Annotated in this window: 107 protein-coding genes and 1 tRNA gene (2 of these 108 cut by a window edge); 52 read left to right on the top strand and 56 right to left on the bottom strand. The window is 31.3% G+C overall.

All coding sequences use genetic code 11. From position 1 onward, the window contains the following. Nucleotides 1-944, top strand: partial view of a membrane protein insertase YidC gene (gene yidC / locus ACNG5D_RS09180; protein ID WP_418183216.1) — the 3' portion only. It extends 946 nt beyond the left edge of the window; 944 of the gene's 1,890 nt are visible here — the last part of the coding sequence; the start codon falls outside the window, past its left edge; it ends in the stop codon at nucleotides 942-944. A gap of 135 nt (nucleotides 945-1,079) precedes the next feature. Then, complete coding sequence (locus tag ACNG5D_RS09175) at nucleotides 1,080-1,784, top strand: toxin-antitoxin system YwqK family antitoxin (protein ID WP_418183215.1); 705 nt, start codon at nucleotides 1,080-1,082, stop codon at nucleotides 1,782-1,784. Between the two features lie 82 nt (nucleotides 1,785-1,866). Here ACNG5D_RS09175 and ACNG5D_RS09170 read toward each other — a convergent pair whose 3' ends face one another. Then, nucleotides 1,867-3,261 carry a fasciclin domain-containing protein gene (locus tag ACNG5D_RS09170; protein ID WP_418183214.1) on the bottom strand — a complete coding sequence of 465 codons (1,395 nt, stop codon included), beginning with the start codon at nucleotides 3,259-3,261 and terminating at the stop codon, nucleotides 1,867-1,869. Nucleotides 3,262-3,440: 179 nt separating this feature from the next. Here ACNG5D_RS09170 and mnmA point away from each other — a divergent pair, with 179 nt between their 5' ends. The 6 genes from mnmA (at nucleotide 3,441) to ACNG5D_RS09140 (ending at nucleotide 9,704) form a co-directional block, all read left to right on the top strand. Beyond that, nucleotides 3,441-4,628: a tRNA 2-thiouridine(34) synthase MnmA gene (mnmA, locus tag ACNG5D_RS09165; protein WP_418183213.1), complete on the top strand. Its 1,188-nt coding sequence runs from the start codon at nucleotides 3,441-3,443 to the stop codon at nucleotides 4,626-4,628. 25 nt (nucleotides 4,629-4,653) lie between these two features. Further along, nucleotides 4,654-6,276 carry a S8 family serine peptidase gene (locus ACNG5D_RS09160; RefSeq protein WP_418183212.1) on the top strand — a complete coding sequence of 541 codons (1,623 nt, stop codon included), beginning with the start codon at nucleotides 4,654-4,656 and terminating at the stop codon, nucleotides 6,274-6,276. Then, on the top strand, nucleotides 6,276-7,217 hold the full coding sequence (locus ACNG5D_RS09155) for an NAD(P)H-dependent flavin oxidoreductase (RefSeq protein ID WP_418183211.1): 942 nt from the start codon (nucleotides 6,276-6,278) through the stop codon (nucleotides 7,215-7,217). Before ACNG5D_RS09160 ends, ACNG5D_RS09155 begins: the two co-directional genes overlap by 1 nt. A gap of 277 nt (nucleotides 7,218-7,494) precedes the next feature. Next, nucleotides 7,495-8,871, top strand: coding sequence for an MATE family efflux transporter (locus ACNG5D_RS09150; RefSeq protein WP_418183210.1), 1,377 nt, complete (start codon nucleotides 7,495-7,497; stop codon nucleotides 8,869-8,871). A 9-nt stretch (nucleotides 8,872-8,880) separates the two neighbouring features. After that, entirely contained in the window at nucleotides 8,881-9,108 is a 228-nt protein-coding gene (locus ACNG5D_RS09145; RefSeq protein ID WP_418183209.1) for a hypothetical protein, read from the top strand. Between the two features lie 23 nt (nucleotides 9,109-9,131). After that, the gene (locus ACNG5D_RS09140; RefSeq protein ID WP_418183208.1) at nucleotides 9,132-9,704 is read left to right on the top strand and encodes a phosphatase PAP2 family protein; all 573 of its coding nucleotides are present in this window, start codon (nucleotides 9,132-9,134) and stop codon (nucleotides 9,702-9,704) included. Here the strand turns inward: ACNG5D_RS09140 and meaB are convergent. Beyond that, nucleotides 9,701-10,777: a methylmalonyl Co-A mutase-associated GTPase MeaB gene (gene meaB, locus ACNG5D_RS09135; RefSeq protein ID WP_418183207.1), complete on the bottom strand. Its 1,077-nt coding sequence runs from the start codon at nucleotides 10,775-10,777 to the stop codon at nucleotides 9,701-9,703. The two genes, ACNG5D_RS09140 and meaB, sit on opposite strands and share 4 nt — an antisense overlap. 31 nt (nucleotides 10,778-10,808) lie before the next feature. Beyond that, nucleotides 10,809-11,363 (bottom strand): DUF2911 domain-containing protein, encoded by a 555-nt coding sequence (locus ACNG5D_RS09130; RefSeq protein WP_418183206.1) that lies wholly within the window; start codon nucleotides 11,361-11,363, stop codon nucleotides 10,809-10,811. A 383-nt stretch (nucleotides 11,364-11,746) separates the two neighbouring features. Here ACNG5D_RS09130 and ACNG5D_RS09125 point away from each other — a divergent pair, with 383 nt between their 5' ends. Genes ACNG5D_RS09125 through ACNG5D_RS09115 form a run of 3 tightly spaced genes read left to right on the top strand, consistent with a single transcriptional unit; the run spans nucleotide 11,747 to nucleotide 14,439 of the window. Further along, complete coding sequence (locus tag ACNG5D_RS09125) at nucleotides 11,747-12,298, top strand: RNA polymerase sigma factor (protein ID WP_418183205.1); 552 nt, start codon at nucleotides 11,747-11,749, stop codon at nucleotides 12,296-12,298. Beyond that, on the top strand, nucleotides 12,282-12,860 hold the full coding sequence (locus ACNG5D_RS09120; RefSeq protein ID WP_418183204.1) for a hypothetical protein: 579 nt from the start codon (nucleotides 12,282-12,284) through the stop codon (nucleotides 12,858-12,860). Before ACNG5D_RS09125 ends, ACNG5D_RS09120 begins: the two co-directional genes overlap by 17 nt. A 13-nt stretch (nucleotides 12,861-12,873) precedes the next feature. Beyond that, complete coding sequence (locus ACNG5D_RS09115; RefSeq protein WP_418183203.1) at nucleotides 12,874-14,439, top strand: DUF4097 family beta strand repeat-containing protein; 1,566 nt, start codon at nucleotides 12,874-12,876, stop codon at nucleotides 14,437-14,439. Between the two features lie 30 nt (nucleotides 14,440-14,469). Here ACNG5D_RS09115 and ACNG5D_RS09110 read toward each other — a convergent pair whose 3' ends face one another. The 8 genes from ACNG5D_RS09110 to ACNG5D_RS09075 all read right to left on the bottom strand — a co-directional run bounded on the left by ACNG5D_RS09110 (nucleotide 14,470) and on the right by ACNG5D_RS09075 (nucleotide 22,390). Further along, complete coding sequence (locus ACNG5D_RS09110; protein ID WP_418183202.1) at nucleotides 14,470-15,144, bottom strand: GNAT family N-acetyltransferase; 675 nt, start codon at nucleotides 15,142-15,144, stop codon at nucleotides 14,470-14,472. Nucleotides 15,145-15,149: 5 nt separating this feature from the next. After that, nucleotides 15,150-16,067, bottom strand: a complete 918-nt coding sequence (gene miaA, locus ACNG5D_RS09105) for a tRNA (adenosine(37)-N6)-dimethylallyltransferase MiaA (RefSeq protein WP_418183474.1) — start codon at nucleotides 16,065-16,067, stop codon at nucleotides 15,150-15,152. A gap of 172 nt (nucleotides 16,068-16,239) precedes the next feature. Beyond that, complete coding sequence (locus ACNG5D_RS09100; protein ID WP_418183201.1) at nucleotides 16,240-17,091, bottom strand: ion transporter; 852 nt, start codon at nucleotides 17,089-17,091, stop codon at nucleotides 16,240-16,242. A 42-nt stretch (nucleotides 17,092-17,133) separates the two neighbouring features. Then, complete coding sequence (locus ACNG5D_RS09095; RefSeq protein ID WP_418183473.1) at nucleotides 17,134-18,495, bottom strand: exonuclease domain-containing protein; 1,362 nt, start codon at nucleotides 18,493-18,495, stop codon at nucleotides 17,134-17,136. A gap of 18 nt (nucleotides 18,496-18,513) precedes the next feature. Next, nucleotides 18,514-19,185 carry a YggS family pyridoxal phosphate-dependent enzyme gene (locus tag ACNG5D_RS09090; RefSeq protein WP_418183200.1) on the bottom strand — a complete coding sequence of 224 codons (672 nt, stop codon included), beginning with the start codon at nucleotides 19,183-19,185 and terminating at the stop codon, nucleotides 18,514-18,516. A gap of 54 nt (nucleotides 19,186-19,239) precedes the next feature. Continuing rightward, nucleotides 19,240-20,478: a DUF1015 domain-containing protein gene (locus tag ACNG5D_RS09085; RefSeq protein ID WP_418183199.1), complete on the bottom strand. Its 1,239-nt coding sequence runs from the start codon at nucleotides 20,476-20,478 to the stop codon at nucleotides 19,240-19,242. Between the two features lie 59 nt (nucleotides 20,479-20,537). Continuing rightward, nucleotides 20,538-21,428, bottom strand: a complete 891-nt coding sequence (locus tag ACNG5D_RS09080; RefSeq protein ID WP_418183198.1) for a 3-hydroxyacyl-CoA dehydrogenase family protein — start codon at nucleotides 21,426-21,428, stop codon at nucleotides 20,538-20,540. Between the two features lie 2 nt (nucleotides 21,429-21,430). Next, complete coding sequence (locus tag ACNG5D_RS09075; protein ID WP_418183197.1) at nucleotides 21,431-22,390, bottom strand: Gfo/Idh/MocA family protein; 960 nt, start codon at nucleotides 22,388-22,390, stop codon at nucleotides 21,431-21,433. Between the two features lie 157 nt (nucleotides 22,391-22,547). On the opposite strand from ACNG5D_RS09075, the gene ACNG5D_RS09070 reads away from it, so the two are divergent. Further along, a complete protein-coding gene (locus tag ACNG5D_RS09070; protein WP_418183196.1) occupies nucleotides 22,548-23,189 on the top strand; it encodes a protein-L-isoaspartate(D-aspartate) O-methyltransferase in 642 nt (213 codons plus the stop codon). 70 nt (nucleotides 23,190-23,259) lie between these two features. Here ACNG5D_RS09070 and ACNG5D_RS09065 read toward each other — a convergent pair whose 3' ends face one another. The 3 genes from ACNG5D_RS09065 to smpB all read right to left on the bottom strand — a co-directional run bounded on the left by ACNG5D_RS09065 (nucleotide 23,260) and on the right by smpB (nucleotide 26,243). Next, on the bottom strand, nucleotides 23,260-25,149 hold the full coding sequence (locus ACNG5D_RS09065) for a Xaa-Pro dipeptidyl-peptidase (protein WP_418183195.1): 1,890 nt from the start codon (nucleotides 25,147-25,149) through the stop codon (nucleotides 23,260-23,262). Between the two features lie 38 nt (nucleotides 25,150-25,187). Continuing rightward, complete coding sequence (locus ACNG5D_RS09060) at nucleotides 25,188-25,715, bottom strand: hypothetical protein (protein WP_418183194.1); 528 nt, start codon at nucleotides 25,713-25,715, stop codon at nucleotides 25,188-25,190. Between the two features lie 69 nt (nucleotides 25,716-25,784). Beyond that, nucleotides 25,785-26,243, bottom strand: a complete 459-nt coding sequence (smpB, locus tag ACNG5D_RS09055; RefSeq protein WP_418183193.1) for an SsrA-binding protein SmpB — start codon at nucleotides 26,241-26,243, stop codon at nucleotides 25,785-25,787. A gap of 128 nt (nucleotides 26,244-26,371) precedes the next feature. Between smpB and lpdA the strand changes: the two genes are divergently transcribed. Further along, nucleotides 26,372-27,772: a dihydrolipoyl dehydrogenase gene (gene lpdA / locus ACNG5D_RS09050; protein WP_418183192.1), complete on the top strand. Its 1,401-nt coding sequence runs from the start codon at nucleotides 26,372-26,374 to the stop codon at nucleotides 27,770-27,772. 90 nt (nucleotides 27,773-27,862) lie between these two features. On the opposite strand, the gene ACNG5D_RS09045 is transcribed toward lpdA, so the two are convergent. Next, nucleotides 27,863-28,645 (bottom strand): S1/P1 nuclease, encoded by a 783-nt coding sequence (locus ACNG5D_RS09045; protein ID WP_418183191.1) that lies wholly within the window; start codon nucleotides 28,643-28,645, stop codon nucleotides 27,863-27,865. Nucleotides 28,646-28,746: 101 nt separating this feature from the next. Beyond that, nucleotides 28,747-29,004 carry a hypothetical protein gene (locus ACNG5D_RS09040; protein WP_418183190.1) on the bottom strand — a complete coding sequence of 86 codons (258 nt, stop codon included), beginning with the start codon at nucleotides 29,002-29,004 and terminating at the stop codon, nucleotides 28,747-28,749. Between the two features lie 236 nt (nucleotides 29,005-29,240). On the opposite strand from ACNG5D_RS09040, the gene ACNG5D_RS09035 reads away from it, so the two are divergent. The 4 genes from ACNG5D_RS09035 to ACNG5D_RS09020 all read left to right on the top strand — a co-directional run bounded on the left by ACNG5D_RS09035 (nucleotide 29,241) and on the right by ACNG5D_RS09020 (nucleotide 31,693). Continuing rightward, entirely contained in the window at nucleotides 29,241-29,813 is a 573-nt protein-coding gene (locus ACNG5D_RS09035; protein ID WP_418183189.1) for an RNA polymerase sigma factor, read from the top strand. Next, entirely contained in the window at nucleotides 29,813-29,992 is a 180-nt protein-coding gene (locus ACNG5D_RS09030; protein WP_418183188.1) for a hypothetical protein, read from the top strand. The genes ACNG5D_RS09035 and ACNG5D_RS09030 overlap by 1 nt, the downstream gene beginning before the upstream one ends. Before the next feature lie 39 nt (nucleotides 29,993-30,031). Further along, nucleotides 30,032-30,859, top strand: coding sequence for a mechanosensitive ion channel family protein (locus ACNG5D_RS09025; protein WP_418183187.1), 828 nt, complete (start codon nucleotides 30,032-30,034; stop codon nucleotides 30,857-30,859). A gap of 297 nt (nucleotides 30,860-31,156) precedes the next feature. Continuing rightward, on the top strand, nucleotides 31,157-31,693 hold the full coding sequence (locus ACNG5D_RS09020) for an RNA polymerase sigma factor (protein ID WP_418183186.1): 537 nt from the start codon (nucleotides 31,157-31,159) through the stop codon (nucleotides 31,691-31,693). Nucleotides 31,694-31,711: 18 nt separating this feature from the next. Here the strand turns inward: ACNG5D_RS09020 and ACNG5D_RS09015 are convergent, their stop codons facing one another. The 6 genes from ACNG5D_RS09015 to ACNG5D_RS08990 all read right to left on the bottom strand — a co-directional run bounded on the left by ACNG5D_RS09015 (nucleotide 31,712) and on the right by ACNG5D_RS08990 (nucleotide 36,462). Beyond that, entirely contained in the window at nucleotides 31,712-33,226 is a 1,515-nt protein-coding gene (locus tag ACNG5D_RS09015) for an ATP-binding response regulator (RefSeq protein WP_418183185.1), read from the bottom strand. 5 nt (nucleotides 33,227-33,231) lie between these two features. Further along, nucleotides 33,232-33,720: a Rab family GTPase gene (locus ACNG5D_RS09010; RefSeq protein ID WP_418183184.1), complete on the bottom strand. Its 489-nt coding sequence runs from the start codon at nucleotides 33,718-33,720 to the stop codon at nucleotides 33,232-33,234. Then, nucleotides 33,707-34,525 (bottom strand): cell envelope biogenesis protein OmpA, encoded by an 819-nt coding sequence (locus ACNG5D_RS09005; protein WP_418183472.1) that lies wholly within the window; start codon nucleotides 34,523-34,525, stop codon nucleotides 33,707-33,709. Before ACNG5D_RS09005 ends, ACNG5D_RS09010 begins: the two co-directional genes overlap by 14 nt. A gap of 14 nt (nucleotides 34,526-34,539) precedes the next feature. After that, the gene (locus tag ACNG5D_RS09000) at nucleotides 34,540-34,902 is read right to left on the bottom strand and encodes a fructose 1,6-bisphosphatase (protein ID WP_418183183.1); all 363 of its coding nucleotides are present in this window, start codon (nucleotides 34,900-34,902) and stop codon (nucleotides 34,540-34,542) included. A 117-nt stretch (nucleotides 34,903-35,019) separates the two neighbouring features. Then, entirely contained in the window at nucleotides 35,020-35,736 is a 717-nt protein-coding gene (locus tag ACNG5D_RS08995) for a LytR/AlgR family response regulator transcription factor (RefSeq protein ID WP_418183182.1), read from the bottom strand. A 3-nt stretch (nucleotides 35,737-35,739) separates the two neighbouring features. Continuing rightward, the gene (locus tag ACNG5D_RS08990) at nucleotides 35,740-36,462 is read right to left on the bottom strand and encodes a sensor histidine kinase (protein WP_418183181.1); all 723 of its coding nucleotides are present in this window, start codon (nucleotides 36,460-36,462) and stop codon (nucleotides 35,740-35,742) included. A gap of 525 nt (nucleotides 36,463-36,987) precedes the next feature. Between ACNG5D_RS08990 and ACNG5D_RS08985 the strand changes: the two genes are divergently transcribed. After that, complete coding sequence (locus ACNG5D_RS08985) at nucleotides 36,988-37,374, top strand: MotA/TolQ/ExbB proton channel family protein (protein WP_418183180.1); 387 nt, start codon at nucleotides 36,988-36,990, stop codon at nucleotides 37,372-37,374. An 80-nt stretch (nucleotides 37,375-37,454) separates the two neighbouring features. Here the strand turns inward: ACNG5D_RS08985 and ACNG5D_RS08980 are convergent, their stop codons facing one another. Both ACNG5D_RS08980 and ACNG5D_RS08975 read right to left on the bottom strand, forming a co-directional pair. Next, nucleotides 37,455-38,807 carry a DEAD/DEAH box helicase gene (locus ACNG5D_RS08980; protein WP_418183179.1) on the bottom strand — a complete coding sequence of 451 codons (1,353 nt, stop codon included), beginning with the start codon at nucleotides 38,805-38,807 and terminating at the stop codon, nucleotides 37,455-37,457. Between the two features lie 42 nt (nucleotides 38,808-38,849). After that, nucleotides 38,850-39,740, bottom strand: a complete 891-nt coding sequence (locus ACNG5D_RS08975) for an aldose 1-epimerase family protein (protein WP_418183178.1) — start codon at nucleotides 39,738-39,740, stop codon at nucleotides 38,850-38,852. A 78-nt stretch (nucleotides 39,741-39,818) separates the two neighbouring features. Between ACNG5D_RS08975 and pabB the strand changes: the two genes are divergently transcribed. The 4 genes from pabB to ACNG5D_RS08955 are packed head-to-tail and all read left to right on the top strand — an operon-like array spanning nucleotide 39,819 to nucleotide 45,081. After that, nucleotides 39,819-41,123 (top strand): aminodeoxychorismate synthase component I, encoded by a 1,305-nt coding sequence (pabB, locus tag ACNG5D_RS08970; protein WP_418183177.1) that lies wholly within the window; start codon nucleotides 39,819-39,821, stop codon nucleotides 41,121-41,123. A gap of 60 nt (nucleotides 41,124-41,183) precedes the next feature. Then, nucleotides 41,184-42,494 (top strand): tRNA lysidine(34) synthetase TilS, encoded by a 1,311-nt coding sequence (gene tilS / locus ACNG5D_RS08965; RefSeq protein ID WP_418183471.1) that lies wholly within the window; start codon nucleotides 41,184-41,186, stop codon nucleotides 42,492-42,494. 1 nt (nucleotide 42,495) lies between these two features. Continuing rightward, the gene (gene ade, locus ACNG5D_RS08960) at nucleotides 42,496-44,118 is read left to right on the top strand and encodes an adenine deaminase (protein ID WP_418183176.1); all 1,623 of its coding nucleotides are present in this window, start codon (nucleotides 42,496-42,498) and stop codon (nucleotides 44,116-44,118) included. 3 nt (nucleotides 44,119-44,121) lie between these two features. Further along, nucleotides 44,122-45,081, top strand: a complete 960-nt coding sequence (locus ACNG5D_RS08955; protein WP_418183175.1) for a YheT family hydrolase — start codon at nucleotides 44,122-44,124, stop codon at nucleotides 45,079-45,081. On the opposite strand, the gene ACNG5D_RS08950 is transcribed toward ACNG5D_RS08955, so the two are convergent. Next, on the bottom strand, nucleotides 45,078-46,547 hold the full coding sequence (locus ACNG5D_RS08950; protein ID WP_418183174.1) for an SLC13 family permease: 1,470 nt from the start codon (nucleotides 46,545-46,547) through the stop codon (nucleotides 45,078-45,080). The two genes, ACNG5D_RS08955 and ACNG5D_RS08950, sit on opposite strands and share 4 nt — an antisense overlap. 114 nt (nucleotides 46,548-46,661) lie before the next feature. Between ACNG5D_RS08950 and ACNG5D_RS08945 the strand changes: the two genes are divergently transcribed. The 11 genes from ACNG5D_RS08945 to ACNG5D_RS08895 all read left to right on the top strand — a co-directional run bounded on the left by ACNG5D_RS08945 (nucleotide 46,662) and on the right by ACNG5D_RS08895 (nucleotide 63,774). Then, nucleotides 46,662-47,117, top strand: a complete 456-nt coding sequence (locus ACNG5D_RS08945) for a (2Fe-2S)-binding protein (protein WP_418183173.1) — start codon at nucleotides 46,662-46,664, stop codon at nucleotides 47,115-47,117. 30 nt (nucleotides 47,118-47,147) lie between these two features. After that, complete coding sequence (locus ACNG5D_RS08940; RefSeq protein ID WP_418183172.1) at nucleotides 47,148-49,367, top strand: xanthine dehydrogenase family protein molybdopterin-binding subunit; 2,220 nt, start codon at nucleotides 47,148-47,150, stop codon at nucleotides 49,365-49,367. A gap of 18 nt (nucleotides 49,368-49,385) precedes the next feature. Continuing rightward, nucleotides 49,386-51,683: an FdhF/YdeP family oxidoreductase gene (locus ACNG5D_RS08935; protein WP_418183171.1), complete on the top strand. Its 2,298-nt coding sequence runs from the start codon at nucleotides 49,386-49,388 to the stop codon at nucleotides 51,681-51,683. Nucleotides 51,684-51,838: 155 nt separating this feature from the next. After that, a complete protein-coding gene (locus tag ACNG5D_RS08930) occupies nucleotides 51,839-52,249 on the top strand; it encodes a response regulator (protein WP_418183170.1) in 411 nt (136 codons plus the stop codon). Between the two features lie 115 nt (nucleotides 52,250-52,364). Next, complete coding sequence (locus ACNG5D_RS08925; protein ID WP_418183169.1) at nucleotides 52,365-54,344, top strand: PAS domain-containing sensor histidine kinase; 1,980 nt, start codon at nucleotides 52,365-52,367, stop codon at nucleotides 54,342-54,344. Between the two features lie 3 nt (nucleotides 54,345-54,347). Next, nucleotides 54,348-55,481 carry an FIST signal transduction protein gene (locus ACNG5D_RS08920; protein WP_418183168.1) on the top strand — a complete coding sequence of 378 codons (1,134 nt, stop codon included), beginning with the start codon at nucleotides 54,348-54,350 and terminating at the stop codon, nucleotides 55,479-55,481. Next, nucleotides 55,481-56,539, top strand: a complete 1,059-nt coding sequence (locus tag ACNG5D_RS08915) for a sensor histidine kinase (protein ID WP_418183167.1) — start codon at nucleotides 55,481-55,483, stop codon at nucleotides 56,537-56,539. Before ACNG5D_RS08920 ends, ACNG5D_RS08915 begins: the two co-directional genes overlap by 1 nt. Nucleotides 56,540-56,542: 3 nt before the next feature. Beyond that, complete coding sequence (locus ACNG5D_RS08910; RefSeq protein WP_418183166.1) at nucleotides 56,543-56,860, top strand: Hpt domain-containing protein; 318 nt, start codon at nucleotides 56,543-56,545, stop codon at nucleotides 56,858-56,860. 7 nt (nucleotides 56,861-56,867) lie between these two features. Next, complete coding sequence (locus ACNG5D_RS08905; protein WP_418183165.1) at nucleotides 56,868-57,581, top strand: LytR/AlgR family response regulator transcription factor; 714 nt, start codon at nucleotides 56,868-56,870, stop codon at nucleotides 57,579-57,581. A gap of 245 nt (nucleotides 57,582-57,826) precedes the next feature. After that, nucleotides 57,827-60,412, top strand: coding sequence for a DUF6923 family protein (locus ACNG5D_RS08900; protein WP_418183164.1), 2,586 nt, complete (start codon nucleotides 57,827-57,829; stop codon nucleotides 60,410-60,412). Nucleotides 60,413-60,525: 113 nt separating this feature from the next. Beyond that, on the top strand, nucleotides 60,526-63,774 hold the full coding sequence (locus ACNG5D_RS08895; RefSeq protein ID WP_418183163.1) for a type ISP restriction/modification enzyme: 3,249 nt from the start codon (nucleotides 60,526-60,528) through the stop codon (nucleotides 63,772-63,774). Nucleotides 63,775-63,777: 3 nt separating this feature from the next. Here ACNG5D_RS08895 and ACNG5D_RS08890 read toward each other — a convergent pair whose 3' ends face one another. Both ACNG5D_RS08890 and ACNG5D_RS08885 read right to left on the bottom strand, forming a co-directional pair. Continuing rightward, the gene (locus ACNG5D_RS08890) at nucleotides 63,778-65,838 is read right to left on the bottom strand and encodes a tetratricopeptide repeat protein (protein ID WP_418183162.1); all 2,061 of its coding nucleotides are present in this window, start codon (nucleotides 65,836-65,838) and stop codon (nucleotides 63,778-63,780) included. Between the two features lie 115 nt (nucleotides 65,839-65,953). Continuing rightward, nucleotides 65,954-67,090 (bottom strand): response regulator, encoded by a 1,137-nt coding sequence (locus tag ACNG5D_RS08885; protein ID WP_418183470.1) that lies wholly within the window; start codon nucleotides 67,088-67,090, stop codon nucleotides 65,954-65,956. Between the two features lie 357 nt (nucleotides 67,091-67,447). On the opposite strand from ACNG5D_RS08885, the gene ACNG5D_RS08880 reads away from it, so the two are divergent. The 3 genes from ACNG5D_RS08880 to ACNG5D_RS08870 are packed head-to-tail and all read left to right on the top strand — an operon-like array spanning nucleotide 67,448 to nucleotide 70,262. Next, nucleotides 67,448-67,732: an STAS domain-containing protein gene (locus tag ACNG5D_RS08880; RefSeq protein WP_418183161.1), complete on the top strand. Its 285-nt coding sequence runs from the start codon at nucleotides 67,448-67,450 to the stop codon at nucleotides 67,730-67,732. Nucleotides 67,733-67,760: 28 nt separating this feature from the next. Continuing rightward, complete coding sequence (locus ACNG5D_RS08875; RefSeq protein WP_418183160.1) at nucleotides 67,761-69,017, top strand: oligosaccharide flippase family protein; 1,257 nt, start codon at nucleotides 67,761-67,763, stop codon at nucleotides 69,015-69,017. Between the two features lie 42 nt (nucleotides 69,018-69,059). Then, a complete protein-coding gene (locus ACNG5D_RS08870) occupies nucleotides 69,060-70,262 on the top strand; it encodes a glycosyltransferase (protein WP_418183159.1) in 1,203 nt (400 codons plus the stop codon). 2 nt (nucleotides 70,263-70,264) lie between these two features. On the opposite strand, the gene ACNG5D_RS08865 is transcribed toward ACNG5D_RS08870, so the two are convergent. The 3 genes from ACNG5D_RS08865 to ACNG5D_RS08855 are packed head-to-tail and all read right to left on the bottom strand — an operon-like array spanning nucleotide 70,265 to nucleotide 76,119. Beyond that, a complete protein-coding gene (locus ACNG5D_RS08865) occupies nucleotides 70,265-71,800 on the bottom strand; it encodes a glycoside hydrolase family 2 TIM barrel-domain containing protein (protein WP_418183158.1) in 1,536 nt (511 codons plus the stop codon). Then, nucleotides 71,790-73,025, bottom strand: coding sequence for a hypothetical protein (locus tag ACNG5D_RS08860; RefSeq protein WP_418183157.1), 1,236 nt, complete (start codon nucleotides 73,023-73,025; stop codon nucleotides 71,790-71,792). Before ACNG5D_RS08860 ends, ACNG5D_RS08865 begins: the two co-directional genes overlap by 11 nt. 1 nt (nucleotide 73,026) lies before the next feature. Beyond that, the gene (locus tag ACNG5D_RS08855; protein WP_418183156.1) at nucleotides 73,027-76,119 is read right to left on the bottom strand and encodes a hypothetical protein; all 3,093 of its coding nucleotides are present in this window, start codon (nucleotides 76,117-76,119) and stop codon (nucleotides 73,027-73,029) included. 132 nt (nucleotides 76,120-76,251) lie between these two features. On the opposite strand from ACNG5D_RS08855, the gene ACNG5D_RS08850 reads away from it, so the two are divergent. Continuing rightward, nucleotides 76,252-77,430: a response regulator gene (locus tag ACNG5D_RS08850; RefSeq protein ID WP_418183155.1), complete on the top strand. Its 1,179-nt coding sequence runs from the start codon at nucleotides 76,252-76,254 to the stop codon at nucleotides 77,428-77,430. 11 nt (nucleotides 77,431-77,441) lie between these two features. Here ACNG5D_RS08850 and moaA read toward each other — a convergent pair whose 3' ends face one another. From moaA to ACNG5D_RS08800, 10 genes are all read right to left on the bottom strand, one after another. Beyond that, a complete protein-coding gene (moaA, locus tag ACNG5D_RS08845) occupies nucleotides 77,442-78,449 on the bottom strand; it encodes a GTP 3',8-cyclase MoaA (protein ID WP_418183154.1) in 1,008 nt (335 codons plus the stop codon). 20 nt (nucleotides 78,450-78,469) lie between these two features. Further along, nucleotides 78,470-79,381, bottom strand: a complete 912-nt coding sequence (gene moaCB / locus ACNG5D_RS08840; RefSeq protein WP_418183153.1) for a bifunctional molybdenum cofactor biosynthesis protein MoaC/MoaB — start codon at nucleotides 79,379-79,381, stop codon at nucleotides 78,470-78,472. A gap of 3 nt (nucleotides 79,382-79,384) precedes the next feature. Further along, nucleotides 79,385-79,828, bottom strand: a complete 444-nt coding sequence (locus ACNG5D_RS08835; protein WP_418183152.1) for a molybdenum cofactor biosynthesis protein MoaE — start codon at nucleotides 79,826-79,828, stop codon at nucleotides 79,385-79,387. Nucleotides 79,829-79,839: 11 nt separating this feature from the next. Then, the gene (gene moeB, locus ACNG5D_RS08830) at nucleotides 79,840-80,919 is read right to left on the bottom strand and encodes a molybdopterin-synthase adenylyltransferase MoeB (RefSeq protein ID WP_418183151.1); all 1,080 of its coding nucleotides are present in this window, start codon (nucleotides 80,917-80,919) and stop codon (nucleotides 79,840-79,842) included. 62 nt (nucleotides 80,920-80,981) lie between these two features. Then, entirely contained in the window at nucleotides 80,982-81,215 is a 234-nt protein-coding gene (locus ACNG5D_RS08825) for a MoaD/ThiS family protein (RefSeq protein ID WP_418183150.1), read from the bottom strand. Beyond that, the gene (gene mobA / locus ACNG5D_RS08820; protein WP_418183149.1) at nucleotides 81,199-81,783 is read right to left on the bottom strand and encodes a molybdenum cofactor guanylyltransferase; all 585 of its coding nucleotides are present in this window, start codon (nucleotides 81,781-81,783) and stop codon (nucleotides 81,199-81,201) included. Before mobA ends, ACNG5D_RS08825 begins: the two co-directional genes overlap by 17 nt. Before the next feature lies 1 nt (nucleotide 81,784). Continuing rightward, the gene (locus ACNG5D_RS08815) at nucleotides 81,785-82,525 is read right to left on the bottom strand and encodes a sulfite exporter TauE/SafE family protein (RefSeq protein WP_418183148.1); all 741 of its coding nucleotides are present in this window, start codon (nucleotides 82,523-82,525) and stop codon (nucleotides 81,785-81,787) included. 40 nt (nucleotides 82,526-82,565) lie between these two features. Continuing rightward, nucleotides 82,566-82,919: a four helix bundle protein gene (locus tag ACNG5D_RS08810; RefSeq protein WP_418183147.1), complete on the bottom strand. Its 354-nt coding sequence runs from the start codon at nucleotides 82,917-82,919 to the stop codon at nucleotides 82,566-82,568. A 32-nt stretch (nucleotides 82,920-82,951) separates the two neighbouring features. Further along, nucleotides 82,952-83,290, bottom strand: coding sequence for a winged helix-turn-helix domain-containing protein (locus tag ACNG5D_RS08805; protein ID WP_418183146.1), 339 nt, complete (start codon nucleotides 83,288-83,290; stop codon nucleotides 82,952-82,954). Nucleotides 83,291-83,299: 9 nt separating this feature from the next. Continuing rightward, complete coding sequence (locus ACNG5D_RS08800) at nucleotides 83,300-84,478, bottom strand: molybdopterin molybdotransferase MoeA (protein WP_418183145.1); 1,179 nt, start codon at nucleotides 84,476-84,478, stop codon at nucleotides 83,300-83,302. Nucleotides 84,479-84,698: 220 nt separating this feature from the next. On the opposite strand from ACNG5D_RS08800, the gene ACNG5D_RS08795 reads away from it, so the two are divergent. The 9 genes from ACNG5D_RS08795 to ACNG5D_RS08755 all read left to right on the top strand — a co-directional run bounded on the left by ACNG5D_RS08795 (nucleotide 84,699) and on the right by ACNG5D_RS08755 (nucleotide 95,413). Beyond that, nucleotides 84,699-85,448, top strand: a complete 750-nt coding sequence (locus tag ACNG5D_RS08795) for a Crp/Fnr family transcriptional regulator (protein ID WP_418183144.1) — start codon at nucleotides 84,699-84,701, stop codon at nucleotides 85,446-85,448. Nucleotides 85,449-85,695: 247 nt separating this feature from the next. Continuing rightward, complete coding sequence (locus ACNG5D_RS08790; RefSeq protein WP_418183143.1) at nucleotides 85,696-87,090, top strand: CmpA/NrtA family ABC transporter substrate-binding protein; 1,395 nt, start codon at nucleotides 85,696-85,698, stop codon at nucleotides 87,088-87,090. Between the two features lie 35 nt (nucleotides 87,091-87,125). Further along, a complete protein-coding gene (locus ACNG5D_RS08785) occupies nucleotides 87,126-88,232 on the top strand; it encodes an ABC transporter permease (RefSeq protein WP_418183142.1) in 1,107 nt (368 codons plus the stop codon). A gap of 55 nt (nucleotides 88,233-88,287) precedes the next feature. After that, on the top strand, nucleotides 88,288-89,136 hold the full coding sequence (locus tag ACNG5D_RS08780) for an ABC transporter ATP-binding protein (RefSeq protein ID WP_418183141.1): 849 nt from the start codon (nucleotides 88,288-88,290) through the stop codon (nucleotides 89,134-89,136). A gap of 8 nt (nucleotides 89,137-89,144) precedes the next feature. After that, on the top strand, nucleotides 89,145-89,975 hold the full coding sequence (locus ACNG5D_RS08775; protein ID WP_418183140.1) for an ABC transporter ATP-binding protein: 831 nt from the start codon (nucleotides 89,145-89,147) through the stop codon (nucleotides 89,973-89,975). A 138-nt stretch (nucleotides 89,976-90,113) separates the two neighbouring features. Next, entirely contained in the window at nucleotides 90,114-91,382 is a 1,269-nt protein-coding gene (locus ACNG5D_RS08770; RefSeq protein ID WP_418183139.1) for an alginate export family protein, read from the top strand. Nucleotides 91,383-91,561: 179 nt separating this feature from the next. Beyond that, nucleotides 91,562-93,097, top strand: coding sequence for a YifB family Mg chelatase-like AAA ATPase (locus ACNG5D_RS08765; protein WP_418183138.1), 1,536 nt, complete (start codon nucleotides 91,562-91,564; stop codon nucleotides 93,095-93,097). Between the two features lie 156 nt (nucleotides 93,098-93,253). Further along, a complete protein-coding gene (locus tag ACNG5D_RS08760) occupies nucleotides 93,254-93,997 on the top strand; it encodes a DUF6503 family protein (protein WP_418183137.1) in 744 nt (247 codons plus the stop codon). Between the two features lie 306 nt (nucleotides 93,998-94,303). Next, complete coding sequence (locus ACNG5D_RS08755) at nucleotides 94,304-95,413, top strand: DUF2891 domain-containing protein (protein ID WP_418183136.1); 1,110 nt, start codon at nucleotides 94,304-94,306, stop codon at nucleotides 95,411-95,413. A gap of 2 nt (nucleotides 95,414-95,415) precedes the next feature. On the opposite strand, the gene deoC is transcribed toward ACNG5D_RS08755, so the two are convergent. The 4 genes from deoC to clpB all read right to left on the bottom strand — a co-directional run bounded on the left by deoC (nucleotide 95,416) and on the right by clpB (nucleotide 100,284). After that, nucleotides 95,416-96,159 (bottom strand): deoxyribose-phosphate aldolase, encoded by a 744-nt coding sequence (gene deoC, locus ACNG5D_RS08750; RefSeq protein ID WP_418183135.1) that lies wholly within the window; start codon nucleotides 96,157-96,159, stop codon nucleotides 95,416-95,418. 221 nt (nucleotides 96,160-96,380) lie between these two features. After that, nucleotides 96,381-96,866: an acyl-CoA thioesterase gene (locus ACNG5D_RS08745; RefSeq protein ID WP_418183134.1), complete on the bottom strand. Its 486-nt coding sequence runs from the start codon at nucleotides 96,864-96,866 to the stop codon at nucleotides 96,381-96,383. A gap of 54 nt (nucleotides 96,867-96,920) precedes the next feature. Beyond that, complete coding sequence (locus ACNG5D_RS08740; RefSeq protein WP_418183133.1) at nucleotides 96,921-97,517, bottom strand: TetR/AcrR family transcriptional regulator; 597 nt, start codon at nucleotides 97,515-97,517, stop codon at nucleotides 96,921-96,923. A 160-nt stretch (nucleotides 97,518-97,677) separates the two neighbouring features. Beyond that, on the bottom strand, nucleotides 97,678-100,284 hold the full coding sequence (gene clpB / locus ACNG5D_RS08735) for an ATP-dependent chaperone ClpB (protein WP_418183132.1): 2,607 nt from the start codon (nucleotides 100,282-100,284) through the stop codon (nucleotides 97,678-97,680). A gap of 156 nt (nucleotides 100,285-100,440) precedes the next feature. On the opposite strand from clpB, the gene ytxJ reads away from it, so the two are divergent. Together ytxJ and ACNG5D_RS08725 are read left to right on the top strand one after the other, a co-directional pair. Beyond that, the gene (gene ytxJ, locus ACNG5D_RS08730) at nucleotides 100,441-100,830 is read left to right on the top strand and encodes a bacillithiol system redox-active protein YtxJ (protein ID WP_418183131.1); all 390 of its coding nucleotides are present in this window, start codon (nucleotides 100,441-100,443) and stop codon (nucleotides 100,828-100,830) included. A 139-nt stretch (nucleotides 100,831-100,969) separates the two neighbouring features. Then, nucleotides 100,970-101,554: an HPP family protein gene (locus tag ACNG5D_RS08725; RefSeq protein WP_418183130.1), complete on the top strand. Its 585-nt coding sequence runs from the start codon at nucleotides 100,970-100,972 to the stop codon at nucleotides 101,552-101,554. Between the two features lie 43 nt (nucleotides 101,555-101,597). On the opposite strand, the gene ACNG5D_RS08720 is transcribed toward ACNG5D_RS08725, so the two are convergent. Together ACNG5D_RS08720 and fahA are read right to left on the bottom strand one after the other, a co-directional pair. After that, nucleotides 101,598-102,776: a hypothetical protein gene (locus ACNG5D_RS08720; RefSeq protein ID WP_418183129.1), complete on the bottom strand. Its 1,179-nt coding sequence runs from the start codon at nucleotides 102,774-102,776 to the stop codon at nucleotides 101,598-101,600. A 104-nt stretch (nucleotides 102,777-102,880) separates the two neighbouring features. Then, nucleotides 102,881-104,161: a fumarylacetoacetase gene (gene fahA / locus ACNG5D_RS08715; RefSeq protein ID WP_418183128.1), complete on the bottom strand. Its 1,281-nt coding sequence runs from the start codon at nucleotides 104,159-104,161 to the stop codon at nucleotides 102,881-102,883. A gap of 200 nt (nucleotides 104,162-104,361) precedes the next feature. On the opposite strand from fahA, the gene glyA reads away from it, so the two are divergent. Beyond that, the gene (glyA, locus tag ACNG5D_RS08710; RefSeq protein ID WP_418183127.1) at nucleotides 104,362-105,633 is read left to right on the top strand and encodes a serine hydroxymethyltransferase; all 1,272 of its coding nucleotides are present in this window, start codon (nucleotides 104,362-104,364) and stop codon (nucleotides 105,631-105,633) included. 108 nt (nucleotides 105,634-105,741) lie between these two features. On the opposite strand, the gene ACNG5D_RS08705 is transcribed toward glyA, so the two are convergent. Continuing rightward, a complete protein-coding gene (locus tag ACNG5D_RS08705) occupies nucleotides 105,742-107,310 on the bottom strand; it encodes a hypothetical protein (RefSeq protein WP_418183126.1) in 1,569 nt (522 codons plus the stop codon). Between the two features lie 67 nt (nucleotides 107,311-107,377). Next, nucleotides 107,378-107,767, bottom strand: a complete 390-nt coding sequence (locus ACNG5D_RS08700) for an acyl-CoA thioesterase (RefSeq protein WP_418183125.1) — start codon at nucleotides 107,765-107,767, stop codon at nucleotides 107,378-107,380. 237 nt (nucleotides 107,768-108,004) lie between these two features. Here ACNG5D_RS08700 and ACNG5D_RS08695 point away from each other — a divergent pair. Together ACNG5D_RS08695 and ACNG5D_RS08690 are read left to right on the top strand one after the other, a co-directional pair. Further along, nucleotides 108,005-108,078 (top strand) — tRNA-Arg (locus ACNG5D_RS08695). Nucleotides 108,079-108,150: 72 nt separating this feature from the next. Continuing rightward, nucleotides 108,151-108,609, top strand: coding sequence for an RNA methyltransferase (locus ACNG5D_RS08690; protein ID WP_418183124.1), 459 nt, complete (start codon nucleotides 108,151-108,153; stop codon nucleotides 108,607-108,609). On the opposite strand, the gene ACNG5D_RS08685 is transcribed toward ACNG5D_RS08690, so the two are convergent. The 8 genes from ACNG5D_RS08685 to tsaD form a co-directional block, all read right to left on the bottom strand. Further along, nucleotides 108,606-108,962: a hypothetical protein gene (locus ACNG5D_RS08685; RefSeq protein WP_418183123.1), complete on the bottom strand. Its 357-nt coding sequence runs from the start codon at nucleotides 108,960-108,962 to the stop codon at nucleotides 108,606-108,608. The two genes, ACNG5D_RS08690 and ACNG5D_RS08685, sit on opposite strands and share 4 nt — an antisense overlap. 3 nt (nucleotides 108,963-108,965) lie before the next feature. Further along, nucleotides 108,966-110,144, bottom strand: coding sequence for a class I SAM-dependent methyltransferase (locus ACNG5D_RS08680; RefSeq protein WP_418183122.1), 1,179 nt, complete (start codon nucleotides 110,142-110,144; stop codon nucleotides 108,966-108,968). 8 nt (nucleotides 110,145-110,152) lie between these two features. Beyond that, entirely contained in the window at nucleotides 110,153-111,241 is a 1,089-nt protein-coding gene (locus ACNG5D_RS08675) for an AI-2E family transporter (protein ID WP_418183121.1), read from the bottom strand. Nucleotides 111,242-111,263: 22 nt separating this feature from the next. After that, on the bottom strand, nucleotides 111,264-111,764 hold the full coding sequence (locus ACNG5D_RS08670) for a TrmH family RNA methyltransferase (RefSeq protein WP_418183120.1): 501 nt from the start codon (nucleotides 111,762-111,764) through the stop codon (nucleotides 111,264-111,266). Between the two features lie 12 nt (nucleotides 111,765-111,776). Continuing rightward, entirely contained in the window at nucleotides 111,777-112,418 is a 642-nt protein-coding gene (locus ACNG5D_RS08665) for a DUF4159 domain-containing protein (RefSeq protein WP_418183119.1), read from the bottom strand. A gap of 5 nt (nucleotides 112,419-112,423) precedes the next feature. Beyond that, a complete protein-coding gene (locus ACNG5D_RS08660; protein ID WP_418183118.1) occupies nucleotides 112,424-113,128 on the bottom strand; it encodes a 16S rRNA (uracil(1498)-N(3))-methyltransferase in 705 nt (234 codons plus the stop codon). After that, nucleotides 113,129-113,764 carry a peptidylprolyl isomerase gene (locus ACNG5D_RS08655; RefSeq protein WP_418183117.1) on the bottom strand — a complete coding sequence of 212 codons (636 nt, stop codon included), beginning with the start codon at nucleotides 113,762-113,764 and terminating at the stop codon, nucleotides 113,129-113,131. Between the two features lie 113 nt (nucleotides 113,765-113,877). Next, on the bottom strand, nucleotides 113,878-114,900 hold the full coding sequence (gene tsaD, locus ACNG5D_RS08650; protein WP_418183116.1) for a tRNA (adenosine(37)-N6)-threonylcarbamoyltransferase complex transferase subunit TsaD: 1,023 nt from the start codon (nucleotides 114,898-114,900) through the stop codon (nucleotides 113,878-113,880). Nucleotides 114,901-115,083: 183 nt separating this feature from the next. On the opposite strand from tsaD, the gene ACNG5D_RS08645 reads away from it, so the two are divergent. Beyond that, nucleotides 115,084-115,343: the 5' end (the start) of a translocation/assembly module TamB domain-containing protein gene (locus tag ACNG5D_RS08645; protein ID WP_472249518.1), read on the top strand. 4,111 nt of this gene lie beyond the right edge of the window; only the first 260 of its 4,371 coding nucleotides appear in the window; its start codon is at nucleotides 115,084-115,086; its stop codon lies off the right edge, out of view.

Raw genomic sequence — 115,343 nt, 5'->3', positions numbered from 1 at the left:
AATTACAAGGCGGAGAGTTAAACCAAACCATGGATTGGTATTATGGGCCAAGCGATTTTAAAGTACTTAATACATACGACAGAAACTTAGATGAATTAGTACCATTTGGCTGGGGGCTTTTCGGTTGGATTAACCGCTACATTTTCATGCCGCTTTTTGGTTTCTTAGGCAGTTATATGTCTTACGGTATTGCTATTGTGGTTATGACGGTTTTAGTAAAATTCCTATTATCATTTGTACAATACAAACAGTTTTTATCTCAGGCAAAAATGAAAATATTAAAGCCAGAGTTAGATGCTATTAGAGAGAAATACAAGAATAATAAAATGAAAGCGCAACAAGAAACCATGGCGTTGCAAACAAAAGCAGGAGCAAGTCCAATGGCAGGGTGTTTACCAGCTTTAATACAATTGCCTGTGTTTTATGCGTTGTTTCAGTTTTTCCCTTCAGCTTTCGATTTAAGACAAAAATCATTCCTTTGGGTTAACGATTTATCATCATACGATGTTATAGCAAACCTGCCATTTAATATTCCTTTTTATGGTAATCACGTTAGTTTGTTTCCAATTTTAGCATCAATAGCTATTTTCTTCTATATGCGTTTAACAACAGGACAAAATATGCAAGCTGCACAACCACAACAAGAAGGTATGCCAGATATGGCTAAAATGATGAAGTATATGATGTACTTCTCGCCAATAATGATGTTGTTTTTCTTTAATAACTATGCCTCTGGTTTAAGTTTATATTACTTTATATCTAACGTTATTAGTATAGGTATTATATTAGTTATTAAAAACTTTATTTTGGATGAAGAAAAAATTCATGCACAAATACAAGAGAAGAAAAAACAGCCTAAAAAACAAAGCCGTTTTCAGAAAAAAATGGCCGAAATGATGGAGCAGGCAGAAAAACAAAAACAAGCCCAGCAAAAACGTAAATAAATTATAAAATAAATAAATTTATATTTAAACATAAAAAGCTGCCAAAAAAATATTTGGCAGCTTTTTTGTTATAAGAAAACATAATTAATAACCGTTAGTTAGGTGTAACTTAAGTGAAATAAATAAATAAGAAAAATGAAAAAGCGTTATAGTTTTATTATTTTATTAATGTTTAATACTATTATGTTTGCTCAAAACATAAACCAGTTTGATGCTAACGGAAAGCGTCATGGAATTTGGAAAAAGAATTTTGAAAACACAAATGTTGTAAGATACGAAGGACAATTTAAACATGGCAAAGAAGTAGGGCTTTTTAAATTTTATAAACTGTATAAAAACAAAGCTATATTATCGGCAACAAAACAGTTTAACGACGATAATAATATTGTAGAAGTAAAGTTTTTAGCTTCAAACGGAAAGGTAATTAGTGAAGGTACCATGAATGGAAAAATATATATAGGTACATGGAAATACTATCAAAAAAACTCTAATCAACTTTTAACCACCGAAACATTTAATAGCAAGGGAGAATTAATAGGAGAGCGATTTGTGTATTATCCAAATGGACAAGTGGCAGAAAAACAAAACTATATTGCAGGTAAGTTAAATGGAGAGTCGTATTGGTTATCCGAAAAAAATGTATTACTTAAAACTTATGTTTATGAAAATAATGAGTTGCATGGTAAAGCCCAATTTTATAATCCTAAAGGGCAATTAGTTTCGGAAGGACAATATAAAAGAGGGAAAAAGCATGGTATTTGGACATATTATGAAAACGGTAAGCTAATAGAACAAAAAGATTTTACCTATAAACCTAAGTATAATAAAAAAACGCCTTAAATACTTAAGGCGCTCTTTTTCATAGACAATTTTTAGCGATAACACTATTGTTTGTCTACAATCAACAAACCAAACTGTACTATTAATCAGATGGTAATAATACTTTATCAATAACATGAACAACACCGTTTGTAGCGTGCACATTTAATAAAGCAGTAACCAGCCCAGCTGCAGGATTTGATCCAGCTGCATCTTGTACGGTTAATGTATCTAGGTCTATTAATATATTTTGTCCATTTAACATAGGCGCTTGTAAGTTATCGGTTAAATCGGTCGAAAAAATGTAAACGCTAGGTTCTACTACATGATGTGTTAAAATTGGGACTAGAACTTCTGCATCGGTTGCGTTAATAGCATCTACATCTTCAAATCCAGCTGCCATAAATGCGGCATCAGTAGGAGCAAATACCGTAAAAGGACCTTCGGTACCAAAAGTATCTCCTAAACCAGCTTTAGATAAAGCAGCAGCTAACATGGTAAATTCAGCAGGGTTTCCACTAGCAAGGCTAGCAACTATGTCATTAATAGTATTTGTAGGCGGAACTAAAGTTTTGTCAATGACATGCAACACTCCATTAGAGCCAGTTATGTCCGTTACGGTTACCGTAGTTGTACCATTAATTGAAACATTGCCTCCAGCATTGGTAATATATATGTTACCTCCTAAAGTAGCTACTTCGGCTGCAGCAATTCCAGATTCTGGTAACATTGAAGCCATTACAGTTCCGTCAATTACATGATAAGCTAGTACAGCATCAGCACCATTTACATCAGTAATGCCAGCAGCAGCAAAAGCATCGTTAGTAGGTGCAAAAAGTGTTAAGCCATTGTCGCTTGGTCCATTACTTAATAATAATTCTAAAATACTTGGGTCGGCTGCTTTAACAGCAGCAATAAGTGTCGTAAAGTTTTTGTTAAAATAAGCAGGAGCTACTATAGTACCAACAATAGGTGTAATTGTTGGAGGTACTAAAACACCATCTATTACATGTACAATACCATTATTAGCTACAACATCTGTGGCTATTACTTGTGCGTTACCTAAAAATACACCATTTGAGCTAACCATAACTTCTACGTTTTCTCCACCAGCCATGGTAATTGTACCAGAAGAGACAGCACTTGCCTCTAAAGCAGCCGATGTATATACGTGGTGTTGTAAAACAGTTTTAAGTACATCTTCAGGAATATCATCAATAGAAGTTTGCCCAATTGCATTTAATAAATTTTCAAAAGCATTGTTGTTAGGTGCAAATACGGTGTAAGTACCATCTGTGCTTAATAAGTTTACTAAATCAGGATATTTTACTAAAGCCGTTACTAGACTAGATAACTCTGGTGTTGCTTGTGCTAGTTCTACAATACTGTTTGTTGGCGCATAATCAATATTATTATCATCATCACTACTGCAAGACGATACAGTAAATAATATTAATACGGCTACCGTCATTTTTTTTAAATAATTTAAAGTTTTCATTTTGTAAAGTTTTATGTTTGTTTAGCAAAACTACAAAATAATTAAACAAAATTCCAAATTTTGTTTAATATTTTTTAAAATTAAATAAACAAAAATATGTTTTTGCCTATTTTCATGCCTTCTTTTTAGCTATAAAATCTTGCAATAATATGTATCTTTGTAAACTAATTTTTTTAGAAATGAAACGAGTTATTATAGGGCTTTCTGGTGGTGTAGATTCTAGTGTTGCAGCATATTTGTTAAAAGAACAAGGTTATGAGGTTATTGGGTTGTTTATGAAAAATTGGCATGACGATTCGGTAACAATATCAGATGAATGCCCTTGGTTAGACGATAGTAATGATGCTATGTTAGTTGCAGATAAACTAGGTATACCTTTTCAAACCGTCGATTTAAGCGAACAATATAAAGCGCGTATTGTTGATTATATGTTTCATGAATATGAAAAAGGAAGAACACCAAACCCAGATGTACTTTGTAATAGAGAAATAAAGTTTGATGTGTTTATGAAAATAGCTCTCGATCTTGGTGCAGATTATGTTGCTACGGGGCATTATTGTAGAAAGGGAACTATTAATAAAGATAATAAAGAAGTTTATCAACTTTTAGCTGGTGTTGATGGTAATAAAGATCAATCGTACTTTTTATGTCAATTATCACAAGAGCAATTATCAAAAGCTTTGTTCCCTATAGGAGAGCTAACAAAGCCAGAAGTAAGAGCTATTGCCACAAAATTAGATTTGGTTACAGCCGAAAAAAAAGACTCGCAAGGGCTTTGTTTTATAGGTAAAGTAAAACTGCCAGATTTTTTACAACAACAATTAAAACCTAAAGAAGGAGTAATTGTTGAAATTCCTAAAGAACAATCTATTTATAATAATATTAAAACAGAGTTTACTTCTACAGAACAAAAATTAAAATATTTATCTAGAAAAATTGAATATAAATTAGATTTAGGAAAAGTAGTTGGTAAACATCAAGGCGCTCACTATTTTACAAAAGGGCAACGAAAAGGATTGGGAGTAGGAGGAACTGTTGAGCCATTATTTGTTATAGACACAGATGTTGAAGACAATGTAATTTATACCGGACAAGGTAAAGAACACCCAGGGCTTTATAAAAAGGCATTATTTGTTAATAATGAAGAGTTACATTGGATTCGGGAAGATTTAAAGCTTAAAACTGACGAAACCATGAAGGTAAAGGCTAGGATTAGGTATAGGCAAACCCTAGAAAATGCTATACTTTATAAAGTAGATAACGGATTATATGTAGAGTTTGAAAAATTTCAATCTGCCATAACCGAAGGACAATTTGTAGCCTGGTATATAAATGATGAGCTTATAGGTTCTGGTGTAATTTCATAACTTAGCGTAATTAAACGTTTATGTTATGAAAAAAAACGCCATAATATTTCTAATTTTTTTTGGTTTAAGTTTTAATCTATTTGCTCAATTTGAAGATGCATGGGTGTATTTTACCAATAAAGAAAATGTAGCAGCTTCATTAGCTAATCCAATTAGTATTCTTACACAAAAGGCTATAGATAGAAAAAATAACTACGGAGTAACTATAGATGAGCGTGATGTTCCTGTAAACGAAGCTTATATTACACAAATTAAAAACACATCTGGTGTTACTGTTTTGGCAAAATCTAAGTGGTTTAATGCCGTTCATGTAAGAGGTATTCAATCTGTAATTCAAGGTTTGGAAAGCTTAAGTTTTGTTAGCGCTGTAGATTTTGCAAATAAAAACTTAAACTCCAAAAGCACAAAAGTTAAGAATAAACCCCAAAAACAACCTAAATTAGAAGGTGTTTTTACAACTTTTAACTACGGTAATTCTGCCAATCAAATAAAAATGATTAATGGAGATAAACTACATTTAACAGACTCTACAGGTCAAGGCATGCTAGTTGCTGTTTTAGATGCAGGTTTTCCTAATGTAAATACAATGAGCTCGTTTAAAAGATTACGAGATGCAGGAAATATATTAGGAAGTTATGATTTTGTTAATAGAAGTGATGATGTCTATACAGGAACAACAAGTAACCACGGTACATTAGTGTTAAGTACTATGGCAGGTTATGTAGAAAATCAATTTGTAGGTACAGCACCCGATGCTTCATATTATTTATTTATTACTGAAGATGCACCAAATGAAAACCCTGTAGAAGAAAGTTATTGGGTTGAAGCTGTAGAACGAGCCGATAGTTTAGGGGTAGATGTAGTTAATACTTCTTTAGGGTATACAACTTTTGATAATACGTCTTATAATTACTCGCCCGCAGATTTAAATGGTTATACGGCATATATTACTAAAGGCGCTAATGTGGCTTTTGAAAAAGGTTTATTATTAATTACCTCGGCAGGAAATTCAGGGAATTCTGGTGTTGGAGCCCCAGCCGATTCGCCAAATGTTTTATCAGTAGGAGCAGTAAACGCTTCAGGAAATTATGCTTCGTTTAGCTCGGTAGGAAGTAGTTTTCAACCTACACAAAAACCAGACGTTGTAGCACAAGGCCAAGCTAGTTATGTTATAACCGAAAATGATGTTATTTCTACAGCAAACGGAACTTCCTTTAGTTCTCCAATTTTAGCAGGTGCTATTGTTTGCTTGTGGCAATCTTTGCCAAATAAAACCAATGCCGAAATTATGCAAATAGTACGAGAATCGGCATCGCAATACAATTCACCAGATTATTTTTTAGGATATGGTATACCAAATTTAGAGTTGGCTTTAAACAATGCACTTTCGGCTACTTCTTATAATAGCGATGTATTAACGGTTAGTTTATACCCAAATCCAGTAAAAAATAAGTTGTATGTAAAATTACCAGAACAAAGCGATACAATTTCATTAATACTATATAATGTTTTAGGAAAGGAAATTAATAGTTATTCCATTTCTAATGAAAATAATTTTATAAATATTCAAACAATACCTAAAGGCATTTATATGGTTAAATTAAAGCATAAATCTTTTTCAAAAACTTTAAAATTTATTAAGCAATAATGTCTAATAGAATTACAGAACTTTTCAAAATAAAATACCCAATTATTCAAGCTGGAATGATTTGGAATAGTGGCTGGCGTTTAGCCTCGGCAGCCAGTAACTCTGGAATTTTAGGGTTGTTAGGAGCCGGCTCCATGTACCCTGAAGTTTTACGCGAGCATATTCAAAAATGTAAAAAGGCAACTAATAAGCCTTTTGGAGTTAATGTGCCCATGTTATATCCAAATATTCAGGAGATTATGGATATTATTGTAGAAGAAGGTGTAAAGATTGTTTTTACATCTGCCGGAAACCCAAAAACGTGGACCTCTTGGTTGCAGGATCGTGGTATTATTGTTGTGCATGTAGTAAGTAGTGTAAAGTTTGCCTTAAAGGCACAAGAAGCGGGTGTAAATGCCGTTGTAGCAGAAGGGTTTGAAGCTGGCGGACATAATGGAAGAGACGAAACAACCACATTAACCTTAATACCTATGGTGAAAGAGCAAATACAAATTCCGTTAATTGCTGCAGGCGGTATTGCTACAGGTAAAGCTATGTTGGCAACTATGGTTTTAGGAGCCGATGGTGTTCAAATTGGTAGTCGTTTTGTAGCTAGTGAAGAAAGTTCTGCTCATAATGCTTTTAAAAATGCTGTTGTTAATGCTAAAGAAGGCGATACTCAATTAACACTAAAAGAGTTAGCTCCTGTTAGATTAATAAAAAATAGCTTTTATAATAAACTGCAAGCATTATATAAAACAGGCCCAACACCAGAGCAACTTAAAGAATTACTTGGTAGAGCTAGAGCAAAAAAAGGTATGTTTGAAGGCGATTTAAATGAAGGTGAATTAGAAATAGGACAAATTTCAGGTTTAATTCATGATATTAAACCAGTTTCAAAAATTGTTGAAGATATTATCAAGGAGTTTGAGAAGTCTAAATTAGATACTTTAAATCTATAAAGCCTCAATATACTTTAAATTAAAAAGGAGGGAAATATATCCCTCCTCTTTTTTTTAGAAACTCTTGTACTAGTAATTTATCCCTATAAAAAACTAAACGTTCCCATATACTATTAACTATTAAGGAGAACGACTTAAGGCAATACAAATTTATAAAATACAATTTTATTAAAGGTTAAAATTATATAGTTTTATTAACATTTGTTAATACGTTATTTTAATAAAAAGAAAACTGCTAAATTTCTAAAAAGTACATGTTAAAGTTTATTTTTGCCTAATGCAAATAGCAAATTACACAAAAGAGTTTAAATACAATTGGCAACTAGCAGCACCTGTAATGTTAGGCATGTTAGGGCATACTTTTGTAAGTTTTATAGACAATATAATGGTTGGGCAATTAGGTACAGCAGAGTTAGCTGCAGTATCTTTAGGTAATAGTTTTATGTTTATTGCCATGTCTTTAGGAATTGGTTTTTCTACAGCTATTACACCTTTAATAGCCGAAGCAGATTCGGCACAAGACTTTGTTAAAGGTAAATCTTCATTTAAGCACGGTTTATTTTTATGCTCGGTTTTAGGAGTGCTTCTATTTTTACTAGTTTATTTTGCCAAACCTTTAATGTATTTAATGGAGCAACCTGTTGAGGTTGTTGAGTTAGCAATTCCGTATTTAGATTTGGTAGCCTTTTCGTTAATTCCGCTAATTGTCTTTCAAGGGTTTAAACAATTTAGTGATGGGTTGTCTATGACTAAATACCCCATGTATGCAACATTAATAGGTAATATTATAAATGTTATTTTAAACTATTTGTTAATTTTTGGAAAATTTGGTCTTCCTGAGTTTGGTATAGTTGGTGCCGCTTATGGCACATTAATATCAAGATTTGTTATGGTTTGGTATTTATGGTATTTATTAAAAGGAAAAGAAAAATCGAAAGCTTATGTAACACATATAAAGCTATTTGTTTTGGATAAATTAATGCTTAAAAAAATTATAAATTTAGGTGCGCCAAGTGCAATGCAAATGTTTTTTGAAGTAGCTATTTTTACAGCTGCCATTTGGCTTAGTGGCTTATTAGGTAAAAACCCTCAAGCAGCAAACCAAATTGCACTAAATTTAAGTTCTATGACGTTTATGGTGGCCATGGGGCTTAGCGTTGCTGCTATGATTCGTGTAGGAAACCAAAAAGGGTTAAAAGCATATTTTGAATTGAGACGAATAGCATTTTCTTTATTTTTAATGGGCACATTGTTAGCTTCGGGGTTTGCCTTGTTGTTTTTTATTTTTCATGACTATTTACCACGAATTTATGTAGATTATGATGATGCAAAAAATTTAACAGATAATACGGAAGTAGTAACTATAGCATCTAAACTTTTAGTTGCTGCGGCCATTTTTCAAATAAGCGACAGCATTCAGGTTGTTGTTTTAGGGGCACTACGTGGTTTGCAAGATGTTAAAATACCAACAATAATTACTTTTGTATCGTACTGGTTAGTTGGTTTTCCTGTTAGTTGGTTTTTTGGTAAAGCCAATGCTTATGGTAGTTTTGGTATTTGGTTAGGATTACTTGCAGGATTAACTACAGCTTCAATTTTATTGTACTTAAGATTTAATTATTTAACTAAAAGGTTAATTTTGTCGAACAAATAAATTAATAAAATGTCATTACCAAAATTTATATTAGGCGATAATACAGAGTTTCCAAATGCTATTTATGTTATACATACTGAGTTTCCTAGATTTATAATTAATCTAGAAAATGATGAGGTTGAGTGGTTTGAAGATTTTGATGCTGAAGACCAAAAAGAATTAGAAACTGAAACCGAAAATGCTATAAAGGAAGCTACCGAGTTTTATGATAATGAAGTAGCTAAATACGAAGCGTAGCGTGTAATACTAAATGTTAAAAAATGATTGAGCAACTTTTAGAATACGATACCGATTTATTTGTGTATTTAAATGGTTTAGGATCTGAAACCTGGGATACACTATGGTTAGGAATTACTAACAAATTTATTTTTGGTACATTTTTAGGCGTACTGTTGCTTTATTTATTTTATAAAAAGTTTGGTCTTAAAGCAATGCTTATTTTAATTGTTGTTCTAGCTTTGATGATAACATTTACAGATCAAATAACTAATGTATTTAAAAGAGGTTTTGCAAGACCTAGACCATGTGGGGCAGATGATATTGCTGATAAAATTCGTTTTATTGCTGTTCGTTGCGGAAAATATGGTTTCTTTTCGGGGCATTCATCAAACTCTATGGCTGTAGCTATTTTTGGTGGTTTATTATTAAGACCATATTTTAAAAAATTAATTTATGTTTTAATTTTAATAAGTTTTATTGTGGCTTACAGTAGAATTTACTTGGGTGTACATTACCCATTAGATATTGTTTGCGGACTCACTTTTGGTGCTTTATCTGGTTTTATGTTTTATAAAATCGCTAAATATGTTTTAAAACGATTTGTAACCTCTTAATTGTTAAGGCTCAATAAAAAATCGGCAGCAGCAAAGGGGGTTGTTTTATTATTCTCTATTAATTGAAGTTGGTTTGCTAACTCTTTTTTTATTTTTGGGGTATTAAAAAAGTCTGTTCTTAATTGCTCTTCAATGGTTTGTATAAGCCAAAACTTATTTTGTTCGTTTCGTTTTTTATTGAAGAAATCGTTTTTTGAAGTGGTTTCTACATAGTTTAAAATAATACTCCAAATAGCATCAATGCCTTCATTTTTTAAAGCACTACAAAGCGTAACCTTTGGTTGCCATTTTGATGTTTTTTCTGGGTAGAGGTGAAGCGCTCTATTAAATTCTACCTTGGCTATTTTGGCATTTTTTAGGTTGTCTCCATCGGCTTTATTTATCGCAATAGTGTCTGCCATTTCAATAATACCACGTTTTATACCTTGTAATTCGTCTCCAGCTCCAGCTAGCTTTAATAATAAAAAGAAATCGACCATACTGTGTACGGTGGTTTCGCTTTGTCCAACACCTACAGTTTCAATTATAATAACATTAAAACCTGCAGCTTCGCATAGCGTAATAGTTTCTCTGGTTTTTCTGGCAACACCACCTAACGAGTTACCAGAAGCAGATGGCCTAATAAAGGCATTCTTGTCTTTTACCAAATCTTCCATTCTTGTTTTGTCGCCTAAAATACTGCCTTTTGTTATAGAACTACTAGGGTCTATGGCCAGTACGGCAACGCGTTTACCTAAGGCTGTAAGATGTTTGCCAAAGGCCTCTATAAAAGTGCTTTTTCCAACTCCAGGAACTCCAGTTATGCCAATCCTAACAGATTGGTTTGCGTGTGGTAAACAGGCTTTTAATACTAAATTGGCTTCGGTTTTATGTTTTGGGTTTGTGCTTTCTACTAATGTTATGGCTCGGCTTAAGGCTGTAACATCTTTTTTTAAAATAGATGCAACTAATGTTTTATAGTTAATTTTTGCTTTACGCTTTTGTTTAATTGTATTAATAGAAGAAATATTGGTTGTTTCTGATATAGAAACGCCTTTTTTTTCCTGTAATGCCGATTTATTTTTTTTAGCCACGAGTAGACATTTGTTTGTCTAATTTACAATATTATTTAAGAGGTACAGCAACCTTAACATCATCCCAAGCCATAGTTAAAAATAGATTGTCTGTAGAATTATCGAAAGCAATGGTAAATTGCTCTACATGACTTGGTAGTTTTTGAACGGGTACTTCTATGTTTAAAGCATCGTAATTAGGATCCCACATAGGTTGCATTTGGGCATTTACACCCCAAGAGTATTGTTTGGAATTAAAAATTATGGTCCAGGTAGAATCTTTTGGAACCGTCCATAAAGTATATTTTCCTGCGGCTAATGGTAACCCGTTTATTTGTAAGGGCTTGTTGGTTTCAAAAGTAGTGGCTTCGTTTGCTCCTGTACGCCACACTTGATTGTAAGGTACTAAAGCTCCAAAAATTTCGCGTTCTTTTCTGTACGGGCGGTTATAAAACACTTCTAGATGTAAATCGTTTAGTTTAAACTCTACAGTATCTTTAGGGCTTAAGCGTTTTGTAAAAATGTTTTCAACAAATGTTGAATATAAAAATAATCCTAATGCTATTATTGATAATAGGATTAAGATGCGTTTTAAAAAGGTGTTCATTTATAGAAATTTATTAGGCTATAAAGATAATTTAATTGGTATAATTGATAAAGTACAAACGCTAATTTATTTAGTTTTGTTGTAAAGGCATAGATAAAGATATATTAACTATTTAAATTAAGCTTAAAGTTTTATTTTAATACTGTTTTTAGCAAATGTGTACGCGTTAGGGATTGCAGAGGAAAGCCCACAGCGAGGATACGAGCGAGGACTTGTAACGTAAAGCCCGACCCTTGTGGTAACGCCCAAATAATTGTTTTTAAAATTTTTTATATTTTTTTGCAACACTCTTTTTTTTTAATCGTCTTTAAAATGAACTAACTAAAAACCTTATAATAGATTTGCAATATATTATGTAGGTTGAAACCAAAAGTAAATTAAGCATGTTTCAAGTTAACATTATTGAACAATGTAAACAGAACAACCGGAAGGCACAAATGCAGTTATACAACCAGTACTGCGATGGGATGTATATTGTTGCTAAACGGTTTTTAAAAGATGCTACCGATGCCGAAGATGTAGTGCAAGAAGCTTTTATTAAGGCTTTTGCTAAACTACACCAATATAAGGCCGAGGTTACTTTTGGGGCTTGGTTAAAACGTATTGTTGTTAATAAAAGTATTGACTTTTTAAAGGCTAAAAAGCATGATTTAATAGAACTTAATGAGGTGCACCTTAAAGTGGTTGATATACCTAAAGACGACAAATGGTTGGTAGAAGATACCATTACATTGGAGGATGTTAAGGAAGCTATTGAGGAGCTTCCAGATAGGTATCAATATGTTGTGATGCTGTATTTAATTGAGGGTTACGACCACCAAGAAATTTCGGAAATTCTAGATATTTCTGAAGTGGCATCAAGAACACAACTATCTAGAGGAAAAGTAAAATTACAAAACCTGTTAACACTTAAAAAAAATGGCACAAGATATTAGAGAGTTATTTAAAAATGATAAAATAACACATGAAACGATGCCAAAAAACCATCAAGAACGATTTCTTGATAAATTGGATAAGGCATTGCCAGAAACGAAAGCGCGTAAATTTAGTTGGATGCAAATTGCAGCTAGCGTAGTTGTGCTTTTAGGTTTAAGTTTTGGAGTGTTTAAATTTTTACAACCGCCTGTAATTAATAATAATATACAAATTGCAAATACTAAAACAGTTAAGACAAAAACCTTAGGAGATATTTCGCCAGGATTAAAAAAAGTTGAAGATTATTATTTGGCAAGTATAAATTTAGAATTGTCGAAAATGACATATACGCCAGAAACTAAAGAACTTTTTGATGGGTATTTATTACAACTAAATGAGCTTGATAAAGAATACCAAAGATTATCTTTAGAACTAACAGAAGTTGGCCCTAGTGAATTAACTGTTAATGCCTTAATTGATAATTTAAAATTGCGTTTAAATTTATTGTATAGATTAAGGTCTCAATTGCAAGAGTTTAATGCTTCTGATGTTAATGTAGAAGGCGTAACACAATCAATCTAAAAAAAATCAAAAAATGAACAGTACATTTATAAAAATTAAATTATTTACCTTAAGTTTCTTACTATCGGTAAGTTTGTTTGGACAAGAAAAACTAACAAAAGTATCGCAATCTATTAAAGTTGATAAAGATGTTGTTATAGATTTAAATACAAGTTATAGCAATATAGTTTTTGATACATGGAATAGAAATACAATAGAAATAGAAGCTTACATTGAAAGTGAAAAATTAACTAAAGAAGAACTTGAAAACGCTTTAAAAGAGTGGAAAGTTAATGTTGATGCTTCTAACAAAAATGTGACAATAACAACAAATAGAACACATCCTAGATCTTTATGGACACATAGCGTTTCGCATGAATGTGATAATTGCGAAGAAGAAGATGTACTTGGTATTGGAGCGCTTTTAAATGAATTAAAGTTTGAGTTAGCCGATTTACCAAAAATGCCTGAAATGCCAGAGATGCCTGAAATGCCAGAGATGCCTGAAATGCCCGAGATGCCAAAAATGCCAAAACTTCCTGAGTTACCAGAAGGTGTTAATGCCGTTGCCTTTGATTATGGTGAATACCAAAAAAATGGAGAAAAGTATTTAGAGGAGTGGACTAAAAATTTTGAATCTAAATATGGAAAAGATTACGCCAAAAAAATGGAAGCTTGGGGTGAGAAATTTGGAAAAGAATGGCATGAAAAATATGGCGAAGATTATGCTAAAAAAATGGAAGCATGGGGCGAAAAATTTGGAGAACAATGGGGAGAAGATTTTGGTAAACGAATGGAAGCATGGGGCGAGCGTTATGCAAAACGAATGGAAGCACAATCTAGCAGAACAGAGGCTTTAGCTAAGCGAGAAGAAGCTTTAGTTAAACGTAGGTTAAAACACGAAAAACATGCGAAAGCTCTAGTTGAAGAGCGAAAAAAACACATGAAAGAGCGTGCTTTTTTAATTAAAGATAGAGAAAAAGAGGTTGAACGCTTGTTTCATACCAAATCTAACCTTAACGTAAAAAAAACAATAAAAATAAAAATGCCAAAAGGCGCAAAATTAAAAGTTAATGTTAGGCACGGCGAAATTGAGTTTGCTGCTAATATTGATAATTTAGAGGCTAACTTATCGCACACTAAATTTACTGCCCAAAGCATTAATGGAAGTTTAACTTCCATTAATGCTTCTTATTCGCCTATTTATGTAACCGATTGGAATTTAGGTAAATTAAATTTGAATTATGTAAAACATGTTGAACTTGAAAATGTTAAGCATTTGGTGTTAAACTCGGTTTCATCAAATATTGATGTAGAAAATTTGTTTGGTAGCGCTATTATTGATGGTAATATTGGCGACATTAAAATTTTTAATATTGATGATAATTTTATTAGCTTAAATATGATTTTGCAAAATAACGATGCTATTATTAGTTTGCCTAGCGAAGATTATAACCTACAATATAAGGGAGCAAGATCTTATTTTACTCACCCCGATAAATTAACCAAAGACCATGCTTCTAATTTTTCTGCAGGAAATTTAGCAAGCGGAAAAAATATTGTTATTAACGCTAAATATAGCCATGTTAATATGCACTAAAATTTACTTTGTAATGTGCTTCTTCTATTTTTAACGGCTTATTTTCCAGAACTCTAATTGCCTTCTTGTAACAAATCCAAGTTTTTTATACAAATTTATAGGACCTAAATTTGTAATATCTACATGTAAAAACGGGGTTTTATTTTCTTTAAAAATTTTATTTGATGTGTGTGTAAGCAACTCTTTGGCGTAGCCGTTTCCGGTATGCTCTGGATGTGTAACAACGGCACTTATTTCGGTAAAATAATTGGTTTGCATGCGCTCGCCAGTTACCGCAACTAGTTTTTGGTTTTTATAAATACCAAAGTATCGACCTAGGGCGCTTGTCTTTTGTTTAAAATATTCTGGATAGGCTAGTGCCATTAAATTTAATAAATCTGGGAAGTGCTTTTCGTTTAACTCTACAATATTGTTTGTTATTGGGTGTTGTATTTTGTTTCGAAGCATCATTTGTAAGCCTACATACTTAATTGGAGGGTTAAAGCCTATAGGCATTTTGGGTTTATTACCAACAATAAAAAAGGTTTTAATTATTTTAGAATGTTTTTTTATGGCTTCTGTAGTGTCTGCCTGATTATTAAAAGCACCAAAAGGAGCGTAATCGGGTTGGTAAAACTTTACATTACCGTAATTTATGGCTTGATTATAATGTTTTTCTGTTAAAGCATGCCAAACAGGATTGTCTAAAACCGTTTCATCAATCATTTTTTTTAGTTTGATATTTTGGTGTTAATTTGTTTTATAATAGATTGAATGGGCGTATTGTAATTAAACCACATTGTATCTTCTTGTTTTTTAAACCAAGTAAGTTGGCGTTTTGCAAAACGACGAGTATTTTTTTTAATTTCAGATATAGCAAAGTCTAATTCCCAAATACCATCAAAGTAATTAAAAAGTTCTTTATAACCTACCGTATTTAGGGCGTTTAATTTTTTATGGTTTATTAGTTGTTTTACCTCGTCTAGTAAGCCTTCTTGTAGCATGATATCTACACGTTGGTTTATGCGTTTATATATTAATTCTCTATCGGCTGTTAGCCCTATAGTGATAGTTTTAAAATTACGCTTATTCTTGTTTTTGTTTAAAAATGAAGAGTAGGGTTTGTTTGTGCCTATACAAATTTCTAAGGCTCGAATTACACGATGTGGGTTATTTATTGCTATGGTGTTATAAGAAATTGGATCTAGAGTTTGTAATTGTTTTTGCAGTGTTTCTAATCCGTTAGTTATTAGTTGTTTGTTTAAATTTTCGCGAATGTTAGAATTTACTTCAGGAAAGTGGTCTAGCCCTTTTGTAACAGCATTTACATATAAACCAGAGCCACCAACCATTATAACTATATTATTGGTTTTAAATAACGTTTCTAAACATTGTATGGCGTCTTTTTCAAATGTTCCTACATTGTAATTGTCTTGTATAGATTTATGATGTATAAAATGGTGTTTTGCGCCTTGCAACTCATTGGTAGTTGGGGCTGCTGTACCTATTTGCATTTCTTTAAAAAACTGGCGAGAGTCTGCCGAAATAATTTGGGTTTTATAATGTTGTGCCAATTTAATGCTTAGTGCTGTTTTGCCTATGGCTGTTGGACCAACAATAGAAATTAAATATTTTATGTTTGAGTTTATAGCGTAATGTTTTTTTTGTAAAGTTAGTTTGAATAAATGAGTATTCAAATTTTTTTGATTATACTAGATTTTAACTAATAAGTGCGTTAGGGATTGCAGAGGAAAGCCCGCAGCGAGTGTGCGAGCGAGGACTTGTAGCGTAAAGCCCGACCCTTGTGGTAACGCCCAAATATTAAATAAACAATTTTTCGCCACAGTTATAACAATACTCGGCATTATCTTTATGGCTTGTTGCTAAACATTTTTTGCAGGATTTTGAGTTTAAATGTACTTTTTGGTTGTCTGGTTTTTGGTTTGCGTTTTTACTTTGGCTTGTATATTCTGCCGAAACTATGCCTGTTGGAACGGCTATGATACCGTAACCTAAAATCATGACTAACGATGCTATAAATTGCCCTAGCGGTGTTTGTGGCGCAATATCTCCAAAGCCAACTGTTGTTAGGGTTACAATACACCAGTATACGCTTTTTGGTATGTTTGTAAAGCCATTTTCTTCGCCTTCTATTAGGTACATAACGGTACCCAAAATAATGGCTACTATAATTACTGCAAAGAGAAAAACCGATATTTTGGCTCGGCTTGCTTTTAGGGCATTTACTAGATTGTTTGATGCGCCTAAATAGCGTGCTAATTTTAATATTCTAAATATACGTAGCAAACGTAATGCGCGTAATGCTGCTAGTGCATGGATGCCTCCAAAGAATAACGAAATGTATTTTGGTATGGTGGATAGTAAATCTACTATACCATAAAAGCTAAATATATAATTTAGTGGTTTTCTTACGGTAATAATTCGTGCTATATATTCTATTGAAAATAGAATGGTTATTACCCATTCTGATATGTTTAAGAAATCGTGAAATTTAACATCTATTGCCTTTACACTTTCTAGCATTACAAGTAAAATACTGGCTATTATGGTTATTAATAATATAACGTCGAATAGCTTACCTGCTGGGGTGTCTGCTTCGTATATAATTTCTTGAAGCCTTAATCGCCATTTATTTCTGGTGTATTTACTCATATAAACTCAAAAATAGTAAAAGATTTACTAATTTTAACTGTTTTAAAATTCTACTATTTTTAAACGTTTATTCTTTCTAAGATAGCTTTGTATAATATGCTGAGTGTCTCTATTATTTTGCATAAGTGTAATAATAGATTTTAAAACTTCTATATTGTTTATTTGGTAATTTAAATTAAAAAAGCCTACACCTTTAAAAACACCGTTTTCTATTAAAATAGCGCTTCGTTCGTCTATTTCTCTGCCTTTATCAATAATTACCATGTTTTTATTTGAATAACTGTTTTTTTCAATAAGTGCTTGAACTCGTTTATTATAGACTTCTGGTAATTCTTTTTGTATACAAGCACCTTGGCAAGTTTTTATTTCGTAATTAAAACAGCTGGTTTGTGTTTTATATATTCCACATAGTTTTTGGCATAAATTATAATCATCAACAGCTTTAGTTATAAAACTTTTACCGCTTTGGCGATTACTAAAAGTGGTTATGTTTTTTTTGCGCCCGTCGGCAATATCAATTTTTAAATTTATATAACCTTGCTCGTCTGTAAAAGTGTATAAAGCATGTGTAAAAATAGAGCGACGTAAAGCTCTATTATGCATAGGTTTTACTTTTTTAATTTCTTCGCTTTCTTTTAAAAGGGCTACTAATTCGCTTCCTGTGGCTTCGTAAGTTACACTAGTAACTTTAGCTTGTAATTTTTTAGACTTGGCATTTGTGCCTGTAAAATGCTGGTTTATGCGTTTTTTTATGTTGTTACTCTTTCCTATATAAATAATGTCGCCGTTTTGTTTGTGCATATAGTAAACACCAGTAATAGCAGGTAAGTTGGCTATTATATCTAGGTGTTTTGGTTCTAATTGTCGTTTTGGGTTTAGCCTTATAGATTTTTGAATAATACTTTTTGTGGTGTCTTTGTTAAGTAATAGCTTAAATAATTTTACGGTGGCTAGTGCATCGCCAGAAGCCCGATGTCTATCGGTTACAGGTATGCCCAAAGAGCGTACTAATTTACCTAAACTGTAAGATGGCTGTCCCGGAATTAATGTTTTAGCTAATTCTACACTACATAGTGTTTTGCGTTGGTAATCAAACCCTAAGCGTCTAAATTCTGTACATAAAATACGGTAGTCGAATTGAGCATTGTGGGCAACTAAAATACAATCTTCGGTAATTTCTACTATACGTTTAGCTACTTCATAAAATTTGGGAGCATTACGTAGCATATTACTATTAATACCTGTTAAATTTACAACAAATGGTTGAATTTCGCGCTCTGGGTTTACAAGGCTTATAAATTGGTCTACAACTTCATGACCATTAAATTTATATATAGCAATTTCTGTTATGCCTTCTTCATTGTACTTGCCTCCAGTAGTTTCTATGTCTAAAATTGCGTAAATTGTATGATGCTTTTAGGGTTAATTTGAATAATTACGTGAACCAAATATACTACTTCCTACTCTAACCATTGTGCTACCGCATGCTATGGCTAATTTGTAATCGCCACTCATGCCCATGCTTATGGTTTCTAGTTTGCAATAGTTAGATTGAAGTGCTCTTAATGTATTGAAAGTAAATTTTAAACGGTTAAATTCATTTTCTATTTGGCTTTCATCATTTGTAAAAGTTGCCATTCCCATAACGCCAGTGACTCTTACATTTTCTAGTTCTGAAAATTTTTCGGATTGAATAATTTCTGAAGCGTCTTTAAAAGTCATTCCAAATTTAGAATCTTCTGAAGCTATTTTAATTTGAAGCAAACAATCTATAACTCTATCGTGTTTTTTGGCTTGTTTATTTATTTCTTTAAGTAATTTAAAATTATCGACACCATGAATTAAATTTACAAATTCTGCCATGTATTTTACTTTATTTCGTTGTACATGCCCAATCATGTGCCATTTAATATCCTTAGGCATTTTTTGGTGTTTTTCAACCATTTCTTGGATTTTGTTTTCTCCAAAAATGCGCTGTCCGGCATGGTAAGCTTCCATTAAATCGCTTATAGGTTTTGTTTTAGAAACAGCTACAAGTGTAACGTTTTCTGGTAATGATGTTTTTATTAGATTTAGGTTTTCTTTTATACTCATTTGTAAATATGTCTGTTAAGACGTTAGTTATAATACTATTTACTTAACTAACTTTTAAAATTCATAGATGGTTATTCCGCTTCTTAATTTTGGTAATATATAGGTGCTTTTTGGAGGCATTGTTAAACCTTCGTTGGCAATATTTTTTATTTGATTAACATGAGCGGGACACATGCCAAAACCAACTTTAAATTTACCACTATCTACACTACTTTTTATGGTTATCATTTCATCTCTACCATTAACATATTCTATACGGTTGTTTTTACGTAAATCGTTAATACCTAAAACAGGTTGTAGTATGGTTTTATAAAGTATTTGTGCGTCAAGTTTATCTAGAGCTGTATTAAATTTATGTCTTGTTTTTCTTAGGTATAATGAATAAAAATCGCCATCAAGATACATACTAAAATGGTGTGGTTTTGATGGTTGGTATGGTGTTTTACCTCTGTTTTCTATACGGTATAAATGGTCTAGCTGAATTAAGAACTCTTCTTTACTTAATCCGTTTAAATCTTTTACTAATCTATTAAATTCATGAATTACTAAATTAGATTCTGGTATAAGGTAAGACATGAAAAAGTTATAGGGTTCGTTACCAGTATGTGCTTTGTTTTTGGCTTTTTCATCTTTATATAAAAGCGATGATGAAGCCGATCTGTGGTGCCCATCGGCAATATATATGGTTTCCATTTTTTTAAATTCATTTTGAATTATAGAAATGGTATTCTCATCATCAATCTTCCATAAATAATGTGTGTCTTTGTATGTCATAGTAAACTCAAATTCGGCATATTTTTTTTGAGTTTCTTTAATAATAGTATCTATATTCTTGTTGTCTGGGTAGGTAAGTAATACTGGTTCTGCATTAAAACCAACAGTTTGCAAATAGCTTTTAAATGTTTCTTCGCGTTTTGCTATAGTGTCTTCGTGTTTTTTTATTATATCTTTTTCGTAGTCTTCGGCACTAGTTGCCGCTATAATTCCGTTAAATTCTTGCCCGTGACGATTTACTATTTTATAAACGTAAAAGGATGGTTTTTCGTCTTGAATAAAAACGCCATCTTCTTTAAATTCTAAATATCTATTTTTAACTAGTTTGTAGCGTTCTTCTCCAGTAATAATTTGGGCGTATTTATAACCTGGATTTACTATATGCAGAAAACTATATGGGTTATAATCCATTCTCGATTCTCGTTCGTTAACCGTGTAGCTTTGGTAAGGCCGAGAAGCCACTAAGCCAACTATAGCTCTAGTTGGCCTTACTGCTTTAAATGGAATTATTTTAGCCATAAATTTAGTTTACAGTTTTAGTTTTAAATGTTGTTTTTATTAACTGTAACTGCATGTTATTACTTTAAAAATTGTTTTGCAATTTTTTCGGCTTTTTTACTTTCAGAATAATCATAAAACCCTTCTCCAGATTTTACGCCTAATTTGCCTGCCATTACCATATTAACTAATAAAGGACATGGTGCATATTTAGGGTTTTTAAACCCGTTATACATAACATTTAAAATAGATAAGCAAACATCTAACCCAATAAAGTCTGCTAGTTGTAGTGGTCCCATTGGGTGTGCCATACCTAATTTCATAACAGTATCTATTTCTTCAACACCTGCTACAGCATTGTATAGTGTTTCTATAGATTCGTTAATCATTGGCATTAATATACGATTGGCTACAAAGCCTGGGTAGTCATTTACTTCTACAGGAACTTTTTTTAAGGTTTTAGAAAGCTCCATAATAGAGTTTGTAACCTCGTTACTTGTGTTATAACCTCTAATAATTTCTACCAGTTTCATGATAGGAACAGGATTCATGAAATGCATACCTATAACTTTATCTGGTCTGGAAGTAGCGGCTGCAATTTGTGTTATAGATATTGAAGATGTGTTGGTTGCTAAAATTGTGTTTTTAGAACAGGCTTCATCTAGGTTTTTAAATATTTTAAGTTTTAAGTCTAAATTTTCGGTAGCAGCTTCAACAACTAAATCGACATTGTTAACTCCTTCTTTTATATCTGTAAAAGCTGTTATGTTGTTTAAAGTATCTGTTTTTTGTTGTTCGGTAATTTTTTCTTTTGCTACCATACGGTCTAGGTTGGTAGTAATAGTTTTAATGCCTTTGTTTAAAGCTTCTTGGCTAATATCTATGAGTTGAACATTAAATCCGCTTTGCGCAAATGTGTGTGCAATACCATTTCCCATGGTACCAGCACCAATAACAGCAATATTTTTCATTTTTAAAAAGAGTTTATTATTTGAGTAGCAACACGTAAGGCTTCGGTACCATCATGAAGTGTTACAATAGGTGTTGTATTATTATTTATAGCATCGGCAAAAGTTTCTAATTCATCTAAAATAGAATTGTTGTCTGGAACTGCTGGGTTATCAAAATAAATTTGTTTTTTAACGCCTTCGGCATTTTGTAAAATCATATCAAAATCGCCAGGGTTTTCTGGGGCGTCTTTCATTTTTACAACTTCACATTTTTTAGTTAAAAAATCTACAGAGATGTATGCATCTTTCTGAAAAAAACGTGCTTTACGCATTTTTTTTAGTGAAATTCTACTCGCTGTTAAGTTTGCCACACAGCCATTTTCGAACTCTAATCTAGCATTGGCAATATCTGGTGTGTCGCTAATTACAGAAACACCACTAGCAGAAACGCTTTTAACTTTAGATTTTACTACGCTTAAAATAATATCGATATCATGAATCATTAAATCTAGAACAACAGGAACATCTGTGCCTCTTGGATTAAATTCTGCTAAACGGTGCGTTTCAATAAACATTGGCGAATTAATCTCATCTTTAACAGCAAGATAAGCAGGGTTAAATCGTTCTACATGTCCTACTTGGCCGCGTAAATTGTTTTCGGCTAGAAGCTCTCTAATATGTTCGGCTTCTTCAACAGTATTTGTAATTGGTTTTTCTATAAAAATATGTTTTCCTTTTGCTATGGCTTGTTTAGCGCAATTGTAATGCGATAGGGTTGGTGTAACAATATCAACCATGTCTACGGCATCAATTAAAGCATCAATAGAATTGAAGAATTTATATCCAAATTCGGCTTCTACTTTTTTACCGTTTTCTTGATTAGCATCATAGAAACCTACAAGGTTGTATTTTTCAGATTTTTTAAGAAGTCTTAAATGAATTTTTCCTAAGTGACCAGCACCAAGAACACCAACTTTTAGCATAATTTTTACGTTTTCAACAAAAATAAGATAATTAAAAGATGAAGTTAAGTATTTATTATAAAATTTTAGTTTAGCAATTATGAAAAATAAAAACTTAATAAATTGTTTTTGACTTAAAAATGTTTGCCTAATTTTAGCAAACCAAACGCCACCAAAATTGAAAGACACTTTTAAGCATCAAGGATTAAGACAGCAACTTGTTAATGTGTTAAAGAACAAAGGTATAACTGATGCCAATGTTTTAAATGCTATAGGTAAAATACCAAGACATTTATTTATGGATTCTAGTTTTCTAGACCATGCATACCAAGATAAAGCGTTTCCTATTGCTGCAGATCAAACTATTTCGCAACCGTATACGGTAGCTTTTCAGTCAGAATTACTTCAAATTAAACCAGGAGATAAAATTTTAGAAATAGGAACGGGTAGTGGTTACCAAACAGCAGTTTTATGTTTATTGGGTGCTAAGGTTTATAGTATAGAGCGCCAAAACGAATTGTTTAAAAAAACGAGTAAGTTTTTACCTAAATTGGGGTATCGTGCTAAAAAATTAATTTTTGGAGATGGTTATATTGGTTTGAAAGAAGAAGCACCTTTTGATGGTATAATAGTTACTGCCGGAGCACCTTTTGTACCTAAGCCTTTATTAAGCCAATTAAAAATAGGAGGTAAACTTGTTATTCCGGTTGGCGATAATGTGCAAGTTATGACGATGTTTACTAGAAAGGGCGCTAAAGAATTTGAACAAGAAGAGTTTGGCGAATTTAGATTTGTACCTTTATTGGAAGATAAAAATTAGTTACTGCAAACAAAAAATCCTTCACTTATTAAAAATGAAGGATTTTTTATAGTTTTTAAGCGTTTTTTTATTATTCCATTGCTTTTTTAAGGCTTTCAATACCACCAACAACAGGTAAAACTAAGTTTGTTTCATCTAGATCAACAGTTAATTCGGCGCCTGGTTTTGGGTGTAAAGTATATTCTTTATCGCTTGAAAAGATAACCAATCCAATTTGTTGCCCTGCTTTAATAACTTGATCGTCTGGTTGTAAATTAAACGTTAAGTTATAAAACTTACCTGGTTTTAAAGGTTCGCTTTCTGTTAGCGATTTATGGTTTTGTGGGTCTGCCCAACCACGGGTAATTATATTATCTGTAGTTTTTGCTCTACGGCTATCATTCCACGGAAGTGATACTAACCATACCGATAAATTGGCAGCCGGTTTATTGCTAGCTAGTTTTATAGTAATTTGCGATAAGCCAGATATGTGAATATCTTTTGATAGTTTTGGCGTTACAAATAGTAAACGGTGGCTAGTAATTTCTGCTCTTGCTAAGGCTTCACCAGAGAATGAGTAATTATCAACTAATGTTTCTTGGCCTTGTTTAGGTATTTTATTTAATGATAAACCTCCTGCTTTTGGAGCTCCAGATGTTAAGTGTAAAGTAACATCTTGCGCATTCGGATTTGGGTAATCTTTATATGCTGTTGGTGCTTCCATTTTATCATCTTCACGTACAATCCAAGATTTGTTAGGCTCGTTTTCAATACCATTATCAATACCATGTAAATAATGTGTAAACCACTTGTTCATCATGCTAACTGGCGGTGGGCCTCCATGACCATATTGATGGTAATAAATTGCAGTTTCTAAGCCCATTTCTTTAGCCTTTTTATATATGCGGTAGCTGTGCTCTGGCATAACATTCCAATCGTTAAAACCGTGCGACATTAATAAAGCGGCTTTCATTGGTGCCATATCATTTAAATAATCGCGTCCAGCCCAAAAATCGTTATAATCTCCAGTAGCTCTATCCATACCATTTTTCATTTCGGTATCTCTAATAATGGCATTGCTATAGGCTCTTTTGTTTTTATAGGCTTTAGGTAGTTTAGCATCGTTAACTTTACCTTTGGTGTTAGGAATAAATGCTTCTTCGCCACCACTATGTATATAATCGTATAAAACATCAATATCTTCACCTAAATACCCTCCTGGCGATCGTACTAAACCATTAGAGCGGTAATAGTGGTAATAAGATGTATTTGGTGCTACAGGTATAATAACTTCTAAACCTTTAACACCTGTAGTTGCAGCAGCTAGCGGTATGGTGCCGTTATATGATGTGCCTGTCATGCCTACTTTTCCTGTACTCCAAAAGGCTTTTACCTCTTCATTTCCATAAGGTTCTGTGTAGCCTTTTGCTCGGCCGCATAGCCAATCTATTACAGCTTTTGGAGCTAAAGATTCGTTATCGCCTCCTACAGTTGGCGAACCTTGAGATAATCCAGTTCCTGGTGATGATGAGTGTACTACAATATAACCTCTTGGCACCCATTTTTTTATTTGCGAATTAGAAATTATTGGACGCTCTCCCAAACGAGTTACTTCGGGGTGTACACGTGCTTTAGCTTTTGCACCTAATTCATGTTTTACATCCCAAAATACACCATCAACATCTGGGGCTACACCTGCGTAATACGGGCTAGATTCATAAATAATAGGTAGTTTTAAACCTTCGGTATCGGTTTGAAAAGGTCGAGTAACATCAACATGAACACGATCTAGTTTACCATCGCCATCGGTATCAAAACTGGTTTCAACAAATAAATCGTGTCGTATCCATTTTTCGGGAGTGTTAAAAGCTTCAACTATTTGAGCTTCCCCATCTTTAAATATTGGTTTTGTACTTTGTGCGTTATTTTTAGCTACAATAGCAATAAAAAAAATAAATGCTATAAAATAATTTTTAGACATATTAAATTGGGTGTTATAATGATTAAAAAAGCGTGTTTTTAATTTAAATATTTTTTAGGAATAGGGTTGTTTTTGTTTTCTTGTGCCCAATAGATATTAATTACCCACCAACGTTCGCCATCATTTAATAATTGAATACTGTTAATGCCTCTCATAAATGGTTTCTCGTTTGATGCGCTATAGAAAGCTTCATATGTACTAAACACTTGAGCAATGTTACCAAAAACATCAACTTTTCGGTGTATCTCTTTTTCAAAAAAACCATTTTCAACTAACCATTTACCCGAACTTTTTATATAATCGTCTGGCGACATGTAGCGCACTTTATAGTTTCCTTGCTTATCTTTTCCAGAAGGAATTAATTTTGCATGTGGTTTAAAAAGGTACTTAAATTGTTTCCAGTTTCTTTCTTCATCTTTTTCACCAGAAATAACTTTATATAGTGTTTTTATTGTGCTATCTAAAGTTAAAACAGCACTACTATCAATTACAAATTCTTGTTTTTCTTGAGCATTTATGCTTAAACTAAAAGCGCTAAAGCATATAATTGCCAATAGATTTTTCATGTTTTAAAAAATTTAAAAGCGGAAATTTATAGAATAATAAATGCAAATAGCGTTAAGAAATCTATAAAATTAATTGTAAGCCTTTTTTATTCTATCTAAGTTACGCTTGTTGTCTCGATCTTTTATAGATTCACGTTTGTCAAACAATTTTTTTCCTTTAGCTAAAGCTATTTCTAACTTGGCATATCCTTTATCGTTTATAAATAAACGTAGCGGAATAATGGTTAATCCAGAATTTTGTACTTCTTTATTTAGTTTTTTAAGTTCTCTTTTATTTAATAGAAGTTTTCTGGTAGCTTTTGGTTTATGGTTGTAATAGTTACCAAACGCATACTCTTGAATAGTCATATTAACCACAAAAAGCTCGCCATTTTCGCTAAACTCGCAAAAACTTTCGGCAATAGAGGCTTTACTACTTCTAATCGATTTTATTTCGGTGCCTGTTAGTACAATACCAGCGGTGTATTTATCTAAAATTTCGTATTGAAAGCGCGCTTTCTTATTCTGTATGTTTATGTTTTTTTGCATGACGTACAAAACTACATAAATTTAATAAATTTAAATTTTAAAAGTTACAATTTTTATGTGGTCTTCCCATAAAACATTTGTATTTTTGACTTTAGATTTTTTTTAAATACTAAATTCAAAATTATTATATGAATTCTTACGATGTAGCCGTTATTGGTTCTGGTCCAGGAGGATATGTTGCAGCTATTCGTTGCGCACAATTAGGCATGAAAACTGCCATTATAGAAAAATATTCAACACTTGGTGGTACATGCTTAAATGTAGGCTGTATTCCTAGTAAAGCACTTTTAGATTCTTCTCACCATTATGAAGATGCTGTAAAACATTTTGAAGCGCATGGAATTGAAATTCCTGGTGAAATTAAAGTGAATTTAGAAAAAATGATAGCACGTAAACAAGCCGTTGTAGACCAAACTACTGGTGGTATTGATTACTTAATGAAGAAGAATGAAATTGACGTATATCAAGGTTTAGGGAGCTTTAAAGATGCAACACATATTACCATTTCTGGAGAAGAAACTACAGAAATAGAAGCAAAAAATACTATTATAGCTACAGGTAGTAAGCCATCAAGCTTACCGTTTATTAATATTGATAAAGAGCGTATTATAACGTCTACCGAAGCTTTAAAACTTAAAGAAATTCCAAAGCACTTAATAGTTATAGGTGGTGGTGTTATTGGCTTAGAGTTAGGACAAGTTTACCGCCGTTTAGGAGCCGAAGTAACGGTTGTTGAATATATGGATAGAATTATTCCAACCATGGATGCAGGGTTATCTAAAGAATTAAACAAAGTCTTAAAAAAGGCAAAGTTTAAAATGCAAGTTTCTCACAAAGTAAAATCTGTAGAGCGTGTAGGCGATGAAGTTATTGTTAAAGCAGATAATAAAAAAGGAGAAGAAGTAGAGTTTAAGGGTGATTATTGTTTAGTATCTGTAGGAAGAAAACCGTATACAGATGGTTTAAATACCGAAGCTGCAGGTGTAAAACTTGATGAAAGAGGTAGAGTTGAAGTTAATGAGCATTTACAAACATCGGCATCAAATATTTATGCTATTGGCGATGTTGTTAAAGGCGCCATGTTAGCTCATAAAGCAGAAGAAGAAGGTGTGTTTGTTGCTGAAACTCTTGCAGGGCAAAAACCACATATTGATTATAACTTAATTCCTGGTGTAGTTTATACATGGCCAGAGGTTGCTGCCGTTGGTAAATCTGAGGAGCAGCTAAAAGAAGCTGGTATAGATTATAAAGTAGGATCTTTCCCTATGCGTGCCCTAGGAAGAAGTAGAGCAAGTATGGATTTAGATGGTTTTGTGAAAATTCTTGCCGATAAAACTACCGACGAAATTTTAGGTGTACACATGATTGGTGCTCGTGCTGCCGATATGATTGCAGAAGCTGTTGTTGCTATGGAGTATCGTGCATCTGCAGAAGATATTTCTAGAATGTCTCATGCACATCCTACATTTACCGAAGCCATTAAAGAAGCTGCTTTAGCGGCTACCGAAGATAGAGCTTTGCATATTTAATTATGTATTAAAAAAATACGTTTACAAAAAAAGGCTGTCTTGAAGTTTAAGACAGCCTTTTTTAATTTTTTTATTTAAGCCCTTTTATTATTAAAATAAATCATTTAAAACTTTAGCTAACCTAACACCAGCAATTTGTAATTGACTTCTAACCGTTTTAAAGTTATTATAAGAATAACGATATCTTAAATTATCGTTTGGTTTTGCCGATGCATAAATCTTTTTTGTTAGTTGGTGTGTTTCATTAACCCAATCTATAATACTACCTTTTTGCATAGCTTTTACTTGTTTTTTAGAAAGCACATCGGCATTTTCAGCCAGCTCAGTATAAGTCATGTCGTATTTTTCAATCATTTCGCTATCCCAAACTCTATGTAGGTTAGAATCTTCATAATGCCATTTTACTTTAAAATCGTTTCCGCCTTTATCCTCACGTAAACCAATGTGCATGGGTTGGTGTAAATCTCCAACTAAATGAATTAAAAGTTTAAGGTAAAAGGCTTTATCTTCGTCAGTAGCATTGTCATCAGATATTATTTTTTTACAATAATCAATTCCTGTAACTAAATCGCCTTTAGGGTTTATTTTAGCATCTCCGTAGTTTTCATCAAGCGACATATTAATGTAATGCCAAGTATAAAACTCATTATAACGCTTATCAGATTTAATTTCATCGGCAAAAGTAGAAACAAAAGCAAGCGATTTTCTTTTTAATAAACGTTTAACTTCTCGTTTAGCTTTACCTTTTAAATAACCATCTGCTATTTTACCAACCACACGGTGCCCTGTAGCACCCCAAAAGTCATCTGTAGCATGGCTATTTAATGGCAAAATAAAAAAAGCAGTAATAATTAATATGTAAAATAATTTCATGAGTTTGTTTTATGGTTTTAAAGCAGTTATTAATCTTAATTTTTTACAAATTTATGAATATGAAATAGAAGTATCTTATTAAAAATTACCTTAACATAAGTTTAATAATTTTCCATACCTTGGTTAAAATACTTTTGCGCCAATTTGTTTTTTGTAGTTATAGGGTAATCTATTACATCATAACCTTCTAAAAGTGGAGCTATATTATCTTCTTTATACCATTGTAAGTCTGTAACTGGTGGTACGCATGTGTATTTAGAAATTACTTTTTTTAAACGATCCCTTTTTTTAGAATGTTCATTGTTTTTTTTACATGAAAAGAATATGGAAATTAATAATAGTATTATTACAGGCCTCATGTTGCTAAAAGTTTTAATAAAAAATGATGTTGTGTTTGTAAAGTTACTGATTTTTAGTGTTTTAAAATTGTTTCGTTTAGGTGTTATTTTTAATATGTGTAATAAATGCGTAGATGAAAAAGGAAGTATTGATACCCAAATTCATTATATTTTTATTTTTTTTATAAATAATTGTGACTCATCAAAAAATAGTGTGTCTTAAACATTAATAACAACTAAATAGCGAAAGCTAAAATTTGGAAACCCTCAACAACATTAATAATCTATCTGACGAAGATCTGGTAGAAGCAATTGTAAAAACAAACAATACATTGCTTTTCGAGAAACTGTATGATAAATATGCAGGGTTAGTTTATAATAAATGTTTTGGTTTTGCAAAAGATGGTGATGAAGCTAAAGATTTAACACAAGATGTATTTTTAAAACTCTTTGTTAAATTAGCTAGCTTTAAAGGAAAATCAAAATTTTCAACATGGTTATATGCATTTACATATAATCATTGTGTAAATTATGTAACAAGAAATACAGCAAAGAAATTTGAAAAGCAATCTGTAGATTATAAAGATATAGAAAACCTGTCTGAGGAAGAAGACGATAATAGTTTCCTTAGTATGCAGGTAGATAAATTAAAAATAGCATTAGAACTAATTTCTCCAGAAGAGAAAATGATTTTATTACTAAAGTACCAAGATAACCTTTCTATAAAAGAAATTGCAAGTGCTTTAAGTATTGGAGAGAGCGCTGTTAAAATGAGAATAAAACGCGCAAAGGATAAATTAGTAACCGTGTATAATGAGCATGTTAAGTAATGGATAACCCGTTTAAACATATAAACCAACCGCTTAGAGAAGTTCCAGAAGAACTTAAATCTAAAGTGATGAGCGATATAGCTATGGCTAAGCTTATTATGGAGTTGGCTGCTTTGTTCTCATATAATATTGGAGATGTTATTGAAACCGTTATTAGTAGCCGAAAAACAAAAAAATAGAAATTTTAACCAAACATACCCTAACAAAATAATATTACAATGGAAAAAGCAACACAATGGAAAGATATGGCAATGGAGTCTTTAACAACTATGTGGTTAGAAATTTCAAAAATATTTCCAAATATTATAGGCACCATTATAGTATTACTTTTTGGTTGGCTAATAACAAAACTTTTAGTTAAGCTTATTAAGAAAGCTTTAAAATTGGCAAAAGCAAATAAGCTTGACGATGCTATAAATGAAATAGAAATAGTTGAAGGTAAAAAGTTAAATTTTGATACCGTTAAAGTGGTATCAAACTTTGTAAAATGGGTAATGTATATTATGCTATTAATAATGGCTTCAGATATTATGAATTTAACCATGATTTCTGAACAAATAAGCAATTTATTAGCCTATTTACCACAATTATTTGCAGCATTAGTCATATTTACAGTAGGGTTAATTTTAGCCAATTTAATAAAAAAAGGTTTAAAATCTTTTTTCGAATCGATGGATTTGTCTGGAGCTAAAATAATTAGTCAGGTAGTATTCTTTATAATTTTAATTTTTGTATCCATTACAGCTTTAAACCAAGCAGGAATAGATACAGAAATTATTACTAGTAATTTAACCATGATTTTGGCTGCATTTTTATTGGCCTTTGCATTAGCTTTAGGCTTTGGAGCACAAAAAGTTGTGGGAGATTTATTAAGAACATTTTATACAAGAAAAACATACGAAATAGGACAAAAAATTGAATTTAATAATATTAAAGGAACAGTAGAGTCTATTGATGGTATAACTGTAACTATTAAAACAAAAGAAGGTAAGTTAATAGTACCAATTAAAGATATTGTAGAGAGTCAAGTAAGTATACAGGATTAACTTTAAGTTAGGGTTAAAATTTGGTTGGTTACTTTTCTGTAAACCGAAAAACTCTCTACATGTTATAGATCCCTTTTCATTTTTTTTGAAAAGGGATTTTTTTAGCTTCATATTTTAACACTACAATGGGTTTGTTGTGTTTGATATTGTAATAAGGAATTTTTCCTACTTAAAAAATTGCTTTTAATCTTGTTTATTTGCTTTTTGTCTGGTTTTGTGTTTTTGTTTTATATAAAAGTTAAAGCTGTATTTGAATCTATAATATTGGAGTAAGTAGTAACCTTAAACCATTTAGCTTTGACAAACGAAGAATTAATATTTAAAATAGTAAACAATAAAGAAACGCATTTATTTGAAGTTTTATACGACAGGTTTTCATTTCAAGTATACAATAAATGTTTTTCTTTTGTTAATAATGAAGAGGAAGCAAAAGATTTAGCTCAAGATATTTTTTTAAAACTATATATTAAATTATTTAGTTTTAAAGGGAAGTCTAAATTTTCTACATGGTTGTATTCTATCACATATAATCATTGTGTAAATTATATTAATAGAAATAATAAAAGAAAATACGAAAAGCGTATGCCAGAAACTTTTAGTTTAGATAATATACCTCAGGATATAGAAGTTAAAGATCAAGTTTTAGAAAACAAATTAACAGTAGCTTTAGATAGAATTCCAGCTGCAGACAGGTCTATTTTAGCTTTAAAATATCAAGATAATTTAAGTAATAAATCTATAGAAAGAGTATTAGGAATAGGCGAGAGTGCAGTTAAAATGAGGATTAAAAGAGCTAAAGAGCGTTTGGTATCGCAATACGCTGTTGCAGTTTAATTTTTACGTATAAATAATTTATTGCAAACATTTTTTAATACTATCTAGAAGCGTTTCTTTATCAAAAGGTTTAACTAGAACATTATTTATTTTATTTTTTTTAAATCGTTTTATATCCTCTTTATAAGCTTGAGTTGATAATACTATAATAGGTGTTTTTTTGTAAGCTTTAGGTAAATTTCTAACAGAACTAGCCAAATCTATTGCAGAATACCCCAAAATTGTATTTGTTAATAGTATAATATCTACATTGTTATTTATAATATTGGGAATTAACTCTTCTCCTTTTGAAATAATATTAATGTAAAAAAGCCCAGTAGAGGCTAGCATTTTTAAAATTGATAGCTGTATTAATTCTGAATCTTCAAGTAATAAAATATGGTATTTTTTATCTGAGTTTAGTAGTTGCTTACTTAATAGTTCTTCCTTTTTGTTTTGGTTGTAATTAGAAGTATTAAAGCTTAAATTAAATATAAAATTAGAGCCTTTATTAATTTTACTCTCAACTTTTATGTTACCATTCATTTCAGAAATAAGGTATTTTACAATAGCTAAACCTAAACCAACACCGTTGTTTATTTCGTTTTCAGATTCAATTTTAGTAAACCTATTAAAAATGGTTTCTAAGTTTTCTTTGTCTATACCTTTTCCTGTGTCTTTAATTTCAAAATGGAGGTTAGCTTTTTTTGCTCTTATATAGTTAAGCGATATTGTTAAATTAATACGACCTCTAGAGGTGTTACTAATGGCGTTATTTATAAGATTACCTATAATTTGCTTTAATCTGTATTGGTCGCCAATAATAAATTTAGGTATTTTTTCGTCTATCGTAAAATTAAACTTAAGGCCTTTTTTATGGCATAAATAGGTATATATTACAGTTAAGTTATTTAAAAGCTCTGTTAAATTAAAAACTTTGTTTATTAAGGTTAATTTACCCGCTTCTATTTTAGATATATCTAAAATATCTTCAATTCTATTTTTTAAATCTTTATTTGCTGCTTGAATTATGTTTAAATAATTTTTTTGCTCGGCATTTAAATTACTATTTATTAATAAATCGCTAAATATTGTAGATGCAGTAATAGGATTTCTTAATTGGTGGCTAAAATTGGCTATAAAATTATTTTTAAATGTTTGTTTTTCTAGTAAGTATTCGTTTTTAAGTTCAAGAATTTGAGAATTTATTATCGATTCGTTTCTTGTTTGGGCAGTTAGTTGATAGTTGTTATAGTGTTTTGTTAGGTTTTCAATAATGATAAGGTTTTCATTATTGTTGTGAGTATGAATAGTAATATCTACAACTAGTTTATTGTTTTGTACTTCTATATTAACACAAGAAAACTCAAAGGTTTCATTTTTTACAGGTAATAAGTTAATTAAAACGTCAAAAAAAGGGTGAATGTTTTCAATTTTATCGTTTTTTTTAATAGGCAAAATGGGGTTGTTAACATCTATAACACAGCCAAAATTATCTATTAAAATGTATTGTAAATTATTTTTATGATATTTTTCTATGTAAGTTTTTAGCATATAATTTATATTAAATCTGTTGCTAATTTTAAAAATAATTTTTCAACTCTACTTCCGGTTTTAGCACTTACATAAAAATCTACATAAGGCTCGAAAACCGTACTATTTTCTTTTAGGAATTCTTTATTAACTAAGTCTACTTTGTTTCCTACTATTTTTATTGGTGTTGTAGAGAAGTTTTCTTTTAAAAACTGTATTTCGGCACTTAGGTTTTTAAATGTTACGGGTCTAGATAAATCAAAAACATATATAAACCCATTTGTTCCAAGTAGATATGATGGTCTTGTTTTTTTTATGTCGTCTTGGCCTTCTAAATCCCAAATAATAAGTGAAACTTGCTCGTTATCTGGAATAGTAATTGTTTTTTTTGAAATATGAACACCAATGGTAACTTTATAATCTTCTGTAAATGTATTTTCAACAAAGCGTCTAATTAATGAAGTTTTTCCAACTCCAAAATGACCTATAAGTACAATTTTTTTAGATATTGCCATTTGTAATGAAACCTTCTAGTTTTTTTGATAATAAACTTTTATTGTTTAAAGATTTTATAATGTTTTCGGTATTTACAAAATCAAAAATTTTGTCTTCTAATTTATCTTTAAAAATAATATTATACGCACCAGATATAACAACGGCTATATAAAAGGACGAAAAATTTTGAAGATGTATATGGTAGTGGTCGTATTCTATATAATGTAGTGTTTGGTTTTCTTTTTTAAAGGCATCTTCAACAAAGCTTTTAATAGCAGTTAACATTCCTGCTACCATATCTTCGTCTGCCATTTTTGTTTTTGAAAACTCGGCTAGGAGTAACCCAGAACCTTTTTCTATAATAATAACTTGTTCTATTTTAGCATTGGTTTGTTCGTGTAATATTAAGTCTGACTCATTAATACCCGATGCTTTAGATTTTGCTTTTTGGAAAAATCTTTTAAAAGAGAATGTTTTGTGTACTTGGCTATTTATTTTTTCTGATAGCAGTTTCATTTCATGCTGTACATAGCGTTTTATCATTTTTCCCATTATAGGAAAAAGCGCTTCTACTACCGCATCTTGCGAATTTTTAATTTCTACTTTTAGAGTTTCTGTTATTATTGGCCCTAAGTTTTTAGGAATTTCTTTTATAAACGTGTTTAGTTTTTTATCAATTATTGGATCTACTTTTTTAGATAGTTTTTCCTTTTTATTGACTGTGTTTTCTAGAAGCGTAATTTTTTTTTCGATGGATGAAACAAACTCCCGCTCATCAGTAAGCAGAATATCTTTAATAATATTTAGTTTTTCATCTTGATTCATCAATGAAAATAAATTTATTCGCTTATTTTTTCGCCTAGCTTTATAAAAAGTTCGCTTAATAATTTACGGTCGGCTTTTTTGTTTTCTAAACCTTCAAGTTTATCGTTTATAGAGTCTTCAAGAGTGGTTAATCTAATATTTATATCGGTACTTAGTGTGTCAATATTTTGTAATAATTCCGACTCAACAGTACTTATTAAATCTTGTAATTCTTCTTTTTTTCTTAAAATATCTGCTTTAAGCGCTTCAAACTCTTGATTGTATTCTTGGATGTTTTCTCCAAAAATAAGCTCTTTAATAGCATCAATTTTCGAACTATTGCTTTGGGGATTATTATTTAAGTTTTCGGTAACCTCTACGTTTAATTGTTTTTTCATTTTAAGAATTTTTGCAGTAAGCTTAACAAATGTATATTAAAATAAGAAAATAGAGTCTTATTTTTTAACATTTTAATGTAATTAATTTAATACGATTAAGTTTTTTGTTTAAATATTTTAAAACTTTTCTAGTACTTGTAATACATCTTTTTTATAGCTTCGGCTAATAGTTAGTGCGGTGTTGCTTATAATAATTTCTTCGTTTGTAAATGATGAAATGTGTTTTAAAGCTATAATGTAAGAGCGATGAATTCTTAAAAATTTATTAATTGGTAGTTTTGCTTCAATAGCACTAATGGTTTCTCTGGTTACAATGGTTTGGTTAGCCTGATGTATTTTAATATAATCGCTGTAACTTTCTATGTATATAATAGATTCAAAATCTATTTTAATCATGCGCCTGTCTGCTCTTACAAACATAAAATCGTTATTTACCGTATTTTTAAGGTCTTCTTTGTTTGTGTTGGTATAAATATCAAAATAGCTGTTAATGGCTTTTAGTAACCTATCAAACGAAATGGGTTTAAGTAAATAATCTACAGCTTGAAGCTCGAACCCTTCTACAGCAAAATCGCGATAAGCTGTTGTAAAAATTATTTTTGCATGTTTATTTATAGACTTTGCAAACGAAATTCCAGATATTTCGGGCATATTTATATCAAGAAAAATTAAATCTATATCGTGTACTCTAAGTATGTTAAAGGCCTCAATAGCATTGCTACAACTGGCTATAATTTTAATGTTTGGTATTTTTAAAAGGTGTGTTGTTATAACTTCTCTAGCTATAGTCTCATCATCAACAATAATGCATGATATGTGCTTGTTTTTTTTCATTGCTTAAACCGTATCGAGTTTTAAATTTACTTTAAATATTTCGTTTTGGTTGTTAATTTCTAGCGTGTATTGGTTATTGTATAGTAAATTTAATCGCTTTTTTATGTTTTCTAAGCCTATGCCGTTTTCTAATGTGGTTGTGTTGTTACTTGTGTTTTCAATTTCAAAATAAATACTTTTGTTAACATAATGTAGTGTAATGCTAATTTTAAGCATCTTATTTTTTAAGCTACCGTGTTTAAAACTGTTTTCTATAAAAGGAAGCAGTAACATAGGGGCTATTTTAATATTATCTGGTATGTTTTTGGTTTTAAAACTAATAAGTAGTGTATTGTTAAAACGCATTTTTTCTAGCTCTATATAATCGTTAATATGATTAATCTCATCGTTAAGAGCAACAAAAGGTTTATCTACTTGATATAGTAAATAATCTAATAAATTAGAGAGTTTTAAAATCATTTCTGGAGTTTCATCTGCTTTTCTTAACGCAAAACCGTACATGGTGTTTAGTGTGTTAAATAAAAAATGCGGATGAATTTGCATTTTCAAGTAATTTAGTTCTTGTTCTTTTAGTTTTAATTGTGTTTCTAAAATTTTAGTTTCTAATTTCTTGGTTGCTTCGGCATGTTTTAAGTTTAATTTTAATAGTTTAAAAGCACTTACAATAATAACCACCAAATATACACCAACAGCAACAAAAAGTAAACTTTTGCTTATTGGTGCCATGTTAGAATGCTTAAAATTAGAAAGGTAAACTAAGCCATAAAATACAGAAATAACAATAAGGTAGGTGGATATTATACAAGTATATAAACTGTATATACCAAATAATAAGTATTTTTTTGTTATAAGATATTCGGGAATTAATTTATATATAAAAACATAAGTAGTGGCAATGGTTATAGGCATTAAAAATAACGAAAACGATAATACATAATTAAAATCGTTAGTATTTACACCAAAAAAATTAGTGTAAAAAAGTAAGACACCACACCAAAATATAAGGTGAAGTAAAATTTGCCCCAATTTTTTTAAAATAAATTGTTTTTTTAGCATTACTGTAATATTAATTACAATAATACTATAATTTTAAAGCTAATAAATATTTTGTAGACGAATAACAGGTTTAGTAACCGTTTTAACCAAATGTTGTTTTAATTGCTAAATTGGTTATCTGTCGCATTTTAATTTTTTTAATGTATTTAAGCTATAAGTTTGTGGCATGTTTAATTAAAACCATTAGTTATGTTTATGTTTTCAGTAATTAGTATGAATGTTTTTGTAGATCGCTTTATGGAAGGCGGCCCGTTATTTATGTCTTTAATTTTAATATGCCTTTTGTTAGCCTTATACTTTGTTTTTATGGGGTTTGTAAATATTAATAAAGATGTTGAAAAATCTAAAAAAATGATTGGTCTAGCATCCGATGTTAGTATTCTAGGTTTAGTATTTGGCTTTTTAGGTTCTATTATTGGTATGATAGGTGCTTTTGATGCTATTGAATCTATTAGCGATGTTAGCGCAGGTGTTATGGCTGGCGGACTTAAAGTATCGTTTTTAACTACCGTTTTTGGGGCTGTTACTTTTATTTTACCAAGAATAGGAATAATAATATTGAAAACTTTATATAAAGGTTAATATTAGTTAACGGTTCTTCATCAATCAAAAAAACCTTTTCTGGAAAGAAAAGGTTTTTTTGATTATTTAATGCCGTAAGATTATTTTTTCTTATTTCGTCTATTATAATTTTTATCGCCACGTGTTTTAGGCTTTTTGTATTTAGCAGCTATTTTAAATTTATACGAACCGCCTAAATTCTCTTTTTGGTTTTTTGCAGATTTTTCATGAAATGCAGGCCCTGGAGCATCTTCATCTTTTCGTTTTGTAGGATTGTTACGTTCTTTAATTTGTGGGCGCTCTTCTTCAATAAGCTCTGTAGAGATGGCTACATTATCAGGAATTTCTAATAAAGGAATTTCCATTTTCATTAAGGCCTCAATATTTTTAACAGCTTCTTGTTCTTTTTCGGTTGAAAAAACAAGAGCCTCGCCTTCGCGTTCTGCACGACCAGTTCTACCAATTCGGTGCATATAGTTTTCAGGAAAATCTGGAGTATCAAAGTTTATAACATGCGTTACATTATCAATGTCTAGACCTCTAGCCATTACATCTGTAGCAATTAAAATTCGGTTTTCGCCTGTTCTAAATTGCTCGATACTTCGTAGCCTGTAATTTTGTGTTTTGTTAGAGTGTATTACACAAAGCTCTTCTTTAAAAAAGGCGTCTAGCTTATCAAATAGTCTGTCTGCCATACGTTTAAAGGCCACAAAAATGATAACTTTATTGTAGTGCTCGGCATCGTTTAAAAAATGCTCTAAGAGGTTTACTTTGGTGTAAAAATTAGGGACATTGTATCGTTTTTGCGAGATATTTTCTAGTGGTGTTCCAGAAACGGCTATAGAAACGCGTTCTGGGGTTTTAAAAAAATCGTTAATTAGTAAATCGACATCTTGGGTCATGGTAGCCGAAAACATGATGTTTTGACGACGTTGCGGAAGAATATCGAAAATATTAATTAATTGATGTCTAAACCCTAAATCTAGCATGACGTCAACTTCGTCAATTACTAATTTTTGAATAGATTTTAGTTGCAAAACCCGTGTTAATGCTAAATCGTATAAACGCCCAGGTGTAGCAACTAAAATATCTGTACCTTGAGCAATGGCTTGTTTTTGCGTATTAATATTTGTGCCGCCATAAACGCCTAGCACCCGATTGTTAATGTATTTTGATAGTTTTTCAATTTCATCAACCACTTGTACAACCAATTCTCGAGTAGGAACTAAAACTAAAACTCGAGGGTTGACTTGTTTAGAAAATTTTAAGTTTTTAAGTATTGGCAGCATATAGGCATAGGTTTTTCCTGTGCCGGTTTGTGCTATACCAACAACATCTTTACCAGAGGCAACAATATTAAAAGCTTGCTCTTGTATAGGTGTTGGAGTTGTAAAACCTAAATCGTCTAAAGCATTATAAAGCGGTGTGTTTAAATTTAAATCTTTAAATATCAAAATACTACTATTTAGCTGGCAAAGTTAAGCTTATTATTCTGTTTACACTAAGTGGTTGTTATCTATTTCTATATGGTAAGTGGCTTCAAAGTTTTTATTTGCACTTAAATTTATTATAGCTTCTTTTTCTATTAAATTTTGGTTGGTGTTTTCATGGTCGGCAATGCCTAACCACGGCTCTATACAAACATAATTGCCATTTGGTTTTGCCCAAATGCCTAAATATTTAAAATCTGGATACTTTAGTGTTAATATATTGCCAGATTTTACACTTTTTAAAGTTACTTTTCTCGATTTTAAAGTTTTAAAAACAAGGGCGTCTTTATTAAATAAATTATGAGTTAGTGCTAAGGTATTTGTATTGTTAAAAACGGTTTCGGTTTTAGAAGAAATAAGTCCGTTTTCCATATTTATTAAGTGTTTATCTGCTTTTTCGTTATGTTCAAATTCTAAAATATAATCTTCATAATCTTCATTTTCAAAAACGGGACATTTAAAAGCAGGATGTCCACCAACCGAAAAATACATGGTTTTAGTGTCTGCATTTTTAATTGTGTGTTTAACTTCTAAGCAGTTTTCTGTTAAAGTGTAAGTAATAAAAAATTCAAACTTAAAAGGGTAATTTTTTAAAGAATTTTTGTTAGCTACTAACTTAAAAGTTAAACTGTTTTCGGTTTGTTTATCTAATTGTATGTCTTTATTATGTCTAACTATACCGTGTTTTGGAAGTTGGTGTTTTTTGTCGTTATAAATAAAAGTATTGTCTTTTAAAGCACCCACAATAGGAAACAAATTAGGGGCGTAACTTCCCCAAATATCTGGGTTGGCATCCCACATAAATTCGGTGTTGTTTTTTACAGAGGTAATTCCGCACAATTCTGCACCTATTTTTTTTACCTTTATTTTTAATTTGTTGTTTTGTAATAAATACATTGTAATTATTTTATAAGTATGTGCAAAATACTTAAACTTTTAAGTATTCTAAGTAACTTTGCATTATAATATTTTTAATTGAGAACAAAACACATTTATACTTTCGATGATATCGAAAATTTTAAAACCCAACTGCTAAATTGGGCGCAACAGTTTAATGATGTTGTTTGGCTAGACTCTAACCCTAGTAGTAATAAAACTGCACAAAAGTATTATCGTTATGATGCTATTTTAGCCGTTGATGCTTTTACAAGTATTAAAACAGATTACCATAAAGGCTTCGATAAACTTAAAGAATACCAAAATCTTGTTAACGATTGGGTTTTTGGTTATTTAACCTACGATTTAAAAAATGATATAGAAACTTTAACATCTAAGAATCATGATGGTTTGGAGTTTTCAGATTTATGTTTCTTTCAGCCTAAAAAAGTATTTTTAATTAATGATAATAAAGTTGAAATACAATACTTAAAGTTTGTTGATGATGAGATTGATGACGATTTATTTAATATAAAGCGTAATACTCCTGTTGCCAAAGGGCATGTGTATTCAGATATAAAAATTAAGCTTCGTATACATAAAGATGAGTATTTTGATAGGGTTAATGCCATGCTAGAGCATATACATAGAGGCGATATTTATGAAGCAAACTTTTGTCAAGAGTTTTATGCCGAAAACACACAAATAAATGCTTTAGAAACCTATAAAAAGCTTAACAGGATATCTAAGCCTCCATTTGCATCTTTTGTAAAGTTTGAGGATAAGTTTGTGCTTAGCGCATCGCCAGAACGTTATATAAAAAAGAAAAATAATACTATAATTTCTCAACCTATAAAAGGAACCGCTAAACGCTCAGATAATTTAATAGAAGACAATCAACTAAAAGCAGATTTGCTAAACGACCAAAAAGAACGTAGCGAAAATATAATGATTGTAGATTTGGTACGTAACGATTTGTCTAAAACCGCAATAAAAGGAAGTGTGCAGGTAGAAGAGCTGTGTAAAGTTTATACCTTTAATCAAGTGCATCAAATGATTTCTACAGTATCATCAAAAGTAAATAAAAGTACACATCCTGTAGATATTTTAAAAAGTACTTTTCCAATGGGAAGTATGACAGGGGCTCCTAAAATTTCGGCCATGCAAATTATTGAACATTTAGAAGCTACAAAACGCGGTATTTATTCTGGTGCAATAGGGTATTTTGCTCCAAATGACGATTTTGATTTTAATGTTGTAATAAGAAGTATTTTGTATAACGAAACCAACAAATACGTATCGTACTCTGTTGGTGGCGCGATTACTGCTAAAAGCGATCCTTTAAAGGAATATGAAGAATGTTTGGTAAAGGCAAAAGCCATGCGAACCGTATTAGAAAGCTAAAACCATAACAAAATACACTAAGGTATTCTTTAAAAAAATAAAATAAACCTAACTTTGAGCGTGCTACAACATTTTAAAAATCATATTACCCAAAATTTAGTATTCTTAAAAGAAAACAAAATACTTATTGCTATTTCTGGCGGAATTGATAGCGTTGTTTTAACACATTTATGCCATAAATTAAAGTTCAATATTTTTCTTGCTCATTGTAATTTTAATTTAAGAGGCGCAGAAAGTAATGCCGATGAAGATTTTGTAGTTCAATTTGCAGAAAGCTTAGGTTTAGAAGTTTTTATTCAAAATTTCGATACAACTACTTATGCTAAAGAAAATAAACTTTCTATACAAGTAGCAGCAAGAGAATTGCGTTATAATTGGTTTAACGATTTAGCTAAGCAATTGCAATTCAATTATATTTTAACAGCACATCATGCCGATGATAATATTGAAACATTTTTAATAAACTTTACTCGAGGAACTGGATTAGAAGGTTTAACAGGAATTCCAGAAATAAATGGAAAGTTTGTACGTCCATTATTGCCCTTTTCAAGTAGCAATATAGAAACATATGCAAAAGAAAATGCTATAAAATGGCGAGACGATAGTAGTAATAAATCTGTAAAATATTTAAGAAATAAATTGCGCCATGAAGTTATTCCTATTTTAAAAAGTATTAACCCAAGTTTGTTACAAAGCTTTAATACAACTATAAATAACTTAAAGGATGCGTCTTATGTTATTGAAGAGCATACAAATACAATTTTGAAAAAAGCAAGCAAAATTAATGACGATAAAACGATAGCATTTAAAACTTCAGAATTTAAAAAATTAAGACATCCAAAAGCCTATCTATTTCAAGTTTTTAAGCCGTATGGTTTTACAGAATGGAACGATGTTGTTAATTTATTAGAGGCAGAAACAGGAAAGCAAGTATTTTCTAAAACCCATCGTTTAATAAAAAATAGAGACCATTTAATTTTAGCCGAAATTAATTTTGACACCAATAAAACTGTAAATGTTTTAGAATTTAAAAATGAAGTTAAAACCCCTTTCGGAACTTTATTTTTAAACCATGTTAATACAGTAGTTGCAGGACAGAATAATACGATTTTTGTAGATAAAGCAAAACTTAAATATCCTTTAACTATTAGAAAATATAAAACGGCCGATGTGTTTTATCCACTAGGTATGCAAGGCAAAAAGAAAATTAGTAAATACTTTAAAGACGAAAAATTATCATTAATAGATAAAGAAAACACTTGGTTGTTATGCTCAGAAAATAAAATAGTTTGGGTAATTAACAAAAGAGCAGATAGTCGTTTTAAAGTCACTAAAAACACAACAGAAATAATAAAAATAGAATTAAAATAATTTGAAACTACAAGGGCAAATAGTAGATATAGAAAATAACCGAATTTACAAAGGCGAAATTTATATAGAGCAAGGTAAAATTAAAGCCATTAAAGAAAAAGACCACCAAGTAAATCAATATATACTTCCGGGGTTTATTGATGCACATATACATATTGAAAGTTCTATGTTAGTACCATCAGAATTTGCAAGATTGGCTGTAAAGCATGGTACAGTTGCTACAGTTTCAGACCCACACGAAATAGCTAATGTTTTAGGTGTTAAAGGGGTGGAGTTTATGATTAATAATGGAAAACAAACGCCTTTTAAATTTAATTTTGGAGCGCCATCATGTGTCCCAGCAACACACTTTGAAACAGCTGGAGCTATTATAGATTCTGATGCTATAAAACAACTTTTAGAAAATCCAGATATAAAGTATTTAGCAGAAATGATGAATTATCCAGGCGTACTTTTTAATGATGATGAAGTCATGAAAAAAATAGCTTGGGCAAAACATTTTAATAAACCTATTGATGGTCATGCACCAGGATTAAAAGGCCATGATATAACTAAATATATTAGCGCGGGTATTACAACCGATCATGAGTGTTTTACTTATGAAGAAGCCTTAGAAAAGCTTCAAAAAAACATGAAAATTTTAATACGCGAAGGTAGTGCAGCCAAAAATTTTGAAGCTCTAATAAATTTATTGCCAGAACATTTTGAAAATATAATGTTTTGTAGCGACGATAAACACCCAGACGATTTAATGGTTGGGCATATAAACCAGTTATGCGAAAGAGCCATACAAAAAGGAATTAATGTGTTTAAGGTGCTGCAAGCAGCGTGTGTAAACCCAGTAAAGCATTATAATTTAGACGTTGGCTTGTTAAAAGAAGGCGATGCAGCAGATTTTATTGTAGTTGAAGATTTAAAAACGTTTAAAACACAACAAACATATATTAATGGCGTATTAGTTTTTAATAATGGCGAGTCTTTAATTACACAAGTGCCTTTTAAAAATTTAAATAATTTCAACTGTAATTTAAAAGAAATTTCAGATTTCAAAGTAACATCTTCAGCACAAAAAATAAGGGTGATTGAAGCGTTAGAAGGGCAATTAGTTACCAATGCATTAATAGAAAAAACAGTAATAAAAAACGAAAATTTAGTTTCTAATACACAATCAGATGTACTAAAAATAGCAGTTGTAAATCGCTACAATAATAAAAAACCAGCTATAGCTTTTATTAAAAATTTTGGTTTAAAAGAAGGCGCAATAGCATCATCTGTCGCACACGATTCGCATAATATTATTGTAGTAGGAGTTTCAGATCAAGACATCTGTAAAGCCGTTAACCTTATTATTAAAAACAAAGGAGGTATTTGTGCTGTTTCTAATACTGAAGAAAACATAGTATCTCTTCCTGTAGCAGGAATAATGAGCGATAAAGATGGAGAAACCATAGGCAAACAATATGCACAGCTAGATAAAATGGCAAAACAAATGGGTAGCACACTATATGCGCCTTATATGACATTGTCGTTTATGGCTTTATTGGTTATACCTAAGTTAAAATTAAGCGATAAGGGGTTATTTAATGGCAAAGATTTTAAATTTGAAGCTTTAGAAGTTAATTAATATATGCCAGTAATAGAATCTACTTACAAGCCATCAATATTCTTTAAAAAGGGATTTATATCAACAGTTTACTCAGGTTTAATTAGGCGAGTACCATTAAAGCAAGAGCGAGAGCGTATTACATTAAAGGATAATGATTTTTTAGATTTAGATTGGAGTTTTTCTAAAGAAAAAACAAAAAAATTGGTTATTCTTTTACATGGTTTAGAAGGTAACGGCCAACGCCCATACATGACAGGCGCAGCAAAATTATTTAACCAAAATAATATAGATGCCGTTAGTGTTAATTTTAGAGGCTGTAGTGGCGATGATAATTTATATTATTATAGCTATCACTCTGGTGCTACAAACGATTTGGATGCCGTAATTAAGCATGCTATTTTTAATAAAAAATACACAGATATTTATTTAAAGGGTATTAGTTTAGGCGCCAATATTATATTAAAATATTTAGGAGAAAGGCATATAATACATAACCAAGTAAAAGCAGCAATAGCAGTATCTGTACCTTGTTATTTAGCAGGAGCAGCCAAAGCTTTACATAATTATAAAAACAGGTTGTATCATGATAGGTTTTTAAAGCATTTACTAAAAAAGCTTAAAATAAAGCAAAGGCAATTTCCAACAAAGTTAAGTGTAGATGAGTTTAAATCAATAAAAACATTAATGGATTTCGATAATGTATACACCTCGAAAGCCCATGGTTTTGAAGATGCCTTAGATTATTATATTAAGAGTAGTAGCTTAAAATTTCTTCCAAAAATAAAAACACCAACTTTAATTATTAATGCTTTAAACGATTCTTTTTTATCGCCAGAATGCTATCCTGTAAAAGAAGCCAAAAACAATCCTAATTTGTATTTAGAGATGCCAAACTACGGTGGTCATGTTGGGTTTGTTGATAAAAAAAATGTGTATTACAACGAAAAACGAGCTTTAGAGTTTGTAAAGGACAAAGCTTAATTTTTAAGTGTATCAGGAAACGATTTAACTACAATACCCCAAAACTCGGGTAGTACAAAGTATACAAATAAGGTTATAATTATAATAGAAATTATATTCATAATAAATCCTTTACTAATCATATCTGGTATTCTTAAGTAGCCCGAACCAAACACCACAGCATTTGGAGGTGTAGCTACAGGTAGCATAAAAGCACAAGAAGCGGCAACTGCAGCAGCAACCATTAATATAAAAGGGTGTATGTTTACGGTAATTGCCATAGGTGCAAGAACAGGTAAAAGCATGGCCGTTGTTGCAAGGTTGGATGTAATTTCGGTTAAAAAATTAACAGCGGCAATTAATAAAAAAATTAATAGTAAAGTACTAATTCCTACTAATGTTGTCATTTGGTTTCCTAGCCATAAGGCAAGACCACTAGTTTCAAAACCTTTGGCTAAAGCCATACCACCGCCAAATAATATAATAATACCCCAAGGTAAATTTTTGGTGTCTTTCCAAGAAATAAGTGTTTTGTTTTTTGTTTTTGAAGGTATAATAAATAACATTAAAGCAAACAAAATAGCTATTATTGTATCGTCAATTTGAGGTAGTAATCTTTTTAAAAAGAAAGCACGTGTTATCCAACAAAAAGCAGTAGAGGCAAAAATAATAGCAATTAATTTCTCTTCGTAACTTATTTTCCCTAAAGATTTTAAGAGTTGGTTTATTTCTTCTTTTCCTCCAGGGATTTCTTTTTGTTTAAAAGAAAAAGCAATTGTTGTTAAATATTTCCAGCAAATAAATAATAAGAGTATAGAAATAGGAAAACCAAAAATAAACCATTGTAAAAATGTTATTTCATAGCCATAAGTTTCTAAAATTATGCCTGCTAAAACTAAGTTAGGAGGCGTGCCAATTAAAGTTGAAATTCCACCAATAGAAGCGCTATAAGCTATAGCAAGCATTAAAGCTTTTCCGAAAATTAAATTTTCATTTTTGTTGGTTTTTGGGTTGTCTTTAAACTGTTTTATAATAGCTATACCAATGGGAAGCATCATTACAGAAGTGGCAGTATTAGAAATCCACATAGAGAGGAAAGCAGTAGCTAGCATAAAACCTAAAATAATTTTATTAACGTTTGCCCCAATAATGTTTATAATGTTAAGTGCAATTCGTTTGTGTAAATTCCATTTTTCAATAGCTATAGCAATAATAAACCCGCCTAAGTAAAGAAACACAAATTTATGCCCAAACGAAGCTGTGGTAGAGCCAATATCTAAACTGTCAGTAAGCGGAAATAAAACTATAGGTAATAATGCTGTTGCAGCAATAGGAATGGCTTCTGTAATCCACCAAAAGGCTATCCAAACTGTTGACGCTAAAACGCCATTGGCTTGGTCTGTTAAACCTTCAGGGTTAAAAAAAATACGAATTAAAATAAATGCTAGAGGGCCTAAAATTAAATTAATATGCCTTTTATATTTCATTATAAGTTCTAGTTTTTTATTGTTTTTAATTAAAACAATGTTAAATCGATTTAATTCTTAAAAATACCTTTAATTTTTTTGTAAATTCAAAATCAAATTTAATTTATAAATATCATGCCAACATTTAGCTTAAAAATTAATAATAAAACTCATACAGTAGAAGCAGATATGGATACACCTTTGTTATGGGTGTTAAGAGACAAAATAAATTTGGTAGGCACTAAATTTGGCTGTGGTATAGGCCAATGCGGGGCATGTACTATTCATATAAATGGTAATGCTATGCGCAGCTGTTTATTACAAGTTTCGCAGGCAGAAGGTATGGATATTACAACTATAGAAGGACTTTCTGCAGATGGAAGTCACCCTGTGCAACAAGCATGGAAAGAGGTTGATGTGCCACAATGTGGTTATTGTCAAGCTGGACAAATAATGACAGCTTCTGCGTTTTTAAAAAACAATCCTAATCCGTCTGATACCGAAATACGAAATGCTATGCATGGAAATATTTGTAGATGCGCAGCATATAATAGTATTGAAGAGGCGGTAAAATTAGCTTCAAAAAAGTAAATAAATAACCTATAAAAATTAATCAATAAAATGGCAGCTTCAAAAAAAACAGTATGTAGTCGAAGATCGTTTTTAAAATCTTCAGCATTAGCTAGTGGTGGAATGCTAATAGGTTTTAACTTATTTACGGCTTGCAAATCCGATGCAAAATTACCGGTAGATTTAAGTCAGTTAAATTATAAAGATTTTAATGCGTTTATTAAAATTTCAGAAGAAGGAAAAGTAACTATTTTTTCTCCAAACCCAGAAATAGGGCAAGGTGTAAAAACATCAATGCCAATGCTAATAGCCGAAGAGTTAGAAGTTGCTTGGGATGATGTGTATGTAGAGCAAGGCAAGTTAGATACCAAAAATTACACTAGGCAAATTGCTGGCGGTAGTCAATCTATTAGATACAGTTGGGAACCGTTACGCCAAACAGGGGCAACAGCCAAACAAATGCTAGTAAATGCAGCAGCAGCTAGATGGGGTGTTTCTGTTTCAGAGTGTTCTGTTAACGAGGGTGTTATTACAAACTCTAAAGGCGAAACCTTAGGCTATGGCGATGTGGTTTTAGAAGCTGCCAAACTTGAAATTCCAGAAGAAGTTACTTTAAAAGACCCTAAAGATTTTAAAATTATTGGTCAAGGAAAAGGAAATGTAGATATTGATAAAATTATAACAGGCAAACCTCTTTTTGGGCTAGATTATAAAGAAGAAGGAATGCTATATGCCTCGGTTTTACGCCCACCAGCATTTGGACAAGTTTTAGATACTTTTGATGCTTCGGAAGCGAAGTCTTTACCAGGCGTGGTAGATGTGATAACTATTGGAGAAAAGGTTAGAGCTTATGAAGCTAGCGGAAAGCGAAATTGGTCTATGGTAATGAGTAACTCCAATAAAGTTGTAGTTTTAGCTAAAACAACTTGGGATGCCATGAAAGGTAAACAAGCCATAAAAGCCATTTGGAAAACAGAAACACCTCTTGAAAATACAGAAACACATGATAAAGAGTTATTAAAGTTATTACAAGGAAATACATTTGATACTAGACGAAAAGACGGAAATGTAAAAAATGCTTTTGCTAAAGCCGATAAGGTTATAGAGCGTATTTTTGAAGCTCCTTTTTTACCTCATAATACAATGGAGCCTATGAACTTTTTTGCTAACGTAACTCCCGAAAAAGTACATTTAGTAGGCCCAGTACAAACACCAGCAGCAGCAGCTGAAGTAGTTGCAGATTTATTAGATAGAGATATAAAAGATGTGCACCTAGAAATGACTAGAATGGGTGGTGGTTTTGGACGTAGATTGTATGGCGATTTTGTTTATGAAGCTGCCGAAATTTCTAATGCCATACAAAAACCCGTTAAGGTAGTATCTTCACGAGAAGATGATATGACAACAGGCGTGTACCGCCCAGCTGTAAAATATAAAATATCGGCTTCTATTAAAGATGGAAAATTAACAGGATACCACTTAAAAGAAGCCTGTGTAAACGGAAACATGTACGGTTTAATACCTAATTTTTTTCCAGCAGGTGCAATAGAAAACTATCAGGTTGATACCGTAAATTATAAAAGTAACATCACAGTAGGCGCTTGGAGAGCACCATATACAAACTTTTTAGCTAGTGCAGAGCAAAGCTTTTTTGATGAACTAGCCGAAGAGTTACAAATAGACCGTGTGCAACTTCATATGGATTTACTAGATAATGTTAAAAAAAATCCAGATGCAAATATAAATTATAGCCCAGAAAGGTTACAAGGAGTTTTAAAATTAGCTGTAAAAAAATCTAACTGGGGCAAAGTTATTCCAGATGTTTATCAAGGGCTTTCCGTTTACTATTGTCATAATTCATACGTTGCCGAAGTAGCCGAGGTAACTCTAGAAAATGGTATACCTAATGTAAAACAAGTAACTTGTGCTATAGATTGTGGTATTGTTGTAAACCCAACGGGAGCAATTAATCAAGCCAAAGGCGGTGTAATTGATGGTATAGGTCATGCTATGTATTCTAATTTTGGTTTTAATAATGGGGTACCACAATCCAATAATTTTAACACATATCAATTAATTAGAATGGGGCAAACACCAAAGGTTAATGTACATTTTATAGAAAGCAATGTAGCACCAACAGGTTTGGGCGAACCCACGTTGCCACCAGTTGGAGCAGCAGTAGCAAACGCCATTTATAAAGCAACAGGTAAACGTTTAACAAAGCAACCATATATGAGTAATATGAATGCCGAAGAAAAAATTATAGGATAATAATAACACAAATTATATATGAGTTTATCGCCAGAAGAAAAGGCAAAAACATCAGAAGATTTTTTAAAACTTAAAACAACCCAACGTGCTAAAAATAGCGTTGGGTTTTCTGCTATTAAAAATTCTGTAGGGCAAGTTGCCAAGTACATGAATCCTGCTAAGGCTTTAAAGTTATCGTTTAAAATAAATCAAAAAGGTGGTTTTGATTGCCCTGGTTGTGCATGGCCAGACCCAGATGACGAAAGGTCTTCGCTAGGTGAGTACTGCGAAAACGGTATAAAAGCCATAGCAGAAGAGGCCCAAAATAAAACCATAGATGCTAAGTTTTTTAAGACCTATAGTGTTGATGAATTATCAACATGGTCAGATTTTAAAATAGGTAAATCAGGCCGATTAGCAGAACCTATGTTTTTAGCAAAAGGAGAAAAACACTATCAATCCATTTCTTGGGAAAAAGCATTTAAAAAAGTAGCCCAGCATTTAAACGCATTAAATAATCCTGATGAAGCTGTTTTTTATACCTCGGGAAGAACAACAAACGAAGCTGCTTTTTTATATCAATTATTTGTGCGCGAATTTGGTACATCAAATTTACCAGATTGTTCCAATATGTGTCACGAAGCAAGTGGTAGCGCGCTAAATGAAACATTAGGTATAGGCAAAGGTTCGGTAACTCTAGATGATTTGTATAAAGCCGAGGTTGTAATGGTGGTTGGCCAAAATCCAGGTACAAACCATCCGCGAATGCTTACAGCTTTAGAAAAATGTAAAAATAATGGAGGTAAAATTATTGCCGTAAACCCACTTCCCGAAGCTGGATTGCTAAAATTTACTAATCCGCAAAGCCCCCAAAAATTATTAAAAGGCGGCACACAAATAGCAGATGTGTATGTACCTATAACTATTAATGGCGATGTGGCTTTTTTTAAGGCTTTACTTTTAAAATTATTAGAAAAAGAAGAAACAATAGGAGGCGTTTTCAATCAAGACTTTATCAATAATTTTACTTCTGGTTACAAAGCATTTATAGCAGATTTAAAACAGTATAATTTTAATGATTGCCTAAAAGCATCAGGAGTAACCTTATCTGTGTTTAATGAAGTTTTTAATTTAATTCTCAATAATAAAAAAATTATTATATGTTGGGCCATGGGCTTAACCCAGCATGAAAATGCGGTTGATAATATTCGAGAAATAGTAAATTTACTATTACTTAAAGGCAGTATAGGTAAAGAAGGGGCAGGCACTTGCCCGGTTAGAGGGCACTCCAATGTGCAAGGCGATAGAACTGTTGGTATATGGGAATCTGCACCCCAAGCATTTCTAGACAAAATAGAAAAAAAATATGGCTTTAAACCAACAAATAAACATGGTTATTCTGTAATCGATGCTATTAAAGCTATGTACGAAAACAAAGCCAAAGTGTTTTTTGGTTTAGGCGGTAATTTTATATCAGCAGTTCCAGATACCTTATATTCTGCGCAAGCATTAGCCAATTGTAATTTAACAGTTCATGTAAGTACAAAACTTAATAGATCGCATTTGGTAACAGGTAAAGAAGCATTAATACTACCTTGTTTAGGGCGTACCGAAAAAGATTATCAAAAAACAGGTATTCAAGTACAAAGTGTAGAAAACTCAATGGGTGTTGTACATACAACAAAAGGAGTTTTAGAGCCTTGCTCTAAAAAAATAATTAGCGAAGTGGCCGTTGTTTGTGGTATAGCTCAAGCCACTTTAAAAGAAAAATCAAAAATTAATTGGCTGCAATATCAAGACAATTATAGTTTAGTACGAGATGATATAGCTGAGGTTGTAGATGGTTTTAAAGATTATAATAAAAAATTAAAACAACCTGCTGGTTTCTACTTACCTAATGGCGCAAGAGAGCGAATATTTAAAACCAAAACAGGAAAGGCCAACTTTTCTATTAATAAATTACCCGAATGGAAACTTAAAACTGATGAGCTAATTATGATGACTATTAGAAGTCACGATCAATTCAACACAACAATTTATGGGTTAAACGACCGTTATCGAGGTGTTTTTAACGAAAGACGTATTGTTTTTATGAATCACGACGATATGAAACAACGCCATTTAAAAGAGCACCAAATAGTAAATTTAAAATCAGATTATAACGGTGTTATACGCGAGGCTCATAATTTTAAAGTTGTAGCTTATAATATTCCACAAAACTGTTGTGCTACTTATTTTCCAGAAGCCAACGTACTAGTGCCTTTAAGTAGTTTTGCCCATACAGCCAAAACACCAGCTTCAAAAAGTGTTAAAGTTACTATTAATGCCGTTAAATAACAGGTAAAATAAAGCATGTAAAATATGTTAAAATACCATTAGTCGACACTTAAACGTTATTCGTCGACACTAAAATATAGGTTAAACGAATAAGAATATTTACAGCTATAATATAAATTATATTTGTTAGTAATAAATTAATTAAAATAGTAGAAATGAGAGCTTTAAATATATTGCTAATAGAAGATGATATGATAGAAGTTATGAAATTTAACAGAACCATTTCATCATTAGAATTAAAACATAAAATAGTTGAAGCCAATAATGGAGAAGATGCATTAAAAATATTAGAAAAAAAAGAAGAATTACCTGACATTATTTTGTTAGATTTGAATATGCCAAAAATTAACGGTATTGAGTTTTTAAGTATTTTAAAGAAAGATGAAGTTTTAAAATATATACCTACAGTAATATTAACCACTTCTAGTAACCAAGCAGACTTGCTAGAGTGTTTTAAAATAGGTGTCGCTGGTTATGTTTTAAAACCTTTAAAATATGAAGACTATATAATCAAAATTGAAAAAATACTGGCATATTGGAGTGATAATGAATTAATTCAAGTTTAAAATATACCATTTAAGTATTGTTTTGTTAAGTTTTTTACAATTAGTTTAAAAAGATATTTGACTTAGAATTAATAAATAAACAAAGCGTTTAAGTTTTTTTAATTAATAAGAATTAATGAGTCAAGATAAAATTGAAATTCTACAACAAGAACTAGCTCGCGAAAAAGCAGCAAGAATACTAGCAGAAAAAACCTTAGAAAGTAAAACAACCGAACTTTTACAAGCCAATAAAAAACTAGAACAATCCTACCTAGCATTAGAAGCAGATTTAAATAAAGCCGACTCTCAATTACAAGGTGTTTTTGAAAACATTGTCGATGCCTATGTCATTATGGATTTAATGGGCTATATTTTAAAAATGAACGACGCTGCTGTTAAACTCTTAGGCTTCGATAACTCTAAAGAAGACTTTAATTTGCTTGAAATGGTAAAGCCAAGTGAAGCATTACGTGTAGCAGAATCATTTCAAAAACTTCTTAAAAACGGATCGTTAACAGATTTTAATGTTACTGTAATTACCAAAAAAAAGGAAGAAAAAATAGTGCACATAAACGCAAGTGTAATATATGATAAAGGGTCGCCTGTGGCCGCACAAGGTATAGTTAGAGATATTACAAAAGAAAAAGAAATAGAAACGAATTTAATTCAATCAGAAAAGCGATTAGTCGATTTATTAAAAAACCTAGATTCTGGTGTATTAGTTGAAGACGAAAACCGTAAAATGGTTTTAATTAATGATGCCTTTGTAGGTTTCTTTTTAAAAACAGGAAAACCATTAATGCAAAAAGGCGACGATTGCTCTTTAGCAGCCGAACGTAACAAATCACTTTTTAAAAACCCTGAACATTTTGTAAAAAGCGTAGAACAAGCTGTTAAAAACAGAAAGTTAATTAAAGACGAAGAATTCCAAACTGTTGATGGAAAAATATTTGAAAGAGACTTTGTGCCTATTTTTAATACTGATAATGAGTACAAAGGGCACATGTGGAATTATAGAGATGTAACCATACAAAGAAACTTTAATAGAAGTTTAGAATTCCAAAAACAAAAATATCAAAACATTATAGCCAACATGAATTTGGGTATGGTAGAAGTTGGTATTGATGATAGAATTTTAATGGTAAATCAAAGTTTTGCAAAAATGACTGGGTATACCGAAAAAGAACTTATTGGAGTTAAAGGAAAAGATTTTTTACCTGCAAAAGAAGACAAAGACCTAGTAAAAGAAAAAGTAAAAGCAAGAAAAAAAGGAAGAACAGATTTATATGAAGTAAGAATAAGAAATAAAGCAGGAGATATACGATATTGGTTAGTAAGCGGTGCACCAAACTACAATGTAAAAGGAGAGCTTGTAGGCTCTATAGGTATAAATTTTGATATTACAGATTTTAAAAATTTACAATTACAAAAAGAAGAACTATTAAAAAAAGTAGAAAAAAGTAATAACGAATTGCAAGAGTATGCCCATATTGTTTCGCACGATTTAAAATCGCCATTACGTAGTATTAATGCACTAGTAAGTTGGCTAAAAGAAGATAACAAAGGGAAGCTAGACGATATAAGTATGCAAAATTTAGCACTTATAGATACAACTCTAGAAAAAATGGATCAGCTTATTTCAGATGTTTTAAGTTATTCTAGTATTGGTGCAGACGAGAACGAAAAAGTCGATGTTAATTTAAACGAGGTTATAACCAGTTTAATTAAAATTATGTACAAACCAGACCATATTTCTATCGACATTTTAAATAAACTACCTATAGTAAAAGGAGATAAAACTAAGCTACAGCAAGTATTTCAAAATCTTATAAGTAATGCCATAAAATTTATAGATAAAGAAAAAGGATTTGTTAAAATTAATGTAGAAGATGCACAAACCCATTACAAATTTTCAATAGAAGATAATGGTATGGGTATAGAAAAAAAGTTTCACGATAAAATATTTAAAATATTTCAAGCCCTAAATAAACGCGAAGATTCTACAGGTATAGGCTTATCAATAGTTAAAAAAATAATCGATTTGCACGAAGGCCAAATATGGCTAGATAGCGAACCAACAAAAGGAACCACTTTCTTTTTTACATTAAAAAAATAGATTATGAAAACGGTTCAATTACGAAAATATAAAGATAAAGATTGGGAGTTTTTAACACCTCCAGAACAATTAGTAAATCCATTAGTTTTAGTTTTTGGAAAACGCATAGTGTTAGAAGACTCTAAAGTATATACAACAATTAAAAAAATATTTCCAGATGGCCATATTGTATTTGGCTCTACAGGAGGCAATATAACAGCAAACTCAATTTACGAAGACTGTTTAACTGTTACCGCAATACAACTAGAAAAAAGCACCTTTAACGTAGAACATATAAACCTATCTCAAACCAATTTAAATAGTTACGACGCTGGCGTTAGGTTGGTAAATAACTTAAAAAAAGACGATTTAAAATACATTCTAGTCATTTCAGACGGTAGTTTTGTTAACGGAAGCGAGTTAATTAAAGGCATGAATAACTCGGTAAGCAATAATGTTTTAATAACAGGCGGTTTATGTGCCGATAATATTAAGTTTGAAAGAACTTTGGTATCGTATAACGAAAACCCTAAAGATGGCGAAATTGTTGCCATAGGATTTTATGGAGAGCATATAGAAATATCATCGTCTATTAGCGATGGTTGGCAACCTTTTGGGCCAGAACGTATAATAACCAAATCGAAAGGCAATATTTTATACGAACTAGATAATAAACCAGCTTTAGATTTATATAAAAAGTATTTAGGAGATAAAGCTAATAATTTACCCGCATCGGCTTTACATTACCCGCTTTTAATAAAAACCGAACAAGAAGATTTACCTTATATACGGTCTATTTTAAACATAAATAAAGAGTATAATGCCATGATTTTTGCTGGCGATGTGCCATTAAACTCTAAAGCACAGTTAATGATGACAAGTGCCGACAATTTAATTAAAGCCACACAAACAGCAATACAACAAGCCTATAAACCAATAAGTAACAAACCTCAATTAGCATTATTAGTAAGTGGAGTAGGAAGAAAAATTAAATTAAACCAACGTGTTATAGAAGAAGTTCAAGAAGTAAATAAAAATTTAGAACATCCAATAACCGTGTGCGGTTTTTATGGATATGGTGAAATAGCACCTTTACATGAAGAAAATATGTGTAAAATGCATAGCCAATCAATAGCAATAACTTTTATAAGTGAGTAATGAATGCGTTATTAAAACATCAAATAGATAAATATTTAAGCAATAAAAATGTCTCGAATGAAGATTTGATGGCCTTTATAGATGCTGTAAATACATCATACGATAATTTTGACGATCAATACCAATTGCAACAACGCGCAACTGCAATAAGCTCTCAAGAGCTTATAGAGGCTAATAATCAACTTAAAAAAGAAACCCAACTGCAACGCAATATTATAGATCAATTAAATACCGCAATAGAAGCTATTAATTCATCAGCCCAAACAGAAAACAAAAAAGAAAATAAAGAAAATACACTTAACCTAAACCCGCAGCAATTAGCAGAATTTATAAACAAACAAACTAACGAGATTAGTCATATAAATAAGCAAAGAGAAAAGCTTATGAACGAACTAGAATCTCAAAACGAAGAGTTAGATAACTACGCCTATTTAGTATCTCATGATTTAAAATCGCCGCTTAGAAGTATAGATGCGCTTACCTCATGGTTAAAACAAGAAAGCGACGATAGTAAAGCAGGAAATAATTCTGAAAATTTAAAACTTATAAGAGATAATGTAGAAAAAATGGATAATTTAATTAGCGGTATCTTAAATTATTCTACAATTAACAAAAAACAATCTCAAGTATATCAATTAGAAACCAAAGCTATTATTGATGAAATATTAGCAGAAACCCAAATACCAGAGCATATCCTAATTAAAATTGCACCAGATATGCCTACAATTAATGGTGATAAATTTAGAATTAAACAATTATTTAAAAACTTAATAGATAATGCAATTAAGTATAACAATAAAAAGCAAGGCTTATTAGAAATAGGTAATGCTAAACAACCTAACCATTGGCAATTTTATGTTAAAGATAATGGTGTAGGGATAGATAAACAGTATTTCGATAAAATATTTAAACCCTTTCAAAAACTAGAAAATAATTCTACAGCAACAGGCATAGGGTTATCTATTGCCAAAAAAATTGTGTTGGCTTACGAAGGCAAAATATGGGTCGAGTCTGCTATTAATATTGGTACAACAATACACTTTACAATAAAAAAATAATGTATGGAACACCCTAATCTATCTTATATAAATAAGCTTTCTGGCGGCGATCAAGCCTTTAAAGAAAAACTTATATCTATTATAAACGTTGAGTTTCCAGAAGAGAAAGACGTTTACTTTAAAAATATAGAAAATAATAATTTTAAAGAAGCTGCAAGTAATGTTCATAAACTTAAGCATAAAATTAGTATTTTAGGGCTTGAAAAAAGCTACGAAGTTGCTGTTGATTTTGAAAATAACCTATTGGAAGGCAATACAGAAAAAAAACAAGAATTTGACAATATTTTGCAAATAATGACAGACTTTTTAGCAAGCTTATAATGTTAATATGAATTGTATTATTATTGATGATGAGGCTACAGCAAGGGCTATAATAATTCAACTTTGCTCTAAAATCTCAAGCATTAATATTTTAGAAGATTTTCCTAATGCCATGCAGGCTATTAAGTATTTAAATCAAAATAAGATTGATCTTATTTTTTTAGATATACACATGCCTGATTTTACAGGTTTCGATTTTATTCAAACATTAAAAAATCCGCCAAAAATAATTCTTACAACTTCCGATCCTCAATTTGCTATCGAAGCTTTTGATTATGATTGTATTGTCGATTATTTAGTAAAACCCATTACTTTACCTCGGTTTGAAAAAGCCATTCGTAAAGCAGAAAATATTGTAATAAATTCAACCAGTACCGATACTACTTCAGAGCATACAGAAACAAACTCTGTAAACGATTTATATATAAATATTAATAGACGCTTAATTAAAATAGATATACCTAGTATATATTTAGTGGTTGCCAAAGGCGATTATATTAATATAAAAACCGAAGCCCAAAACTTTACAGTACATTCTACGCTAAAAAAAATAGAAGAAAAATTACCTACCGATTTGTTTCTAAAAGTGCACCGTTCTTACATAATTAATATCCATAAAATTATAGATATTGAAGACAATAGCGTTTTAATTAAAAAAGATGTCGTACCTGTAAGCCGCTCTAATCGTCCAGAGTTAATGAAACGATTAAATCTATTATAATTTTTATTAAACTGCATTTTGTCGATTAAATAGGTGTTTAATCGATTATTTGTTTTAAAATATATCATGTTTTGTAATAAATATCCTGTTTAATATGTGTTTTTTCATACATTTATTGAAGAATTAATTTATACCATTCATCTATATATTTAAACCATTCGTCTACAGTAATTTTTCACTTAACGAAAATTATCAGTACAACATTTGGTTTAAACCTATTTTTGATATACCAAATCTATACAGTCATGAAAAAACTATTACTATTTGCCTTATTAATTTCAAGTTCGCTTATAGCACAAGACACTCCGTTTTATTGCGACTATAACGCTTATTTATTTCAGTATAACGATGTATATGCTATCGATTTAGCATCCGGAAACTCATATACAGTAGCAACCGATGTTACTCCTGGTAATATTAACGCAACTGCTTATAATCCAGCCGATGGATATATTTGGGGCTCATTAAGTACACCAGCAAAAACCATTGTACGTATTGGTAAAAATTTTCAAACCACAACATTTTATATAGACGAATTACCAACAAGTGGCCGTTATGTAGGCGATGTTAGTAATGCAGGTGTTTATTATTTAAAAGGTGGAGGCACTAGTTATTACGCTGTAGATGTAAACCCAGAGTCTGCAAATTACGGTAATTACATAACAACTAAAACCCTTGCTCAAAACATTAGTATTCATGACTGGGCATTTAATGCTGTTGATGGTAAATTGTATGCCGTAGAAAAAGGTACCAATATTTTATATAGAATAGATGCCGAAACAGGCAGTATGGAAACATTAGGTGTTGTACCAATTCTTTCTGGCTTAAATTATACTTATGGCGCTGTTTATTTTGATGCTTCTGGGCGTTTTTACATATCGGCTAACCAAACAGGAACTATTTATGTTATACAAAACGTACAAGATTTAACAGGTTTAAATGCTATCGAGTCAAACTTATTTGCCTTTGGCCCATCAAGTTCTCAAAACGATGGTGCACGTTGCCCTACCGCACCAGTACCACAAGAAATATGCGATAATGGTATTGATGATGATGGCGACGGGTTAATTGATTGCGAAGACCCTTCATGTTCTGGTTATTCTGGTTGCCCTGTAATACAAGCCTCTATAACATCGAGCGCTAACGAAGGCGGATTAGAAAGTAATAACAGATTAGCAGAAAAAATAAGTAAACGTAACTTTAATAGAGCAAAAAACAGTTATAAATTTAATAAAGCTACCGCAAAGCGCTTTACAAAAACGGCACAATACGGTAAAAAAGTTAATGCCAAAAAAGGAAGCGGTTTTCAATTATCAGACATTATTCCTTTAGGAGTTATAAACGAAGATACCGCTATAGAGTCTTCACCAGACGATTTAATAGGTATAACCAATGCAACCGAAGTTTATTCTGTAGATTATTTAAGGAATGATAATGCCGTAGCGTCCATTTTATTATTAAAAACAGATGTAGGCGTATACGAGCATACAAAATATATTTGCGACAGGTTGTTAGGTGCCCAATTAATATCGGTATCGACCATGGAAATTAATGGACAACAATTTATAAAAGCACTAATAAGAAATGTAGAAGGCAATTTAGAATTCGCTTTAAGCCTTTCGGCAAAATCTATAAACGGCGGTGCTAATTTTGGAATAGAAAGCCATTGGAATTTAGATAAATACGAAAGCAATGTAGGCTTTTATAATTTTCAAATATGGTCTAACTCTTTAGACGATTTAATAAAACTTGGCGAAGAGGTTGTAAGATTGCTAGATGTGCAACAACCCGTAACAAGTTATAATAACTCTACGCCACCAACTGTATTTGTTAGATCTGGAAAATACCAAAACGGTAAATTAAACTTACAAATAGTAAATACCAATAGAAGCGAAGCTGTTGTTTTTGATGGCGGTTTAAGAGAAACCGAAGTTGATGTTGTAGAAAACGTATCGACAAATATAGATTTAACAGGTAGTTATATTTCTAATATTGAAGTAGATGCAGGAAGTTTATTTGATATAGGGTTTAGAATTGGCGATGGTGTAAAAACTCCAGACGATTTATTTATGTCCGATGGTCCTTGGGGGTATGATGATGCCGCTGCAAGTACAACCGTTACAAATTACACCGTAGAAACTAATAGCGTAGCTTTTAATGATGATGTTTACCAAGTAGAACGAAACATAAACCTAGAAGCCACAACAAGCGATTATATTGCAGCATACAGAGCCTTAACACCAAAATTTAACCCTATAGATTTTACCGAGTATAGCAACTTTAATTTGCAAGCAAAAGGTACAGGAACACTTATTATAAGATTAGTAAAAGAAAGTGTTAGTAATTGGGAAGCGCAATATAAAACAAGTATAGAATTAACAGAAAATTTAGCCAACTATTCCATACCACTTTCGGCATTTACTTCAAATACCGGTGTACCGTTTGAAACTAACGATATTACATCTATAGTATTTACCATGTTAGCCAGAAATGGTGTTGAAGAAACCAAAGTAATGAACTTAAAACAAGTACATTTTGCTAAAAACGCCCTGTCTGTTAAAGAAGAAAACGCTAATAAATTAGAAACATTAGCCATACCAAACCCAATGGCATTACAAACTACAATACACTTTACTGCTTTAAATACAGAAACTGTAAGTGTACTAGTTTATAACCAAATAGGGCGTTTAGTAAAACAAATTCAAGTTGATGCAAAACCAGGAAACAACCAAGTAATTTTAAAACGAGATAATTTAAGTGCAGGTATATACTTTTGTACCATTAAAAGTAACTTAACTAATTATAAAACAACAAAATTACTGATGGATTAATTAATAGCAGATTATTTATTTTAAAAGGCAAAGGACGAAAGTTTTTTGCCTTTTTTTATATTAATTGTAGTATATTTCACTCTTTAGTATTTGGAAGTAATTAGAGTGATAAAATGACCATAACACAGTACGTAGACATAGTAAGTAAAAGACTTCAATCTGGAATATCAAGAGAACATTCTTACCGAGGCGATCTAGAAGCACTAATTAGAAATTTAGTACAACATGTAGACATAACCAACGAACCTGCAAACGTAACCAATTGCGGAAACCCAGATTATGTAATTACAAAAGGAAAAATTCCTGTGGGTTACATTGAAGCTAAAGATATAGGTAAAGACTTAAACAGTAAATTGTACAAAGAACAATTTGGGCGTTACAAAAAAGCACTCGACAATTTAATAATTACAGATTATATCTGGTTTCAGTTTTTTCAAAACGGCGTATTAGTTCACGAAATAAAAATTGGCGATATTGAAAACAATACCGTTAAACCAATTCCCAAAAACTTTTCGAAATTTGAAAACTTAATAAAAGATTTTTGTACACACGTTGGGCAAACCATTAAATCGTCAAAAAAATTGGCAGAAATGATGGCTGGTAAAGCACGTTTATTACAAGACATTTTAGAACGTGCCATAACAAGCGACGAAAAAACACAAGAAAACACCTCGTTAAAAGGACAATACGATACCTTTAAGCAAATACTAATACACGATTTACAACCCAAAGGTTTTGCCGATATTTATGCTCAAACCTTAGCTTATGGTATGTTTGCAGCACGATTGCACGACCCAACTTTAAACGATTTTAGCCGCCAAGAAGCCGCAGAACTCATACCAAAATCTAACCCTTTTTTACGTAAACTCTTTGGCTACATTGCAGGACCAGATATAGACGAGCGTATTGTAACCGTGGTAGATAACCTTGCCGAAGTGTTTAGAGCTACAAATGTAGAGCAACTTTTGCAGCATTTTGGAAAAGCAACCCAAATGCACGACCCAATAATTCATTTTTACGAAACATTTTTGGCAGAATACGACCCAAAATTACGTAAAGCACGCGGTGTTTGGTACACCCCAGAACCTGTGGTAAATTTTATAGTGCGCGCCGTAGACGATATTTTAAAAACCGAATTTAATTTACCACAAGGTTTAGCAGATACCAGTAAAACCAAAATAAAATTAGACACCCAAACACCCGATAAACGTTCTGCAACAGGTTACAAACAAATAGAACGCGAGGTACACAAAGTACAAATACTAGATCCAGCAACTGGTACAGGCACTTTTTTAGCCGAAGTAGTCAAGTTTATTTACAACAAAAACTTTAAAGCCATGCAAGGCGCATGGAGTGGTTATGTAGAAGAGCACTTAATACCAAGACTAAACGGTTTCGAGCTGCTTATGGCAAGTTACGCCATGGCACATTTAAAACTAGATATGCTGTTGCGCGAAACAGGTTATAAATCCACTAAAAACCAACGCTTAAATGTGTATTTAACCAACTCGTTAGAAGAACACCATAAAGATACAGGAACACTTTTTAGCAATTGGTTAAGTAGTGAAGCCAACGAAGCCAATCATATAAAACGAGATACACCTGTAATGTGTGTTATTGGAAATCCGCCTTATAGTGGCGAAAGTGCCAATAAGGGGAAGTGGATTATGGATTTAATGCACGACTATAAAAAAGAACCAGGAGGAAAAGAAAAATTAAAAGAACGAAATCCAAAATGGATAAATGACGATTATGTAAAATTTATACGTTACAGTCAGCATTATATTGAAAAAAATGGAAGTGGTGTATTAGCCTTTATCAATCCGCACGGTTTTTTAGACAACCCAACATTTAGAGGTATGCGTTGGAATTTGCTTAAAACCTACGATATAATTTACACCATAGATTTGCACGGTAACTCTAAGAAAAAGGAAGTTTGTCCAGATGGTTCACCAGACCAAAATGTATTTGACATTATGCAAGGTGTCGCTATTACTATTTTTGTAAAAACAGGGAAGAAGAAAATTAACCAATTAGGAAAAGTTTTTCACTATGATTTATTTGGAAAACGTGATGAAAAATATGATTTTTTGTTGAAAAGTAGTTTAAAGACAATTGATTATGTAGAATTGCCAAATAAAGCACCTAACTATTTTATGGTGCAAAAAGATTTTGAAGCTGAAGAAAATTATACTAAAGGATTTTCTCTTAACAAATTATTTTTAATAAATTCAGCAGGAATAGTAACTGCAAGAGATGCTTTTACTATTCATTTTTCAAAAAAAGAGGTTGAAAAGACTCTTGAAGAATTTATTAGTTTGGATGATGAAAGTGCGAGAATTAAGTTTAAACTTGGTAAAGATGTTCGAGATTGGTCTGTTTCAGGAGCAAGAAACGATTTGAATAATTCTGGTTTAGATTATTCAAATATCGTACAAATTAATTATCGACCTTTTGAAAATAGGTTTACATATTATACCGGAATTTCAAAAGGTTTTCATTGTATGCCAAGAGGCGAAGTGATGAGTCATATTTTTAAAAGAGATAATTTTAGCATAATCTGCCCAAAACAAGTGCCAGAAAAAGAGAGTTCTGGTGTTTTTATTTCTAAATTTATTTCAGGACATAAAACTTGTAGTGCCTATAATATTAACAATATATTTCCTCTTTATTTATACCCAGATGAAGAAGATGGCATTTTCAAAGGAGACGAACGAACACCCAACCTAAACCCAGACATAGTAAACCAAATTGCAAAAAAAATAGGGTTAACATTTATAGCAGAGCGTGAAGACGAGCTAGATTTAAGTTGCTATTTAGAAGGTTACCCCACAGAGTTTAGCCCAATAGATTTGCTAGATTACATCTATGCTGTTTTACATTCGCCAACTTATAGAGAAAAATACAAGGAGTTTTTAAAAATAGATTTTCCAAGAGTGCCTTTTCCAACAAATCCATATAATTTTTGGCGTTTGGTAAATTTTGGTAGTCAAATGCGTAAAATACATTTGTTAGAAAGCCCAAAAGTAGAAGATTACATTACCAGTTACAACATGGCAGAAGGTGCAGAAACAGACCATAATGTAATTACCACAAAAATAGGAAAGAAAGATTGGGAAATTATTGATACCGAAAAACAATTAGGCAGAATTTGGATAAACGAAAGCAAATATTTTAATAACATTCCTGTAACGGCTTGGGAGTTTTATATTGGTGGTTATCAACCCGCACAAAAATGGCTAAAAGACCGTAAGGAAAGAGAGCTAAAATTTGAAGATATTTTACACTATCAAAAAATTATAGTTGCCTTAACAGAAACAGGTAGTATAATGGATAAGATTGATAAAATAGATATTGAGTAATTACTATTTTCTAAAAATTGGAGCATCAAACAAATACCATTTAAACCTTAAGCCAATTTCATTAAAAGTAAAACCAGCGGCAGTTGCCGAGGCAATATTACTACGTGTGCCAAAAAGGTTTAAAATAGCACGTTCAGAAAACTTATAACCTAATTTACCTTGTATGCGGTAGGTACTTTGGCTACTATCGTCTTCAATATATTGTAAACCTGTGGCAGCCGTAAGCTCGTAAAACCATGCTTTGGGTTTTGTTATGGCTTCATCTTTAATAATATTTACAAATACTTCGCCTGCATTAAATTTTTCGGGACTAAAATAAATGGTTGGCACTTGGTTTTTAAAGGTAATGTATTGGTAATTTAAACCCGCTTTAAGCGATGGTTTTGGTAAAATATTGTAGTATAACGAGGTAAACAATAGGTTTCTAGCATTTTCGTCGTTTTGCCAGGTATAAAAATACTGCGTAAACCAACCTAAATTAAAATTGGTACTTACGCTGTAATTGACATACATGTTATTCATTACAATTTCTCGATTTAATAACTCGGCATTAAAACTTTGTATTTCGCTTTTAAAACCAATATCTAAAACCTGTAATTTAAAAGGTTTAATGTTTAACGAAAAGTTGGTTACTAATTGCGTATAATCGCTTGTATTTGCTTTTGCCGATGTTACTCCGGCCGTACCGTTAAAAGTAATGCTTGGTAATAATTGGTATGCCAAACCCAACGAAAAATCGTGCGATGTAGCATCGTTATTAGTTACTTTATTACTTGTAGTTCTGTAACCATAATTAGCCAACCACTTAAACTTTGTAGAGGTAGGAAACTCTATTTTTGTTGTAACACCAAAGGCTTTATTATTTCCATTATCAAAAGAGTAGGAGGCTTTGGTTTCCCAAAACGGTGTAAAGCTCGTGTTTAGTGTTTTTATAAAGTTGGTGGCATCTTTTTGCTCGTTATAAAAGGTTAATGTGTTTTCGGCCGATTTGTAGGCGTTATCGTAATTACCAATAGCTTTTTCGGCATTTGCTTTTCCTAAATTGCCATCAAACGAGCTGCTATCGTTTACTAAAATACGGTTGTAATCTGCAACACTTTTTTTAAAATTGCTTTTATAAATGTTTAAAGTGGCACGTAAGGCTAAAACCCAATTGGCATTTGGTTGTGCTTCTATTAACGTGTTTATTATTTGTTGTGCGTTTTTATACTTTTTATTCCAAATTAATGCTTGTATATAACGCTCTTGCGTTTGTTGTATTAGCGTTGTATCCTGTAATGTTGCTATGGTGTTATAGGCTTGTTGGCTAATGTTTAGGGCTTCTTTTTCTTTTCCTTTTAAGTGTTTTACTAAGGCCAATCCGTTTAAAGCTATAGTTTTATTTTCTGGTTTTTTGGCTATGGTATTGTAGGTTGCCTCTGCGTTATTAAATGCTCCAGATATTAAATAGAGGTTTGCTAAATTTAAAAGGGTGTCTTTATCGTCTTTAAAAAGTTTTAAATTTTCTTTTAAAAGAATTTCGGCTTGGTCGTAATTTTTAGCTTGCTGGTTTTGGTAGGCATATCCTAAATATATGTATTTTTTCGAGGTTAATGCGTTTGGGTTTCCTGGTAATACTGTTAAAGCTTTATCTACATATATTAACGCATCGTTATAGGCTTTTAAGTTAGATAGGGTATTGGCATAACTTAATAAAGCGGCAAAGCTTGTAGGATCTTCATCAATTAAGGCCTTAAAAAAGGTTTTTGCTTTGGTAAAATTGCTTGTCCATAATAAAGACTCGCCATAATTTAGTTTTACTTCAAAATCTGAAGGATAATCGGCCAATAAATTAGCGAAAAGAGTGTTGGCTTTATCGGGTTTTCCGTTTAGCCCAATGGCTCTTCCGTAACATAATCTGGCAGTTTTGTTATTGGGGTGGTCTTTTAATATGGTTTTAAAAAAGGTTTCTGCTTTATTGTATTTACCTGTTTCTAGAAAGGTAAAACCCTCTTGCATATCTTGCGCTTGCGTTAACATTGAGGTTAAAATAGTAAGTAAAACAAATAACTTTTTTAAAGGCATATAATTTTTATTTATTACAAGTGCAAGTTAATTAATTATAATGAGCGGTAGCCAATAATTACGTTAGTATGTATAATTACAAAGCCTTTTAGGTTGCTATTAATTTTAAGTTATTTTATCTGTAATGTAAGGCTATTTGCCCTAGTTGACCAACAATTTGAACCGAATCTCGCATGGATAGTTTAGAGCCATCGGCATGTATCCATCGTTTTAAGGGTTGCTCGCAGATATAGGAAATGGCTTTTTGTTTTCCGTAGTGTTTACGCATTCTCATAAAAATTTCAACATCAAAAATCCAGCGTGTTATAAATTTATCTTTAAACATGTGTTTAGCAATATCTTTATCCATAATTTTTGCACCACATTGCGTGTCGTTAAACGACATACCTAAAATGGTTCGAATAATAAGGTTTATGGTTTTACTTATTATAGCACGGGCAGATTCTTTGGCAATATTAGCACCCATTCTGGCCATTCTAGAACCGCTTACAATTTTAAAATCTGAATTTTCAATGGTTTTTACCAAATCATCAAAATCTCTAAAATCTGTAGATAAATCGGCATCTAAATAGCCTAAATAATCTAGTTGAGGGTCTTCAGCTAAATGTAAAATGCCTTGCCTAACGGCTTCGGCTTTACCACCGTTTTTTTCGCAGTTATAAACACTAATATTGGCTTCGCGTCCTTTTCTTAAATTGTTTAAAACTTCTAATGTATTATCTTTACTACCATCGTTTACAAAACATAAATGGTAACCTAAGTTACTATCTACAAAGTCTAAAAACTCTTTGCTAGACAGTCTTTCTTCTTCATTATAACAAGGAATAACAACACCAACACAACGTTCTTGTAGCATTTGTTCTTTTTTATCGTTGTTTTGTACTTTATTGGTTTTTAATCCAAATATTCTATTTATTCTAACGGTTACCTCATTTAACGATACGGGTTTTTTCATGTAATCATCTATACCTAAATCAAAACCATCAATAATCGTATCTTCATTTGTGTTTCCAGAAAGGACTAAAATTTTTGTATCCGATTTTTTTTCAAGTCTAATGGTTTTTACAACGTCTAATCCAGACATGCCGTCCATATTAATATCAACAATAACAATATCGGGTTTGTACGAATCAAAAAGCGCTAAGCCTTCTTCGCCAGAGCTAGCACATTTAATATCGAAACCTAAATCGGATAAGTGTTTTTCTAATGATAACAGTATTAATTGTTGATCATCAATAGCTAAAATTTTAATCATAATAGTAGGGATTTGGGGTTAATTTTACTATTTAAATAGCTTCTATTTGTATTAAATTTGTGGTAAATGTAATATAATTTTGAAAGAAATGTATCATAAATTTGATTTATTTATCGACAAAATGTTATATTTGTCAGATATTGTGCTCAAAAACATTAAAATTTTCTTAATATTTAAGTTTTTAACAAGCATTATTTTTTTAACTATAAACCGTAAAATTATTTAATAACCATTACAATTAATTCATTCATCTAAAGCAAACCGTTATTAAACGAAATTTGCATTCCCTCTAATAGTTCTTGATAGATATTTGTATCAGGGCGCAACGTATTATTAATTTAAACATGCCAACTTATGTCACTTACAATTAAAGAAGACCACGGAACATTTTTGTTAGAAGGAGTTATTAACACAACAACACTTAAACAGTTTAAAGAGCGTTTAGAGTTTTTATTGGCTTATACCAATGCCGTAACTATAAATATAGATAAAGTAACTTCTATTAATAAAGAAGGATTAAAAGCTATAGAAGATCTTTTTTATACAGCCAAATTAAATAATAAAACGTTTTGTGTTATAGGATATGGTTGTAAAGATATTTATGAGTTTATAGATTTATCTGGGTTAGAGGCCGCATAAACTAGTTTTAATTTTTTAAATAGAACACATGCAAATTTTAACTATAATAAAATCTAAAAAAATAACACCAGAACAGCTTTTTATGCTAAGCGTTTTGGCGGTTAATGGCGGTAATTATTTGTATAATTTAATACTTGGCCGTGTTTTAGGGCCAGCACAGTTTGCAGATGCTGCAGTTTTAATTACTTTTTTGCTTGTATTAAGTTTTGCAGCCATGACATTTCAATTAGTAACTGCCAAATTTTCTGTGCTTTTTGAGAATGAAGTTTTTAAAAGCTTTGTGTCTAAAATATATAAAAATGCACTTTTAGTTGGTGTTGTAATGGGCTTGCTTATTGTTTTGTTTGCGGGTTACTTACAAGAGGTGTTTAACACATCGTCATCTAATATGTTTATTGTTTTTGGTTGCGGTGTGCCATTATATTTTTTAATGAGTGTTAATAGAGGTGTTTTTCAAGGTAAAAAAGCATTTAAATTGTTATCTATTACATACCAAGGCGAAATGTTAAGCCGTTTAATTATAACATTAGGGCTAATTTTAATTTTTAATATACAATCGTCTGTAGTTATAGCAGTTGGTATTTTAGCATCGTTTGTATTTGGTTTAATACCTTTTAGGTTTCCTACATTAGTACCTAAAAAAGCTTTGGTGTTAAGTAAATTACAGGCTAAAGAAATTAAAAGTTTTTTTATTATAACAGCCTTTTATGAGCTTACCCAAATTATAATTAATAATAGCGATATACTTTTAGTTAAACATTATTTCGATTCTTACGAAGCTGGTTTATATGCATCTTTAGCATTAATTGGCAGAATCGTATATTTTATTGCCTGGATGTTTGTTATGCTATTATTACCAACCGTTGTTCAGCTTAAAAAAGAAGGTAAAAAAACAGCTCCAACACTTTTTAAATATATAGGTTATATAGCAGCAATTTCTATTACAATAATTTTGGCTTGCTTAAGTTTTCCAGAAACTATTATTACTTTACTTTTTGGTAAAAGTTATATTGCTATGGCGCCTTTATTATGGAAATACGCTATAGCAACCTCTATGTTTGCTATATCTAATATTTTTGCATATTACTATTTATCTTTAGATAAATATATTCCTGTGGTTATTTCTGGCATATTTGGTATGCTACAAATGGTATTAGTTATTTTTTATCATGATAGTTTAGCACAAGTAGTGCATATGCAAATTATAGCGATGCTTTTATTACTAATTATCCAACTTATATTTTTTAAATACGAACAAATAAAATCTAAACCAACTTTAGCATAACTCTAATAATTAGAACGTGTTAAAAACATAAAACCCAAACTTATGAAATTAGCCATTGTAACAGCTTACCCGCCTAGTAAAGTCACTTTAAACGAATATGCTTATCATTTAGTTAAGCAATTTAGACAAAATGAAGACGTAACAGAACTTATTTTATTAACCGATAAAACTGAAAAAGTAAAAGATTTACAATTTACAGAGGCAGGATGTAAAATAATTGTGAAAGAGTGTTGGGCTTTTAATAGTTATAAAAATATTTTAACTGTAAAAAAAGCATTAAATGAAACCCAACCAGATGCAGTATTATTTAATTTACAGTTTATGAAGTTTGGCGACAAAAAAATAGCTGCGGCATTAGGTTTAATGTTACCACTTGTTTGTAAGCTTAAAAAAACACCAAGTATTGTTTTATTACACAATATTTTAGAGGAAGTAGATTTAGGAAGTGCTGGTTTTACATCCAATAAATTAATGCAAAAAATTTATGGGTTTATAGGTACAACATTAACTAAATTAATTTTGCAAGCCGATACTGTAGCTGTAACCATGCAAAAATATGTTGATATTTTAGAAGCTAAATACGGTGCTAAGCATGTAAAGTTAATACCGCACGGTACATTTGAAATTCCAGAAGAACCAGATTATTTATTACCCGACGGACCTTTGCAAATTATGACTTTTGGAAAATTTGGTACATATAAAAAAGTAGAAGGCATGATTGAAGCTGTCGAGATGGTTAGAGCCTCTACAGGCCTAGATTTAGAGGTTGTTATAGCAGGAAGAGACAATCCTAATGTACCAGGATATTTAGATAAAGTACAACGAGATTATAAGCATGTACCTCAAGTTAGGTTTACGGGTTATGTTGAAGAAGAAGATGTGCCTGTTATATTTAATGAAAGCACAGTAGTTGTATTTCCATACACATCTACAACTGGAAGTTCTGGTGTTTTGCATCAAGCCGGAAGCTATGGTAAAGCTGTTATTATGCCAGATTTAGGCGATTTAGCCTTATTGGTTCAAGATGAAGGTTATAGAGGAGAGTTTTTCGATCCTACAAGTGTTGAAAGTTTAGCTAAAGCTATTGAAGCTATAGTAACAAATGATGCTTACCGATTAGAATTAGCAAAAACTAATTATAAAGCCGCTACAGCACATCCTATGTCGCAAATAGCAGCGTTGTATATCGAGAATTTTAAAGCCATAATAAGTAAAAAGAATAAAGCTAGTGCGGTAATAGCCTAATACTACTTTTTAGAAATGTATTTAAAAGCTGGTTTTAATTTGCCATTTTTATTTATTATACCATAATGTTCTTGTAATTTTTTTCTCCACGGTAGTCTGCCAACTACTTCGGTAGGGATATTGCTAAAATCGTATAAAGTCCAGAACATAAAAGGAATTTCATGTTTAGCAAACAGCGCTTGCGTGTGTTTATGAAATTGAGCTTGATCTGCTTCATTATAGCTAAAAGGTTTCCATAAACCTGTATAAGAGGAAACTCCATATTCTTGCAATAGTATAGGTTTGCCTTTTACTTTTTCTTTTAGGGTGTTGTGGGCTTGTATAAAATTATTAATATCGCGGTAGTAATGATAAGATACAAAATCGACATGGTTAATAAGTTCTGTGCCAGCTTCAGGAGAAGACCAACCAATAGTTACTGGGTGCTTGTTATCCCATTTTTTAATATTAACTAGCATTTGTTCTAGCCAAGCTAAAACACGTTGTTTGCCTCTAGAATCGAAATCTAAATCGGGTTCGTTTTTTATATCCCAACCTAATAATGCAGGATGATTTTTTACTGCTTTAACAATAGTTTCGGCATGTCGGTGGGTAAGGGTCCAGTTAGATACATCATAATCGCCATAAAAATCGAATAGTGTTATAAGCACGTTTAAGTTGTTTTTATGGGCAATATCTAGCGTTGTTTTTAATAAATCTAACTTTTTACTATCAATTTTATTTTTACCAAAATCTTCATATTGAATAAATATTCTAATGGTATTTAAGCCCAATGCTTTAATAATTTTAAAGTCGTTATTTATAATGGTGTCGTTATATTTTTTACCAAAAGTATCCCAAGGCGAGTCTTTAGGGTAGTAGTTAAGGCCTTTTAAATGTTTAATTTTAGCTAAATGTTTTTTAATGTTTCTAGGTCTAGTTTTAGTGGTATCAATAGGAGATTCAATTTCTTTAAGATGTCTTATACGCCAAAATCCATCTTCTAAAAGCATCATAACTTGGTAACTTGTTGTGTCTTTTTCAGTAAATAAAAGTTTATCTGCTTTATAAATTTCTTGGTATTCTTCAACGTTATAATCTTTAAAAACGACCATGGTGCCATCGGCCGAGTAAAAATCTAAATCCGAATTGTGGTTTAATGTAGTACGTTTATACCAAAGGTTTTTTTCAAGGTTTAAGTCTATGTTTTCATATAACCTTACTCTTGCACTATCTGTATAAAAATCTTCTATACCATAACGATCGTTTTTTTTATACGCTATATTTCTAACATGCCAAGCATTCATATAATCATTACTAATTTCGCTTAACGCTTGTTGTTCCATAACCCGGCCAGGATTTTTTAAATTAATCCACTTTAAACTGGGTTTATACACATCTTCCATTGGTACTTCTAGGTGTAGCATAGAGGTTTTGTCTGCTCCAGTATTCATAAAAGCCCAAGCGGCGCCAATACCAAAAATAATAAGGGCGTTTAATGCTATAAAAGAGAGCATTAAAATAACTCTGTATAATGTTTTATTTAGTTTAATTGTCATGTATGTTTTTAGTAAATTCTTTGGTTATTCCTGCGGCTTTTATTTTTAGTTTATAACGACCTTCGGGTAAAAAATGTGCGCCTAAATAAATGTTACAACTTCCATTTTTTGTTGTTGTTTTTTTAGTTTCTATAAATTTACCATTGTTGTTGTAAATATCTAATTGTAATAATACGCCGTCTGGAACAAGTTGCGTCATAAAACTTTCAAAAGGCCCAATATCAATATTTCTATTTCCTTTAGAAAAATGGACGGGATAGTCTTTTATTGCAGATTTAAAATTGTAGGTTATAGTGTTACTTTCGGCAGCACCTGTTATAAAGGCTTGAATTTCCCATGTTGATGCTTTGTCTGGGTGTAGTGTTTTGGCTTCTGCAATACCATTTAATGTGGTTCCTACAGTATACAGGTAAGCGTTGTTGTTTTTAATAACAAAAGTTACTAGTGTTCCGTTACTAACTTGGTTGCCAAATTTATCTTTTATAATATTAGATTTTAAAGTTAATATTTGGTTACCATCTGCAAAATGGTGTGCACTAGTGGCTTTAATTTTAAAATTAGTAGCATTTGCTGGGTAAACAATGGTAGTAAGTTCTTTTGATGTTGTACCGTTACAAGCCGATGTTACTAATATTCTACCAGATTTGGTTGTAGATTGTACATTATACCATGCTATAAAATTTTTTGTTTTAACATTTACCTCGCTAATGTTTTCTAGAAATTGGTATTTAATTGTTACAGCTGTATTATCATCTAAAGGGTTGTCGTAAACATCGGTAGGAGATACTGTAAGCATTGAAAAATCGTTATAACCAGCAGTTACACTTCTGGGACCAAAATAGGATTCGGTATGCGTTGCTTTTTGTGTATTTGAGCTTATGTTTAACTTGCCATTTAATATATTTTTATTATTAAATAAGAGTTTCCATGTGCAAGGTCCAGCGAGCTTAGTGTAGTTTTTTGGTAGTTTAAATGTTATTTTGGTGTTATTATTTTTAGCTGTAGATAAAAGCGTGTTACCAAAAGCATTTTTAATTAGTAATTTATAATTATTATTAGGAATATTTGTTTTAAAGCTTAAAGAAATACTATCGCCAGCAGTAAATTTTTTTTGCGTTGTTATTAAACGAGTATTTGGAGTTATAGGCCGTTTTTGCGCTTCTTCATTTTTTGAAGTGCAACATATAAAAATGAAACTTAAAATTATAATAACTGTAATTCGCATATTATTTAGGGTTGCCTATATAGCTGTTAATTTCAAATTTTAAATAATCAAATCCTTTTCCTTTAAAAGGTTGAGTTTGTTGTTTTCCATGATGTTGTTTTCTGTTAGGAAATATTTTATCGGCTATAGATTTATTGGGCGAACCATTTACAAAACAATTTTCTAAGCTACTATTTATAATTTTTAAACTATCTAGGTTTAAAGGCTTGTAGTTAAAAAATTGTTTGCGTTGTATGCGTACACCTTCGGCTATAAATTTATGATCTACCCAAAGTAAATTATTATCCTTATCGTAATATGAGATAATTAATTGGGGTATGGTTACCTCTTGAACTCCTGCGTTAAATAAAACCCCATTAAAACCTTGGTCTGTATATTCTAAATCTTGTAAGGCTACGTGTTTGTATAAATCTGTATTGGCTGTATTGCCAGCAGATTGTATATTGAATTTGGTAGGTTGTTCGTTAAAACTAACAGGAGTAAATTGGTCTGGGTTAAAAGTGGGTGGTAGTGTGTCTTTAGTAGAAGACCATGCAATACCTTCAAAATTAATTTTAAATGTGGTAGTTTCTTTAGGCATTAGTTTATGCTTTACTTGGTGTTTTGCATTATAGTTTGCCAGTTCTTTATTATTATCATTATAGAGTGTGGCTTTTATAACAATATCGGCGGGTGTGTTATCTACATTTTGTAGTTCGCCTATAATGCTATACTGCCCATTGTATTTAACAAGTTTAGCCGATAAGATTTCTAACACGGGTTGTTTTAAAACATCTTCATGATATGTTTCTTGAGTAGTAATTTTTCTTCGACCATGATTATAAAATGTAGTTGTATTAGCAGTAAAAAGTTGATCTGGTGGAATATCATTATCAAATTTTGAAGGTTTGATATACCATTTATTATCTATTTTAACCAGTTCATGATAATCTTTAGAGTAAATGGTTTCTAAAGGAGTTATCCAACTAGTAACCACTTTAGCTTTAGCGCTAGTTTTTGTTTTGTCGTAAATTTCAATGCCTAACGAATCCATTTTAGCATAAGAGCTTAATATGCCATCGGTTACCGAAACCTCTAGCATATATTGGGCAATATCTATATTACTTGCAGGATCGAGGTAAGAATGAGCTCTCGTAAATTCTTTAAAATCTAGCGCATCATAATAAGATTCAACAACGTTGTTAGGCGATAGTTGTGCTACATTTTTAATATAAAACTGATAAATACCAAAGCCCATGCAAATTAACATAAGTAAGGCCCAAAAATGAGAAATTATTAAAAGTTTAGACGGAAATTTGTTATAAGGTAGTTCTAGTTTTATAAAGGAATGTTCTTCTGTTTTTCTAGATTTTAATAGCCTTACCCATACCATTTGAATATTAATAATAAAAGCTATTAATACTGTAGATATTGGTATTACGCCCCACATAATTTTCATAATGGTAGGCACGTCTTGTTTAGGCATAATTTGCGGTATTGGGTCTACATTTAATTTTTCCCAAACCATAATACCGTTTTCAAGCTGTTGCAAACGTTGCCACCCGCAATAATACAGTATAGGGTCGTAAAACTTATCGTTAGAAAAAATATACTTTAAATTGTATTTCTCCGGAACTGTTAAAAATTGTTGTAAAGATCCTATACCTTCTACACCTCTAAATTTCGAGTTTTCTATACGTTCTATAGCTCTTGTAGTAAGTTCTGGTAGTCTTCGTGCAGAATGGTAGTTTCCATCTACCGTCATAGCATTTGTTTGAGCAGATAGCCATGCCATTTGGTCGCCAAAACCTAAGGGTAAGTAGCGCCAAGAATCATGCGAATCTGCACCAAGAAAATTAACAATAGGTAGCATTTTAATTTTAGCGGGTTGCGATGGCCTAAAGTAACCAAGCGTCATAGTAAAAACAACCATAAATAGCATACCACCGGCTATTAAGCCTCCAATTACTCTATGGTAAACCCCGCCAAATTTATGTTGCATTAAAGTTTTTAAATCGCCTTCTACCATTCTGTAAGCAAATTCGGCAAAAATAGGTAATGCCATAATCGTTGCCCAAAGCGTAAATCTATCTAATGTAAGAATATTAAAAGCGGTTTCGCCAAGCATCATTAATGGTATTGGCGTTGTGCCTCCTGTACCTAAAATGGTTAGTAAAGTAAAAGATAGCCCAAAGAAAATATATCGTTTACTAAAATATCTATAAAAGAAATAGGGCAAAACAAAAAGAAAGATACCCCACGGAATAATAAAAAATACCAAACCAGAAGAGGTTACTTCTAAAAAATTATCGCGCGATCCATGTGGTATAGCTACCTGAGTAATTGGGTTTCTTTTGGAATTATACCAATACGGGAAAATGCAAAAAATAATTAAAAACAAGCCAGTAGCTCCAAATTTTGCAATAGGCCAAAAGTGCTTAAGTGTGGTATTCCAAAACACTTTAAAAGTAAGCTCGTTATTTGTGCTTACACGTTCTCGAGCGGCATCCATTACAGCCATGCCAATTAATGGAGCTATAAAAAATACCATTCCAAAAATTGGTGTTACATGATGCGATGTTACTGTTACTGCCAACATAGAAGCCGAGGTGAAAAAATAACGTAGTTTTCCTGTTTTTATCCATAAGTATATTTCGGTCATGGAGTGCAGTAAAATAGAAAGCGCGGTAACACTTGGTAACTGGCCAAATATATGTAGTGTTTCAACAAAAGTAGACGAGAAAACTGCTAAAATGGCTCCGTATCCAGCTACTCTACGGCTTCCTGTCATTAATAAAGTATAGCGATAGGCTCCAGTAATAAATAATACAATAGCTATTAAGGCTACAGAGTACATACCAAATTTTAGCCCACCAATATAAGATAGTAAACCAATAACTTGATGTACTAATGGCGGGTAAGATTGCACGGTAAACCCTGTATACCATCTATATTCCCAGGGATCGAACCAACTATTAGCATAATGATCTGCAAAAAATAAATGAATTAAAGCATCATAAGTAGATTCTAAAGTGAAAAAAATAGCAGAGCCATGAAAAGCTATGCCTACTATTAATGCCAATATTAAAAGGGTGTTGGTTTTTTTGGCTTTCAAATGAATTTTAATTTTTATTTATCTATACAGATTGGTCATTCGTCTATACAAATGTAAGACTTTAGCTAATTTAAAACTTTTCTTAAACTTCACATAGTATTTTTATAGTGTTAATATTAAAAACCTACTATTATGAAAGTATTAGCCATAGACGATCAGCAGTTAGTTTTATTGCCCCTACAAAAAAGACTAAACGAGTTAGGTTATCATGTTAAAATAGAAACCAATGCTAATAGTGGTATATCTCTTTATAATTCTTTTAAGCCAGATTTAGTAATTGTAGATATAAATATGCCTAGTATTTCTGGTATTGATGTTATAACATACATTAGAAAATTAAAAAAAGAAGATACGCTTATAATGGTTTTGTCTGGCGATACTAAAGACGAAACAATTTCTAAAGCTTTCGAGTTAGGGATTAACGATTATATGAAAAAACCTTTAAGCTTAAACGAAATTTGCGCTCGTGTTAAAAGGTTAATAGGAGCTCCAGAAATTACTAAAGTAACAGGTAAAAGTCAAGCTATTATTCAGGAGCGTTGTGTTGGTGTGGTAATTCCTTGCTATAATGAAGAAGAACGTTTACTAAGTACAGAGTTTATAGATTATATAGATAAAAATACAGGCTATCATTTGTGTTTTGTAAACGATGGTAGTAAAGATAATACACTACAAGTATTAAAAGATATACGAAAAGGAAGAGAAGAGTTTATAACGGTTTATAATTGTGAACAAAATGGAGGCAAGGCAGAAGCTGTTCGGTTAGGCATGCTACATATGGCAAAAAAAGAAGATTTGGATTATATAGGTTTTTTAGATGCCGATTTATCTACAGATTTGGCAGATTTTGATGACTTAGTAAAAACCATTGAAACTTCTAGTTTTAAAATAGTTAGTGGTTCTCGTTTATCCAGAATGGGAGCAGACATAACAAAAGAATCTGCACGAAAGATAATTAGTATGTCTATAAATTTTATAATACGAAAGATTTTAAAAATGGACTTTAAAGACACGCAATGTGGTGCTAAAATATTTAGAAAAGATGTTATAGAAATTGCTTTTGCTGAAAAATTTGTTACGCAATGGATTTTTGATGTAGAAATTTTTAAACGTATTTCTAAACATTATGGTTTAAAGCAAGCAAAATCTATGCTTTGCGAACAGCCTTTAAAACGATGGATTCATGCAGATGGCTCAAAACTATCAATGAAAGATTCAATAAAAATTATTGCACAACTAGGCCAAATAGCTTGGGTGTATAGAAAAAATAATAATACCAATATTAACACGGCGCAGTATGCTGTAAATTAAATTAAGATTGTTTACCCGCCAATAGTAATCATACTTCGGTTATTAGTATGTCGCTTTGGTTCTTGTAATTTTTTAACAGTATTCATACCACCACGAACTTTAAACTTAGCTTTAACAGCTTTGTTAATAATAGGCTCAATAGATTTCCCAGCTCGTAATGTTGTTAGTAAATCTGATTCTTCAGCCGAAAACAAACAATTTTTTAGTTGCCCATTTGCTGTTAATCGCAATCTATTGCACGAGTCGCAAAACGGATTTGTAACCGAGCTTATTATAGCAAAACTGCCTTTGTAGCCTTCTATTTTATAGTTTTTAGAAGTGTCGTTTGGAGCATCTTGTAAACGCAAAACTCGATTTTTTGAAAATGTTTGATTAACACAAGCCATTACATTAGCATAAGATACCATTTTACTGATGTCCCATTTGTTACCATCAAAAGGCATAAACTCTATAAACCTAACCGATATAGGATGGTTTTTAGTTAAATTTATAAAGTCTATAATTTCGTTATCATTAAAGTTTTTTATTAAAACGGCGTTTAACTTTACTGTAAAACCTTCTTTAATTAGTAATAAAATGTTGTTGTAAACTTTCTTAAATTCATGGCGTCTTGTAATGTGTTTAAATTTATTTTCGTCTAAAGAATCTAAACTTACATTTATTTTTTTAACACCATTAGCTTTTAAAACGGCAATAAACTTATCGATAATTACAGCGTTTGATGTTATTGATAATTCAACTGGAAGTGTAGCTAGTTTTTCTAATATAACTGGAAAATCTTTTCGTATTAAAGGTTCGCCACCAGTAAGCCTAATTTTAGTAACACCATTATCTACAAACGTTTTGGCTATTTTAAAAATTTCTTCATACGTCATTAAATGGCTTTTAGGAGATAATTTTACACCTTGCTCGGGCATACAATATGTGCAGCGTAAATTGCAACGTTCTATTAACGAAATACGTAAATAAGCATGTGCTCTACCATGTAAATCTTGTAATATTTTTGTGTGGTTCTCCATGTTTTACTTTTTAATAACGGTTAGTCGTGTCTGGCACCTTTTAAAACTTTAAAGCTGTGTAAAACAGCAGGGAAAATAGCATCCATAGATTCTTTTGCGCCATTTGTAGAGCCAGGTAAAGCTAAAACTAGTGTGTTTCCTATAGTTCCAGCAACACTTCTAGAAAGCATAGCAAAAGGCATACGCTCTTGGCCATATTTTCTAATGGCTTCTTCAATTCCAGAAATGCGTCTATCTAACAAAGGTAAAAGTGCTTCTGGAGTTACATCTCGACCAGACAATCCGGTTCCTCCAGTATAAATAACCATATTTATACCTTGTTCTTGATATAATTTTGCTTTTTGTTGAATGTTGTCTTTTTCATCTGGAATAATAACATATTCAGATACTTTAACATGACAGCTTTCAAGTTTATTAATAATGGCTTTACCTGCTTTGTCTTCTTTATGTCCAGCCGAAATCGTATCAGAACAAACCACAACAGCAGCCGTTAAATCGTGTTTGAATTTATCTTTAAAATCTGATTTACCTCCTTTTTTATTTAGTAGTTTTATAGCATGAATTTCTATGCCTTTGTCTATAGGTTTTAGCATATCGTACATGTTTAAGGCTACAATACTTGCGCCATGCATGGCTTCAACTTCAACACCAGTTTTGTAAATGGTTTTAACGGTAAATAAAACGGTTATTTCTAATCCTTTAATTTCATATTCAATGCCAGTAAACTCAATAGGTAAGGGGTGGCAATCTGGCAAAATATCTGGTGTGCGTTTTACGCCTAATAAACCGGCAGCTTTACTCATAGCAAATACATGGCCTTTAGGTACAGTATTATTTTTTATTGCAGTTATAGTTTCTGGTTTACTAACTTTAACTACGGCTTGTGCAACAGCGGTTCGTAATGTTGTTACTTTGTTTGTAATATCTACCATTGTTTAGCTATTTATTTTCCATTGGTGACTCTCGTCTTCAAAAATTTCTTTACCAAATACAGGGACATCTGCTTTAATGGCTTCAACAATATATTCTAAAGCTTTAAAAACCATTTTTCTTCTTGGAGAAGAAACAAAAACAAATAAACAAATCTCGCCTGCTTTAACGGTGCCTAAGCTATGATAGATATGCATACAAGTTAAATCGAATTTTTTAAAAGCAGCTTCTCTAATGTCATGAAACTTTTGGTTAGCCATATCTTCGTAGGCTGTATATTCAATAGCCGAAACTGTTTTTCCGTTTATTTCATCTGCTCTAACTTGTCCTAAAAAAATATTGTGCGCGCCAATACTTGTTTTGGTTTGGTGTTTGTATATAGAGTTGCCTATAAAATCGGATGTTATTGCACCTTCTTTAAATACATTTTTGGGTTTACTGTTTTTCATAGTTATATGTTTTATTTTTTAGTAACAGGAAGTTGCTTTGTTATTTCAAGAGCGCCTTCTTTTAAACTATAACAATTAGAAATGTTAAGTTCTATTAGTTTTTGTACTGCTTGTTTACTTCTTATACCAGATTGGCAAAAAATTATTTTTTGTTTATCTAAATCTATTAAGTTTAAGTTTTCTTCTAATTTGCTTAAAGGCATGTATGTAACTGCTAAGCTTTCAACCTTTGGCAGTTCATTAGTTTCTCTAACATCAATAAACTGTATGTTTTTGTTTGGTTTTATATTGACTATAGAAATTTCTTGAATTTTAGTTTCGCAAGCTATATTTAATTGTTTAAGCTTAAAATTATTTTTTTCTTTTAAAACAAGATTAATAGCTGCTGGGTTTTGCTTAATATTTAAAATAGAAGATGTGGTTGTTAAGGCGTTGTAACATAGTAGTTTACCTGATAGGGTGTTGCCGAGGTTTAAAATAGTTTTTAATGTTTCGTTAGCTTGCATACTTCCTATTATGCCTGGTAAAACGCCTAACACTCCAATTTCTGAACAATTTGGTACGGTTCCTTTTTCTGGTGAAGTAGGAAATAAACACCTGTAACTAGGACCATTGTTATGGTTAAAAACAGAAATTTGACCTTCAAATTTATAGATGGCACCATAAACTAATGGTTTGTTTGTTATAATACAGGCATCGTTAACTAAATATCTGGTTTCAAAATTATCAGAGCCATCTACTATGATATCGTATTCTTTAAATAGGTTTATGGCATTTTGGTATGTTAAAGCTTTTGGATATGCTATTATATTTATGGCATTATTTAGGTCTTCTAAGCGTGCTTTGGCAGCAATGGCTTTATTTTTTCCTAATGAGGTGTTTCCAAAAAGAATTTGGCGTTGCAGGTTTGATAATTCGACAACATCAAAATCTATAACACCAATAGTGCCCACGCCGGCAGCAGTTAAGTATTGTAGTATAGGGCAGCCTAATCCGCCAGCGCCTATAACAAGTACTTTGGCTCTAGAAATTTTATCTTGTCCTTCTTGTCCAATTTCAGATAAAATAATATGTCTGTTATATCTATTCAATTTTATTATTTTTTAATAATGCATTTATATTAGTAGTGGTAGGTTGATTTGTTTTTTGTTATTTATCCTCCAGAAAATGGTGGTAATAATGCAATTTCTGCTCCTGTTAGTTTGGTTTCATTAGAAACTAACTCGTGGTTTTGGGCAACTTTAAAATCTTTATTTATTAGTTGGCTATATTTTGTATATAACGTTTCTAATAATTCTGAAACTAACTTATCTTTAGTGTTTAAAGATTCTTCGTTTGTTTTAGTAATTTCGGCTATTTGCCCGAAGTATTTAATGGTTATATGCATGTTGTACAGCTTTTAATTCGGTTTTTGTATTAACATTTGTTGTATAATACTCGAGTTCTTTTTCTAAAACTATTTGTTTTGATTTACAGCTTTTAATAGCTGTCTGTAAACGATATTGATTGTTTTTTAAATGCTTATTAAAAATGTTAACTACACGACTTTTATATATGGCAATTAAAGGCATGTTTTTGCCATTGCTTTTAATTTGTATAATATCGTTAACAGTATCTGTATTATTAATTAATTTTTGAAGTATTTCTGAATTAATTAAAGGGATATCGCAACTTAAAATTAAGTTGTATTTGGTTTTAGAGGCTATTATTCCTGAAGTAATTCCAGCTAAAGGGCCAGCATTTTTAATGATGTCTTCAACACGTTTTAATTTAAAAATATCGTACTCGTTATTGTCTGAAACTATGATTGTTTCTGAAACTAATGGTGTTAAAGCATCAATACAATATTTAACAAAAGGTTTGTTTTCTAGCATTAAAAAACCTTTGTCGGTTCCCATACGCGAGCTTTTACCACCTGCTAATATTATTCCTGTTGTATTTTTTTTACTAATCATTTTAAATACATATTAATTTAGCACAGGCAATAATTAAAACAAAAGCTAAAATATATCTAAGTATTTGGTTGTTTAGTTTTTTGCTTCCGTAATAACCACCAAAAACACCACCAATTAAAGCGATAATAACAAATAAAAAGGACTGACTTTTTATAGAAACACCACTAGTAATTTGCCCAATTAAACCAGCCACAGAGTTTACCCATATAAATAGGGCAGACACGGCAGCAGCTTCTTTCATTTTACCCCAATGCAGTAGTAAAATTATGGGCGTTAGTATAATGCCTCCGCCAATACCGATAAGTCCAGAAAAAAAACCTATAATAGCACCAACTAATAAGCCTTGCCAAAGTTTTAGTTGTTTAATAGTGTTGTTTTCTTTGCCAAAAACATTTAGCATTTTTAGTATAGCAAACACCAATAAAACGGCTAATATTTTTTTATATAAAGAAGCATGAATCTCTAAAGTGCCGCCTAAATAAGCAAAAGGAATAGATGTAATAGCAAATGGAATAAATAATTTTTTATTAAAATAACCCGCTTTGTAGTAGTAAAAAAAGGAAATTCCAGCAACAAAAATATTAAGTAATAATGCCGTGGGTTTCATGTTTTCTGGGGCAAACGAAAACAGAGCCATGAGAGCCAAATAGCCACTTGCACCACCATGGCCTACACTAGAATATAAAAACGATATTATAGGTAGTATTAATATAAAAAGGTATATGTTTTCGTTTTGTAACATATTATATTTAATGTGGCTAGGTTGTGTTTTATAAATTATATTATAATTTGCTTAAAATGGTAGTGAATAAGGCTAGCAGTTCTTTGGTTTCTTTCATAATTAGGCTTAAAATATCTTTTTCAATCCAATTAAAATCATTTATTATTTCTAACCAATACTCGGTTTCACTTAATTCGTTTTCAGCTATTTTTATTCTGTTTTTAAAATCTATCTTACTTATAGTTCTATTAGCTTCTCTATAATTTAGCCCAATATTAGTACCAGATTTTGTGAGTCTTTTTTTTATAACTTGCGTCTCGATAGCATTTGGTAATACACTTGATAGTTTTATAATAGATATTCCGTATTGTCGCGTTCTGTATTCTAAAGTTTTTGCAAATTCTTGATTATCCATATTAAGAGTTATTTTTTAATTTTTTTGGCTTGTTATAAGGCTTTAATTTTTTCTAATTGTTCATCTAAAAAAATCCAGCAATTTTTATTAATATCATCAAAAGTTTTAACTAATAATTTTCCATATTCGGTTAGTTTAGCACCACCACCGCCTTTACCACCAATACTATTTATAGTTACTGGTTTTTTAGCAGATTTGTTTACAGAGTCTAATAATTGCCATGCTTTTTTATAAGATATATTTAACGATTTAGCTGCTTTAGAAAGTGATCCCGTTTTTTCTATAGCTTTAAGTAAATGTACGCGCCCCTCTCCAAGAAGTACATTGTTTTCAGATTCTATCCAAATTCTACTTTTTATTTTGTATCCCATATTATGTTTTTAAATAGGAAGTTTTATAACTTCAACAGTATCGCCAGGATTAATTTTTGTAATAGTTTCTGGAACATAAACTAGAGCGTTTGATAGTGCAAAAGTTTGAAGCATTGATGAGTTTTGGCCTTCCAATATTTCAACATCATTGTTGCTTAAAATAGCTTTTAAAAATTGAGGTCTGTCACCTTTTTTTTCAAAACCAGAAGTCGATTTAGCTTTAATTCTTGGTAATTCTAAAACATCACGATTCATTATATTTTGTAATGCGATATACACATAAACATAAAAACAAGTAAGAGCTGCTGCAGGATTTCCTGGTAGAGCAAATATTTGGGTTTCGTTTTTAACGCCATAAAACAAAGGTTTTCCTGGTTTTTGTTTTACCTTATAAAAAAGTTCTTTTACTTGTAATGCTTTTAGGGCTTTTCCAACAAAATCGTAATTACCAACCGATATTCCGCCAGTAATAATTACTAAGTTATTATTGTTAATAGCAGCTTTAAGTTTTGTTACTGTTTTATTATAATTATCTTCTACTTTATATAAGGCAATGTTGTAATATTTTAAGCTATAAAGCGCACTTAAAAGCATTTTAGAATTACTCTCGTATATTTTACCATAACTTAAAGGCTGGCCAGCATCTATTAACTCATTGCCAGTAGTTACTATGGCTATATTGGGTTTTTTAAAAACAGAAACCTCTGTGATGCCTAAAGATATTAAATAGCCTATAGCAGCAGGTGTTAATTTTGTGCCTTTTTTTAAAGCGACATCATTTTTTTTAACTTGCTCTCCTAATGGACGAATATTATCATTTAAATTAATTTCATGATTAATAGTTATAATATTACCATTCGGTTTTACCTTCTCTTGCATGACAACGGCATTGGCAGAATCTGGAACAGGAGCGCCTGTAAAAATTCTAATAGCTTCCCCTTTTTTTAATATTGGTTGGTGTTTATCGCCAGCTTTTACTTCGCCAATTAAGTTATATGTTAAACTATCATGAAGTTTTAACGCATAACCATCCATAGCCGATTGCCTAAACTGAGGCATATTAATAGGAGAATAAATATCGTTAAAAAGTATATAGCCATTTGCTTTTTCAACCTGTTTAGTTGTCTGGCTTAAAAGCGGTTTTCCTTCTTTTTTAATTATAGATATAGCTTCTGCAATAGAAATCATAATACACGTTATCGTTATGTTCAAACAAATATAGCGAAATGGTTTTTGTTTTTACTTTTAATGAAGACAATTAAATAATTAATATAAATTTTCTAAAATATTAGATGCTTTTTAAGAATTACACAAAAGCATAATTTGTTTTTTAAACACTCCTTAAAATTTAGTAAATAAGTATATTTATTAAGTATTTATACTTATTTTTGGTTTATAGAATTGAACAATGCTGGTATCAAAATCTAATATTCCGTTTGAAATTAAAACATCTATAGATGGATCTTGTGGTGTATGCAATAAGATAAATTGTTTAATTCATAACCATGCGCATATTCTATTTAATACAAATAAAAAAGAAAGTAATAGTATTTTAAAATGCAATAAGGGTAACCAATTTATTATAGAAGGAGCTCCTGTAAATGGATTGTTTTTTATTAAATCGGGTGCTGTAAAGGTGTTTAGAACCGGAATTAATGGTAGAGAGCAAATAGTTAGGTTTGCTAAGTCATGTGAAATTATTGGGCATCGTGGTTTTGGTACTCAAGAATATTACTCAATAGGAGCTATTGCTTTAAACGATACAGAGTTATATTATTTTTCTAAAGAAAACATGCAAGCAATATTACAAAAACACCCTAAGATTACTTATGATATGATGCTGTTTTACGCTAATGAATTAAACAGAAGCGAAAACAAAGTGAAATTAATCTCTCAAATGACAGTTCGAGAGCGTGTTATAGATACCTTGTTATACATTCATAGAAAATTTGGAGATCTTCGTGGGTATATAAATTTGCCACTCAGCAGAAAAGAATATGCAGATTATGCAGGTACCACCGAAGAGCAAGTAATACGAGTTTTTTCCATTTTAAAAAAAGAGAGACTTATTTCAGCTAAAGGAAAAAAAATAGGTATTACTAATATTCAAAACCTTAAAAAAGAAATTAGCGAACATAATTTCTATTTAGATCTTTAATAGATAGATCAATTCCACGTTTTTATTAAAATCATTTTGTTAATACGTATGTTTACGTATTAGTTGTTGTTAGTGTAGTGTGCTTGTTTTCAGTATTTTGTTTTTAAAACATGTGTTTTGTCAGTTTTTTTAATGGTATAAAAAGAGGATGTAATATGGTTATGCTCATGGAATTGAATTAATACTACTTATATATTTGCATGTATTAAGTATTAATACTTAGTTTAACATAAAACTTATATAGAAAATGAAACCTCTACTAAAAAAAACAATTTGGATTTTACCCATAGCAGCATTACTTATAGCTTGTGGGAGTAAGGAAAAGAAAAGCGCATTAGCAGAAAATGATACTAATGAAGCTTTAAAAACAAAAACTTTAGCTATTGAAAAACCTCAATTAACTTTTGGGTTTATAAAATTAACAGATATGGCTCCTTTAGCTATTGCTAAAGAAAAAGGTTTTTTTGAAGATGAAGGGTTATTTGTTTCTGTTGAAGCACAATCTAATTGGAAAAATGTGTTAGATCGTGTTATTGATGGGCAGCTAGATGGTTCGCATATGTTAGCAGGACAGCCCATTGCTGCAGGAGCAGGCTTTGGTCGTCAAGCCAAATTGGTAACACCTTTTTCAATGGATTTAAATGGAAATGGAATTACAGTATCTAACGATGTTTGGTCTAAAATGAAACCTAATGTCCCTAAAGATGCAAGTGGCAAACCTATTCATCCCATAAAAGCAGAAGCATTAAAGCCTGTAATTAATACGTATAAAACTAATGGGAAAGCCTTTAAAATGGGAATGGTATTTCCAGTTTCAACACATAATTATGAAATTAGATATTGGCTTGCTGCTGCTGGAATTCATCCAGGAATGTATACGGCCGATAATGTACAAGGCCAAATTGATGCAGAAGTTTTATTATCTGTAACACCACCACCACAAATGCCGGCAACACTAGAAGCTGGAACTATTTATGGTTATTGCGTAGGCGAACCATGGAATCAGCAAGCTGTATTTAAAGGCATTGGCGTACCTGTAACAACTAATTACGATATCTGGAAAAATAATCCAGAAAAAGTATTTGTAATGACAAAGAAATTTGTTGAAGATAACCCTAATACGGCTATTGCTGTAACAAAAGCATTAATTAGAGCAGGAAAATGGTTAGATGTTCCAGAAAACAGAGCAGAAGCAGTAAAAATTCTATCTATGTCTCAATATGTTGGTGCTCCAGAAGCTGTATTAGCAAATTCTATGACAGGTACATTTGAATTTGAAAAGGGCGATAAGCGTGAAATGGAAGATTTTAATGTGTTTTACAAGTATAATGCTACATATCCATTCTTTTCAGATGGTATTTGGTTTTTAACTCAAATGCGCAGATGGGGGCAAATTCCTGAAACAAAACCAGCAGATTGGTATGCTAATACTATTAAGGATATTTATAGACCAGATATATGGAAAAAAGCTGCTAAACTTTTAGTTGAGGAAGGGCATATACCTGCAACCGATATTCCAATTACAGACGGATACAAACCAGTAACTACCGATTTTATAGACGGAAAACCATACAATGCTAAAGATCCTATTACATATATAAACAGTTTTAATATAGGCAATAAAGACAAAGCTTTACAATAAAAATAATCACAGATTAATATATAACAATTAGAAAAATGAAGCAAAGTATAACATTAGGAAAAATAACCAAATTTATGGGGTTAGGTTTTTTAAGTACATTAAAAGACTTATTTACAGGGAAGCTAGAAAAGGAAAATTTTATTAATTTTCTTCGTAAAGTGGTTGTACCAATTGCTTCCATTTTATTATTTATTGGTTTGTGGCATTTAGGGGCAAAAGCCTTATATAATATAGAAGCAGAATTTAAAATTGAAAAAGCCCTAACCGACCAAGGAGAAGAAGCTGCCAATGCTTTACAATTATGTATTGCATCTGGTGATTCTAGTTGTCAACCAAATACATTACCCTCTCCCAGTCAGGTTTGGGCTTCATATAAATCTTTATTAAGAGATCATAATATAATTGCAGCAGATAAAGCTGCGTTTGTTAAAAAAACAGCAGCGTTAAATAGTAAACGACATGCAAGCGGGTTAGAGCCTATTACTTATACCGGAAGACCATCGTTTGTAGATCAAATAGTAAGAAGTTTAAAAACGGTTTTCGCAGGGTTTTTACTAGCATTACTTATTGCTGTGCCTTTAGGTGTATTTATTGGTTTAAGTCCTACCTTAAAAAGTGCATTTAACTGGTTTATTCAAATATTTAAACCAGTTTCTCCAGTAGTGTGGTATTTATTGGTATTCATGATTGTAAAAACATTACTTATAGATTCAAATGAAGACAGTTCATTTACCATATCGTTCATAAGTGTTGGTTTGTGCTCAATGTGGGCAACATTAGTAAATACAGCTATGGGAGTATCTTCAGTAGATAAAGATTATATAAATGTTGCTAAAGTGTTAAAGCTAGGTAGTTTTCAAAAAATATTTAAAGTGGTGTTACCATCATCTTTGCCATTAATATTTACGGGCCTAAAAATTACACTATCTGTTGCATGGATGGTTTTAATTGCTATCGAGTTATTGGCACAAAGTCCAGGATTAGGACTGTTTGTATGGGAGGAATTTCAAAATGGCGCAAACGATTCTAATGCAAAAATAATAGTTGCCATGTTTGTAATTGGTATTATAGGTTTTTTGTTAGACCGATTAATGTTAACCATACAAAATTGGGTGAGTTTTGATAAAAATGAAGCAATCTAAATAATGCATATAAGTTTAATGTATTAAACACATTAACAGTTAAATAAATAATAAAATGGCATACTTAGAATTAAATAATATATATAAAACTTACGGGGAGGACGATAACAAAACCGAGGTGCTTTCAAATATAAATTTAAAGATTGAAGAAGGCGAGTTTGTTGCCATTGTAGGCTTTACAGGTAGCGGAAAAACAACATTGGTAAACCTAATTAATGGATTAATAGAGCCTACAAAGGGAGAGGTTTTGTTTAAAGAAAAACCAGTACAAGGTACAAGCCATGAACGTGGGGTAATATTTCAGAATTATTCATTATTACCTTGGCTAACAGTTGGACAGAATGTGTTTATGGCAGTAAAAGAAGCATTTCCTGAAAAAAGCAAGAAAGCTTTAAATGATATTGTTGCAAATTATGTTGAAATGGTAAGTTTAACACCAGCAATTAATAAACGCCCTAAAGAATTATCTGGTGGGATGCGCCAGCGTGTTGCAGTTGCTAGAGCATTAGCCATGAAGCCAGAAATGATTATTATGGACGAACCGCTTGGTGCTCTAGATGCTTTAACACGCGGAAACCTTCAAGACGAAATTTTAAATATTTGGGAAAAAGATAAACGCACAGCATTATTAATAACTAATGATGTAGATGAAGGAATTTATATGGCAGATCGTATTATCCCTTTGCGCCCAGGGCCAAATGCAACTTTAGGCCCCGAGTTTGTAATTGACATAGAACGCCCTCGAGATAAAACAGAAATGAATGATAATGCAAGTTTTAAAGAAACTAGAAATGCCATTATTGAATATTTAATGAAAATTGGTAATGAAAGAAAATCAAAATCAGAAAAAGAATATATACTTCCTGAATTAAGCCCTAAAGATTTTGTAAACCAATTTAAATAAGAAAACTTATGAGTTTGATATTAGAAAACAATAAAACAACTGGATTAACCCATAATAGTCTATTTCCATCTAGAGATGTGATGTTGGATTTAAAAAACCTTAAGAAAGTATACCCAACACCAAAGGGAGATTATGTAGTTCTAGAAGATTTAAATCTTCAAATAAAAAAGGAAGAATTTGTGACTATTATTGGTCATTCTGGTTGTGGAAAAACAACTATGCTTTCTATGATAGCAGGATTAAACCCTATTTCGGGTGGTAATATTTCGGTTCTAGGAAAATATATTAAAGGACCAGGGCCAGATCGAGGTGTAATTTTTCAAGCACCAAGCTTAATGCCATGGATGACTACTTTGCAAAATGTAATGCTAGGAGTAAACCAAGTTTTTCCGCATGCAACAAAGTTACAACGAACAGATGTTGCAAAATATTATTTGCAGAAAGTAGGTTTAGAAGATGCTTTTAATAAACGTGCTTCAGAATTATCGCAAGGTATGCAGCAACGCGTAGGAATAGCAAGAGCCTTTGCTATTAAGCCTAAAGTATTATTGTTAGATGAACCATTTGGAATGTTAGACTCGTTAACTAGAGGCGAACTTCAGGATATTTTAATAGAAATTTGGAATAAAGAAAAAATTACTGCGGTTATGATAACACATGATGTTGATGAAGCTATTTTTTTGGCAGATCGTGTTGTAATGATGACTAGTGGTCCAAAAGCGAAAATAGGCGACATACTAAATATTGATTTTAAAAGACCCAGAACTAGAAAAGCGGTTTTAGAGCATGATAATTACTACAAATACAGAAAACATTTAATAGATTTCTTAGAGCATTAATTAGAAAATAAGCATTAAAATTTTAAAGTAATAAATTATGATTTCGAAAAGTATTTTTCTTAATCAAGGGATATTATTAATCCTTTTTTAAATAAAAAACGAAAAATTAAAACTAACTCAAATTTAAAAATAAGTAACATGAAAAAACAATATGTAATATTAGGCTTGATAGCATTTATGATTCAGTTTACACAAGCACAATTCACACTAGATGGTGAGTTTAGACCAAGAACAGAGTACAGAAACGGATTTGGAAGTTTAATTGCAGATAATGCAGATGCTGGGTTTGGTATTTCTACAAGAGCACGTTTAAATGCGGGCTATAAAACTGAAGCATATAAATTTTATTTAAGCATGCAAGATGTTTTGGTATGGGGAGAAAATAGACAGATTTTGCCTTACGATCAAAATAATTCGTTTGCTATTTTTCAAGCTTGGGCAGATATTAATTTAGGTAAAGGCTGGTCTACAAAAATAGGTCGCCAAGTTTTATCTTATGATGATCAAAGAATTTTAGGAGGTCTAGACTGGGCACAACAAGGGCGTAATCATGATGCCGCTTTAATTAAGTATAAAAAAGATAAATTTATTTTTGATTTGGCTCTAGCATTTAATCAAGATTATTCAAACCCAACCGGGTTTGTATCTGCAGGAACAGCATATAATACAACAGGTTTTTTCTCGTATAAAACTATGCAAATGCTATATTTAAAACAATCATGGGAAAACCTATCTGGTAGTTTATTGGTAATGAATAATGGTTTTCAAGAGTTTAATGTGAATAGCGAAGCAGATGGCGTAAGTAATTTACAAACTATTGGTACACATTTAAATTATAAAAAAGGAGCTTTTGGAGCAGCGTTTAATGCTTTCATTCAAACAGGGAAACGACAAGGAGAAGTTGATGTTAAAGGAGCGCATCTATTAGGCTTAGATTTTTCTTATAAAGCATCGCCAAAAGTAGGTTTAGGTGCTGGTGTAGAAATTATAAGTGGTAATGATGCCAACGCAGGAGAAACAGGTGCTTTCTTCCCATTATATGGTACAAACCACAAGTTTAATGGGTTTATGGATTATTTCTATGTAGGTAATCATGCCAATTCTATTGGCTTAGTAGATATTCATGTAAGCGCAAACTTTATCCTAAACAATTCTTCTAGCTTAATGATAAAGGCTTTAAATTTTAGTGGAGAGCAAGAACTAGCAAGTGGAGAGAAATCTTTAGGAACAGAAATCGATTTAGTATACAAAAAGAAATTTAAAGGTTATGCTTTGGTGGCAGGATATTCTCAAATGTTTGTTAATGATGGTATGTATGAGTTAAAAGGTGTTACAGAAAACGCCGCATCAAACGCACAAAATTGGGCTTGGGTTATGCTTGTGTTAAAACCTAAGTTTATTAACTAAATAAAAAAAGTTGTTAGTAATTGGATAATATTTCATTTTTTAATGTTATTAGTTTGTAATCCAATTTCTATTTTTTGAATCCCGCTATGGCGGGATTCCTTTTTTTATACTAGCTATCGATTTTTTTGTTGTGGGAAAATCCAAATACATTTCTTACATTTAAGCAGTAAACAATAAATATGCTTAAAAAAGTTTTTGCAAGCGCCGTATTTGGTGTAGAGGCTTCAACCATAACTGTTGAGGTTAATGTAGATAAAGGTGTTGGTTATCATCTTGTAGGTTTGCCAGATAATGCTATTAAAGAAAGTAATTTTAGAATTGCAGCTGCACTTCAAAATAACGGTTATAGAATTCCCGGAAAAAAAATTATTATAAATATGTCTCCTGCCGATTTGCGAAAGGAGGGAAGTGCTTACGATTTAACATTAGCTATAGGTATTTTAGCATCAACAAATCAAATTAAAGCTGATAATTTAGATAAATACTTAATTATGGGCGAGTTGTCTTTAGATGGCACATTGCAACCTATAAAAGGAGCATTACCCATTGCTGTTAAGGCAAGAGAAGAAGGATTTAAAGGCTTTATTCTTCCCGCTGAAAATGCCAAAGAGGCAGCCATAGTTGATAACTTAGAAGTCTTTGGCGTAAATAATATAAAACAAGTTATTAATTTTTTTGATAAGGCTCAACCTTTAGAGCAAACCATAATTAATACCAGAGAAGAATTTGAAAAAAGTTTAAATTTTCCAGAGTTCGATTTTTCCGATGTAAAAGGGCAAGAAGGTATAAAACGTTGTATGGAAATTGCAGCAGCTGGCGGACATAATATTATTTTAATTGGCCCTCCAGGAGCAGGAAAAACAATGTTAGCAAAGCGTTTGCCAAGTATTTTACCACCAATGACACTCCATGAGGCTTTAGAAACCACAAAAATTCATTCTGTAGTAGGGCGTGTAAAAGACTCCGGTTTAATGGCACAACGCCCGTTTCGAAGCCCGCACCATACTATAAGCAATGTAGCATTAGTAGGCGGAGGAAGCTATCCGCAACCAGGAGAAATTTCGCTATCTCATAATGGTGTTTTGTTTTTAGATGAACTCCCAGAATTTAAACGCGAAGTTCTGGAAGTTATGCGTCAACCTTTAGAAGATAGAGAAGTTACAATTTCTAGAGCAAAATTTACAGTAACCTATCCGTCTTCATTTATGTTAGTGGCAAGTATGAACCCTAGTCCAAGTGGTTTTTTTAACGATCCAGATGCACCAATAACATCGTCGCCTGCAGAAATGCAACGATATTTAGGGAAGATATCTGGGCCACTTTTAGACAGGATTGATATTCATATAGAGGTAACCCCTGTACCTTTTGATAAGCTGAGTGACGATAGAAAAGGAGAAACCTCTGTTGATATAAGAAAACGTGTTACTAAGGCTAGAGAAGTGCAAACCAAACGTTTTAAAGCTTCTGATGCCGTACATTATAACGCACAAATGAATACCAAACAAATTAGAACATATTGTGTTTTAGACGAAGCTTCAAAACAGCTTTTAAAAACCGCCATGGAGCGTTTAAATTTATCGGCAAGAGCTTACGATAGAATTTTAAAAGTCTCTAGAACCATAGCAGACTTAGAAGGTGCTGCCGAGGTAAATGGCGCGCATATTAGTGAGGCAATACAATACCGTAGTCTAGATCGAGATGGTTGGTTAGGCTAATTTTTAATAACCTAAGTTGTAGTGTAAGGTGTTGGTTGTAAGTTTATAGAGTTTAACAAAACCTAAAAAAATCTTAATCGTTACTATTATTAGTTTTTGTTTAACATACTTTAGTTAAGTTGTTGTTTATTTTTGATACATACTTTAAAAATTTAAATGATGTTAAAAAAAATAACTTTTCTTTTTGTGTTTGCAGTAACTGTTATTAGCTGTAAAAAACAAATTGTAGATGCTAATACTATTGTAAATAAATCTATAGAAGTTTCTGGCGGAACGCTTTTTAATACATCAACAATAGCATTTAATTTTAGAGATAAACATTATTTAGCAAAGCGCAAATACGGTAAATTTTCTTTAGAACGCCTTTTTGTTAAAGAAAACGACTCTATTTTAGATAGGTTATCAAATAATGGGTTTAAAAGATATGTTAATGCTGTGCCAATTCCGTTAGCAGATTCTATAGCATTAAAATATAGTGCATCTGTTAATTCTGTTCATTACTTTTCTGTACTGCCTTTTGGGTTGAATGATAAAGCTGTAAATAAGCAATATTTAGAACAAGTAGAATTAAAGGGAATAGATTATTACAAGATTAAAGTTACTTTTAATAAAAATGGTGGAGGAGAAGATTTTGAAGATGTATTTATATATTGGATAAATAAAAACACTTTTAAAGTAGATTATTTAGCTTACTCGTATAGCGAAGCAAATGGAAAAGGCTTACGTTTTCGTAAAGCTTATAACGAGCGTTTTGTAAACGGTATTAGGTTTGTTGATTATGATAATTATAAGCCTACTACAGAAAATGCTTCAGTAGAAAATTTGGATGTATTATTTCAAAACGATAAGCTTAAATTACTTTCAAAAATAGAGTTAAAAAATATTACTATTGCTTTATAAATTTTACGCTATCGGTCTCGTTTTGAAATCTCAATGTTAACTAAATGTAAACAAAAAGTAAATTTAATGTAAATTTTTTGTATATTTGATTAAAATTCAATGTTATGCATAGTCAATTAAATGATATACGAAAGCATGTTAAAAATCTGTCTTATAGATATTGGGTGTTTACAATTAAGTTAAAATTATATATTAGAAAATATAATAGAGTTCTAGAAATGCCTTACAGATAAAGAGGAATATACTATTTATAGGAATAGAATTTTAATAATTTAGTATTAAGCTACAATATTCTATTTTTATAAAATGAAAAATTATATCTGTATTTTACTATTCGTTTTAGTTTATAACTGTAATACTGCTTCTAAGAAGGAAAATAACCTAACCTATAAACCAGAAATTACGGTTAAAAATGCAGTTTTAAACCTTGATCAAGCAAACAAATTAGCCAATTTACCTTTACATTGTTTAAATACCGAATATCCTAACCGTTTATCTCAAACTTTAGGGGGCGAAGAAGATTTAAAAACGCCAAGCCAACTGCACCCAGCATTTTATGGGTGTTTCGATTGGCATTCTGCAGTACATGGGCATTGGAGTTTAGTAAGCTTATTAAAAAAATTTCCAAATATTAAAAATGCTGATGTTATAAAACAAAAATTGCTTAAAAACATTTCAAAAGAAAACATTGAAGCAGAAGTTGCTTATTTTAACGGAAAACATAATAAATCTTTTGAGCGTACTTACGGTTGGGCATGGTTATTAAAGCTAGCCGAAACACTTCATACGTGGGATGATGTTACAGCAAGGAAATTAGAAGAAAATTTGCAACCATTAACCCATTTAATAGTAAAAAAATATATTGAATTTCTACCAAAATTAAATTACCCACAGCGTGTAGGTACTCATACTAATACAGCTTTTGGCTTGTCGTTTGCTTACGATTATGCTGTAACCGTAAATGATACTAATTTACAGACAGTTATTAAAACACGTGCTTTATATTTCTTTAAGAATGATAACATGTGTCCTATAAGTTGGGAGCCTAGCGGAAGCGATTTTTTATCGCCATGTTTAGAAGAAGCTGCTTTAATGAAGCGATTGCTACCGGTTGAAGATTTTAAAGTTTGGATAGAAGCTTTTTTACCGCAATTAAAAGATAAAAATTATGCACTAAATGTTGGTGTAGTATCTGATAGAACCGACGGACATTTAGTGCATTTAGATGGTGTAAACTTTTCTCGTGCTTGGAGTTTAAACAAAATTGCTCAAGGTCTTCCTGAATATTCTCATTTAACAGCTATTGCTAGTCAGCATATAAATTATTCGTTACCGAGTATATTTAACGATAGTTATGAAGGTGGCCATTGGTTAGGCTCTTTTGCTATTTATGCATTACACAGTAATACAAACTAACGCTAACTACTTACTTTTTCAGATGGTTTATTATTTGAAACCGACTCGTTATTAAGCACAGTTTCAATATAATCTTTATAAATTTTTGTGTTTCTTATTTGCCTATGGTTACTAGTGCTTTTTATAGCTGTAGAGGTTCCTATTCTATCTGCACCAGCATCAATATATTTTATGGCAGTTTCAAAATCTCTAATTCCGCCAGAAGCCTTAATTTTAGCTTTGTTTCTTATTGTTTTCTTTATAATTTTAACAGCGGTTAAAGTGGCGCCTCCACTAGAAAATCCTGTTGAGGTTTTAATAAAATCGGCTTTGGCATCTAAGCATATTTCAGAAGCTTTAATAATTTCATTTTTATTTAATTCTGAAATTTCAAGAATTACTTTTAAAGGTGTTCTTCCTATGGCTAATTTTACATCGGTAATATCTTTAAGTACAGAAACATGATTTCTGCTTTTTAAATAGCCAACGTTAATAACCATATCAATTTCGTCTGCACCATCTTCAATGGCTTTTTCGGCTTCAAAAACTTTTGCTTCTGTAGACATGCTTCCTAATGGAAAGCCAACCACACTACATACTTTTATGTTAGAATCTTGTAGCAATTGTTTAGCTAAAGCGACATAACAACTGCTTATACAAACACTATAAAAATCGTTTTCTATGGCGGTATTGCATAATTCAATTATTTCACGTTCTGATGTTGATGGTTTTAATAGGGTATAGTCTATGTATTTAGAAATATCCATGTGTTTTAAGTAGGTTTTTTGTGTTAAGTTTTAATCTTTTGAGGTAGAAATTAAAACCAAATTGCTATTAATTTTTATGTGTTTTAAGGGTAAACACTTACGCTAAATTATAATTTAAAATGAATTAATCGATATAAATTCATTAATTTTAGATTAACGGTAAGTTATATTACTTATTAACCAGATATACGTTAAAAAATTATGTTTTGGATGATATTTTTTTATGCAACCTTTAGTTTAAGTTCGTTTATACGTGCTTCAAAAGTTTTTGCATTTACTGGTTTGTTCACATTTTCAAACAGTTGCATTAAGTTTTTGGTGTGAGTTTCTCTTTTTTGTGTTAATAAATTAAAATGTGCAAAGCCACACCAGATTACCGATTTTAATTGGTTTTTATTTTCGTTATACATACGCATTTCTACAAGTAAATTTTTTGTGTCGAATTTTATTAGTTGCGATTCTATTATCACAGTTTCCATTAGGTAGGCAGGTTTTAAATAAGCTATTTGATTTGTGCTTGACACCCAACTTTTACCTTCTTTTTGTGCTTTTTTATAAATATCTAGATTATAATTATCTATTAAGGCATCTTCCCGATGGTTCATAAAATAATTTATATAACTACCATTGTTTAAGTGGTTAAAAGGGTCGCAATCTTGAAATCTAATTTTTGCTTTGCTTACTAGTACTTTTTGTAACTGTGTCATTAAAATGTTGTTTTTTATAATATACCAATTGGTATATTATGGATTAAAAAAATATTATAATTTAAGTTCGTTTGTTATTATTTGGTTAATATGGTTCATTGTATCTTTCATGTAATACTCATCATTCATAGTATATGTCATAAATATTGCGCCTTGTATCATGGTATCTATGCGTTTTGCATACTGCATGGCATTAATTTCGGTTGAAATTTCTTTAGCTTCTATACCGTTTTCTATTATTGTGCAAAGCTTATCTTGTATGCGTTGTATGGTATCTCTTACTTTATTTAGTAATTCTGAATTGCTATTGTTGGCATCAACACCAATATTTAATACAGGACAACCACCTAGTTGTTTGCTAAATGGGTAATAATTACTGTAAAAATCTGTGATTAAAAATAATTTTTTAATTGGAGATTGGCTTTGTTCTAAATGTATGGATAGTGGTTTCATTAACGATTTAACCATATACTTAAATGAGGCAAAAGCTAACTCTTCTTTGTTTTTAAAGTTTCCGTAAATAGCTCCTTTTGTTAAGCCCGTTGCCTTAGTTATATCTAGCATACTTGTTGCTGCATAGCCATTTTTATTGAAAATAGGTGCTACAGTTTCTATTATGTATTGCGAGGTTAATTCGGCTTTTGTTGTCATAATTAAACAAATATAATAAAAAAATACCAATCGGTATTTTTTTGTAATTAAAAAAAAGCAACATTCATCTAAAAAGAATAGAATCATGTTGCTTTTTAACTAACCAACCATTTAATAGACTATTTGTAAATTAAAATGTTACAATATAGGTTGTTAAATTTTAGTATTCTTCAGTAACTAAATCGCCTTGGTTTCTAAATACTAACTTATCATCAAAGGCATCTAGTAAAATAATACTGTCGGTTGTAACTTTTCCTGCTAATATTTCTTTACTTAAAGCGTTTAAAACTTCTTTTTGGATAACACGTTTTACAGGTCGGGCACCATATTCTGGGTTGTATCCCTTGTCTGCAAGATATGTAATAGCTTCTGGTGTAGCATCAAATGTTATGCCTTGTTGCGCAATCATTTTGGTTACACTTTTAAGTTGTAAACTTACAATTTGTACAATATTATCTTTGCTTAGGGGTGTAAACATTACGGTATCGTCTATTCTGTTTAAAAATTCTGGACGTACTGTTTGTTTAAGTAAGCCTAATACATCGACTTTTGCTGCTTCAATTGCAGAGTCTATATCTTTAGTGGCTTCAAAACGCTCTTGTATTATTTGGCTTCCCATATTAGAGGTCATGATAATAATAGTATTTTTAAAATCGGCTACACGCCCTTTGTTGTCTGTTAAATGTCCTTCATCTAATACTTGCAGTAAAATATTAAATGTGTCTGGATGAGCTTTTTCAATTTCATCTAAAAGTACAACCGAATAAGGTTTGCGTCTTACGGCTTCGGTTAATTGTCCACCTTCATCGTAACCAACATATCCTGGAGGAGCTCCAACTAATCTGCTTACTGCATGTCGTTCTTGGTATTCGCTCATATCAATACGTGTCATAGCATTTTCGTCATCAAACAGATATTCTGCTAAGGCTTTAGCTAATTCGGTTTTACCAACACCAGTTGTTCCTAGAAATAGAAAGGTTCCAATAGGTTTTTTGGGGTTTTGCAAACCTGCTCGGCTTCGTCTTACAGCATCACTTACGGCTTCAATAGCTTCTTCTTGGCCAACAACACGTTTGTGTAATTCGCCTTCTAGTTTTAATAGTTTTTCACGTTCGCTTTGTAGCATTTTTGTTACGGGTATTCCTGTCCATTTTGCTACGACTTCTGCAATGTCATCATAAGTTACTTCTTCTTTAATTAAAGAATTTTCAGATTGTGCTTGAAGTTGTTTTTGAAAAACTTCAAGTTGTTCTTGTGCTTCTTTAATTTTGCCGTAACGCAATTCTGCTACTTTACCATAATTGCCTTCACGCTCTGCTTTTTCGGCTTCTAATTTGTAGTTTTCAATATCTTGTTTTGTGTTTTGAATATTGTCTACAACTTCTTTTTCAGATTTCCATTTGGCATTAATCTCGTTACGTTGTTCTTTAATATTAGCTAAATCTGAACGTAATGTTTTTAATTTGGTTTCGTCTTTTTCGCGTTTAATAGCTTCAATTTCAATTTCTAGTTGCATAATTTTTCTATCCAAAACATCTAATTCTTCTGGTTTAGAATTAATTTCCATGCGTAATTTTGAAGCAGCTTCATCCATTAAATCGATAGCTTTGTCTGGTAAAAACCGATTTGTTATATACCGTGTAGAAAGTTCTACAGCGCCAATTATAGCTTCGTCTTTTATACGAACTTTATGGTGTGTTTCGTACTTTTCTTTAATTCCGCGAAGTATTGAAATAGCACTTTCTGTATCTGGCTCGTCAACCATTACTTTTTGAAAACGGCGTTCTAAAGCTTTATCTTTTTCAAAGTATTTTTGGTATTCATCTAAAGTAGTTGCACCAATAGCACGAAGTTCGCCACGTGCTAGTGCGGGTTTTAAAATGTTAGCTGCATCCATTGCGCCTTGGCCACCGCCAGCACCAACAAGAGTATGTATTTCGTCAATAAAAAGTACAATGTCTCCATTACTTGTTGTAACTTCTTTTATAACTGCTTTTAAGCGCTCTTCAAACTCACCTTTATATTTTGCGCCGGCAATTAGCGCACCCATATCTAAGGCAAAAATTTGTTTGTCTTTTAAATTTTCTGGAATATCGCCATCAATAATTCTATGTGCTAATCCTTCTGCAATAGCCGTTTTACCTGTACCAGGTTCGCCTACAAGAATGGGGTTGTTTTTTGTTCTGCGAGATAAAATTTGGAGTATTCTTCTAATTTCCTCATCGCGTCCTATTACGGGATCTAGCTTCCCGTTTTTTGCTAATTGATTTAAATTTTTAGCATATTTGTTTAACGAATTATATGTTTCCTCTTGATTTTGTGATGTAACATTTTCACCTTTTCTAAGCTCGTTTATTGCTGCTTTTAAATGGTTTTCGGTTACACCTTGATCTTTTAGCATTTGAGATATTTTACTATTAGATTTAAATACGGCTAGTATTAAATGCTCGATAGATACAAAATCATCTTTCATCTTTTTTGCGATAATTGATGCTTCGTTAAGTGTTTTTCCTGCCTCGCGAGATAACATAAGTTCGCTACCTGTAACTTTAGAGAAACTTTCTAATTGTTTGTTTAAGGCTTGTTTTAATATAGTAACATTTACGTTTAGTTTTTTTAAAATAAATGGTAATACGTTTTCATCTACTTCAAAAACACCTTTAAATATATGTTCGTTTTCTATTTGTTGGTGCGAGAAACTCTGTGCAATTTGTTGCGCTTGCTGTATGGCTTCTTGCGATTTTATGGTATAATTATTTAAATTCATAACTTTATTTTTATTTTCTTTACAAGCTATAAGTCAATAATCTTACCAATTGATTTAGAAAGACAAAATGTCGGTTTAAGCCTTGTTGTTAGTGACTTTTTGTCGGTTTGTAAGATTTTAAATTGCTTTCGACTTAATCTATATAAAATAAAGAAAATGGGATTATTAAACAAAATATTTGGTACTTCATCAGAGCCAAAAGAAGAAAAGGTTTTGCCTTGGATTGCTTTAAACGATTTAAAACAGTTAAGTGCTATTGATGAAAAATCGAAAAGTAAGCTACAGGTGGTTTTTAAACATTCTACACGTTGTGGTATTAGTAGAATGGTAATGAATCAATTTATTGAAGCTTATCATTTAAATGAAGATCAATTGGATTTGTATTATTTAGATTTGTTAAATTTTAGAGAGGTTTCAAACGAGGTAGGTTATAAGTATCAAATAATGCATGAATCGCCTCAAATTTTAGTAATTAAAAATGGGGTAGTATTAGCGCATGCTTCTCATGGAGCTATTAATGAGGTAGACTTAAATAAGTTTATATAATTTTTTATAAGCTGTTTTAAAATAGTTTAATAGGTTTTGTATTGGATTACAATATGAAATATTTAGTTTTGCTTTTTAAAATATACTGTAATAACTGTATGTAAATAAATACTATACAGGCATATTTAATAAAAAAAACATGCTTAAAAGAAAAATTGAAAGAACTATTAGGGTTTCTAAATATGTTATTTATAGAGAAACTTTGGTTGATTATAAAGAAAACATTTGGGCATTTATTAGCGCATTTGTGGGTATTGGGTTAATTGCATTAACGCAATCTTTTTTTTTAACGAAAGCCGAAAGTATTTTTTTAATAGGTTCGTTTGGTGCTTCTAGCGTACTTATTTATGGTGCTATACAAAGCCCACTATCTCAACCAAGAAATTTAATAGGTGGCCATATACTTTCTGCATTAGTAGGCGTAACAGTTTACAAAATTTTTCCAGATGTAATATGGTTTACAGCGCCATTGGCAGTTTCTTTTTCTATTGTTTTAATGCAAGTAACCAAAACATTGCATCCGCCTGGCGGAGCTACAGCATTAATAGCTATAATTGGTAGCGATAAAATTAAAGATTTAGGATATTTATACGTTTTATCTCCGGTTTTAACAGGTACACTTATTCTTTTTTTTATAGGGTTAATTTTTAATAATATAACTAAAAATAGAGCTTACCCTACTAATAGAACGTTTACTAGATTTTTAAAAAAGAAGAGGCGGTAAGTTGTTTTTTTTAGAAAAATGCCTGTATTTAAAAATCTATTTATTACCTAATAACATAAGAATTTATAATGTTTTTAAGTTGTATTTTTAAATCTTCGCCAGTATCATAAACCATTTGTTCGTTACTAGGAAATGGCATACGCTTGTTGTTTATAAGTTCTAAATCGTTTTTGTTTAAAGCGCGTTTGTCTCCTCTGTATCTTGCATAAGCGGCTTCAAAAATAAACTCACTATCTATTGGAAATTGGTCTAGTGTTTGGTTTGAAGTTAAATCGATATAAGCAACATGGCCTATAACTTGAGCCGATTTTGTTTGTACAGTTTCCATAAGTCTGGCCTTTACTTTTACTATTTTATCAATTTTTATGTAATTACCTAAGCTATCTTTTATGGCATTGCCTTGTTTGTCTTTTTTATATTCATGCCCATCTACAATGTCTTGTTCTCTTATAAACTCACGTTTATTAATGCGTTCTGGAGAAATATTTATGCGTTTTAGATCTAAATTCATAGCATAGTCGTAAGTGAAATCTTCAATAGGATTTGTGTGATATTCGCTCCAAAATTTATTTAAGCCATAGGTGTTAAAGTTTAGTAAATCGGTTTCTAAACGATTAGGAATAATTTGATTTGTTTGGTTGTTTATTGAAACTATAATGTAATTTTTACCCCGTTGATGCGCTTCGTTTAATAATTCTCTAGTGTTTTCATAATTAGGATTAATACGCTCTAAATAGCTTAAGGTGTCGTAAGCATTTCTAATATCTATTTTGTTATCGGACTCTAACAGATTTAGTCCTTTTTCATACATGTAGTTAGACACATTTTCTTTTGCAGCGATTATATTATCACTATAATTGTTAAAATTAAAATGTATTTTTTTACCATTAATATATAAAGGTAAAATAGGTTTAATTGCATTTTGTCTGGCATTTAAGTCTAAATACAGTTCGAAAATGGTTTTATAGGTTTCTGGGTTGTTATCTTTTTTAAGATGCGAAATAATGCTTAAATCACGCTCAACAACTTTGTAATAAGCATCTTGAAGCATTAAAACGTAATCGTATTTGCGTTTTTTGTTTTTGTTAGTTTCTAGTTTTTTTAAAGCAGTAGTAATTGCTTGATCATAGTTTCCAGAATTAACAGCTTTTTCAACTTCTTTTCTTGTATTGCATGAAACTATAAATATAGCTATAATTGATAAAAGTAGTAGTTTCTTCATGATGTTATAAATTGGTTATTTTATGAGTTAACCAATTATAATGCCAAACTAAAAACGCCCATAAACATTAGTTTAAGAGCGTTTTTTAGGATTATGTTAAAATGTTATTTTTTGTAAACAGGAAGCAGTTTTGTAGATACTTGCCCAAAACCTATACGAGTGCCGTCTTTTTCGCAATAGCCTCTCATAATTACAGTATCGTTATCGTTTATAAATTTACGCTCTGTACCGTCTTTTAGTTTTAAAGGTTTTTCTCCTCGCCAAGTTAGTTCTAGCATAGAGCCATAACTGTTTTCTGTTGGGCCCGATATGGTTCCGCTCCCCATCATATCGCCAGAGTTTACTGGACAACCGTTAATGGTATGATGTGCTAATTGTTGTGCCATATTCCAATACATGTATTTAAAGTTAGATTTGCTAACTACATTCTCTTTAGCATCTTGTGGTTGTATGGCTACTTCTAAATTAATATCGTAACTTTTTTTGCCTTTATATTTAAGATAGTCTAATTGCTTTTTTAGTGGTTTTGGGCTTTCTACTCTATAAGGTTCTAGAGCATCTAGAGTAACAATCCAAGGAGAGATTGATGAGGCAAAGTTTTTTGCTAAAAACGGCCCTAAAGGAACGTACTCCCATTTTTGAATATCTCTAGCACTCCAATCATTTAATAATACCAATCCAAATATATATTCTTCGGCTTCTTCAATTGGTATAGGTTCTCCTAAATCGTTAGCATCAGTAGTAATAAAAGCCATTTCTAATTCAAAATCTACTAATTTACTAGGGCCAAAAACAGGTTCTGAAGCTCCGTTAGGTAGTGTTTGCCCTTGTGGTCTGTGTACAGGAATTCCAGAAGGAATTATAGAGCTGCTTCTACCATGATAACCTACGGGAATGTGTAACCAGTTAGGTAATAGTGCATTGTCTGGATCTCTAAACATGGTGCCTACGTTTGTAGCATGTTCTATGCTGGAGTAAAAATCAGTATAATCGCCAACCTGAACAGGAAGTTGCATTTCAATTTCATCTAAGCGAAACAAAATGGTTTCTTTATGTTTGGTATTGTTTTTTAACGTATCATTATTAGCATCAAAAATTTCAGAAATTCTGTTTCTTACGGCACGCCATGTTTTTCTGCCATCAGCAATAAAGTCGTTAAGCGTATCTTGTAAAAAAATATCATCGGTAAGTGGTATACCATCAAAGTAGCCTAATTGGTGTAAAGCACCTAAATCTATGGCTGTGTCTCCAATACGTGTACCAATGGTAATAATATCGTCGCGAGTTAAAAATACCCCAAAAGGAATGTTTTGAATTGGGAAATCGGAATTTTTATCAACGTGTAACCACGAAGTTCTATCAGGATTGTTAGCGGATAATGGCATAACTATATTTTATTAAGGATTATTGAATTCTTACCAAACCTACACATTTTTTTTATTTTTTTAGAGAAAATAGTCTAAAAAATGAGTTAATTTTAATCGTTAATAAATAGTTGAAAACTTAAAAGTAATTCTGTGTTTTTTAATACTATTAACTAATCTATTTCCTATTTTTGCACATTATTTAACTAGAACTCTAATATATGCAACGCGACGAACAAATTTTTGAACTTATTCAAGCTGAAAAAGAACGCCAATTACATGGTATAGAACTTATTGCATCAGAGAATTTTGTAAGCAACCAAGTTATGGAAGCTGCAGGCTCTGTTTTAACTAATAAATATGCTGAAGGATACCCAGGAAAGCGTTATTATGGAGGTTGCGAAGTGGTAGATGAAGTTGAGCAAATAGCTATTGATAGAGCAAAAGCTTTATTTGGGGCTGCTTACGTAAACGTGCAACCACACTCTGGAAGCCAAGCTAATACAGCGGTTTATCATGCTTGTTTAAAACCAGGTGATAAAATTTTAGGTTTCGATTTGTCTCATGGAGGGCATTTAACACATGGTTCGCCAGTAAATTTTTCTGGTAAGTTATACAACCCAGTATTTTATGGTGTAGAAGAAGCAACAGGAGTTTTAAATTACGATAAAATACAAGAGATAGCAACAAAAGAGCAACCAAAACTTATTATTGCTGGAGCTTCGGCTTATTCTAGAGATATAGATTTTAAACGTTTTAGAGCCATTGCAGATAGTGTAGGGGCTATTTTGTTAGCAGATATATCGCACCCCGCTGGATTAATAGCCAAAGGTATTTTAAACGATCCGTTACCACATTGTCATATTGTTACTACAACAACACATAAAACATTAAGAGGACCAAGAGGTGGTATGATTATGATGGGGCAGGATTTTGATAATCCATTTGGAATTACGCTTAAAAACGGAAATTTACGTAAAATGTCGTCTCTTTTAGATTCTGCTGTTTTTCCAGGAAACCAAGGTGGGCCGTTAGAGCATATTATTGCTGCAAAAGCTATTGCTTTTGGTGAGGCCTTAACAGATAATTTTTTACATTATCAGCTACAAGTAAAAGCTAATGCAGCAGCAATGGCTAAAGCTTTAGTTGCTAAAAACTATAACATTATTTCTAACGGTACAGATAACCATTGTATGTTAATTGATTTAAGAAACAAAAATATATCTGGTAAAGAAGCCGAGCAAGCTTTAGTAAAAGCTGATATTACGGTAAACAAAAATATGGTACCGTTTGATGATAAATCGCCGTTTGTTACCTCTGGAATTCGTTTGGGTACAGCAGCTATAACAACGCGAGGATTAAAAGAAACAGATATGGACGCTATTGTAAGCTTAATTGATGAAGTAATTACTAACTTTGAAGATGAAGCGGCGCTAGAAACTGTAAAAACAAAAGTAAATGCGATGATGAAGGATAAACCTCTATTCGTTTAAGCTTTTATCAAGTGTTAATAAAAAAGAATCCTGCTAACATTTAGCAGGATTTTTTTGTTTTAAATAGATGGGTTTAATAGTTACGTTATTTATTATAGTAAATAAGCTTTAATTATCATCTTCAGAGAAGGTAATATGTTGGTAAGCGCCAATATCTGTTACTGTAGTTCTGTTTACGTTTAAAATATCAAAAGGAACTTGTGTAGCAAAAGTTGATGCACCTTGCCCATTTGCTGCAGATTCTTCTCCTATAATTAAAGCGTTTAAATCTGTATTCTTAAAATTGGGGTCTTGGTTAAAAATATTACCCTCGTATTTTGTAGTATCATCAAAATTATAATTTGCACCAGTAAAACTATTACTATTATCATTAAAACGAATTAAGCAATTTGTAAACTTAAAATTAAAAACAACCAATTCGTCTTCAATTTCATCTAATAAAATTTCAGGATTATCATTTCCGTAAATAATGCAATTATTAAAGTTAGCTTCGGTTAAATTGGCTATAGTAGCATTGTTGTCTTCATCTAAGACAAAATTGTTTAATAAAACTGCTGGAAATTGCCTAAACCCATCATTCCAATAATTTACAATTGTAGAGTGTGTAAAGTTGTATTTTCCGCCTAAAGTTCCTGCAAACGATGATAGGCCAGAGTTATTAATAACTACATTTTCTCCTAACACAGATGTGTTTCTTCCTAGTATGCCAAAGCTACTTGAGTTATAAATTTGCGAGTTTGTTATGGTTAGTTTATTATTAGTTTCTGTAGAGTTCCCGTCCGATAGTATACCTATGGTCGAGTTTTTTATGGTGGCGTAATTTATTGTATTGTTAATGCTGCCATCTAACAGCCAAATAGTGCCCCATTGCCCAGGGATATTAGAGAAATTAGGCTCTAACCTGTCGCCTTCAAAAATAACTTCGTTTTCAAGTCGTTCTTGGTCGTTACTAAAAGTGCCATTTACATTAATTGAAGCGCCGTTAGAAACGATAATGCCAGAGTTGTCGTGAAAATGTAATCGAGCACCAGCGTTAATGGTTAAAATTTCTCCTGTTGGTACTGTAGCAAAACCATAAATAACATAAGGTTTTTCGTTAGTAAAGGTAAGTTCGGTTGGTAATAACTCGCGTCCTTGCAAATCGGATTCTACTAACTCGCCACCTATGTCTAAAGTTAAAGTTTCAATAACCTTTGTGGTGTTATCTCTATCTGGATAAATAAAAACAGCATCTTGTACTAATGTTACTAATTCTACTTTTTGAAGTTTAGATCCAGCATCAAACTCTATTTGGTCTGTATATAAATAGGTACCATTTGGATTAGGAAAATTGTTAATATCTATAGTCGACTCAACAAAAATAAATAGGCTGTCGTTGGCTAAAATTTCAATATTTGTAAAACTTTTACCGGCTATACCATCTACACTTAACCTGTAATTTGAAGTTTCGCCTAGGGCAAGTTGAACAGATGGGATAGAAATATCATTATCACTTTTATTATATACTTTTAAATTGTAAGTACTAGAGCCTATGTTGGTAAAAACGGTATCTAGGTATACAGTATCTTTTGAAAATTGAAGGTTTCCTGTGCTTGGAGAGAATTCAAAATCTTTACGACAAGAGCTCCAAAGCATTAAAAAAGCAAGGGTAATTATAAAATAAAGGTAACGTTTCATTAAAAGCTTGAATTTAAAAGCTAAAAATATAACTTTTGAAATTATGATTTAGTATTATAGTTATGTTTTAATCAAATAAATTGATGATTTCTTCTGGAATTCTACATGGTTTTTCGGTTTTTAAGTTTATTAAACACCATTTAGTTTCAGATTTTGTTAGTAACTTGTTCGAGTTGGCATTATACATTTCAACAATACGAGTATAAGTAACACCCTCTGCTTTATCAATGTAGGTTTTTAAGCGTATGGTATCATTTAAAAAAGCTGCACTTTTGTATTCAATGTAATGAGATATTAAAAACCAACCATATTTATGCTGTAAACTATTAGAAGCCTTAGATTGCCAATGTGCTTTAGCTATATCTTGTACCCATTGTACATAATGTACATTGTTAACATGGTTTAAATCGTCAATATGTTTTTTTGTTACTTTTATAGTGGTATTATAAATGCTCATTATAAAATAGGCTTTTGTTAGGGTAAAAGTACGTTATTTAAACGGCGTTATTTTTAAATTTATAACCAATTTGGGTTTTATAAACTCGATATTTAAGAAATAAATTAAGCTATAAAATTAAAAACCAATTAATTATATAATTTATTTTTTTTTGAATAAAATTATAAACATTTCTTTTGGTTAGATATATAGTTAATTTTATATTTGCACACCAGAAATTAGAAATAATTTCTTTGAGGGCTCTTAGCTCAGCTGGATAGAGCACCTCCCTTCTAAGGAGGCGGTCGAAGGTTCGAATCCTTCAGGGCTCACAAAAAGCTTCACTTTTATTAGTGAAGCTTTTTTGTTTTGTACATGTTTGTAGCTTTTTAACACATACAATTATGAGTGATAATTTTAAAAATGAATTTTTTGGAATAGGTATTCAAAACGGTAAAACACCAGAAAATTTAGGTGTATTATGGCGAACGGCACAAAATTTAGGAGCTAGCTTTATTTTTACCATTGGTAATAGGTATGCTAAACAAGCATGTGATACGCACGATGCCGTTAAAGCAATGCCATATTTTCATTATAATAATTTTGATGATTTTTTTAATAATTTACCTAAAGGGGCTAGGTTGGTAGCTGTAGAGCTTACGGAAGAAGCAGAGGCTCTAGAAACCTTTAATCATCCTAGACGCTGTGTGTATTTATTAGGTGCAGAAGATCATGGTTTGTCTAAGCAAGCCATAGAAAAGGCACATTTTTTGGTTAAATTTAAGTCTAAATTAAGTTTAAATGTGGCTGTAGCGGGCAGTATTGTACTTTACGATAGAGGTGTAAATAAACCTAGGTCTTAGTTTAAAAGTGTTTTATTGGTATTAATTCTAAAACACCTTTCTTCACCTATGTAATTTGGATCGCCGTGTTTTTCAGACCAAAATCCATCTAGAACATCTTTTGTTATACATTTGTAAACCGCTACACCTTTATAAATTATGTTTTCGTTTTTGTAATTAAAGTTAATAACAAGTATGTTGTTTTTAAAAAAGCCAGTCCCAAATTGTTCTTGAGTTCCGTTTATTAACCATTTTGCTATAATTCGGTTATAATCGTTTAAGGTTAAGGTTAATATGCCTTTGTAAGTGTTTTTGTCTGCATTTTGGTTACTGCCTATTATGGTGTATTGGCCAACAAGTTCTTGAGGAGTCATAACTTATAGCTTCTTAGTTAATATAACTATTTTCTGGTTATCTATATCTGTTGTAAAAAACATGTATAAATCTCCGCCATCTTTTATTTTAAACTTTTTTCTTAGTTGTTGCACCTTTTCAGGGAAATTTCTAGTGGTTATATTGGCTTTGTTTGTAGCTAAGCTTTTTATAGCTTTTTTATTATAAGGTATTATTTGTTCTATTTTAAAAACTCTTCCGGGAAAATCTATACTATTATTGCTTGTATATAAATGCGAATGTTTATGTAGCTTAAAAATTTGTAATTGTTTAGTAACTTGATTAAAAGCTCCGGCTTTTAAGATAGCAGCATTGGGCTCGTATAGATAGGTTAGTGGGTGGCTATATTTTGGCGTGGTTAATTTTTCGTCGTTTAAATTAAATATAAAATGTAGGCTGCTTTCTTTTTTTATATTAACTGTTTTAATAGAAATGGAATTACTAAAATCTCGCTCTAAAACCCATAACAGTTCTTTTACTTCGTTATTTACCGCTACAACATGAATTGCTTTTACATGTTTTAATTCGTTAATTCCAACCGATAAATCTAGTAAAGGCGATGTTTTAATCATTATGTTTTTAGAGCGCGTAAATAGCAGATCTAAACATTCTGGTACATTTGGTAAGCAATCTTTTAAAAAGAAAACTTTGCCTTTGCTATCATGCCGTCTTGATGGGTCTATGTAAATCCAATCAAAAATATTATTTATTTGTTTTAAATATTCTATACCATCAGTTTTAATGGTTGTAATATTTTTAGCATTTAATTGATTAAAATTATGTTTTACAATTTCAGATAACGAACTATTAATTTCGCAATGTGTTACAGTTTTAAATTGTTTTGAAAAGTAAAAACAGTCTACACCAAAACCGCCTGTTACGTCTATAATAGAATTGCCGTTTATTAAATCTGCTTTATATTTTGCAGTAGTTTCAGACGATGATTGTTCTATATTTAATTTATTAGGATAGTAAATATTGGCCGTATTATACCATGTTGAAAGTTTAGATTTACTTCTTTTTTTAGCTTCAATTTGTTCGATTATATCTTTGGTATCTACATTAATAAAATTTGTGCCTTTAAGTATTAAACTACTTATTGAAGAATTCTCATTTTTTATTATAAAATCCTGTACACCAGTATTTAAAATATGTTTATTCAAATTTATACTTAAAGATTTTGTGTTAGTTTTTTAACAATTTTATTTTCAGATAAAAAGGCTTTTAAAATAACTTTTATAGCAGTATAAGCAGGTACGGCAATAATTAATCCAATAACACCAAACAATATACCAGTAATTAAAATAATTAAAAATATTTCTAGCGGATGCGATTTTACACTTTTTGAGAAAATGATGGGCTGACTTCCAAAATTATCTACCAATTGCCCTATTAAAAATACAATAAAAACCCAAAATGTTTTAGGTAAAATAACGTTGCTAAAAGATTCGCCGAGGTTGCTTGTCATGGTTAGAGTTAGCATTAAAAAAGCACCAACTAATGGGCCAACATAAGGTATTAGGTTTAATAACGCGCATAGAAAAGCAATTACAACAGCGTTTTCTACTCCTATAATAAGTAACCCGATCATGTATATTATAAATAGAATTAAAATTTGAAAAATAAGACCAACAAAATATCTAGAAAGTAAGTCTTTAATTTTTGTTGATGATGTTTTCCAGCGCGACTCTTTATTGTCTGGTATAAACGTTAAAATTCCGTTTTCAAACAATCTACTATCTTTTAAAAAGAAAAAGGATATAAATAAAACAGAAAACAAACCAATGCTAAAGCTTCCTAAGCCACTTATTACCGAGTTTAAAAAATTAGGAATTAGCGAAAAATCTATTTTAGAAATTAAGTTAGATTCTTTTAAAGACTGTTCTACATCTATTTTATGTAAATCGAAATAGGTTACAATTTCGTTGTATAAATTTTCAATATTTGTTTGAAGCTCTTCAATATTTAATAAAGATAAATTTTGTCCTTGCTTAATAACTAACGGAATAAACAACCACATTAAACCAATAAAAATACTTAGCAAGAGTGCCATACTTACAATAACAGCAATGGTGTTTTTAAACTTTAGTTTATGTTCTAAAAATAAAACAATAGGTCTGCCTATTAACGATATTACTGCTGCAATGGCTATATAGCCTATTACAGATTGAATTTGGTATAAGAAAAAAAGTAATAATGCTATGCCTAATATAATTCCAACAGCTTTTAAAATACCGTTAGTAATAGTGTTTGAATTCATAATAGTAAAGATATAAAACTGTTTACAAAAGTTGTTTTGTTATTTCGTATAAAGCAATGTTGGCTGCTTGTACCACATTCATACTACTATTTTGCCCATACATGTTAATATGAATTGTTTGGTTAGAAGCTTTTAGTATATGCTGGTTTATTCCAAAATTTTCATCGCCAATAACTAACGCAATAGGTTTTGTTTTTGAAAATTGAATATTATGTATGGGTTTACTAGAATTTGTAATTTCTAAAGCGATAATTTGATAGTTGTTGTGTTTTAATGATTCAATAACAGTTGAAGCACTATCTTGTATTTCGTAATTCACAACTTTTTCTGTAGCTCTAGATGTTTTTGCCATTCTTCTTCCTATCTGAATATTTTCTCCACAAAGAATTAATTTTTCAATACCAAAAGCATCAGCAATTCTAAATAAACTACCAATATTTGGCGCATTAGTAACATTATCGCAAACAAGTGTTATAGGAAATGTTTGTTGTTTAAAGTTAGTGTTGTAATGTGTTAGTTGCAATTGGTTATTAATTTAGTTTTCAAAAGCATATTTAATAATATTGGCTCCCATTTTAAGCGCTTTTTCTCTTACAATTATAGGGTCGTTATGCACTTCTGCATCTTCCCAGCCATCGCCTAAATCACTTTCAAAAGTAAAAAGTAATATTAGCCTATCTTCATTAAAAAGTCCAAAAGCTTGTGGACGCTTACCATCGTGTTCATGTATTTTGGGTAATCCGTTTGGGAATTTAAAAGGCGTATTAAAAATAGGGTGGTTTGTTGGTAATTCTACTAAATCTTTATTGGGGAATATTTTTTTTAATTCTTTGGTAATGTAAGGCTCCATGCCATAATTATCATCAATATGCAAAAAGCCACCAGAGTTTAAGTATAACCTTAAATTTTCAGCATCGGTTTCGCTAAAAAACACATGTCCATGGCCTGTCATGTGTATAAAAGGAAACTGAAAAATATCTGTACTTCCAGTTTCAACAGTTTGTGGTTTTGTGTTTAATTTGGTGTTTATATTGGTATTACAAAATGAAATTAGGTTTGGTAAAGCAGTTGGGTTACTATACCAATCGCCACCGCCTTTATATTTTAAAATGGCTAAATCTTGCGCAAAAACAGTAAAAGTTAAAAGATATATGCAAAAAGAAAAAAAAAGTTTCATACCATTTACTCGTTTATAAAGGCTACTGTATGGCAAGCTACAATAGCAGCTGTTTCTGTACGTAACCTTGTTTTACCCAAAGTTACAGGAATAAAATTGTTTTCTAGGGCTTTGTTTATTTCTTTAACAGAAAAATCGCCTTCTGGTCCAATTAAAATTGTAATAACTTTTTTGGGTTGTAGCTGCTGTTTTAAAGATTTTTTATCGGTTTTTTCGCAATGCGCTATAAAGAGGCTGCTTTTAAAGTCTTGATTTATAAAATCGTGGAAAGCTGTAGCCTTATTAAGTTTTGGTAAATAACAGCTTAAAGATTGTTTCATGGCCGATTGCAAAATGCGCTCAAAACGTTCGGTTTTAATTACTTTACGTTCGCTATGGTCGCATATTATGGGTGTAATACTATCAATACCAATTTCGGTAGCTTTTTCTAGAAACCATTCGTAGCGGTCGTTCATTTTAGTAGGAGCAACAGCTAAATGCAAATGGTATTCGTGTTTTGGTTGAAACGATTTAGAAACAATGTTTGCTGTGCATTTATTAATGTTTGGTACTAAAATTTGAGCTGTAAATAACCAGCCATTACCATTTGTAATGTATAAAGTATCGTTAATGTTTTTGCGTAATACTTTTATAATATGTTTGCTTTCTTCTCTGTTAAAAGTGAACTGCGTGGTGTTTTGGGTAATATTTGGGCTATAAAAAAGCTGCATTTATTTTGTTTCTACAATTTTTAAAACTTCAATCTCAGAAATAGCTTTAGGCTTATGTGTTTTTAAAACTACGTAATACCAGTTTTTAGATGGTATGTTAACAGTAAAAATATCGTTTAAACTGTAGTTAGAATTTATAATCTCGTGCTCGAAATCTGGGTGCATTTCGCCTTTTAAAAACCAACCTAAATCTCCGCCTTTATTAGCATTATTATCCATAGAGTATTGTTTGGCTAAAAAATCGAAAGGAGCTCCATTATGGTATTGCGCTATTATTTTTTTTCTTAGGGCATTTATATTTTCTAAACTGCTTTTAGAACCATCTAGATAAATGTATGCAACTCTATAATATGTTTTTTTACTTTTATTAATAACTTTATAGTATGTTTTTTCAAACTCTCTATCATTAACTTTTGTACCTCCAACACTAAGTTTAAATAGCTCTTTAGCTAATTTTGTTTTATGTTTTACCTCATTAAAGGTAATAAGTTTATTTTTTTTAGATTTTTTGGTTTCTAAATAGCTTTTAGCTTGTTCGGGGGTTTCAAGAATTTCTAATTCCTTTTCAGTTGAAGTTTGAGCGGTTAATAATGGTGACGAGGCAATTAATAATAAAATAAGTACTTTTTTTAACATGTGTGTAGGTTTTTATTCAAATTCAAATTTAAAAGGAATAGTATTGTGTATGTGTAAAGCTAAAATAAGTTTTTAAGAAGTGATTGTTTATAACTTTACAAAGTTTGAAAAATCTATATTTTTAATCGTGCCGAGGCCGCGACATTTTGTTCTGCAAAATGGCCTTCAAGGTATTTTAAATACCCCACAATGGCAATCATTGCAGCATTATCTGTAGTAAATTCAAATTTAGGTATATAAGTAGTCCACCCAAATTTTTGTTCGCCATCTTTTAAAGCTTTGCGTATGCCAGAATTTGCCGAAACACCGCCACCAATAGCAATGTGTTTAATATCAGTTTGTTTAGTGGCTAATTTTAGCTTATCTATTAAAATGCCAATTATGGTGTATTGTATAGAGGCGCAGATATCATTAAGGTTTTCTTCAATAAAATTTGGGTTGGCTTTAACCTCGCGTTGTATAAAATAGAGTACGGCAGTTTTAAATCCAGAAAAACTAAACTTTAAACCATCAACTTTGGGCTTAGTGAATTTAAATGCTTTTGGGTTTCCTAAAGCTGCACGTTTATCAATTTCAGGACCCGCAGGGTAGTTTAAACCTAAAATTTTTCCGCTTTTATCAAAAGCTTCACCAACAGCATCATCAATAGTTTCTCCTATTACAGTCATATCAAAGTAATTATTTACTTTAACTATTTGTGTATGTCCGCCAGAAATGGTCATAGCTAAAAAAGGAAACGGAGGTTTTTCAAACCCATCTTCATCAATAAAATGCGCTAAAATATGCCCTTGCATATGGTTTACATCAATTAACGGGATATTTAAACCATAAGCTAAAGATTTCGCAAACGATGTACCAACTAATAAGCTGCCCATTAATCCAGGGCCTCTAGTAAAAGCAATAGCATTAATTTGCTCTTTTGTAATTCCTGCCTTTTTAATAGCTTGATGCACAACAGGAACAATGTTTTGTTGGTGCGCCCTAGAGGCTAACTCGGGCACAACTCCACCATATTCTTCATGTATTTTTTGGCTAGCTACAACATTGCTTAAAATACGCCCGTTATGTATTATCGAGGCTGCTGTATCATCGCAAGAAGACTCAATTCCTAGAATGTAAATATTTTGTGAAGACATTAATAAGTTTTAGGCACAATAATTGTTAATTTTGAAAACGAATAAACATCTTAAACATTACTTTTACTCGTAATTGCAAAAATAGTTTATTCTTAATAAAATTATAAGTTTAAAGACATCAAAAAATTTTTAAAAATACTATCAAAAATAGCAGGAATTCTGTTGTTACTATTCATCATATTGGTGTTAGTGCTTTCTATTCCAGCTATTCAAACAAGTTTAGGTAAATATGCAACTAAAAAACTAAACCAGGAATTTAAAACCAACATAAATATAGATAGAGTAAGCTTACAGTTTAATGGCGATGTAGAATTAAAGAGTATTTATATAGAAGATTATAAAAAAGATACACTAATTAGTATTAAAGAATTAAATACTTCTATATTAAGTTTTAGAAATTTATATAAAGGCAATTTGGTTTTTGGCGATATTGATATTGAAAA

The organism is Algibacter ulvanivorans (assembly GCF_048381495.1).
Classification (GTDB): Bacteria; Bacteroidota; Bacteroidia; order Flavobacteriales; family Flavobacteriaceae; genus Algibacter_B; species Algibacter_B ulvanivorans.
Note: the sequence above shows the minus strand (reverse complement) of the source record. Positions and strands in the feature narration are given on the sequence as shown.

Coding starts and splice junctions, on each gene's coding strand:
- ACNG5D_RS09175 (WP_418183215.1), top strand. CDS start 1,080: ATGAAAAAGCGTTATAGTTTTATTATTTTATTAATGTTTAATACTATT.
- ACNG5D_RS09170 (WP_418183214.1), bottom strand. CDS start 3,261: ATGAAAACTTTAAATTATTTAAAAAAAATGACGGTAGCCGTATTAATA.
- mnmA (WP_418183213.1), top strand. CDS start 3,441: ATGAAACGAGTTATTATAGGGCTTTCTGGTGGTGTAGATTCTAGTGTT.
- ACNG5D_RS09160 (WP_418183212.1), top strand. CDS start 4,654: ATGAAAAAAAACGCCATAATATTTCTAATTTTTTTTGGTTTAAGTTTT.
- ACNG5D_RS09155 (WP_418183211.1), top strand. CDS start 6,276: ATGTCTAATAGAATTACAGAACTTTTCAAAATAAAATACCCAATTATT.
- ACNG5D_RS09150 (WP_418183210.1), top strand. CDS start 7,495: ATGCAAATAGCAAATTACACAAAAGAGTTTAAATACAATTGGCAACTA.
- ACNG5D_RS09145 (WP_418183209.1), top strand. CDS start 8,881: ATGTCATTACCAAAATTTATATTAGGCGATAATACAGAGTTTCCAAAT.
- ACNG5D_RS09140 (WP_418183208.1), top strand. CDS start 9,132: ATGATTGAGCAACTTTTAGAATACGATACCGATTTATTTGTGTATTTA.
- ACNG5D_RS09130 (WP_418183206.1), bottom strand. CDS start 11,363: ATGAACACCTTTTTAAAACGCATCTTAATCCTATTATCAATAATAGCA.
- ACNG5D_RS09125 (WP_418183205.1), top strand. CDS start 11,747: ATGTTTCAAGTTAACATTATTGAACAATGTAAACAGAACAACCGGAAG.
- ACNG5D_RS09120 (WP_418183204.1), top strand. CDS start 12,282: ATGGCACAAGATATTAGAGAGTTATTTAAAAATGATAAAATAACACAT.
- ACNG5D_RS09115 (WP_418183203.1), top strand. CDS start 12,874: ATGAACAGTACATTTATAAAAATTAAATTATTTACCTTAAGTTTCTTA.
- ACNG5D_RS09110 (WP_418183202.1), bottom strand. CDS start 15,144: ATGATTGATGAAACGGTTTTAGACAATCCTGTTTGGCATGCTTTAACA.
- ACNG5D_RS09100 (WP_418183201.1), bottom strand. CDS start 17,091: ATGAGTAAATACACCAGAAATAAATGGCGATTAAGGCTTCAAGAAATT.
- ACNG5D_RS09090 (WP_418183200.1), bottom strand. CDS start 19,185: ATGAGTATAAAAGAAAACCTAAATCTAATAAAAACATCATTACCAGAA.
- ACNG5D_RS09085 (WP_418183199.1), bottom strand. CDS start 20,478: ATGGCTAAAATAATTCCATTTAAAGCAGTAAGGCCAACTAGAGCTATA.
- ACNG5D_RS09080 (WP_418183198.1), bottom strand. CDS start 21,428: ATGAAAAATATTGCTGTTATTGGTGCTGGTACCATGGGAAATGGTATT.
- ACNG5D_RS09075 (WP_418183197.1), bottom strand. CDS start 22,390: ATGCTAAAAGTTGGTGTTCTTGGTGCTGGTCACTTAGGAAAAATTCAT.
- ACNG5D_RS09065 (WP_418183195.1), bottom strand. CDS start 25,149: ATGTCTAAAAATTATTTTATAGCATTTATTTTTTTTATTGCTATTGTA.
- ACNG5D_RS09060 (WP_418183194.1), bottom strand. CDS start 25,715: ATGAAAAATCTATTGGCAATTATATGCTTTAGCGCTTTTAGTTTAAGC.
- smpB (WP_418183193.1), bottom strand. CDS start 26,243: ATGCAAAAAAACATAAACATACAGAATAAGAAAGCGCGCTTTCAATAC.
- lpdA (WP_418183192.1), top strand. CDS start 26,372: ATGAATTCTTACGATGTAGCCGTTATTGGTTCTGGTCCAGGAGGATAT.
- ACNG5D_RS09045 (WP_418183191.1), bottom strand. CDS start 28,645: ATGAAATTATTTTACATATTAATTATTACTGCTTTTTTTATTTTGCCA.
- ACNG5D_RS09040 (WP_418183190.1), bottom strand. CDS start 29,004: ATGAGGCCTGTAATAATACTATTATTAATTTCCATATTCTTTTCATGT.
- ACNG5D_RS09030 (WP_418183188.1), top strand. CDS start 29,813: ATGGATAACCCGTTTAAACATATAAACCAACCGCTTAGAGAAGTTCCA.
- ACNG5D_RS09025 (WP_418183187.1), top strand. CDS start 30,032: ATGGAAAAAGCAACACAATGGAAAGATATGGCAATGGAGTCTTTAACA.
- ACNG5D_RS09015 (WP_418183185.1), bottom strand. CDS start 33,226: ATGCTAAAAACTTACATAGAAAAATATCATAAAAATAATTTACAATAC.
- ACNG5D_RS09010 (WP_418183184.1), bottom strand. CDS start 33,720: ATGGCAATATCTAAAAAAATTGTACTTATAGGTCATTTTGGAGTTGGA.
- ACNG5D_RS09005 (WP_418183472.1), bottom strand. CDS start 34,525: ATGAATCAAGATGAAAAACTAAATATTATTAAAGATATTCTGCTTACT.
- ACNG5D_RS09000 (WP_418183183.1), bottom strand. CDS start 34,902: ATGAAAAAACAATTAAACGTAGAGGTTACCGAAAACTTAAATAATAAT.
- ACNG5D_RS08995 (WP_418183182.1), bottom strand. CDS start 35,736: ATGAAAAAAAACAAGCACATATCATGCATTATTGTTGATGATGAGACT.
- ACNG5D_RS08990 (WP_418183181.1), bottom strand. CDS start 36,462: ATGGCACCAATAAGCAAAAGTTTACTTTTTGTTGCTGTTGGTGTATAT.
- ACNG5D_RS08985 (WP_418183180.1), top strand. CDS start 36,988: ATGTTTTCAGTAATTAGTATGAATGTTTTTGTAGATCGCTTTATGGAA.
- ACNG5D_RS08975 (WP_418183178.1), bottom strand. CDS start 39,740: ATGTATTTATTACAAAACAACAAATTAAAAATAAAGGTAAAAAAAATA.
- ACNG5D_RS08955 (WP_418183175.1), top strand. CDS start 44,122: ATGCCAGTAATAGAATCTACTTACAAGCCATCAATATTCTTTAAAAAG.
- ACNG5D_RS08950 (WP_418183174.1), bottom strand. CDS start 46,547: ATGAAATATAAAAGGCATATTAATTTAATTTTAGGCCCTCTAGCATTT.
- ACNG5D_RS08945 (WP_418183173.1), top strand. CDS start 46,662: ATGCCAACATTTAGCTTAAAAATTAATAATAAAACTCATACAGTAGAA.
- ACNG5D_RS08940 (WP_418183172.1), top strand. CDS start 47,148: ATGGCAGCTTCAAAAAAAACAGTATGTAGTCGAAGATCGTTTTTAAAA.
- ACNG5D_RS08935 (WP_418183171.1), top strand. CDS start 49,386: ATGAGTTTATCGCCAGAAGAAAAGGCAAAAACATCAGAAGATTTTTTA.
- ACNG5D_RS08930 (WP_418183170.1), top strand. CDS start 51,839: ATGAGAGCTTTAAATATATTGCTAATAGAAGATGATATGATAGAAGTT.
- ACNG5D_RS08925 (WP_418183169.1), top strand. CDS start 52,365: ATGAGTCAAGATAAAATTGAAATTCTACAACAAGAACTAGCTCGCGAA.
- ACNG5D_RS08920 (WP_418183168.1), top strand. CDS start 54,348: ATGAAAACGGTTCAATTACGAAAATATAAAGATAAAGATTGGGAGTTT.
- ACNG5D_RS08915 (WP_418183167.1), top strand. CDS start 55,481: ATGAATGCGTTATTAAAACATCAAATAGATAAATATTTAAGCAATAAA.
- ACNG5D_RS08910 (WP_418183166.1), top strand. CDS start 56,543: ATGGAACACCCTAATCTATCTTATATAAATAAGCTTTCTGGCGGCGAT.
- ACNG5D_RS08905 (WP_418183165.1), top strand. CDS start 56,868: ATGAATTGTATTATTATTGATGATGAGGCTACAGCAAGGGCTATAATA.
- ACNG5D_RS08900 (WP_418183164.1), top strand. CDS start 57,827: ATGAAAAAACTATTACTATTTGCCTTATTAATTTCAAGTTCGCTTATA.
- ACNG5D_RS08895 (WP_418183163.1), top strand. CDS start 60,526: ATGACCATAACACAGTACGTAGACATAGTAAGTAAAAGACTTCAATCT.
- ACNG5D_RS08890 (WP_418183162.1), bottom strand. CDS start 65,838: ATGCCTTTAAAAAAGTTATTTGTTTTACTTACTATTTTAACCTCAATG.
- ACNG5D_RS08880 (WP_418183161.1), top strand. CDS start 67,448: ATGTCACTTACAATTAAAGAAGACCACGGAACATTTTTGTTAGAAGGA.
- ACNG5D_RS08875 (WP_418183160.1), top strand. CDS start 67,761: ATGCAAATTTTAACTATAATAAAATCTAAAAAAATAACACCAGAACAG.
- ACNG5D_RS08870 (WP_418183159.1), top strand. CDS start 69,060: ATGAAATTAGCCATTGTAACAGCTTACCCGCCTAGTAAAGTCACTTTA.
- ACNG5D_RS08865 (WP_418183158.1), bottom strand. CDS start 71,800: ATGACAATTAAACTAAATAAAACATTATACAGAGTTATTTTAATGCTC.
- ACNG5D_RS08860 (WP_418183157.1), bottom strand. CDS start 73,025: ATGCGAATTACAGTTATTATAATTTTAAGTTTCATTTTTATATGTTGC.
- ACNG5D_RS08850 (WP_418183155.1), top strand. CDS start 76,252: ATGAAAGTATTAGCCATAGACGATCAGCAGTTAGTTTTATTGCCCCTA.
- moaA (WP_418183154.1), bottom strand. CDS start 78,449: ATGGAGAACCACACAAAAATATTACAAGATTTACATGGTAGAGCACAT.
- moaCB (WP_418183153.1), bottom strand. CDS start 79,381: ATGGTAGATATTACAAACAAAGTAACAACATTACGAACCGCTGTTGCA.
- ACNG5D_RS08835 (WP_418183152.1), bottom strand. CDS start 79,828: ATGAAAAACAGTAAACCCAAAAATGTATTTAAAGAAGGTGCAATAACA.
- ACNG5D_RS08825 (WP_418183150.1), bottom strand. CDS start 81,215: ATGCATATAACCATTAAATACTTCGGGCAAATAGCCGAAATTACTAAA.
- mobA (WP_418183149.1), bottom strand. CDS start 81,783: ATGATTAGTAAAAAAAATACAACAGGAATAATATTAGCAGGTGGTAAA.
- ACNG5D_RS08815 (WP_418183148.1), bottom strand. CDS start 82,525: ATGTTACAAAACGAAAACATATACCTTTTTATATTAATACTACCTATA.
- ACNG5D_RS08810 (WP_418183147.1), bottom strand. CDS start 82,919: ATGGATAATCAAGAATTTGCAAAAACTTTAGAATACAGAACGCGACAA.
- ACNG5D_RS08805 (WP_418183146.1), bottom strand. CDS start 83,290: ATGGGATACAAAATAAAAAGTAGAATTTGGATAGAATCTGAAAACAAT.
- ACNG5D_RS08800 (WP_418183145.1), bottom strand. CDS start 84,478: ATGATTTCTATTGCAGAAGCTATATCTATAATTAAAAAAGAAGGAAAA.
- ACNG5D_RS08795 (WP_418183144.1), top strand. CDS start 84,699: ATGCTGGTATCAAAATCTAATATTCCGTTTGAAATTAAAACATCTATA.
- ACNG5D_RS08790 (WP_418183143.1), top strand. CDS start 85,696: ATGAAACCTCTACTAAAAAAAACAATTTGGATTTTACCCATAGCAGCA.
- ACNG5D_RS08785 (WP_418183142.1), top strand. CDS start 87,126: ATGAAGCAAAGTATAACATTAGGAAAAATAACCAAATTTATGGGGTTA.
- ACNG5D_RS08780 (WP_418183141.1), top strand. CDS start 88,288: ATGGCATACTTAGAATTAAATAATATATATAAAACTTACGGGGAGGAC.
- ACNG5D_RS08775 (WP_418183140.1), top strand. CDS start 89,145: ATGAGTTTGATATTAGAAAACAATAAAACAACTGGATTAACCCATAAT.
- ACNG5D_RS08770 (WP_418183139.1), top strand. CDS start 90,114: ATGAAAAAACAATATGTAATATTAGGCTTGATAGCATTTATGATTCAG.
- ACNG5D_RS08765 (WP_418183138.1), top strand. CDS start 91,562: ATGCTTAAAAAAGTTTTTGCAAGCGCCGTATTTGGTGTAGAGGCTTCA.
- ACNG5D_RS08760 (WP_418183137.1), top strand. CDS start 93,254: ATGATGTTAAAAAAAATAACTTTTCTTTTTGTGTTTGCAGTAACTGTT.
- ACNG5D_RS08755 (WP_418183136.1), top strand. CDS start 94,304: ATGAAAAATTATATCTGTATTTTACTATTCGTTTTAGTTTATAACTGT.
- deoC (WP_418183135.1), bottom strand. CDS start 96,159: ATGGATATTTCTAAATACATAGACTATACCCTATTAAAACCATCAACA.
- ACNG5D_RS08745 (WP_418183134.1), bottom strand. CDS start 96,866: ATGACACAGTTACAAAAAGTACTAGTAAGCAAAGCAAAAATTAGATTT.
- ACNG5D_RS08740 (WP_418183133.1), bottom strand. CDS start 97,517: ATGACAACAAAAGCCGAATTAACCTCGCAATACATAATAGAAACTGTA.
- clpB (WP_418183132.1), bottom strand. CDS start 100,284: ATGAATTTAAATAATTATACCATAAAATCGCAAGAAGCCATACAGCAA.
- ytxJ (WP_418183131.1), top strand. CDS start 100,441: ATGGGATTATTAAACAAAATATTTGGTACTTCATCAGAGCCAAAAGAA.
- ACNG5D_RS08725 (WP_418183130.1), top strand. CDS start 100,970: ATGCTTAAAAGAAAAATTGAAAGAACTATTAGGGTTTCTAAATATGTT.
- ACNG5D_RS08720 (WP_418183129.1), bottom strand. CDS start 102,776: ATGAAGAAACTACTACTTTTATCAATTATAGCTATATTTATAGTTTCA.
- fahA (WP_418183128.1), bottom strand. CDS start 104,161: ATGCCATTATCCGCTAACAATCCTGATAGAACTTCGTGGTTACACGTT.
- glyA (WP_418183127.1), top strand. CDS start 104,362: ATGCAACGCGACGAACAAATTTTTGAACTTATTCAAGCTGAAAAAGAA.
- ACNG5D_RS08705 (WP_418183126.1), bottom strand. CDS start 107,310: ATGAAACGTTACCTTTATTTTATAATTACCCTTGCTTTTTTAATGCTT.
- ACNG5D_RS08700 (WP_418183125.1), bottom strand. CDS start 107,767: ATGAGCATTTATAATACCACTATAAAAGTAACAAAAAAACATATTGAC.
- ACNG5D_RS08690 (WP_418183124.1), top strand. CDS start 108,151: ATGAGTGATAATTTTAAAAATGAATTTTTTGGAATAGGTATTCAAAAC.
- ACNG5D_RS08685 (WP_418183123.1), bottom strand. CDS start 108,962: ATGACTCCTCAAGAACTTGTTGGCCAATACACCATAATAGGCAGTAAC.
- ACNG5D_RS08675 (WP_418183121.1), bottom strand. CDS start 111,241: ATGAATTCAAACACTATTACTAACGGTATTTTAAAAGCTGTTGGAATT.
- ACNG5D_RS08665 (WP_418183119.1), bottom strand. CDS start 112,418: ATGAAACTTTTTTTTTCTTTTTGCATATATCTTTTAACTTTTACTGTT.
- ACNG5D_RS08660 (WP_418183118.1), bottom strand. CDS start 113,128: ATGCAGCTTTTTTATAGCCCAAATATTACCCAAAACACCACGCAGTTC.
- ACNG5D_RS08655 (WP_418183117.1), bottom strand. CDS start 113,764: ATGTTAAAAAAAGTACTTATTTTATTATTAATTGCCTCGTCACCATTA.
- tsaD (WP_418183116.1), bottom strand. CDS start 114,900: ATGTCTTCACAAAATATTTACATTCTAGGAATTGAGTCTTCTTGCGAT.